Genomic DNA, 91,455 nt, shown 5'->3' with positions numbered 1-91,455 from the left:
AAAACATGACAGCAGTTTGTCGAATATGCCCATGCGTCCCCTTCGGGGATAAAAGAGTAGGTCATTTCCAGGCGCCTGATGGATTTGAAAGAGTCGTGACCTGGCGTGATAATCAGGTATTTTTACTTCTGCCATTTACTGACATGCAGGTCTTTAACAATATTTACTTCAGTAAACAAGAAGCTAATTTTTTTAACCAGAGTCATTACTGCTAATTCATGGTTACAATGTAAAATATTGGTGAAGATATCATCATTTTTTACATGATATGTAGTAGGTATAAGGCTTTATTATATTTTTTGCGAGCAATTATTAATCTTGAAACCAAATTTCGGTATTTGAAAATTGATATAATCTATTGTTAACATAAGTTGATTTCGTCTGCTGTATATTCCTACCACTTTAACCTTATTGATAATATGATAGTGGTTTGAGCTGTGTGCCATACTTCATCTGTGTAAATAAAATAACACTTATCCGTTAAACAAGTTAAAGTGTGTAGATCTATTTAAAGTGTTTAATAAATAAAAAGTTTTTATGTCGTATATGCTATTAGGATTCATAACTATTTCTTTACTTATTGATAAGATTACCGCTAGCATATCTTCATATATTTAATTGGGTGGGTCTATTTTGCCTCGGTTGCCAAAACTTTCTCTGTCTCTACTTGTTCCTGCATGTATCTTTATCCTTTACCTTGGCTTGGTATGTGGGGAGTATTTCTATGAGCATGCAGAGCTAAATGATCAGCTTGCATTAAGACAGTCAGAGCAAATACAGAAAGATTTATTTCGAATGCGGCATGTAGTTGAATCATCGCTGTTGACGCATGATTTAGAACGAATAGAGCAGGAGGTTGCTTTAGTTTCAACAGATCAAAACATGATGGTGTATGTGATACTTGATTCGAGTAGTGAAATTCAATTCGCTAATCATATTATTTGGCGAGAAAGTAATGCCACTAACGTGCTAGAAGGTTATTCTGCTGATTTACATAGAATTGTCATCACCAATAATAAACCTTATTTAAAGGTGAATTTGGACCGTTTATCGATTCAGGCTTACTATCCTCTTAATGCTAATTCTCGTTATAGTTATTCAAATTCTGTAGAGCTTATTTATCTAGAATATGACATTGCCAATATTTTATCAGAAGCGGTTGATAGTCTGTTAAAGCGCTTTATAGAGATATGGGGGATTGGTGCTCTATTGTTGTCTTTATTCTGTGTCATGTTGCATTATTTACTGATTAGACCGTTAACTCAATTAAGCCAAGCCGCTAAAAACCTCGACTCTCCTGATTTCAATACTGATATCGTGTGCACATCGACCGAACTAGTTAACTTACGCGATTATTTGAATCAGGTTAATGGCCGGTTATCTCGCAGTAAAAAACGCCTCAATGATGCAGAGCAACGTTGGCTTTTTGTGGTTGAGGGTGCTCGTAATGGTATTTGGGATTGGTGTATTGCTACTGGCGATGTGTTTGTTTCTGATCGTTGGAAAGATATCCTAGGTTATCAACCTTATGAGCTCGATAATGATTATTCTGTTTGGGAGTCGCGTTTACATCGTGATGATAAGGCGCAGGTATTAAATACCTTACAGAATTACATCAGTAATCAACATGAATATTATGAAAGTGTGCATCGTTTACGTCATAAAGATGGACGATATATTTGGATTCTAGATCGTGGCAAAATAGTTGAGTGGGATGAATTAGGACGGCCATTACGAATTATCGGCACAATAACAGATGTTTCTGGTGATGTAAAAAGCCAACATATTACAACCGAAAAACAGGGTCATAGTGGTCTTACGGATTTAATTAATCGTGATGTATTAGCCGATCAGCTCTATGATTTACAGGTTCTTAGCCGCAAGACTGGTCAGTTTTCTGCACTGCTTATGATTAATTTAGATAATTTTAAATTAATTAATGATGCTTTGGGTCATCAACTTGGTGATAGATTATTAATGCAGATAGCAGCACGCTTATCTGGCACATTTTCTAGTGCTGGTTTGGTTGCTCGACTTGGCGCGGACGAGTTCGTTATTCTAGCCAAAAATTTTGGTAATGAAATTGATCAAGCAAGTAAACGTGCATTAGCATTGGCAAGTGAAGTGAGGCAGTTAATTGGCCGCGGTTACACCATTTCAGATCAAAACTTATCCATTTCAGCTCGGATCGGATTAGTTGTTTTTGATGGTATTGAGTCATTAGAACCTCAAATATTATTGGCCCGTGCAGATAGCGCTCTGGAGCAAGCAAAAGATAGTCGCTCTAATGGTTGCGCTATTTATCAACCGGAATTAGACCAGAATCAAGTGCAACCATTCAAATTACAAAACGAGTTGAAACTGGCTATCCAGAACAAGCAGATGTCATTGGTTTATCAACCCGTTGTTGATCAGGCCGGGCAGCTCAATAGCATTGAAGTGCTAATGCGTTGGTATCACCCACAGTACGGATATATTAGCCCGCGTAAGTTTATTGCGTCAGCTGAACTGTCTGATTGTATCTTTGAATTAGAGCTGTGGGCATTAGATCAAGTCTGTGAACTTATTCAAACACTGCAACAGGCAAATGCGACAGTTCCTTTAATGTCATTAAATGTATCTTCACGTCACTTTCATCAAGATCATTTTGTAAACGTAGTGATGAACCGAATCAATGCAGCACATGTCTCTCCTGCATTGTTTCAGTTCGAATTATCTGAAGATGTATTCGTGGTGAACACTAATGTTGCCAGAAACAAAATAGCTGAGTTACAACGATTTGGTGTCAACATTGCGATGGATAATTTTGGTGGAGGTTCTTGCGCGGTCCATTTATTACAAGGTATTCGTTTTTCACAAGTGAAGTTAGCAGCTGTTTATATTGAGGACATAGAATATAACCCTGAAACCTTTAACATAGTGAATGCCATTGTTGAGTTTGCCACTAAGTTAAACTTCCCTGTAGTGGCTAAACAAGTCGAGAATAAGCAGCAACTCAATTTACTGACCCATGCAAAATGTACTTGGTTTCAAGGCTATATTATCAGCCGCCCATTAGCTCATGACGACATTATTCAATTAATTAAGACACAGTTATCTTTGAGTGTTGTGCAATAAAGTCAATGGTATGAGATAGGGCGATATTACGCATGTTATCTTTTTCGATGAACACTTCGTGATATGCGCCTTCAATAATGACTTTATGGCAATGAGTACTTAGTGCTACGTTTTGCGCCTCATTACAGACAATCGTGTCTTTTTCAGCTTGCAAAATTAGTATCGGAGTCTGGCTGTGCTTAGCGTAGTTGATGCATTTCTCCGCTGCATCCATTGCCTCTAGTAACCAATGGTTAGTCGGTGAGCCTAACTGTGCTTTAGTGGTTTTTTCGAAGATATTGCGATAGTGCTTATAGCGTTGTTGGCTATGAGTGAGTCGGTTGCGTTTAAAGCTGTCTGGTTTGTAATGAGTTCCCCCTATTACAAATGTACTGTGTACTTTATTTGCTTCCAGACGATTATTATCAAGCTTTTGTGCTAGCCAACGAATGATGGGTTTTGTAAACGGTAATCGAATACCAAACATTGGAGCAGAGAAGACTGCTGCCGTAAACGTATTTGGGTGTTGATTAATGTAATCGCTGGCAATGGTGCATCCCATTGAGTGAGCGATGATAAATAGCTCATCATGCTGTTGTTGGCGTACGACCTGCTCAATAAATTGAGTTAAATCCTCGGTGTAATCGGTAAAGTTGGCAACATAACCCTGATGTGGATTGTGTGTCAGCCGGTCTGATAACCCTTGTCCTCGATGATCTAAAGCGTAAACGCTAAATCCTTGTTGGTATAAATCAAACATCAATTCTTGATATTTTATATAGGATTCAACTCTGCCATTGCTTATCACGATTGCGCGCTGATTGTTTGGATGTTGGATCATCGCATAGGCAATATTTATACCGTCATCAGTACAGAAACTCGATTGGTGTACTTGTTGCCAAAAGTGTCGTTGCTCACTGGTATCGAGCTTTAGTTCTGATGAAAATTTCATGTAATGCATAGTTATTAAGCCAGCTCATTTATATCTAAAGTATTGTGTGTTCGATGTATTTATCTGTCTGATTATCCGTTACTTGCTTGTTTTATTATCGCCTTTTGGCTAGCAATAAACTCATCAACCATTTGTTCTAATACCGACATTGGGATAGAACCATTTTCTAAAATGGCATCATGAAACTTTCGGATATCAAAGTTTTTTCCTAATGCCTTTTCAGACTTAGCCCGTAACCGTTTTATGGTTAATTCACCAATTTTGTATGACAACGCTTGGCCAGGCCAGGAAATATAGCGATCTATTTCAGTGGTAACGTTGTGCATTGAAAGTGCAGTATTACCGGCCATAAAATCTATCGCTTGTTGGCGGCTCCAACCTTTAGCATGCATGCCGGTGTCGACGACTAAACGCGCCGCACGCCACATCTCATAGGTTAGCCGGCCAAAGTTACTGTATGGGTCTTGATAAAATCCAGCTTCTACGCCTAAATATTCTGAATATAAGCCCCAACCTTCACCAAATGCAGAGATGTAACTGTAACGTCTAAAATTAGGTAAGTCAGTGAGTTCTTTATTGAGTGATATTTGTAAATGGTGCCCAGGCACTGCTTCGTGTAGGGTTAGAGCTTCAAGCTCATAGAGTGGTCGCTTGTCTAAGGCGTAGGTGTTTACCCAATAATAGCCAGGCTCGTCGTCACGGTTTGAACCCGAGTAGCGCCCTGTGGTGTATTTAGGCGCAATTTCAGCAGGTACCGGTGCAATACCATAAGGTGTGCGCGGTAATTTGCCGAAATACTTAGGCAACATGGCATCTGCTTTTTTGGCAATAAATGCTGCTTCTTTAAGTAACTCATCAGCGGTTTTAGGATAAAACTGTGGATCCGTGCGTAAAAACATTAAAAAATCCGCAAAACTGCCTTTAAAGCCAACACCTTTAATTACCTGCTCCATTTCTGATCTTATACGAGCAACTTCTTGTAATCCAAGTTGATGGACTTGTTCAGCTGTCATTGGCAGCGTGGTGTAATACTCAACTCTGTTTTGATAAAACGCAGCGCCATCTGGTAAAGCCGAAGCCGCGATGTCTATTCGTGCGTTGGGAATATACTCCTCAGTCATGAAATTATAAAACTGTTGGTACAGAGGAAGCACGATTTGTTCTACGATTGTTTTGCCTTGTTGGGTCAGCGTATTTTTTTCTGTTGCGCTAAAATGGTCAGGATAGTGGGTAAACGGAGTAAAGTAGCCGCTGCTCTCAACCGGAACAATAAATGCGCTAATACTGTCTTCAAATCCATTCAGGGTGATTTTTGCCGGAGTAATACCGCTGGCTAAACCTTGTTTGAGCCAATATATTTGTTGGGCAAAATAACGTGGTAATTGTTCAAGTTTAGCTAAATAGTGCTGATAATCTTCAATACTATTGAAGCGAGCTTTAGCAATAGACGCAATATAAGCATGAAAACCACTTTCAGCTGTTATGGGTAAATAGTGGTCATGAAACCGATACATGTCGACTTCGTTTTGTAGCTGGTCTTGTAAAATCTTAGCATTGATGACATCTGATTTGGATAAGTTTTTCCGGTCAAGCTGCTTAAGTGTATGGAGAATTTTGAGCGTCTGTTGGTTCTTTTCTGCTAATGTTTCTGCAGATAAATCGTCAAGCTTTGCAGCTACTGATGCATCTCCTAAACTGGCGGCTAACTCCGGTGAGTAAGCTAAATTAACCGCCCAACTCTGGTCTATAATCGCTTGTAAATCTCTATCTATCTGCGTTTGTTGGCCAGTGATTGGGGTATCAACCTGAGTCGTGGTTGAATGGCTACTACAACCCAATAAACTTAACATTATCAGTGCAGGTAGGATAAGCAAGCGCATCTATAGTCCTTTATGGTTTAATCTGTTTGTTAGCATTAGAGTATGCCCGATTTAAGTATAAAAAACACATTCCAAATTAGCGTTTGCTTTTTAGTGTGGTAGATTCCAGAAAAAAACATTGGCCATCAGAATTTGTATAAATACATGTTAAACTGAATACGATTCTCTGACCGACAAAATTAAACTAATGGCAGGGTAAGTTTATAGGGGTTAATTATGATAGATAAAACCATTCCGTTGGTTGATTTGCATCGACATTTAGACGGTAATGTTAATGTAAAAACTATTTGGGAATTAGGCCACCAACACGGTATTCAGTTACCCGCTAATTCGCTAGAAGAGCTTGCGCCATTTGTGCAAATCCAAGGGAAAGAGAACAACCTAGTCGATTTTTTGAAGAAACTAGATTGGATGGTCGCGGTATTAGCTGATCTAGATGCTGTAAAGCGTGTTGCTTATGAAAATGTTATTGATGCAGCATCGCAAGGGTTAGATTACGCTGAATTGCGCTTTAGCCCTTATTACATGGCGATGAATCATAATCTGCCCATTGAAGGTGTCGTTGAAGCCGTTATCGATGGTGTACGTGCAGGTGTAAAAGAGCAGGATATTAGCGTTAACCTCATTGGTATTATGTCGCGTTCTTTTGGACAAGAAAAATGCCGCTTAGAACTTGAAGGCATACTTGCCCATCGTGACAGCATTGTGGCGATGGACTTAGCCGGCGATGAACTTGGTTTCCCAGGCGATTTGTTTACTGAGCACTTTAAGCGTGTTCGAGATGCAGGGCTACAAGTTACCGCCCATGCTGGTGAAGCCGCGGGTGCTGAAAGTATGTGGCAAGCCATTAACGTACTGGGTGCAACCCGAATTGGGCATGGCGTGAATGCGATTCATGATCCGAAGTTGATGGAGTATTTGGCCAAGCATCGTATTGGAATTGAATCATGTCCAACTAGCAACTTACATACGTCTACCGTTCAAGATTACGATGTTCATCCACTGCGTAAATTTATGGATGCTGGTGTATTAATTGGTCTTAATACCGATGACCCAGGAGTGAGTGCTATTGATATCGCTCATGAATATCGTGTGGTTAAATCTGAAATGGGTTTCAGTGATAGTCAGCTGGCGACATTGCAACGTAATGGGGTTGAAATGGCCTTTATGTCTGACAGTGACCGCAAAGCGTTATACGCTAAAAAAGCGAAGTAAATGGCGAATGTGAGAAAAAAATAGCCAGCAAATGCTGGCTATTTTTGTATTCTACTTTGCATAAACAGTGAGTTAAATAACCCTTGAAAACTGTTGCTGACGAGCTTTTTGACGATAATATACATCAAAGCACATACAGATATTTCGAATAAGTAGACGACCGGTCGTGCTAACGGTAAGTTTGCGGTCTGTGATATCAACCAATTTATCATTAATGAATGTTTGCAACAGTTTTAGATCTTCAGCAAAATATTCATCAAAGTTAATAGCAAACTTTTGTTCAATTTTATCCATGTCTAAATCAAAATGACAGATAATCTGTTTAATGACCGCGCGACGAATTTCATCATCGTGATTTAAGCTACAGCCTTTCCATAATGCATGACCATTAGCATCAATAGATTCGTAGTATGGACGAATATCTTTTTGATTTTGGGCATAGCAGTCGCCAATTTGGCTGATAGATGATACCCCTAACCCAAGCAAGTCACATTCTTCTTGGGTGGTGTACCCTTGGAAATTACGATGTAATTTACCGGCATTTTGTAACTTTGCCAACTCATCATTGGGTTTGGCAAAATGGTCCATACCAATAAATTGATAACCCGCATCTGTTAACGATTCTATCGTTTGGCGAAGCATATCTAATTTCTGTTGTGGAGCAGGCATATCATGTTCTTTAATTTTACGTTGTGCAGCAAAACGCGATGGTAAATGTGCATAGTTAAAGACAGATAGACGATCAGGCGATAGCTCAATAATGCGTGCAATGGTTTTTGCAAAGGTTTCTGGCGTTTGCAGCGGTAAACCGTAAATTAAATCAACGTTAGTGGACACGAAACCGAGTTCTTTAGCTCTGGCAATTAAGTCGAAAATAAATTGTTCATCTTGCTCACGGTTAACGGCAATTTGTACTTCTTTATTAAAGTCTTGAACACCAATAGACACCCGGTTAAACCCAGCTTCTTTTAAGGTGTCTAACATGCTGAGTTCTATCTCTCGCGGGTCAACTTCAATTGAGTATTCACCCACGTCAGCAAAATTAAAGTGTTGTTTAATTAGTGCGGTCAGTTTAAGAATTTGTTCAGGGCTTAAAAATGTCGGTGTTCCGCCACCCCAATGCATTTGGGTTACGGTATAATTTTTGAATAATGGGGCGCGTTTAATAATTTCAGTGGCCAGATATTCAATGTATTGATCTGCTTTGTGTGTGTGGCGAGTAATAATTTTATTACAACCACAGTAGTAGCAAAGCTTGGCGCAAAAAGGAATATGCACATATAGCGACAGTTTGTCTGACTTACTGTTTTTAATAGATGTCAGTAGATTTTGCTCAGTAAAGGCATCGTCAAACTCTAGTGCGGTCGGGTAAGAAGTATAACGGGGACCGCTGTAATTGTACTTTTCGATCATCGACTGATCCCAACTAATCTGAGTGGGCTGCTTCAAGGCGTGTCCTCCGGGAGTAAATTAGCAACAGGCGAAGTATGCAATGTTCGTGATCAAATAACCTTGATCTAGGTTGTAAAAATGAATGTTGCCTATGGTGATTAGTGAGGTTTAGCGATAGCTGATATGAAATAATGACCAGACTGTGCAGCAGGTCACAGTTTGTGTTTGGCGATTATTTAAGTAAGGCTGGTTTCTAGCCAAGGTTAAAACGTTGAGAGCCTAAATTGCGCGCCTTACCATCGTATCTCACTTCAGTAAGTTGTACTTTACCGCTGCGGTGTTTCAACACAATGCTCGTTGAACGAGTGCCGTATTCCTCATGTTCGATAAAAATAGATGATAGACGCCGTTCCCACTCAAGACTAATGCCTGTTTGAGGTAAATCTTGATCTTTGGGTTGAGAAGTATCGCGCATGATATTGAGTAATTGGTCTATGCAAGGTGATTGCATTTGTTTGATATAGCTTTGTAGCTGTTGCTGACCTTTAGCCATTTTAGGCCATATATCATCCAGCGCACCGTTACTCACAGCATGAAAACCAGGCTTAAGCAAAGTGGTCGTTAAGGTTTTACTGTTAAAGCAATGGAGTTGATTGTGCTGTTCGAAGACTAAATTAAACGGATTGTAGTTTATCGAGTGTTCAGTTAACCATTGGCTATTGATGTGTTGTTTGGTTAGCGCGTCAACGACTAACTCTCCACGACTGCGAACGCCATCTTGCTGTTCGATTGCTCGAATATTGGTTAGCCCAGCAAATTGACCCTGTTCATTAATTCCTAACCAAGTACCGCCGGCTTGTTTATCTTGCCCTGCGATAATGATTGGTGTTGTTGCCCAACGATAGGCGGGTTCGGTTGCTCTGTGATGAAATTCATCGCGGTTAGCACAGACAATTAAGGGGTAATCTGGATGCGCCTCAACGGCAATAAATAAAATACACATGACTGCCCCTTAAAAGTATCGACACCGCCATCATAACCTAATAAATCGATTATGATTAATGATGATGCTTATGTGTCGAAGCTGACTCGTGATGATGTGCAGCTTTGGTGTCTGAATGATGGCCGTGGTCATGGCTATGTGGTGCTGATTTTAGGTTGATCATCAAACGGCTTAAAAATTTTCGAGGTCCAAGTCGCAATAAGCTGGCGCCAAACAATAAAACGATTGCCACTAGACCAAGTATATTGGCCGCCTCAGGTAACTGTAATGTTAATGATGAGCTCAGAGTGAGTTGATCTGCCACCATTAATCCTACCAGTAAAATCCCGCCTAACATGAGTCCTTGTTTCCAATTCATTAACTTCAACTGGCCGATGCTGAGTACCGGCGCAGCGAGTAAAGTAAATGCCACTGCAATTTGGCTCCAACCACTGTAAGCCAAGGCAAGCGCCAAAATTACCGTGCCTAAATTACAAAAACGCATCGGTAAAAAGACTAATAGCAAAATAAATACCTGTAATGCGGGGTTCTCAAGCGGAACTGAGGGATGACCTATTAGGTTTGCTAATACTAAGCTAAGGATAATCCAGGGGGCACTTCGGTCGACTAATTGGCTAAAGCCAAAGCGCCAAGGTGACTCAGAAAGTGTTGGGTGCGGATCTGTTATATCAACTTTTGTCAGCGTCATTAGTGCCCCAATAGCTAATAGTCCCAATATTTGGTAAAGCGCAAACCAAGGGCCCAATAGTAATAAGGTAATTAACAATGCTTCAGGACCCGCTAGACGCTGCAACCAACGTAACCCTAGGGAAGGATGAGATGGGCGTAATCCAGCAGAAAACCTAGCGGTGGCGATAAAATAACTGCCTAATAAGATAGGAGAAATAGTCAGCAACCAACTAACGAATTGCTCTGAACCATGGTCTTTATGAGCGTGTTCATGGCCACCAGTATCCATCAGTAGCAGTAGGGCTAATAACCCTAAACCTAATAGGCTGCCAATGCCTGCTTGGTATTGATATTGACCTTGCTTGTCTTCTTGTTGATGACCATGAGGTTGATGTAATACCACGTGTAAAATAGAACCGGTAACAAAGGCTTGCAAGTAAACCGTGTTTTCAAGACTTAATTGAGTTAACAAATGTTCGCCAGCAAAGTAGCCGACGCTGGTTAATACCATCATTGCAGCTAAAACGGCGCTAGCCCATCGAGTGCCGACTTGAGGTTTGAGTAACCACCAAATAGCGACGCCAACAGGTAGGCGGTGCATGATCACGCCTAAGGCTAGAAGTGTCGAATTACCCTCTTGTTGTGCCAATACCATCGCTCCACCGTCTGTAATGGTGTGCAGTAATAGTCCGCCAATGCCGAGTGTGAGGGTGATGTTGTGGGTGATTTCTGAATATCGATGAAACAGTTTTTCACTGGCTGTCGGGCCCCAAACGCCAAGCATGACAAACAATAGCGTGATAAACCCACCATGCTCCAACAGTTCTGGCAAAATATGAATGAGCACCAATCCGCCAAGGGAGACGAATATAAATCCATCTAGGCCTTTTTGTAATCCGCTACCTGATGAAAAGAAGCGATAAAAAAGTGGCCCAAACAGCAGTGCAATACAGCTAGCGATTAGATAGAGCATGTTATCCAGAAATAAATCGAAAAAAACAACGCAGTATACCATTTTAAACCAGTATTGTAGCGTGTGAATATCTCAAGCTGAAAAATTTACTTAGAACCTATAGAGAATGCAGATCTAGTCATTGACGTTAAAGCCAAAAACCTTTTTCTGGTCATCACTTTGGCAAGCGTATGTGGCTATTTTTGATGAGGCATTATTCACTATTATTAACAACTAACGCCTTGTAATCATCAATAAACTGGCTGTTTTCATCGCTTATGTTACTGCGTTGGGTATACAATGTAGCCCATATTTTGTTAATTAAAAGATTGTTGTCCATGGATATTTTTTCTGCAGCCGTCATGTTGTTCTTGATTATGGATCCGCTGGGTAATTTACCTATATTCGCTTCCATATTGCGGCATATTGATCCCAAAAAGCGCCGTAAAGTCTTAATCCGCGAACTGCTGTTTGCGTTGGTTATCATGTTGTCGTTTTTGTATGCTGGTGAAGCTATTCTTAACTTTCTGAACTTACGTTCTGAATCCGTAAGCATTGCGGGCGGCATTATCTTGTTCTTAATCGCGATTAAAATGATCTTCCCTTCGCCGGGTGGCGTGGCTGGATTAGCTGCTGGTGAAGAGCCTTTTATTGTTCCGATGGCTATCCCGCTAATGGCTGGTCCATCTATTTTAGCGGCATTGATCCTATTGGCGCACACAGATAGCAGCCGCATGACAGATTGGACTATTGCGTTGGTCTCAGCATGGGGCATGAGTGCCGTTATTTTAATGTTCTATAAGTTGTTTACTCGTATCCTTGGTGAGAAAGGCTTAATCGCGGTAGAGCGACTCATGGGGATGGTATTGGTGATGATATCAGTACAAATGTTACTGGATGGAATATCAAATTATATCAACTCCACGGTGAATTAAGCTAAATTGTTATAGATAAGCATTGCGCTAAGTAACTGCAGTAAGCCGACTTAACCGAGTCGGCTTACTGCTTTTTGACGCTGGGTTAATAGCCATTTGTATTAATTTTTAATCGAACAGATTTATTTACATTAAAGAATGTCTAATTTAATTGTAACCCTGCGGTTGCAACTGTTAATGTCATGTAATTATTGCTTGGGGTGAATTATGAAATATATTATCGTCATGTTGGGGCTTGTTTTTATGACCTTGCAAGGGTGTCAAAATCAGTCAGCAGCATCAAAGGTAGACGAACAAGCAGCCACTGTAGTGGTAACCAAACCATTAATTAAAGATTGTGGTCCGAGTGCGATGCCACCTTTACGTGATCGCACCAAATTAACTGAAAATTTGCGCAAGAAAGGGCTCATCACCGCGGACATGGATCAAGCACAAATAGATAAAATTGTTGCTGATTATATAACTAAACGCCAAAAAGCATTTGAAAAATGCCATAAACCAACACCAAATACAGGTAAGTCGTAATGAGTAAGTTGACTAAATATCAAGGGTTAGCCGTTTCATCTTTATTGCTTGCATGTAGCAGCATGGCTGTTGCTGCTCCACAAACAGGTACACCTGCAGATGCAGGGCTAATTAATGAACAACAAGTATTGTATTGGTTAATTAAACGCGGCGAAGTGAGTGCTGATGCCAGCGAAGCTGAAAAACAAGCTGCTGTAGATGCTTTTGTAAGCCGTGGTCGAAATGCTACTTTTAAACCTGCTGCCATTGAAGTAAAAGCGGAACAATTACGGATTAAACGCTCAGCGCAAAAAAACACTAAAAGTGTTCAATATGCCGCAGCAAATAACAAAGTTTTAGCCGATCAAGATATTACTAAAACGGTAAAGGTGTTAGCTGTATTGGTAGACTTTCCTGATTTACCTCATGATGCTAACCAGCTTAACGTAGGTGATACGGACATGTATTACAGCAACTACCCAACATCACATTATCAGCAACTGCTATTTTCAAAAACCGGTTTTACAGGCCCAAGTAATCAAACCCTGCAATCGGCTTATCAGTATTTTCAGGCGGTGTCGGGTAATAGCTTTTATTTTACTGGCCAAGTGCAAGACTGGGTAACCGCAGACAACAATGCCGCTTATTACGGTGGTAATGATGTTGATGAAAATGACAAGGCAGTACCTGAGCTCGTCAAAGAAGCGGTGACCAAAGCCGTGCAAAACATGACTGACCTTGAATTAGCCCAATACGATATTGAAGACCCTTTTGATATCGATGGCGACGGTAATTATGACGAAGCAGACGGTATTATCGATCACGTGATGCTGTTTCATTCAAGCATCGGTGAAGAAGCTGGTGGTGGAGTATTGGGTGAAGATGCCATTTGGTCGCATCGTTTTTATGTCGATTCAAATACCAATGGTTATATTATTCCTGGTCGCGCCCTTAAGGTATTCGGTTACACCGTGCAGCCAATCGATGCAGCGGCTGGAGTATGCACCCACGAGTTTGGTCATGACTTAGGCTTACCAGATGAGTACGACACCACTAATAGTGGTGATGGTTCACCTGTAGGTGCTTGGTCATTGATGTCTGGCGGTAGCTGGACCGGTAGTATTGCTGGTGCTCAACCAAGTGGGTTTAGCCCATATGCAAAATCTTTCTTACAGCAAAAATACAAAGGTAAGTGGGTTAATGAGCAGCATATATCTCTTGCCGATTTAACCAGTAACGGTACCGCTGTGCAACTTAACCATGCCGTCAATACTGATGCCGTAAACCAGCTATCTATAGCGCTACCCGCTGAGGCTGTTGCTTTTAAAGCACCATTAACGGGTCAATATCAGTATTATTCAGGTCAAGGCAATATGATCAATAATGCCATGTCATTTGATGTGACCTTACCATTAGATACGCCATTAGCATTATCATTTCAAGCCCATTGGGATATTGAAGACGATTATGATTATGTGCAGGTGTTGGTTGATAGCGTTGCTATAGAAGGTAACCACACAAACAGTACAAATTCAATTTACCCTACGGTAAAACATTCTATTAGCGGTAAATCGAGCGACATTAGTACCGCGTATGGAAGCGATGCCTGGGTTGATCTAATATTTGATTTGAGTGCATATGCCGGTCGTGATGTGCAAATCAGTGTGGTCTATAAAACCGATGAAGCCGTTGGTGATTATGGTATGGCGATTGATGATATTCAATTAACTAATCAAGGCACGGCATTTTATATCGATGGCGCCGAATCAAGCGGCATTGCAACGCTATCTGGTTTTAGCCGAATTGAAGACAGTCTTGCTGGTAAAGCGAGACGTTACATTGTGCAATTACGCAGCCACCAAGGTGTAGACGCTGGGCTGGTTTATGACAAATACGAACCCGGTGTGCTGTTATGGTTAGAAAACTTCAATCAAACCGATAACAATGTGTCAGAACATCCTGGAAAAGGGTTAATTGGCGTGGTCGATGCAGACCAAAATTTGATTGGCAGTCAATCTACTGATGTGCAAATTCGCGATGCAGCATTTAGCTTATTTGCTCAAAGTTCATACAGTGGTGATAGCCACTTAGCCGCCGAGCCGCTATTTGACGACAATCGTGATTACAGCGCGCCGCTAAAACCACAGGCTGGGCTGATATTGCCTGAGTTAGGCCTAACCATGCAAGTCACAGAGCAAGCAACAGACAGCAGTACTGCAACCGTTGAATTTGCTTTGTCTGACAGCAGCGTGCTACCACCGGTGACACTTGTCGCCGACATTAATGCACAAGCAACCGGTGCAGATGTTAGTTTTAATGTGGTCGTGAGTGGCGGCACTGATTACACTTATACATGGTCGTTTGGCGTGAATAATGCCACCAGTACCGATACTGCCCCTAGCTATACTTATTCCACATCGGGTGATTATAACGTCAGTGTTATTGTTACCGATGGCGCGGGTAATACCGTGACAGCAACCGACGTCGTCCGAGTGGTTATTCTGCCAATAGCTGCTTTTACTTTATTACCGACGAACTTAACTGTGGCTCTGACAAACACCTCCAGCCAAGGTTTTGGTAACTTGACTTATCAATGGAATTTTGGCGATAGCAATACTAGTACGGCGCAAAACCCAAGTCATACCTATACAGCCGCTGGCAGTTATACTATTACCTTAAAAACCACAGACTCTCAGGGTAACGAGTCGACAGCCAGTCAAGCAATCACAGTATCGTCGCCAATAGTGGCAGTGACTACACCAACCACAACCACAACAGATAGTGGTAGTAGCGGTGGTAGTTTGGGGTGGTTAAGTGTATTAATGCTTGGTCTATTGGGCTATCAGCGCAAACGAGTTTAATCTCTCGTAGCAAACAACAGAAACGCCCATAAGGGCGTTTTTTATTTTGATTACTGAGTTAGGTTTACAAGGTGCTGAGTAGCGTTAACCTTAAGTGCTTTGATTGATATACTCGACAGCCGCAGGCAGAAATATTTCGCTAACAATAAGCTGTGAACCGTGCAAGTTAAAGTAACGTCTACGCCCCCATAAACTACTGTTAACCTGTTGATTTAAGCTGGTGGCTAGTGCTGCTAAACGGCCACAGGTTTCAAACTGAGCGACTTCAATATTGCCGGGAGTAATGTCTGGGCTATTAAACAATAACTCACCTAAAGGTCGGGTGCCAAGGCGAGTAAAATCATTCTGTTGATTGCGAATCTGTTTATCATCAGCATTTTGATTATTAGGGGATTGAGTGCCTAAAATAGTCTGTGGGATCAGTGTGCGGGCAAATACCCAAGGGGTGCCGTCAAGACACAATAATACTTCGCGGACCCAAACAGGATTAGTTTGAGCAGGAAATTCATCTGCTAGAGGCTCAAGTAAATGCTCGCCTAACACTTTCACTTCAAAGTGTTTGCAGTGTGTCTTGAGGCGCTGGGTCAAACTTCCGGTTGCTAATAGCCACTCTTTAAGTTGGCTATGAGGCAATGAATCGATCTTTTGTGGCGAAAACCAATGAATTGATTCACCATAAGGAAAGCTAATACTGGTCACGTTCATCTAAAACTCGTTACAATATATCTCAACGGCAGTAGTCTATCATGTCAAAGATGAGCAAACACTCTTAGGGAGTGGGCACGATGGCTTATTTAATTAACGTTCCACATTGAAAGGGTGTCTCTCACTATGAAAAAATTGGTTTCAACGTTAGTTATGCTGTGTTGTTTCGCATTTAATGTCCATGCAGCTGATGAACCAGCCCTCGAAGATTATGCTTATTACGGTTTTGAGCCTGATATTGTGACTAACTATATTTCTAACCGTAAAAAGTTAGGTTTTGTTAAAATCAGTGTCGAATTGATGGTAAAAGATCCGAACGATTTAATGAGCTTAGAACATCATGATCCTTTATTACGCTCGGCCATTGTTGAAATTTTGGGTAATCAGTCAGAAGAAAAGGTTAAATCCTTATCTGGTCGTGAAGAGATCCGCCGTGAATGCTATGAGACCGTCAACCGCCTTATGGAACAAGAAGTCGGTCGCTCTATTGTGGTTAACTTATTATTTACTAAATATTTATACGATTAATGACTCGCTCAACAACGCCTCCGATGCGAGCCAAGCATAATGCAGCTAAGCGCTCGCTAAGCCGATCCGCTACCAAGGTTAATCCTGTTTCTGTGAAGCCTAACAAGCCTGTGTTATCAAAATCATTGCATCCGCGTAATGCCCATCTACAGGGTTATGACTTTGCTGCATTGATCGTTGCTATGCCAGCACTAGCCGCTTTTGTTCGGCCAAATCCTTATGGTAATCCTTCCATTGATTTTGCTGACCCAAAAGCGGTAAAAAGCCTCAATGCAGCATTATTGCTGAGTGAATATCATATTAACGGTTGGGATATTCCTGAAGGATATTTATGCCCGCCAGTCCCTGGGCGTGTGGACTATTTGCATTACATTGCTGATTTATTAGCGGTTAAAGGCAAAGTAGTCAAAGGGGCAAGTATTCGAGGGTTAGATATCGGCACTGGTGCCAATGGAATTTATCCATTGCTGGGTATTCAAGCCTACGGTTGGCAATTTGTGGCGTCCGATATTGATCCTGTGTCTATCGACAATGTTGCTAAAATTGCTCAGCAAAACGCCCAGATTACCACGCATTTACAGTTAAGATTACAGCCGCAACCGGAGCATATATTTAAGAATATCATCGCTGCAGATGAACGGTTTGATGTCACCTTGTGTAATCCACCGTTTCATCGCTCACTCGCTGAAGCTTCCGAAGGTTCATTACGGAAAGTCAAAAATTTAGCCAAAAGCCAGCAACAAAAACATGGTCAACAATCGCGTAAGTTAGCGGTTAGTCAGGCTAAACCGACGCTTAATTTCGGCGGTCAAAAAGCCGAGTTATGGTGTGATGGTGGTGAGCAACAATTCTTAGCCAACATGATCAAGCAAAGTCATGATTATGCCAACCAAGTGCTATGGTTTACGTCACTCGTGTCAAAGTCGGACAATCTCAAACCTTGTTATCAACTACTTAAACAGCTTAATGCTGTGGAAGTCAAAACTATCGAGATGACACAAGGTAATAAAGCGACCCGTATTTTAGCGTGGAGCTTTTTAGCCCCGGCAATACGCCAACAATGGGCCACATTACGTCCTTAATCTTTAGTGGCATCAAACTCAATCGTTTCACTGCCGTGATACACCAAAAAATGTCGCCCTTTAGCACGAGCTATCAAGGTAATGCCCATTTGTTTGGCCAAATCTAGGCCCATTTGGGTAACGCCACTGCGTGACAACAATACTGGTATGCCCATTTTGGCGACTTTGATGACCATTTCTGATGTTAATCTGCCTGTAGTGTAGAAAATCTTATCGTGTCCCGTTTGCTGATCTAACCACATATCTCCCGCCAACGTATCAACGGCATTGTGGCGGCCAACATCTTCAACAAATGCTAAAATTTGTTCGTCTTGGCATATTCCGCAACCATGCACAGCGCCGGCATTTTTGTAGGTTTCATTATAAGCATTGATATTGCCGAGTAAGGCATAAATAGTCGATTGTTTGAGTGATGGAGTAGGTAAATCAATCTCATCCAAGCCTTGTAAAAATCCACCGTAAACAGTGCCTTGGCCACAACCAGACGTCACTGTTTTTTCGGCCAATTTCTGCTCAATATCTTCAGATATCTCTTGGGTAATCACCGCCGCTGAACTGACTTCCCAATCAACGATAACCGACTCTAATAGACTTAACTCGCTAATAAACCCCTGGTTTTTTAAGTAGCCAATAGTGAGTGACTCTGGTTTAGCCCCCAATGTCATTAAGGTTACGATGGGGCGCCAATTTAAATATACGGTTAATGGTCGTTCGCAAGCGACAAATTTATCGACGACCTGGCCTTGTTCGTTGATGGCTTTAACTGCAATGGTGAGCGGAACCTGCGTGTTGGTTTTAACAAACTTTATTGCATTGCGCTGCAAAGATGTGGCTGAAACAGATTGAGTCATAAGCGAGATAGCCTCTTAGTGGGTCATTCATAGATTGAAAGAATAGGCAGAGTTTGCCTGCTTCAACACCTGATGATCATAGCAATTATTATTCCTTAAACTGAAAACAACTTGTCTAAGCGTGATCTGGCGCAAATCTTCACAAATTCAATGAATTTGGCGCGTATTAATGTCCCACCTAAAATTGCACTGTGGACATATTGTCCTATTCTTAGGAGGGATTTCGGGATCTAGTTCAAAGTTAATTTTACTTTTTAGTTGGCATCATTTTTGCTCCTATTTTAGTTATAAACAAATCAATCAAGTGTATTTTTCAATACACATATTCATGTCAGAGGTAAGCATTACCATGCAACACACCGACACGATTTGGCCAATGTATGTTTCATTGAAAAAGGTTCAAACCCAAGTAGGGCGCTGGACATCTGTTCGCTGGGAGCTGGATCAAATGGTTCCAGCAACAGAGCAGCAACCAGACAATTCTGTTTTGGTGCCACTGGAATTGTACAAAGATCAACGTGGTAGTTATCGCATCAATCTCGATATGGATAATGCAACACTCTTTATTGTGTGCGATGAATTGATTGATGGCACATGGGTGCCTGCGATGATCTCTGCCGATCAACACGTGAGTGCCGGTTGCCTAGAATCAGATACTCCAGTGCTCAATATTCCCATGCCTAGTGCCATTGCCTGTTGGATAGAGGCATTCATCACTCGTCACGGCGAAGTGGAAATCAGCGCTCATAGACGCAAGCATGTTAACCGCCGTAAAAATGAAGGGCCGAGCGCGAATCGCTCTGGAAATATGCAATGAGCGATAAAGCAGAAGGTCTTCTTAACCGTTGGGAAATTAGGCGTCAGCGGGTTGCTGAAGAGGCTAAACAAGAAGAGTTGTTGCAACAGGCACAAGAAAAGCCTGATGACTTCAACATACTAACAGCTGAACCAATCGAAGACGTTAGCGCTATAGATGCGGATGAGGTGGCAGAGCCAGAAGCATTACCAGACCCAAACTCGATTGAAGTAGGTGGCAGTTTTGCCCGCTTTATGGCCAAAAGTGTCGACCCAACGACTAAAGCTGCTGCGCTACGAGCATTATGGAAACAGCCACAATATGGTCATATCGATGGGCTGCTTGAATATGCATTGGATTATACCAATCAACCGCTATTGTCAGCGGATGTATCTGCAGAGTTGGCCAGTAAAGTGTTTCGATATGTCATTGAAAAAGAAAAGCCTGAGCCAGAATTAGATGCTGACTTAGCGCCAACTGACTTAGCTGACCCCGCTGAATTAGCACCAAACGAATTAGCCGAACAAACCGACTCGATAGCCGAAGAGGACTCAATCGATTTAGCCGATAATGATGCCACAACGATTGCGGCGTTATCGCAAGCAGAACAACCGCTTTACCAGGATGATGATCTGATAAAGCAAGCTGTCGCCAGTGATGAGGCGAAAGCGTAATAACGACACAGTCACCAGATGAATATGACATAAATAAAAGTCGTTAGTTACAGATTTAGAACAAGTTAATGTCAATCTATTACGTGCAATAAGCGTGAACAGTGAACTGAGCTATCACTGTTAATGAGGTATAAAAACCGATAATTGGGAACGCAATGAGTATAAGAAAAAACCAGCCACAGCTGAAACAAGCACGACAACAGGTGATGGCGAATACGCAGATTTTGCAAAATTTAATTCCGCCCACTGTTAGCTATACCACCCAGGGGCATGTGCTTATTATTGGGCCTGAAGATCTCGCGCGTTTAGCTGCGGACAAATTGTCCACAATGGCAAGCCGAGTCATTTTAGCCAATGAAGCGATCACTAACCAAGATGAAACTCACCTTGAAGCGGTGATGAATGCTGCCACTGATGTTGAAAGTTATTACAATAAATTGGCCAGCGTAAAAGGTTTTTTAGGCCAGTTTCAGGTCAAAGTTGAAGGTGAAAGCGGTATTACCGAACTAAGTGTGGTCGCCATACGCCAAGCGCACTTTGATATTGTGCTCGATTTAAGCCACAGCCCATGCATTAACCTTGAAATGCTTCCTCCTGGTTACTTTTATGTCGGCCAAGACAGTGATTTACTTGCCGATGCGATTGCCAGTATTCCAGAGTTAATCGGTGAGTTTGATAAACCGCGCTATGTCCGAGTTAACAGCGATATTTGCGCTCATGATAAACACGGTTTAAACGGTTGTAATCGTTGTTTAAACTTTTGCCCTGCTGATGCCATTAGTAGCGTTGCACATAAAATTGAAATTGACCCTTATCTTTGTCATGGCGCAGGCAGCTGTACTAATGCATGCCCAACTGGGGCGCTAAGCTATGATTTACCAACCCCAGCCTCACTGCATACTTACCTCGAAAAGTTAATTAGTCGTTATCGTCAAGAAGCGCAAACTGCCCCAGTAATATTATTTCATGACAATGAAGCTGGCGCAGAATGGATTAACGAGCAGTTAAGCGGTGACGTGTTACCTGTTGCAATGGAAGAAATCACTGTAGCAAGTATTGATCATTGGTTGGCTGCATTAGCCAATGGTGCACGCGAAATTTTAATTCTACATACTCCGGTTACGGCACCAACATTACTGCAAATGCTTAAAGGTGAGTCTACATTAGCAAATCGCATACTCGACCAAATGGGACAGCCACAACGGATTCGTTTAATTACCCCGTCAGAGCTAACCCAGTTAGATGAGGCGCTAGCCATTAGTTTAGCTTGGCCAGTAATCATGCCGATGACCTTGAACGCTATCGAACCTAATACCAATATAAAACGCAGTATTATGTTCCAAGCGATTGACCACCTAAATGGTCAAGCTGCAGGTGTTGATGACGTGTTAACCATGGCGAATATTCCCTACGGTATGGTTAGCATTAACAGTGACAAGTGCACATTATGTTTGTCGTGTGTGTCAACGTGTCCAACCCAAGCGTTAAAGGATGGCGGCGACGCTCCTGCTCTTAAATTTGTTGAGCAAGATTGCGTCCAATGCGGTTTATGTGAAGCGGCCTGTCCCGAAAACGTCATTAGTTTACTACCTCAAATCAACTTCAATCAGTCTACAAGACAACAAGTTCAAGTATTAAAACATGAGCCTCCGTTTGAATGTATTCGATGTGGTAGTGAATTTGCCACCCAATCTATGGTGAAAAAAATAATTGAGATGGTAGGTGAACATAGTGCGTTTAGCGCCAATATTGAACGTTTGAAAATGTGTGGCGATTGCCGTGTAAAAGACATGTTTGAAGACATCCTTGACGATCCAGAAAAGCAATTGCAATAAGAGATCTCCTATGACAGAAACAGGAAGACAAGTAAGTGAAAATGATCAGTTAAGAGCCGATATATATCAGTTGCTGGCTGCGTTATTTCGTCGCCAACCCAATACTGAGTTATTACAGTTTTTAGCTGGTTTAGAGGTAGAGGCCGAGGATGGCAATACCATGAGTCAAGCATGGAATGCGTTAAAACTGGCAGCAGAAAATAGTGATACCAACACCCTAGAAGATGAATACTTTGCCATTTTCTTAGGCGTAGGCAGTGGTGAGATTATGCCTTATGGCAGCTGGTTTATGACTGGCTCTTTAATGGATAAACCCTTAGCGGCATTGCGGAGTGACCTGATGCTACTAGGCTTTGAACGTGAAGAGAATGTAAAAGAACCAGAAGACCATGTCGCCGCATTATGCGAAGTCATGGGCTGCTTAATTTTGGAAGCACCAGGTTACCGTCAATTAGCGTTTTATCAACGCCATATTGGCAGTTGGATTATACGTTTTTGCGATAATTTGGCTAAAACACCTAGTGCAAATTTTTACCTAAACGTCGCGCAATTAGCTAAAGCATTTTTTACCGCTGAAGCCAATGAATTTGAACAACTGAGTTTGGATATTCCGGTGAATTGTCCAGGTAGTGCTGACTTAGATCCGCTTGAAGAAGAGGTTGTACAAATTAACTAAACTGGATGACGGCTTATTCAGCCCCATCTTTATTTTAACAAGGAGACCATATGAAAAAGCAAGCTTCCGACATGGGTCGTCGCCAAATGCTCAAAGCATTAGCGCTCGGCAGTGCGGCAGGTGCTGTGGCCAGTGTCAGTGCACCCGCACTTGCTCAAGTCACTAAACCGTCTACAGAAGAGCCTACGGGTAATAACTATCGCGAAACTGAGCATATTCGCAATTACTATGCTTCGTTAAGCAAATAACAAAGGAGAGTGTGTGATGCGATTAACCCGCAAAACAGACACGGCCACTAAAGCTGAAAAGTCAGGCCTAGGTCTTAACCGACGTCAATTCCTCAAGTCTGCCAGTTTGGCGACCGGTGGTATTGCAGCGGCTTCAATGCTTGGCGCAGGTATGATGCGTAAAGCAGAAGCTAAAGATGTACCGCACAATGCACCTACCGAAATAAAACGAACTATTTGTTCACATTGTTCAGTAGGTTGTGGTGTGTATGCTGAAGTTCAAAATGGTGTGTGGACAGGGCAAGAGCCTGCGTTCGATCATCCATTTAACCAAGGTGGACATTGTGCTAAAGGCGCAGCATTACGTGAGCATGGTCACGGTGAAAAACGCTTAAAATACCCAATGAAGCTAGAAGGTGGTAAATGGAAGCGTCTATCATGGGATCAAGCCATCAATGAAGTAGGCGACAAAATGGAGTCGATTCGTCAAGAGTCTGGTCCTGATTCAGTTTACTTTATGGGTAGTGCTAAATTTTCAAACGAACAAGCTTATATGTATCGCAAATTAGCAGCAATGTGGGGCACGAACAACGTCGATCACTCTGCTCGTATTTGTCACTCTACCACGGTAGCCGGTGTTGCAAACACTTGGGGCTACGGTGCGCAAACTAACTCGTTTAACGACATCCGCAATTCAAAATGCATGATGTTTATTGGTTCTAACCCATGTGAAGCTCACCCAGTGGCGATGCAACACATTTTGATTGGTAAAGAACGCGGTGCCAAAATCATCGTAGTTGATCCACGCTTTACCCGTACAGCGGCTAAGTCTGATGAATATGTCCATATTCGTCCAGGTACTGACATTCCATTTATTTATGGTCTGTTATGGCACATTTTCGAAAACGGCTGGCAAGATGATTCATTCATTTCTCAACGTGTATACGGCATGGAACGTATCAAAGAAGAAGTGAAAAAATACACTCCAGAAGAAGTCGAACATATTGCCGGTGTGCCAAAAGCACAAATGTACCGTGTTGCTAAAATGATGGCAGAAACTAAGCCAGGCACAGTCGTGTGGTGTATGGGTGGGACTCAGCATCACATTGGTAATGCTAACACTCGTGCTTACTGTATTTTACAGCTTGCCCTTGGCAACATGGGTATAGAAGGCGGCGGAACTAACATTTTCCGTGGTCACGATAACGTACAGGGTGCGACTGACTTTGGTTTGTTATTTGATAACTTACCAGGCTACTACGGCTTAACGTCTGGCGCATGGGACCATTGGGCTAATGTGTGGGACCTTGAACCAAAGTGGATCACCGAGCGTTTTGACCAAGGTGAATACTTAGGTCAATCTCCACAAACATCTGCGGGTATTCCTTGTTCGCGTTGGCATGATGGTGTGTTAGAAGACAAAACCAAGATTGCTCAACGAGACAATATTCGTCTGGGGTTCTTTTGGGGTCAGTCAGTTAACACCGAAACTCGCGGTCGTGAAATCCGTGAAGCACTGAATAAAATGGATACCATTGTGGTCGTTGATCCATTCCCAACCATGGCGGGTGTTATGCACGAACGCCAAGATGGAGTGTATTTATTACCTGCGGCAACTCAGTTTGAAACCTACGGTTCGGTTTCAGCCTCCAACCGTTCACTGCAGTGGCGTACGCAAGTTATCGAACCATTATTTGAGTCATTACCTGATCACACCATCATGTATAAACTGGCCAAAAAATGGGGCGTTGCGGACCAATTCTGTAAGCACATCAAGGTTAATGGCGATGAGCCATTAGTGGAAGACATTACCCGTGAATTTAACACCGGTATGTGGACTATTGGTTATACAGGCCAAAGCCCTGAGCGTTTGAAAATGCACCAAGAAAACTGGGGCACCTTCGACGTAAACTCACTTGAAGCACCTGGCGGCCCAGCTAAAGGCGAAACCTATGGTTTACCTTGGCCATGTTGGGGCACACCTGAAAACAAGCATCCGGGCACGCAAATCTTGTATCGCACCGGACGTGAAGTGAAAGACGGTGGTGGTAACTTCCGCGCGCGTTATGGTGTGGAGCACGAAGGCAATAACATTCTTGCTGAAGGCTCTTTCTCTAAAGGTTCTGAAATTGAAGATGGTTACCCAGAGTTTACTGCCGACATGCTTAAGCAGCTTGGCTGGTGGGACGACCTAACAGCAGAAGAAAAAGTCAAAGCTGAAGGTAAAAACTGGAAAACTGATATCTCTGGCGGTATTCAACGTGTGGCAATTAAGCATGGTTGTATTCCTTACGGTAACGCTAAAGCGCGTTGTATTGTGTGGAACTTCCCTGACGATATTCCATTGCATCGCGAACCGTTATATACCCCTCGTCGTGACTTAGTGGCTAAATACCCTACTTATGAAGATCGTATGGTGGCTCGTCTACCAACGCTTTATAAAACAATTCAAGACAAGGATTTTGCTACCGACTACCCACTAGCCGTAACAACCGGACGTTTGGTTGAATACGAAGGTGGTGGTGAAGAAACCCGTTGTAACCCTTGGCTTGCTGAATTGCAGCAAGAAATGTTTATCGAGATCAATCCAGCAGACGCTGCAGATCGCGGTTTACGTGATGGCGATGACGTATTTGTTCACAGTCCAGAAGGTGCAAAAATTACTGTTAAGGCAATGGTTACACCACGTGTTATTGCAGGTGAATGTTTTATGCCATACCACTTTGCAGGCGTATTTGAAGGCAAGAGTTTAGCCAAAAACTACCCTGAAGGAACCGTGCCTTATGTGATTGGCGAATCTGCCAATACCGTAATGACCTATGGTTATGATGTCGTAACGCAAATGCAAGAGACCAAGTCTAGCTTGTGTCAGATAAGCAAAGCCTAAACACTTGATGAGGAGATAAGCCATTATGGCAGTCATGAAATTTCTGTGTGACACCAAACGCTGCATCGAGTGTAACGGTTGCGTCACAGCATGTAAAAACGAAAACGACTCTGCTTTAGAGTGGGGTATTCAGCGTCGCCGCGTGGTAACGCTTAATGATGGTGAACCAGGAGAAGCGTCAATCTCAGTAGCATGTATGCATTGTACCGATGCACCATGTATGGCTGTATGTCCAGCCGACTGTTTCTACCGTACCGAAGACGGCATTGTGCTACATAACAAAGATACTTGTATCGGTTGTGGCTATTGCTTCTATGCCTGCCCATTTGGTGCACCGCAGTTCCCTAAGAAGTCTGCATTTGGTAGCCGTGGCAAAATGGATAAGTGTACTTTCTGTGCTGGTGGCCCAGAAGAAGATCATTCAGAAGCCGAGCGTCTAAAATACGGTTCAAACCGTATTGCAGAAGGCAAATTACCAATGTGTGCAGAGCTTTGTTCAACCAAAGCATTGTTAGCCGGCGATGCAGGCATAGTGTCTGACATTTACCGTCAACGTATGGCTGCACGCGGTAATCCAAATGTAATTTGGGGCTACAATCCTAAAACCGGCGAAATGATCTAACCCAGAGCAATGGCTGCGATAATTTTCGCAGTCATATAAGGAGTGACAATGTTAACTTTAACGTTAAACAAATCACTGCGCAGGATGTTTGCTCTGTTGGTTCTGTGTATGGGATTGGGGTTGGTTACATCAATGGTGTATGCCGCCGATGAACAATCAAGTCAGCAACAAGCAAAGTCTAAAACCAGTGATGCAGATCTCTGGCGCGCAGTAAAAGCCGGCGAACCGGGATATAGTACAGACAAAGGCCTTGATGCTGATGTTCTGATAAATGTATCGGGTAACGAAGGCAAGATATTGCGAAATACCTACCTGAAACCCGCACTCGGCTTAGCCGTTGTCGGTGTTTTTGCAGCCTTTTTAGTGTTTTACTTCGTTAATGGTCCATCAAAACTGAGTAAAGGCTTTTCGGGCAAAATGGTACTTCGTTGGAGTAAAAGTGATCTCTGGTTACATTGGACTATGGCAGTTTCATGCTTAATCATGATGCTAACCGGTATAATCATTATGCTCGGACGCCATTTCTTAGCCCCTTATGTCGGTGACGGTATTTGGGCGGGGATTATCGCCTTTAGCAAGTTTGCCCATGACTGGTCTAGCCCCATTTTTATGGTGTCTTGGCTGTTGTGTATTATTAAGTGGATGCCACTACAAACCTTCAAAATGTATGACTTGAAATGGTTTTTAGTGGTGGGTGGCTACATTAATTTTGGTCCGTTTAAAGGCAAGCATCCAGACAGTGGATTTGCTAACGCGGGTGAAAAAATGTGGTTTTGGACCTTAGCTATTTTTGGTCTAAGCATCAGCATAACAGGCATAATGTTAGTGTTTCCAACACTGGATTTACCGCGCGAACTGTCAATGCTCGCCTTACTTGTACATGGCTTAAGTGCGACGATATTAATCGCATTTACCATAGTACATATTTGGATGGCAACCGTACTCAGTGAAGGCGGTATGGAGTGTATGGTATCTGGCTATTGTGACGAAAACTGGGCTTCGCAACACCACAATGTGTGGTACGACGAAATCAAAGCCGATGGCAGCTTAAAATACAAAGAGTAGCCCTGCTTTCTGGTGTTAATACACCAGATTGATGGCAGAGATAAAACACCTTGTTGGGTAACTAACAAGGTGTTTTTTATTGCTGTTGGCACGTTAATAACTTTAAGACCTTTGTAATGAGTGGAATTGCTTGTAGTAGATGATGGCGGTTTAATTTGAATCACTGTTCAAACTCAGTTAGTGTGCAGGATATTATTAAATCACTAGAAAACGAGTCGCTCTATAGGCTTGTTGTGTGACAAAACTAAAAGACAAACAATGATAGCCATTTCTCGAAATATTCAATTTTTACTCTTTGCCTTTATATTGGCAGGTTGTTCTACTATCCAATCAGGTAGTGGAGATAGGATAGGTTTCACTGAGTCAGGTAAAGCCTCGTACTATAGTGATATACATCAAAACAACAAGACTGCAAGCGGTGATATCTATCAGCATAATCAAAAAACCGCTGCGCATAAAACGCTACCATTTGGCTCTAATGTCAAAGTGACTAATACCCATAATGGTAAAAGTGTTATCGTTAAAATTAATGACCGTGGTCCGTTTGTTAGAGGGCGCATCATTGATCTTTCAAAGTCTGCCTTCAGCAGTATTGGCAATATATCTAGTGGTTTAATTGACGTTAACATTGAAGTCGTTCGTTAGCACTTTTCTATGGCGCAATATGTCTTGCTGACCTGGCATCGAAGATAATCCAGTTTGCTAACCAACTGGCCGTATGGTCGGTTTCATAGGCGAACGTTTAACATATGGTTTGGTTTCGCTTTCTTTAGCTGAGCTTTTATAAGAGTCGGTTTAACAGTAAGTCATTATTTAAATTGTAATGTAATAGGCTGCGAAATTAACCAGATTAAAAAACTATGTGGAAGTGTTGCAGAAGATATGATCGAGATTGAATATTCTATAGGTGAATTAAAAACGTCGATGCTTGTTGTCGAAGCACATCGTTTTTACCTTATTACAAAGGAATGGATAAAGGCTGTAGATCTGAATGTGGGTGACCAAATATTAGCCTGCAGTGATGCAGTAGCTAAGATAGAAAGCATAAATAAAGTTGAAAGTTCAGCCCATTGCCGCGATTTAAAAATAAGCCATAATCATAATTATTTTGTCACCACTGCGCGTCCTGCGTTTCATGACACTCTCTGTGATAGAGCCCCAGCCGATAAGCTTGAACGTATTGCATACGAGCTGGCCAATAGGCCCTCAAATTTCCCCGATGGTAAACCAACCGGTCACCACGGTGGCCCTTGGGCCGCGGCTAAATATTTACACCGCGATCCCAGCAAAGAAGTCATCGGCTGGGGCCGTGCCAATGACAACATGTGCGCAGAAGATGCAGCTATAAGTGATTTAAGACAAAAAGTGGGTAATGTCGTTGAATTACATCGAGGTAATGTAGATATTTCACACGCATATTTGAGGAAATATACCAAAAAAGGTCGTTTTGTGAATAAAATGAGCCCTTGTGTTTACTGTCGTGATAATTATGGCAGCGCGCTAAATGACACCACTGAAGGCGTGAGTAATTTGCCTAAAGAAGGTCGTGGCTATTTACCCGCGTTAGATAAATAATTCCTAGCAACATTTTTCCCATCATTTATGAAGTCCACAACACTATTTGTTTACCAAATTAACCTGAGCTGTCTAAGGCTAAAGCCGTGTCCGCTGTTTTGAATACAATGGCGCAGTGGGAATATTGTCGAATAAGCGCGTTAAGTTGATTTGCAACCAATGTCCTTTTACTTCAAATTGGTGATAAGCGCTTCTTGAGGTGCAAAACACAATCGCAGCACTACGTTACTTCACAACTAAGGGGGTTATTTGAATATTTCAGAATCACATAAAAAAGAGCTTTTAGTTGCTAAATCACTATTAGAAAATCCTGGTCTAGCGGTAAAAATAACGAATTTAATCGGTACCCCTATTGAGAAAGGGTTAGCGCTTCTACCGGATAACTGGAATAAAAATATCGCTAAAGTGACCGAAAAGTCGCTAATTAAAGCGTCTGAAGCGGCAATCTTTACTATGAAAGATATTCCCGGAGAAGAATCATCTAATCTTTGGCATAAATTAGGCGTAGCTGCTAGTGGTGGTGTGGGTGGTTTCTTTGGCTTGGCTGCAATAGCGGTTGAACTTCCTATTTCGACATCAATAATGTTGCGTTCTATAGCTGATATTGCTCGTAGTGAAGGTGAGTTTATTACTACTCTAGAAACAAAAATGGCTTGTTTAGAGGTGTTCGCACTAGGGGGCGAAAGTGATTTAGATGATGGTAGTGAATCGGGATATTTTGCAGTAAGAGCTGCCCTAGCAAAATCAGTATCTGAAGCCGCTGAGTTTATGGTCAAAAAAGGTATTACCGACGAAGCCGCGCCTATTTTAGTCAAACTTATTACTAAAATCGCTGAAAAATTTGGTGTTCAAGTGACTCAAAAAGCAGCGGCACAAGCTGTACCTGCTATCGGTGCGGCAGGCGGTGCAATAATCAATACTTTGTTTATTGATCACTTTCAAGATATGGCCCGAGGTCATTTTATTGTGCGAAAATTAGAGCGTATATATGGGTATGAAACCGTAAAAAGTGCTTATCAGTCGTTACCTAAAAATGGTAATCAATAACCATAATTCGTGAAATTAACCCGTTTTTATTCGGCTAGTAAATGACAAATGTGCTTTGAATTTTGGCAATAATTTTGATTTGGATTTACTTATTCCATCGGTTAATCCTAGTAGAGGTTCAATAAGCATCGCAGTAGACCATCAATACATGACTTATTAATAATGTATTGATAGGTCATTTGTGAGGCGGTAACGTTTGTTGAATTGATGATATAAAGCATCTATTCTTTATGTACTTAAATGGGACCTCAAGCTAAATTTAAGCCAGAAAAGGATATCAATATGACACTGCACGGACCGGAACAGACCGAAAATACCCAATCGACAATAACCAGTGATTCAAAGTGTGGCGACAAGGTTGAGATGCGTGAAGTACGCGAGAGTCAGCCGACGCAACCAGAGATATCGCTGACAGGATCTGAGCGTGATGCAGTGATTGAACATGGCAGTCTTTCATCGCTTACGGTTTATTCTATTATTTTGCGTGAAGGTCAAGAAGAACTCGATCGGCCGTTGATGTCGTTGTGGTGGTCAGGAATAGCGGCTGGTATCGGCATTTCAGCGTCTGTTTTGGCCGAAGGTATTATCCGCAGCAACATAGGCTCCGATCATCCTTATTTGTCTATCATCGAAAGCCTTGGCTACACTTTTGGTTTTGTCTTAGTCATTCTCGCAAGGCTGCAACTTTTTACTGAGAACACCATCACCGTGGTGCTGCCGCTACTCGCTAACACCACAAAACATCTTCTTGTTTGCACCGCTCGCTTATGGGGAATTGTGTTAGCAGCAAATTTTGTTGGCACGTTTTTCACGGCGGCAATTGTCGTGCACGGTAACATACTGACAGAAGACATCCTTACCGCTATCCTCCAGATATCTCGCCATGTTGCAGAGTTAACGCCTTCAGAGACATTAATGCGCGGCATACCAGCAGGCTTTTTTATTGCCGCACTGGTGTGGATGCTACCCTCGGCCAAAGGGTCTGAAGTGTTGGTCATTATTATGTTTACATGGCTCATTGCTGCTGGAGAATTTACTCACGTTATTGCCGGGTCTAATGAAATATTTAGTTTGGTACTTAATGGTGAAATGAATTTTTTTACTGCGTTGTCGCACCATATCGGCCCTATGTTAGTGGGTAACATCATTGGCGGTACAGGGCTGTTTGCGATGTTAGCTTATGGCCAAGTTCGACAAGAGATGTAGGTTTACGGTTGAAAAAAGCGAGGTTGTTTTAAATCAAAATGGCTGTCATGGTGCGTTTTGTTGTTTGTGAATGATTTATTTGAATGAGGGTAATATGAAGAAATTTTGTTTGGTATTAATGACGCTATTTGCGGTGGTATCACAGGCATTGGCTGCAAGTCCGGTTAAGTATAACAAAGAGTTAGATGGGTTTGATTATCCCTTTGAAGTTAAAACATTTAATGTTAACTCGCAAAATAAAGATTTAAAAATGCGTTATATGGATATTGGTGATAAAAATGCAGACAAAGTCATCGTGTTGTTGCATGGTAAAAATTTCTCAGGCTATTACTGGGAAAGGATTGCAAATGACCTGCTAAAAAGAAAATACCGAGTCGTTATTCCAGATCAAATCGGTTTTGGTAAATCTTCAAAACCAAATGCTTATCAGTATAGTTTCGGCCAATTAGCTTTAAATACCAAGTTATTATTGGACAGTTTAGATATCAAAAAATTTGATCTTGTTGGTCACTCAATGGGCGGGATGTTAGCGACTACATTTGCGGCTAATTATTCTAGTGCGGTTAATAAATTGATTCTGATTAACCCTATTGGTTTAGAAGATTACGGCAAATATGTGCAGTTTAAAGATGTTAACTTTTTTTATAAAAATGAGCTCGCTAAAACACTCGATAAAGCGAGAAACTATCAGAAGAAAAATTATTATGATGGCAAATGGTCAAGCGAATACGAGAAGCTGTTAGAGCCTGTGAGAGGAATGCTTGCTGGGGATGATTGGCAAGTTGTTGCTTGGAATAATGCCTTAACCTACGGCCCGATTTTTTCAGAAAACATTGTCGATAGGTTTTCACAAATTAACAATGAAACAGTGCTTATTATTGGCACCAGAGATAAAACCGGCCCAGGTAGAGGGTGGTTAAAAGAAGGTGTAACCAGAACATTAGGCGACTATAAAAATCTGGGTATTAATACTCAGAAATTGATTAAAGGTTCAAAACTGATTGAGTTGCCAGGATTAGGTCATATGCCCCAGTTTGAAGACTATGATGTTTTCATAAAAGCATTTCATCAGGCTCTTGAGCAATAATAAACATAAAACCTGGCTTAAATCGCTAGCATTTTTGTGTATTCGCTGTACTTATTATGGCCAAAAATGGTTCCATAATTGTATGGCTTAAACCGATTATGGCAAATTACTGCGGCGTTATACCTTTTAAAGGATTAAAACATGTCTTTGCTGCTAACTGTTTTAGCAACCACACTGCTTGCTGGTTTGGCTATGCCATTAGGCGCTTTAATTGCCCATTTTGAGAACGTGAGCAGTGAGTGGCTCGAACAGGAATTTAGGCACAGTGTCATGGCTTTTGGCGGCGGAGCTTTATTGTCAGCGGTTGCTTTAGTTTTGGTGCCAGAGGGCATAGCGAGTCTTAAGCCATTACCTGCTTGTATGTGGCTTATGGCTGGTGGACTGAGTTTTATGGCCCTTGATATTTACCTTAACAAAATAGATACCCCAGCCTCTCAACTAGCAGCCATGCTGGCAGATTTTATTCCAGAATCAATCGCTTTGGGTGCTGCATTTGCGACAGGAAGTAACAACGCGTTCTTATTGGCAGCGTTAATCGCGTTACAAAATGTGCCAGAAGGATTTAGTGCCTACCGTGAATTAAATGCATCTTCTGCGTATAAACCCCAAAAAATAATCATCATGTTTTGTTTAATGGCAATGCTGGGTCCTATAGCTGCAATGTGTGGTTATTTGTGGTTATCAGAGTCACCAGAAATTATTGCGGCAGTGATGCTTTTCGCATCAGGCGGTATTCTCTACTCCATATTTCAAGATTTGGCTCCTCAGGTAAAACTTGAAAAACGTTGGGCACCGCCAATGGGAGCTGTATTTGGTTTTGGTCTTGGTATGTTGGGATTAATGTTAACCACGTCATGATCTCTGTGCTACATAGTCGTGCTAAATAATTCTGCAAGCATCAACGTAATGAACTGGGAATAAAAACAAATGGATTACATCAATTTATCTTATCTGCATTTAGTCACTGTAGTGCCGGCATTTTTCATTGGCACTTATTTACTTATTGTTAGAAAAGGTACGCCTAAACACAAAGCATTAGGCAAAATTTATATGGTGTTGATGTTGTTCACTGCCATCGTGTCACTGTTTATGCCTGCTCAACTCGGAAGTCGCTTTTTGAATCACTTTGGCTATATTCATTTGTTAAGTCTTCTAACGCTTTACGCTGTTCCTGCGGGCTATTTTTATATTAAAAAAGGCAATGTTCGGGGGCACAAACGAAGCATGATTATATTGTATTGTGGTGGTCTCATTGTCGCGGGCACCTTTGCTTTTATGCCTGGTAGATTGTTGAATGATTGGGTTTTTAGCTAACCAGTTGATTGCAATGCGCTTTTACACATTATTATCCATGTGAGTTTAACGATGAAAGTGGATGACATGGTTAAACATATACGGGTGGACTCATGAAATACCAGTTTGGCTCAGGCACTGTATCAGATATTTTGGCGGTATTAGCGCAAATTCCAGAGTTTGAAAAAGCAATGTCTGTGGACCTTATCGAAAACCGATTAGCAGGCAAAAACTATCTGATTTTAGTGGCAGGATTAGATAACAAGCCTGTGGGGTTTAAAGTGGGCTATACGTTATCTGATGGTCAGTTTTACAGCTGGTTAGGCGGTGTAGTTCCTGAGCATCGCAACATGAAAGTTGCTTCTCAGCTGCGACTTATTCAAGAGTCTTGGGCGATTGATAATGGCTTTAAATCTATTAGTGTTAAATCGATGAATCAATTTCCTGCCATGTTACAGATGCTTATAGCGAGTGGTTATCAAATCTGCGGTTATGAGGATAATGGGTCAATAACCGACAGTAAGATAGAATTTATTAAATTTTTACAAACACCGTAAAATAAATAACCCCGCGTAAAGCTCGAGCCTTCCTTATGTTGCCTGTTATCGCGACTTACTATTAGTAAATGAACAGATAAACGCCCTATGAAAGCTCTGAAGCTATGAAGCTATGAGAGATTACCGCGATTCACTCAATGGTATGACTTGTGTGCATGATGATAATAAATACTGCAGGGTTTGACATGGCTCAGGTAGAATGCCGGCACTTAGCTTTTTCATTTTTAGGCGTATTGTAGATGCAAATCAATCGTGTACTTCTGACCGCAGTTGGTAGTGTTTTACTGGCTATGGTGACCATTCAATCCGGCGCTTCTTTAGCAAAGCAACTTTTTCCCTTGGTCGGGCCTGAAGGCACTACTGCATTACGTTTAGGTTTTGCGGCTGCCGTACTTTGGTTGGTGTTTCGTCCATGGCGAGCATTACCCCAAGGTCGAGATTGGCAGAGTATTATTATTTATGGCCTGTGCTTAGGCGGGATGAATATCCTGTTTTATTTGGCCATTGAACGGATCCCGCTTGGGATTGCGGTTGCGCTTGAGTTTACCGGCCCTTTGGCAGTGGCTTTATTTAGCTCTAAGCGAAAAAGTGATTTGTTTTGGGTTGCTTGCGCCATTGCAGGGATTTTACTGTTGCTGCCTGATTTATCTAGCTCGCAAGGACTTGATTTAGTCGGGGCATTAATGGCGTTGGGGGCGGGAGCATGTTGGGCTGGATACATTTTATTTGGCACCCGTACTGGTAAGCAGGCATCAGGCGGTATTACGGTTGCTCTCGGGATGACTGTTGCTGCAGTGGTGTTAGTGCCTGTAGGCGCCGTTAGCCAAGGTTTAGCGTTACTTAGCTGGGAAGTGTTACCGCTTGGTTTATTGGTAGGGGTGTTATCTAGCGCCTTACCTTATTCTTTGGAAATGATCGCTCTTAGAAATATGCCAACACAGGCCTTTAGCGTGCTAATGAGTTTAGAACCTGCGATTGCTGCATTGGCTGGATTTATTATTTTAAGTGAGCAATTAACCTTGCTACAGTGGTCTGCCATTGGTTTGGTGATTATTGCCTCAATAGGCAGTAGTTTCACGCCTAAAAAAGCCGTTGAAATGGGCGTGTAGCTTTGTTTATAACCCTCACTGATTGTTCCAATTGCTAATTACATTGAGATTCTCTTTTGCTTATAGCTGAAGGTGCTGCGAGCCACAACAGCTAGCTTATGCTGGCTGTGTGTTTAATGTTATCTCTTAAACGGTAATAGTGACTTCTCGCTCATCAATTCCAGCTCAATTATTTCTGTATAGAACCACAATGTTATCGATTAAAAATGGCAATGTTAGCAACCTATTGTGTGGTTGTTAAATGTACAGTGACTCAGAAGGATATATAAAATACTAGACTGTATTTTTATTGTTTAATCTTTATACTTGCCGGCTATTTTGTCTTTGTAGAATGTGAAAAATGAAAAGTTGGATATTTTTAAGTGTGGCCATTTTAACTGAAGTGGTCGCTACTTCAGCGCTTAAAGCCAGTGATGGATTTTCAAAATTGGCGCCTTCAATCGTAGTTATTGTGGGCTACGTGTTGTCTTTTTATTTTTTATCCTTAGCACTAAAAGGTATTCCTGTTGGTATTGCTTATGCCACGTGGGCTGGGTTGGGTATTGTGTTAATTACAGCTATCGCTTGGGTGATGTATGGGCAAAAACTCGATTTAGGTGCGCTGGTGGGTATGACGTTCATTTTAATTGGTGTCGTTGTGATGAATTTATTCTCAAACGTTACGCCGCATTAGTATTAGCGTTAGTACATCACAAATAACATAGACATTGCGTAGCAGAATCCTTGTGTTTTTATTCCCTTTTTTCTCCACTTTTCGAACCGACGGTACCCATTTCTCGTTAATAGTGCTAATGCGCAGCGTTTTTAGGCACAACAAAAGGGGCTTAGCAATGATAGTCATTGTTAAGCCCCTTTTGTTTAGTGTTAGTCATAGCCTTGGATGTAGCAGCTCAAGCCTAAGCGATGAATGGGTTGATCGCCTAGGTTGTAAGCACTATTACCACGCCATGTCTAAAATCTTACGGCTGGTAGCTAAATCGACTTGGCCGCTTTCAGATAATGCCGTCATACCGTGTGCTTCTAAAGCATCTACTACTAGGCTAAGTTGTTCTTGCGTTACACCGTGATCGCGTAAACGTACTGGTAACCCCACTTGCTTGAAGAAAGCCTCTGTTTTATCAATGGCTTGATCTACACGGCTTGCTTCATCACCTTCAGTGATATCCCAAACACGTGCTGCGTATTGCACTAATTTAGCGTGTTTTTGCTCTTTCAGCACACGCCATAGTGATGGCAATACAACGGCTAACGTTTGTGCGTGGTCGATATGGAATAGCGCAGTTAGCTCATGTCCAATCATGTGAGTAGACCAATCTAATGGCACGCCAGTGCCTATCATGCCGTTTAGGGCAGATGTTGCACTCCACATTAAGTTAGCGCGGGCATCGTAGTTCGTTGGCTCTTCAACAGTGATAGGACCAATTTCAATGAGGGTACGCATAATACCTTCTGCCATGCGGTCTTGTACGCGGGCATCAACTGGGTAAGTCGCATATTGCTCAAGCACATGCACAAACGCATCGACAACACCGTTTGCAACTTGAATTTTTGGTAAGCTGAACGTTAATTCAGGATCAAGCATGGCAAATGTTGGGTAGGCACATGGGTGATTTACTGGGAACTTACCACCTTGATAGCTTACGACTGCAAAGGCGTTCATTTCTGAACCCGTAGCCGGCAGGGTAGCAATAACGCCAAGTGGAATAACCTTGTCATTCGCCACTGGAACTGGTGTAAAGCCGTGATGTAATAAGCTTGCCGTGTCGCCATCAAACTGAGTTGCAAGGGCGATAAATTTGGTGCCGTCCATCACTGAACCACCACCAACAGCGAGTAAGAAGTCGATGTTTTCTTTACGAGCAACTTCAACTGCTTTGATCAGTGTGTCGTACTTAGGATTAGCTTCAATACCGCCAAATTCAAATACTGTGCGGTTACCTAATGCTGCTTTGACTTTATCTAGTGTGCCGAAACGTTGTACGCTGCCGCCACCGTAAGTGATTAATACTCGCGCATTGGCTGGGACAAGTTGGTCTAACTCTGCAATACGGTCTTTACCGAAAACAACATGAGTAGGGTTACGATAATCAAAATTAAGCATAATTGGTGCCTTTTGGTTTAGCGATGAAACAAATAAGTGGCTGATTATGTAAATAGATTGATGATACACAACAGCAACGATAAATCATGTGGCTATGATAGCCTTTTGAGTCAAAATAAACATACACAGAACTGTCGTGTTCATACCTATTCCTATCTTTATTGTGTGCATATGGTTATTTATTGATAATTTTAATACCTTTTACTGCTTTTTTGGTAGTATCGATACCATAGGTTTCTCTGAGAGGAAGGGTATGAGTGAGATAGCAACATTAATGGCTCAGTTGGCCCCAAAAGAAGGGGTCAATGATACGCATTTATCTGGCGTGCATGTGTTTCGCAGCTCACAATATGGTGCGCGCGGGCCAATGTGCTATTCGCAAGGGGTGCTTATTGTCGGCCAAGGCAAAAAGCGGGTTTATTTAGACAATCAAACCTTTGAATACGATCGCCAACGCTCTTTAGTGATGACAGTGCCATTGCCAGTAGAATGTGAAACCTTTGCCAGTATTGAAGAACCTGTGTTGGTGTTGATGGTTGATATTGATTTAGTACAACTCAATTACATTATTCGGTTAATGGATGAGCATCATCAAATCCCTAAAGATTTAAACGAATCGCGTCAGAGCGGCTTTTTTGTTGCTGATAACACTGAAGATATGGATTGCAGTGTTATTCGGTTATTACAAGCGTTGCAGTCGCCGTTAGAAGCAAAAGTAATGGGCGAGGCGTTAGTGCTTGAGTTGTTATATCGCCTATTGGATTCCCCCAATGCAGCACCGCTTTATGCGTTGTCGTTAAGTCATACCCGTTTATCGAGGGTAGAAAAAGCCCTTAACTACATTCATAAACATTATGGTGAGTCAGTTGAAGTAGACACATTAGCAAGCTTGGTGAATATGAGCCCGTCGGCATTCCATCGTAGCTTTAAAGAAGTTACCGCTTCATCACCAATACAATATTTAAAAAAGATTCGCCTTAATAAAGCCAAAGCGTTGTTACAGTTGCAAAATCTAAAAGTAAAAGAGGTATCAACTCAGGTGGGTTATGAAAGTACGGCTCAATTTAGTCGCGAGTTTAAACGCTACTTTGATCAAAGCCCTGGCGAGTGCGCTAGGTTATAATTTGGATTTGAGCTTAACGAATGTGCTCCTAGAGGGCACGTCATAGTGTGAATGAAGGTTACCAATGATGACAGCCCCCATACATATTACTTTTTTTGAGTTTTTAACGCCGTTAGTCGCATCAGGGCAGAAGACGATTACTATTCGTGATGCCAGCGAAAATGATTATCGGCCCGGGAGTCAGGTTGAAGTGTTTACGCTCGAAAACCATATTAAGGTGTGCGATATCATTATTTTGGCCGTTGAGCCATTAGCATTTAATGATATTAACGAGTTTCATGCTACTCAAGAAAATTTGCCATTGGTTGAGTTAAAACAGCTGATACAAACTGTGTACCCTAATCAGCAAGCCCTGTTTATGATTTCATTTAAATTGGTTGATGCGTCATACTCGTGACTCTTTAATAAACGCGAGTTAATATTTCCAATGCTGTTTATTGTTGTTTTATTCCCTTGATAATCCTTTCATCATTGCTAAACAGCAATGTCTAAAACATGATCTGCTTAACAAATGAGCGATGATAACCGTGCTAGTTTGCATATCTATTGGCTACCTCACATTTTAGCCATCTCTAAAGTGATATTTTGTTTTTCTGCTTACGGTATGCGTGTTTTATTAGCGCTTGTTATTCAATGGTTTTGCTCTCAGGGCTCATTCAGTTAGGATTTTTTATGTCTTCAATAATTCAGTCAGCCAGCCAGGAGTTGATTAAACCTTATCAATCTAATATTACCGTCCCCAATTGGATGATTAGCTCTATGGAGCGGGTCATGCAGTATTATGTGGATAAAAATTTACGTTTAGACACTATTTCTACAGACCGCATGCCTAAGCCTGTTGAAGGTAAAAAGTACATGTTGTATGCGCACATTCCGTTTTGCCATACCTTGTGTTCGTTTTGTACTTTCCACCGTTTTTTATTCCGCGAAGATAAAGCACGCGAATACTTTGTCGCGCTGCGCAAAGAGATTCAAATGGCCAAAGATTTAGGCTATGAGTTTGAGTCAATGTACATTGGCGGTGGCACGACCACCGTGCTTGAAGATGAGTTAGCTCGTACCATCGAACATGCAAAAAATCTGTTTCCTGGCATTAAAGAAGTGTCTTGTGAGTCTGATCCGCAGCATTTGGCTAATCCTGAATTTAAGCAATTAAAAGGCCTAGTAGATAGAATGTCAATTGGGGTACAGAGCTTCGATGATGGCATTTTAAAAATGACCGACCGCTTAGATAAATTTGGCTCAGGTCAGCAAACTTTTGACAATATTATGGCGGCTAAAGAGCTATTTCCGATCATTAACGTGGATTTGATTTTTGGTTTTCGTGGCCAAACCAAGGAGATTATCCAGTCCGATCTGGATATGGCGTCTAAACTCGACCCGCGCCAAATTACCACTTATCCATTGATGATCACCCATCAAACCCGTAAGAGTGTTAAAGGTACGTTAGCTGCCCCTCAGGGCGAAATGATGGATCAGTATCGCCAAATTTTAAATACTTTAACCGGACAATATACTCAATTATCAGCTTGGGCGTTTGGTAAAACCAATGACGAAGGTTTTGATGAGTATGTAATTGATTTTGATGAATACTTGGGGGTTGGTTCTGGCTCATTTAGCTTTTTAAATGACACGCTATATGTGAATACCTTTTCACTGAAAAAATACCAACAACGTATTGCTGAAGGTCGTATGGCGGTTGAGCAACAGAAAAAATATCAATTAAAAGAAGTGATGCAATATCGATTTTTATTGGGGATGTTTTCGGGGCGTTTATCGCGTAAATATTTCCGTGACACTTTTAACGTTAATTTAGACACTGCGTTGTTTAAAGAAATGACCTCAATGAAAGCCATGGGAGCCATTAAAAATGACCCAGTTAATCCAGACGAATTAATCGTAACTGATAATGGCAAAATGTTGGGGTTATTGATGATGAAGGAGTTTTACTCCGGCATGGACAATGTGCGCGCCCAATTACGACAACCACTTGGCGCAACGGATATGTAATCTTGTTTAGATTAGCAAAGGCCGTGATTATCACGGCCTTTTTGTTATACTCAAGGCTCTTTTTATCTACGCTTTTTTAGGTGAGTTGCATGGCCAATATTCTTTTGCTTGCCAATATCAATTGTGATCGCATTTTAATGCTTGATAAGCCCTTACAAACGGGTGGTCGATTTCATTATCAGGATGGTGGATTGCGTTTAGGTGGCGGCGGCGCAAACACGGGATTAGGTTTAGTGTGGGCTCAACATAATGTTTCACTAGTAAGTGAAGTCGGTAGTGATGACATAGGCGACTGGATTTTAGCTAAAGCCAGTACCTTAGGGCTTGATTGTCGTTTGGTACATCGTTTTGTTGGTAATACTTGTGAGATGTTACTGGTGATGACACCTGATGGTGAACGAACCATTATTCGACCTCAGCGACCTGTTTTTGAACTTCCTGCGCCACCAGATTGGCAACATTGGGATGCTTTTTATATTAATTCATCGGCCAAAGGTGCTGGCGCTTGGGCGGCGGATGCGATGGCGTGTAACCCTAACTGTAAAGTGATATCGCAATTAGCCAAGGATGAACGTAATCGTCCTTGTCATGTGTTGATCGCTTCAATTACCGATATGCAAGGTCGTTGCAATCAGGACCCATGGCGGTTTGCTCAGGCTATTGCTGGTGATGCATTGGAACACTTTATTGTGACAGATGGCGACCAAGGGGCGATGGTGTACAGTAATGCTGGAGAACAACATGTGCCAGCCGTTATTGCCAATGTGGTTGACACGACTGGTGCTGGCGATGCCTATGCCGCAGGCGTTATTCATGGTTTATGTCAGCAAATGTCTATTACTGATGCTATGCATGAAGGTGCGTTGTGGGCATCATTTGCGGTAGCCACTAAAAGCTCTATTCCTGGTAAGGCACTTAAGCAGTATCTAACCTAAGCCCAACACGGGTTAAGTTAAGGTTTGCAGGCGAACATTGTGCATTTGTTAAGTGTGTGCGGATAACTCAAATAATATTGCTTTGTCATTTTAGTGTCATTGTTGGCCTATATGATGAGCCCGTCTAAACAACTTTTATAGCGTCGAATGGTTCAGACCATTTTTAGCTATTATTTTTGCTATATTATCTCCCATTTTATTTATGGCCTTACTCTTCCCCAGTAAGGCTTTTTTTTGTCTGAAAATTGGGTATATTGGCACTCTATAATCATGCTTAAGCAAGGGTATGCTGGATGAGTAAGCTATTGGTAAAGAGTATTTCTGGGCTGTATTTAGGCGACCAAGTGCAAATGCATAACGGTGTTGCCAGTTGTATTAACCAAAAACATGCCGCTAAGCAGTTGACCGTGCAATTTGACCACGTAATAGGCAATCGTGAGGCCGACCCTAAACATCACGGCGGCCTCGATAGAGTGTTGCATCATTTTCCGCGTGAGCATTATGGCCAATATCGCCGCTGGGATTTAATGACTACGTTTCGTGATGCACCTTCTATGGGTGAAAATATCAGTACCGTTGGCCTTAATGAAGCACAGGTTAATATTGGTGACATCATCCAAATTGGTGATGTCACCTTGCAAGTTACACAACCTCGTTCACCGTGTTTCAAACTCAACCTACAGTTTGGTCATCCTAAATTTGCCTTAGCCATGCAAGAAAGCCGTATGTGCGGCTGGTTTTATCGAGTGTTGTCTGAAGGTGACATTCGTCCGAGTGACAGTATCTGTTTGCTAGAAAGAAAAACGGATATCAGTGTGGCTAAAGCGATGCAGATTTATTTTTTAGCTGAATTTGATGCAGAGCAATATCAGACATTGCTTGAGTGCGAAGGCTTAGCGCAAAGTTGGGTTAATTCATTGCAACGCCGGCTGGATCAGCAAAGTATAGAAGATTGGGCAATGCGCTTATATGGCAACGCCAGTTAATGCCTCCCGGTATGATAAGAACGATATGATAAAAACAACATGATAAGGAATATCAAATGAGTGAACAGATAGTCGAAGTTAGCAAGCAAGCCAAAGATATGGGGTTATTGATCCATGCTGCCAGTTTTGCCGGTTATGTGTTTCCGCTAGGAAGTGTTTTAGGCCCTTTAATTGTCTGGTTAATGAAGCGTGATGAATTTGAGTTTGCCAATCAATGCGGCAAGAACTGTCTTAATTTTAAATTGAGCTTAATGATATATGCCATGGTGTCAGCAATATTAATTTTGATTGGCGTGGGAGTAATACTATTAGCAGCTCTAGCATTGCTTGATATTATTTGTACTATTATCGCTATTATTAAAGCCAACGATGGCATAGCTTACCAATATCCGCTCACTATCCGGTTTATTAAGTAACCCGAACTCGAAATAAAAACGCCACTCAAATGTGTGGCGTTTTTGTTAAAGCGCTTTCTAAAGATATTACACTTTAAAGCGGGCTACTAAGACATCTAGTCGACTGGCTAACTGATTCAATGATTTACTCGCATTTGCAGCCGCGTGAGCGGTATCTGCTGTTCGTAGAGTGATATCGTTGATTTCAGTCACATTACGATTAATGTCTTCAACCACGGTAGATTGCTCTTCAGTGGCGGCAGCAACTTGAATGTTCATATCGCTAATTAGCGCAATGCGTTCGCTAATACCACTTAACGACTGGCTTGCTTCATCGACAGCTGTAACACCTTCGAGTGAGCGGCTACGAGATTGCTCCATAGCATTAACTGCGCGACTGGTTTCTGATTGAAGCTTATCAATCATATTTTGCACTTGGTTGGTTGATGCAGCGGTGCGAGAAGCTAAGTTACGTACTTCATCTGCAACCACAGCAAAGCCTCGTCCAGCTTCTCCAGCGCGAGCGGCTTCAATGGCTGCGTTCAGTGCCAGTAAGTTGGTTTGCTCTGAAATGGCACGAATAACATCTAAAATACTGCCAATTGATTTAGTGTGTGTCGCTAGCGACTCAATCACTTCACCGACTTGTTCAACGTCTTTAGACAATTGATTGATAGTCGAACGCGCACGGGTTACAACTTTTTGACCATCAACAGATTCAGTATCTGCATCACGAGCGGTGACAGCGGCTTGAGCTGCATTGCTAGCAATTTCGTTAACCGTGGCGCCCATTTCGTTAATGGCAGTAACAACCATGATGGTACGGTCTTTTTGTAACTGACTATCCGCTAATGTTTGATTAGATTGGTTTGATACATCAAGTGCCGATAAACCTAGTTGTTCGCTGGTTTTGGCAACTTCGACTACAGTATCTTGGATTTTGCTGATGAAGCTATTAAAGCCTCGGGCAAGCTGGGCTATTTCGTCATCGCCATTAACTGGTAATCTTTGGCGTAAATCACCTTCACCTTCACCAATGTTACGAAATAGCTCGGCAATATGTGCAATCGGACGACTAACCGAACCCGCGACGGCAATTGAAATGGCAATAAATACCGCAGCGATCAGTACGGTCCATAATAATATCTGATAAGCCGACTCTTGTAGCAGGGCAAATACTTCTGCTTCAGGTACTTGAGCGACCAAGTACCAATCCATTGATTTAATGTAGCTACTAGCAATTAACATGTGCTGACCATCTACTTCTGCTTTAACTAAGTTAAAGTCATTTTTGTTTAGTAGCTGGTTAGTATTAGCGTTAGGGTAAAGGTTACTGAGTTTGCTTTTACCGATCTTACTCGTGTCTTGGTGCAGTTTGACGTCACCTTTAGTATCAACTAAATATACAAATCCGCTGTCTTCAATTTTAAATGAAGCCAGTAAATTAACCATATCATCTAACGATTTTGCTAGGCCTACCAAACCTCGACCATCAGGTTGTTGATAATTAATGTAGAGCTTAACATCACCGTTACTAGGCTCTGTGAATACATTCAGCATTCGCTCTTGCTTACTATCGCGATAGTCAAAAAACCAAGCATCTTGTTGTTGGTTTAATATGCGTAAAAACCCATCTTGGTTGTAGTATGCCGCGGTTTCACGGTCGGCATAAGATGCTTGAGCTAAATCATATTGATTTTTTATGCTATTAAGTTCAGCTATAACAATTTTTTCTTGGTCTGCAGGTCGGCCATTTTCAAGCCATTCAAGCAACATTTTACTATTAGCTAGCTGTTCGCCTGCATTCATTAGGCTACTGATTTCGAGATCGATCTCGTTGCGAATTTGCATGAGCAAACTCGGCATTTCCGAGTTTAGCATCCGCTGTTCAACAACTTGTTTTGCACTTCGTTGACTTAATAATCCGACTAAGATCGTGGATAGCAATACAGCAACCGTCACGGTCAGTAATATTTTTTGCTTAATGGTAAGTGTATTCATCTACAACAGCCTCTTGGGAGTATCTCTATGGTATATCGGACACAATGGCAATAAATTGATAGTTATTTTGCTGCTAAGTTGATTCAGTCAGCAAAATAGCCTTTTGGTGTAGGTTGTTTTGATTTTATGTGGGTAATGATAGTCGATAAAACAAAAAAAACGCACCTATATTTAAGTGCGTTTTATTGACTGTGCCAATATTTTAACTATTGGTTCGCTTACATATTTGGATAGTTTGGCCCGCCGCCGCCTTCTGGTGTGACCCAGGTAATGTTTTGGCTTGGGTCTTTAATGTCACAAGTTTTACAGTGAATGCAATTTTGACCATTAATGACAAACTTTTTGTCGCCGGCTGCTTCAACAACTTCATAAACCCCGGCAGGACAGTAACGTTGCGCGGGTTCATCAAATTTAACTAAGTTAACCGATATTGGGATACTTTGGTCTTTTAGATGTAAATGACACAGCTGATCTTCTTCATGAAAAGTATTCGACAGATATACCGACGATAACTTATCAAAACTCAACTTGCCGTCAGGTTTAGGATAGTCAATTTTATTGTAATCGCTAGCTAAGCCCATCGTGGCGTAATCTGGGGTCGTGTCTCTAAACGTCACTGGAAACTTGCCACCAAACCAATTTTGGTCGATATAGTTAAAGGCGCCACCGATTAGCGTGCCAAACTTATGCATTGCAGGACCAAAGTTGCGCGAGCTATAAAGCTCTTCATGTAGCCAGCTTTTTTCGAAGCGGTCTTGGAAGCAGTCGAGATCTTTGCCGCCTTCAAGCCCGGCAATTAAGCCTTCGCCTAAGGTTTTTGCCGCGATGATACCGCTTTTAATTGCCGTATGCGTGCCTTTGATTTTGGCAAAGTTAAGCGTACCCGCATTACAGCCAATGATTAAACCACCAGGAAAACTCATTTTAGGTAATGAATTTAAGCCGCCTTTGGCAAGGGCGCGAGCACCATAGGATAAGCGCTCACCGCCAGTTAATGTTTCGGCAATCACTGGGTGTGTTTTATAGCGTTGAAACTCATCAAATGGACTGAGATGAGGGTTTTTATAGTTTAAATCAATAATTAACCCAACAGCAACTTGGTTGTCTTCCATGTGGTATAGGAATCCACCACCAGATGAGCCATCCACGAGAGGCCAGCCACCGGTATGAACCACTTTACCCTGTTGATGTTGCTCTGCAGGGATTTTCCAAATTTCTTTAAAGCCTAAGCCATAATGCTGTGGCGTTTTACCATTGTCTAAATGGTATTTTTGGATCAGTTGTTTACCTAAATGGCCACGGCAGCCTTCTGAAAATACGGTGTATTTGGCATGCAATTCCATACCCGGCATATAGCTGTCTTTATGTTGACCATTTTCGCCAACACCCATATCACCGATTAAAATGCCTTTAACGCTGTTATCTTCATTAAACAGTAATTCACTGGCTGCAAAACCTGGGAAAATCTCTACGCCCATGGCTTCAGCTCGGTTGGCTAACCAGCGAGCTAAGTTACCCACACTAATAATGTAGTTACCATCATTGTGCATTGTTTTAGGCACTAAGCTGTTGGGCATTAAGCGAGATTTTGTCTCTGAGTTTAGCAGGTAGATTTCGTCATGAGTGACTTTGGTGGTTAGCGGGATGTCTGAATCACGCCAATCATTAAATAATTCGTCCAGTACATCGGGTTCAAATACGGCACCCGATAAAATATGAGCACCAACCTCAGAGCCTTTTTCTACCACGCAAACAGTGATTTCTTTATCGGCATCTTTAGATATTTGCATTAAACGACAAGCGGTCGCCAAACCTGCAGGGCCAGCACCGACAATTACTACGTCGAACTCCATTGACTCGCGTTCCATCTTCTCACCTTTCAAAGTTTCCCGTTCATTGCGGGTTTATTGTTTTTTATAACGATTAAAATAAGTAAACGATCGTTTATCCTTTACTCACCTTACCGCAAAATGAACGTTTGTCACAGTGGCAAACTCAATCTTGTTAGCGTGAGTCGAGTCACAAATAGATAACGATATAGTCTTTCAAGCTAAGATATTCACCTAAAGGGGTATTTGTAAAACGGTATTTAGGCCTATAATTGGATCTGACGGTTCTCCGAGCTTTTTGCCCTACGTCAATGATATGGGCAGTTAGCCGTGGTAATTTTGCCACCGGGGTGAGTAAAGAAATGCACTCACCTCCCACACTTGGAAAGGTTAACATGTCCCAACTACAAGACAGCTTTGGTCGACGATTTCACTATTTGCGGATGTCAGTTACTGATGTTTGCAATTTCAAATGCACTTATTGTTTACCCGACGGTTATCGTCCGGATGGTAAACCTACCTTCTTAACCCTCAACGAGATTGAAAATCTGGTTGCCGGTTTCGGTGAGGTAGGCACACAAAAAGTTCGTATCACTGGTGGCGAGCCCACTCTACGCAAGGATTTCACAGATATTGTGCGGATCGTTGCCGACAATCCCAATATTAATACCGTAGCGATGACCACCAATGGGTACCGTTTACAGCAACATGCCAAAGAATGGTATGACGCAGGTTTACGGCGCATTAATGTGTCTGTTGATAGCTTAGATCCTAAAATGTTTTATCAAATTACTGGCGAAAATAAGTTCGACCAAGTAATGCGCGGTATTGACGCGGCTCTTGAAGCGGGTTTTGAGCGAGTTAAAGTCAATGCAGTATTATTGAAAGGCTTAAACGACAAAGATTTACCGCGTTTTTTACAGTGGATTAAAAACACGCCTATTGATTTACGTTTTATTGAATTAATGGAAACCGGTTTAGGTCACGACTACTTCAATGCGCATCATTTGGCGGGTGTAGACATTAAAAAACAACTTGAGCGAGAAGGCTGGTTATATGACTTGCCAAGTGTTGATGATGGTCCTGCGCAAAACTTCAGCCATGCAGATTATCAAGGTCGTATTGGATTAATTATGCCTTACGCCAAGAATTTCTGTGCCAGCTGTAACCGCTTACGAGTTTCTGCAAAGGGTAAATTACATTTATGTTTGTTTACTGAAAATGGCGTCGATTTACGCGATTTAATACAAAACCCTTCGCAGCGAGATGAATTAATTAGCCGCTTACACGGTCAATTAGCGCAGAAAAAAGAAACCCACTTTTTACATCAAGGCATTACAGGTGTGACTCAACACCTTGCCTCTATTGGTGGTTAAGCCGTTATTGAGTTAAACCGACTGACGCGGCAATACATGTGGCGCTCAGTCGATGGACATTGAATTTGATTAAGGCAGTAAAAAAGCATGAGCAATTGTTTTACCCATATTAACGCCGATGGCAATGCCCATATGGTCGATGTGACTGAAAAAGCCGTCACTGAGCGCGAAGCCCGCGCTGAAGCTTTTATTGATATGGCCGCGGATACTTTAGCCATGATCATGAATGGCAGCCATCACAAAGGTGATGTATTTGCTACCGCACGTATTGCCGGTATTCAAGCGGCTAAAAAAACATCTGATTTGATCCCATTATGTCACCCTCTAATGTTGACTAAGGTTGAGGTGGAGCTTGAAGCTCAGCCTGATCATAACCGCGTGCGCATTACCAGTTTGTGCAAGTTGTCGGGTAAAACCGGTGTTGAAATGGAAGCGCTAACAGCAGCTTCTGTGGCAGCCTTAACCATTTACGACATGTGTAAAGCCGTACAAAAAGACATGATTATTTCTCAAGTTCGTTTGCTTGAAAAACGCGGCGGGAAATCGGGTCATTTTAAAGTCTAATTCGGCCATTACGAACTAACATAAACCCAATATTTGTTATGAATAAATGCATTGAGAGACCACTATGATCCAAGTGTTATTTTTTGCGCAAATCCGTGAGTTATTAGGCACCGCTAAAGTTGAACACAGTGGCGATAATATTGATACTGCAGAAGCATTACGTGCAGCGCTTGCCGCTACTGATGATAAATGGGCCAAAGTGTTGGCATCAGACAAATTGCTGGTGGCGATTAATCAAACCATGAGTCAGTGGGATTCACCTGTAAATGATGGCGATGAAGTGGCCTTTTTCCCTCCTGTCACAGGGGGATAATATGGAACATCATAGCAACCAAATTGTTGTACGAGTCCATACGGAAGACTTTAGTGTCGCTGATGAGTACGCCTTACTTGCCTGTGATAATCAGGACGGTGCCGTGGTTAATTTTGTTGGCAAAGTACGAGACTTTAATGATGGCAGCGCTGTAACTGACTTAACCCTCGAACATTATCCTGGTATGACTGAATCAGTATTACTGCAGATTAGCCAACAGGCTTGTGAACGTTGGCCTTTAAATAAAGTGACGATTATTCATCGAGTGGGTACGTTGTCGCTCGGCGAACAAATTGTGTTTATTGGTGTAACCAGTGCTCATCGTAAAGCGGCTTTTGCGGCATGTGAGTTTTTAATCGATTTTTTAAAAACGAAAGCGCCTTTTTGGAAGCTTGAAGCAGGTGATACTGGCGCTAAGTGGGTTGAAGCGCGTGATAGCGATCAGCAAGCAGCCAAAATGTGGCAAAAGTAATCGTCTATATGGCTCGTACATAGCAAGGATAAACCCTCAATGTCTTTCATTAACGCCAACATTACTCAGCGTTCATACTCATATCTACCCCGATTCCGGGCTGGCGTTATCGCATTATTCTTTGCCATTGTTAGTTCCGTAGGGTTTAGTTCTGCAAGTGTCGCGAGTGATGCTCCGGCCATTGCTGCGGCTGCTAACATTAAATTTGCGGTAGATGAGATAGCGATACGTTTTCAGCAGCAAACGGGTTTGGCTCTGCGGATCAGTTATGGTTCTTCGGGTAATTTTGTCACCCAAATTCAGCATGGTGCACCGTTTGAGATGATGCTCAGTGCCGATGAAGATTATATTGAGCGGTTACATCAAGCGGGCTTTACCCAAAATGATGGCGTTGTTTATGCCATCGGTCGGCTTGCTCTTGCTGCACCTAAGAAGTCGCCGTTAATTTTAGATCCTGAGTTAGTTGGATTAGCGCAATTAATCGCCGATGGAAAGGTGTCTCGTTTTGCGATAGCAAATCCTGATCATGCTCCCTATGGTGAACGTGCGCGTGAAGTCCTTAAAGCGAAAGGTTTGTGGGACGCACTGCAACCTAAACTGATTTTAGGTGAAAATGCTTCACAAGCTGCCCAATTTACCATTAGTGGATCGACTCAAGGTGGTATTGTGCCGTTATCATTGGTGCTATCTCCTGAATTTACCAAGCGTGGTAACTATGTGGTTATCCCTGATTCGCTATATCAACCGCTTAATCAACGGATGGCATTAATGCCTAATGCATCTGAAACTGCGGAGCGATTTTATCAATACATGCAATCAGCAGATGCACAGGAAGTATTAACTCAATTTGGGTTTAATTTACCCAAACCTGCTGTAAAGAAGGCTGATTAATGGATTGGCAAGCTCTGTGGCTGTCGGTCAAACTGAGTTGTTTTACCGTAGTATTGTTAATTCCGTTGGCCATTATTGTCGGGCGGGCGTTGGCATATCGCCAATTTAAAGGTAAATCATGGCTTGAAGCTTTGATCATGGTGCCGTTAGTGTTACCGCCAACGGTCATTGGTTATTACCTGCTAGTAGGGTTAGGTAATCAGAGCATGATTGGTCAATGGGTTGAGCAGTTAACCGGCCAACAATTGGTGTTTCATTTCTCAGGATTGGTAATCGCTTCCATTATCGTCAATATTCCCTTTGCGGTTCAGCCTATTCAACGTGCTTTTGAAACCATTCCTATCGATATTCGTGATGCCGCAGCTTGCTGTGGCATGAGTCGATTACGGATATTTTTTCGAATAGAATTACCTATGATATGGCCTGGTGTATTAACGGCCGTTGTACTGTGTTTTTCCCATGTATTGGGCGAATTTGGTGTGGTGTTGATGTTGGGCGGTAACATTGCCGGTGAAACCAAAACCATCTCAATAGCGATTTATGATAGTGTGCAGGCATTCGATTTCGATTCTGCAGGAATGATGTCTTTGGTATTATTGTTGTTTGCGGTGAGTGCGTTAGCGCTCACTACAAGTATGTCGAAGCGCTTAGGAGGGCATCGTGGTGCCTCACAACGCTGACCTTATATGTGATATTTCACAAACATTGCCCATTCCATTGGAAGCTCACTTCAGTTGTCGGGCTGGTGAAGTGCTAGCCGTGGTTGGCCCTTCTGGTGGCGGTAAAACCACCTTACTGAGAATGATTGCCGGTTTGAGTCTACCTCAACGGGGCCGCATTCATTGTGGTGATAGATTATGGTTTGATGCAAAGCAGTCTATTTCGTTAACTCCCCAGCAGCGACACATCGGTTATATGCCACAGCATTTTGGCCTGTTCCCTCATTTATCGGCACTCGACAATGTTATTTCTGGGCTCGATCATGTGCCGAAAGAATTACGAAAGCAACGAGCATTAGATTGGCTAGAACGTGTCAATTTACATGGGTTGCCTGATCGCTTACCCGCACAATTGTCTGGTGGACAACGTCAACGAGTTGCGCTTGCCCGTGCTCTCGCGCGTGAGCCGGCTATCCTACTGTTAGATGAACCCTTTTCTGCGGTAGACCGAGAAACCCGCGAACGCTTGTATATTGAGTTAGCTCGCTTAAAGCAGCAATTGTCTATTCCCGTGGTCATGGTAACGCATGACATCCATGAGGCATTGTTACTGGCTGATAAGATGATACTGATTAGTCAGGGGCAAATGCTGCAACAAGGCAAACCATTTGAGGTACTATCTCATCCTAATAACGAAGCGGTTGCACGGCAAATGGGCTTGAGGAATATTTTTGACGGTCAAGTCGTATCGCAAGATATTGAACGTAATATGACCCAATTTACACTAGGTGATGAATTGATTGTCAGCGACAGTGCACCAACATTAACTGTCGGCCAATCTATCCGTTGGGTTATTCCGAATCAAGGTATTCGCTTTAACGCCATCAGCAGCGGTCGTCTGTGTAAAAGCTTAAATAAATTAGAAGTACTAATTGAATCTGTGTTGGTGATGGGTGAATCATCACGAGTGATAGCGTCAGTTGTAGGCATTGGATCCATTATCAATGCAGACGTGCCGACACATTTAGTGCATAAGTTAGCCTTAGCGCCAGGGGTGCAAACGACTATTGCGCTTAAGTCCGATCAAATTCATATTTTAAGTGCACAGTCTGAACTCGGATAACCAAGGTTAAATAATCATTTTTACTGCTCAGAATGTCAGATTTCTGATAATAAACTGGTGATTGATGTTTGAATCAGACCATTTAGCGACCTAAATAGCGCATTTGATATAAAACCTTCCTATTTGTGCTGATTTGTATAGGTTTACCCGCTGTCACATTTCTAAAAAATGTTGTGTCATGACAGCCCATCTCACTGAAAAATGGTATTTATGATCAATTATTAATCTTAGATTTCTTGGGACTTTGGCTGCTCTTAGGTAGAGTAGGCGTGTGATAGAATTTTCAATTATATAGAGGCTTGTGATGGTTCGGTTGCTGCTAGCAATATGCTTTCTTCCTTGTGCCGTGATGGCCACACCATCTATGCACTCTTTATTGATCAATGGCGATTTTTTAAAGCCAATAACGGTCATGGAACAATTAGAGCAACAAGACGAAGGCACCATATGTGACTTTGATGTTGATGTTGAAGAAGGTTTGTTGGTGTATAAGATTTCTATGGTTAACGTAGAGACTCACCGAATCAATAAATACCAATACCGAGCCTTAGACGGTACATTATTAACTGAAAAATCGTCTGCTTATGCCTCTGATGATATTGGTCAAGTTAATGCGGCAAAAATGCTGCGAGCTAAGCATATGAAGTTTTCAGAATTAGTGACCCTCGCGATTGAAAACCAACAAGGATATTTAACACAGGCGGAATTGGACCACGATTTATCAATTAGTTATCTCGAACTAAAGTTACTCAATCAAGATAGTAGAAATACTATTGCTTTCGATATTGAGACTCTACGTCCACTACCTCTGCTCAAATGGGATTAAAGACTCTATGACTATGCGTATTTTATTGGTTGAAGATGATGCTACTACGTTAAAGTATGTAGCCGACGGATTTACGGCTCAGAAATATCAAGTTGATAGCGCGACTGATGGTCAAGAAGGCCTCACGTTAGCCAAGCATAACCAATATGATTTACTGATCCTCGATCGCATGTTACCAAAGCTAGACGGCTTAACATTATTGTCTGCTCTGCGTACCAGTGGTAATAAAACACCAGTACTTATTTTATCGGCATTAAGTCATGTTGACGAGCGTGTAAAAGGTTTACGTGCGGGCGGTGATGACTACATGACCAAGCCATTTGCCTTTGCAGAATTGTTAGTACGTGCTGAAAAACTTGCGCAACGTAACGTGGTTGAACCGGCTGCCACCGAAATTGAAGTGGGCAGTTTAAAGATGGAATTATTAACCCGTAAAGTCACCCTTGACGATAGCGAGTTAATGCTACAACCAAAAGAATTTCAATTGCTTAAGTATTTGATGGAGCATCCTAATCAAGTGATTAGCCGCACATTATTATTTGAAGCTGTATGGGACTACCATTTTGATCCTCGCACCAATGTGATTGATGTGCATATTGCAAAGTTACGTCGCAAGTTTGAAGAGCTTGGCCATGGTGAGTTAATTGAAACCGTTAGAGGGGCTGGATATCGCCTTTGTAAAAGGCATTAAGCCTTACCAAAGTAGTGCGTGGCGGATCACGCTGATCTTCTCGACATTAGTAACCATACTCATTGTTATGTTGGTGCTTAGTCTCTATAGACAGTTAGTGATCGAGCAACAAAATCAAGTAGATAAACATCTAGCTGCAGAAATGCAGCGCTATCAACAGTTAGCATTAACGGTTAACCGTCGCAGTTTTGCGGCTCAAATTCGTGCTGCCGATCCTAAAACTGCACTGATTGCCTGGCGCAACAGTGTAGATATGGTGGGCGCATTGACTTTCTTACCCGAAAATATGCCACAACTGCCTGAAACGAAAGATTTCCCTATCTTTACTGGTGGTCCAGATAAACTGCATATTCTTACTGGTGGCTTAGTTATCACCCGTTATGGCCCAGTATTAATTGCTACACGTACCGATCAACTCGCGGCTTTAATCGAGAAGTTTATTAACGCTGCATTTTGGGCCGTTGCATTCACTTTAGGGCTCACGCTAGCGTTAGGCTATATTTTCTCAAAAGCCATTTTGAGACGACTGGTCGAATACAACCGTTTGAGTGAACAGATTGAAGCTGGACACTATGAAACCCGTCTGCCAGTAAGCGAAAGCCAAGATGAATTTGACATGCTGGCACGGCAATTTAATTTAGTACTCGACACCTTAGAGCAAAACTTACGAGCCGTTCGCGGTGTGACCGATAACATTGCCCATGATTTACGTACGCCATTATCGCATTTACGCATTGGTATTGAGCTGTTGTCGCAAAAACCTACAGCTGAACTTGCCGATGCCACCGCTGAGCTACTCGAAGAGTTAGACCACTGTTTGGGAACTTTCGATGCGATGTTATCGTTAACGCGCATCGAAGAAGGTCAGCAAACGCTTGATTTACAGCCGGTGAGTTTACAGCAAATCTGCCAAGATTTATTTGAAATGGCTGAGGTGATTGCCGAGAGTCACGACCAAGTATTGAGTATTAGTCTAGCAGATGATGTTCACGTGAATGGCGATAAGTATTTGTTGTTTCAGGCATTATTTAATCTAGTGGATAACGCGATAAAGTATTCACCTAATGGCGCCACGATTAATATTATTCAGCACGGTAAACACATTCAAATTAGTGATAATGGACCGGGTATTATTGACGAAGATAAAGAGCGGGTATTCGATCGCTTAGTGCGCTTAGACCCTAGCCGCCATTACAAAGGCACTGGTTTAGGATTATCGATGGTAAAGGCTATTCTATCGCGTCATAAAGCGACGATTTCACTACTCGATAATAACCCTGGTTTACTCGTGAGTATTCACTTTAAATAACCCTGCGAGCCTCTCATTTAATCGTTGTTGGATAATATATGTACCAAGTGATAAGTGATCAAACAGACTTTATTGTCATCAGTAAATCCGTGAATGTTCATTTTCATAGCCAAGATGGCAATGCTGGAGTGATTGCACAGGCTGAGGCTGATGTAGGTTACAAGCTTTACCCTGTTCATCGGCTCGATACACCGACTTCTGGTTTGCTGATTGTGGCTAAATCCCCTCAGGCTGCAAATATATTTACCAAAATGTTTACTGAGCATAAAGTTCAAAAATATTATTTGGCAATAGCTTGTGGTAAACCTAAAAAGAAACAAGGCTGGATTATCGGCGATATGGCGAAGTCGCGTCGCAGTATGTATAAGTTACTGCGAACCACAGAAAACCCTGCAGTGACACAGTTTTTTAGTCAGAGTATTGCCTCTTGTATGCGGATGTATTTACTAAAACCGCTGAGTGGCAAAACCCATCAATTAAGAGTGGCCTTAGCCAGTATTGGTGTGCCTATTTTAGGCGATAAACTCTATGGTGATGAGCTGAGCGATAGATGTTATTTACATGCTTATAGTTTGCATTTTACCTATCTAGAGCAGGTTTATTGTTTCAAGCAACTGCCTCAGTTTGGTAAGCAGTTTTTGTTACCTGAGTGCCAACAACTTATGATGAACCAATGGCAATCACCGAATGACTTATCGTGGCCTAGTAAAGACTAATCTCTGCCTATTACTCCTATCAGAGGTAAACTTAAGCTGCTGTCTCAATGCAATTACGGCCCGCTTTTTTTGCGCTATACATGGCTTTGTCGGCTCGCGCTAGAATATGCTTAATTGGTGTGTCTGGTGTGACAATCGCACAACCGATACTAGCAGTAATGACAAGTTTATTTTCCCCTGTATCAATAATAAGGTCGGCAAGTACTTGCTGGCATCGTGAAGCCATTTGATGAGCTTGTTCTAGAGTGCAGTTTGGTAATAAAATCAGAAACTCTTCGCCGCCATAACGGCATAAAAAATCGTCATTCCGAATAACATTATTAATAGCATTCGCTGATTTCTCCAGCACAATATCCCCCATAGCATGACCCCAATTATCATTAATCGCTTTAAAGTGGTCTAAATCGATTAAGAGGATGCAGTAAGGTATGTTGGAAGTGTGCCAACTACTGTGGATGTGTTGTAATTGCTTATCAAGAGAATGACGATTCCAAATACCGGTAAGAGCATCACGGTTGGCAAGGGTGAGGATTTTTGTCACGAGCTTGTTGATGGAGTTACCCACAATTAAAATGTTAACAAGTAATATCAGTATGATATATACCCATAGTGTCGGTTTAGCATCAGCCGTGTTTAAGGTGGCAAAAACAGTGATTTTGTCTGGAAAAAATAACAGTATGATGGGCCTTAGTAGAAATAAACAGCCAATTAATGCTATTGGGATAACTAACCAGTTGGTAGCAAAAGCCGTAAATGTATCTCTAAATGCGTGTAAATGATCTCGAGCTAGCCCAAAAAATAATATTGATGCCGCTAAAGATAAAATAGAGACCAAATAAACGGCTTCGGTGCGCTGTGGTGTGACCAAAAGCATCAATATCGCCGCCATAGTGATGACGGTTAAATCGAATAATTTGCTACTGGGTAATCTGTATAGTCTTTGTGCACCCCAGCGAAGAGTACTCAGTCCAAGTAAGATCATTACATCAGCCGTGAACCAATAAAGGTAACTAGGTTGGTCTGTTCGTTGGGTGTAAAGCAACATGCCAATCAGTACGCATAAATTTGCTAATGAAAAATGAATACTTGCCTTAGGTGCAACTCTCATTGGATAAGCCATAACCCACCAAGAGGCGGTTGCTGCAGCTGCGAGTAAACACAATACTTGCATTAATATTTGTGTGGATTCATGTTCCGTCATAAAGATGCATATAAAGGTAATTTCTTATTAAATATGCCATTGAGGCTAGTGTAAAAATTTTTTAATGGCAATATTTTAGTTTAATGTTTTCTATTTAACGTTAATTTAATTAACTGATGGTGGAAATCAATAAGATGGATTTACTTAAAATTTATGATGGCCAATGCTATTTTTTGTAACAAGCCTCTCTGGCAAGCCCTAGTCACTAGATAGCTAAATAAAAGCGTTTATTATCTAGAATAGATTTTTAGGCTGTTATTGGTTAAAGATGATGATGTGCATTATGAATTCTATGTTTGAGTTGATTACAGTTGCTGTGTTGACTTAACAGTTGATTCTTCCATTGAATCCATTGAGCAAATTGTATTGCGGCCTTTACTTTTAGCAAGGTACATAGCGTCGTCAGCGAGTTGTAATAATTGTTCAATACTGAGGTGGGTTTTACAGGTAGCATAACCAATGCTGAGAGTGGTATTGATATGGGTCTTCTGCCATAAAACCGTATTTTCATTGATTTTTTGCTGTACTTTTTCGGCCACTATTTGAGCTTCTTTTTTATTGGTTAATGGCAGTATGATTAAAAACTCCTCACCACCATAACGGCAAATAAAATCAATTTTCCGCAGTGATTGCTTTAATATATCAGCAGTATTCTTTAACACCATATCACCCGCTAAATGGCCATAAGTGTCGTTGATGCGTTTGAAATGGTCTAAGTCGAGTACCATTAAACTATATGCCAAACCATTTCGAAGCCAAAGGGCATCAACTTCTTCGAGTTTTATTAATAAAGAGTGCCTATTCCATAAGCCTGTTAGTTGATCTTTATTGGCTAATCGAGCCACCTTGTAGACTAAGCGAGTCAACGCATTACCAAACAATACTAGGTTAGTGAGTAGCAGTAATATGATGTAGCTCCACATCACTAACGATGAGTTAAGCTTGTCTGCAGCTGAAATGTGGGCAAGTTCGTCGGGGAAAAGTAATAAAACAACTGCGCGGATGATAAACAGTAAGCCTATGGTGAAAAAAGGTACGTTAATCAACGCGGCATAATGCAGCGGTAAGTGTTTTTTTACCGCCCGAAAATTATCAATACCACTAAGGGTGATGAACGTTGCTGCGGTAATACTCATTACAATAACTAAGTAGACAGCGTAGGTCAGGGATGGTGGAACCAACAGCATTAATAATGCTGTGGTTGCCAGCAAAATAAGATCGAATCGGTAAGATAAAGGCTGCTTAAATAAATGTTGGCTGCCCCAACGCACCAGAGCAAACCCCACAAGTATTGTCATGTCTGCCACAAACCAGTATAAATAGTTAATTGCTTCAGTACGTTGGGTATAAAGCAAAATGCCAATAAGAGTACAAATATTGGTAGCGGCGAAACACCAACTGGCTTTAGGTGCGATGCGTAATAGACTGGCAAGCAATGTCCAAGCTAGAGCGCAACTTACTGCGATTAAGCTAAAAAATTGAACAAAAATAATACTTTGGTTATGTTCCATATGACTCATTAGTATCGTGAATAAGACTATTCCATAATTTGATATCAAAAGCGTAGCTAGAATAATAAGCTAATTGTCCTAGTTAACAAATTGTATCGTATACTATTTTTATAATAACTATAGCTAAATTAATCAACTTAAATAAGGTAACTAAAATGGATTCTAATAAATTATTACTGGTGATTATTGCGATTTTACTTCCGCCTGTAGCGGTTTTGCTCAAAAAAGGCATGGGTAAAGACTTATTAATAAATATCTTATTATGTATTTTCTTTTTTGTACCAGGGCTTGTTCATGCTTTGTGGGTAGTCTTACAAGAATAATGTTTAACACCATAGTCTATTGATGCTGTTTGGTCACTGATAAGCTGGAATCTATAGGGTTTTAATCATTTTGAGATTATAATTACCTCGTATAAATGCCATCAAGTGACCAATATGAATCGTAAAAAGAAAATTAATCAAACTCTTAAAGCTAAAGCCAAAAAAGCTAACGCTAAGCTTCATGCCGCCAATAAATCACCTTATATTGCTAAAGCCGAACGTGAACAGCTTGCTAAAGCGCAATTGGTGATAGCGCCAACAGCCGATTAAGCGACTCTGGCGCTGTACATTCGCCAGCACAGTAGCACCATCACTATACCTAAAGAACTATATCTAAAGAACCATGACTATAGATATGTGATTTTATCTACGGATTAACGCTGCAAACTTTACAATGTGGTTGTTTAGGTAAACGCATTTGCCTAAACTCCATGGTCATAGCATCAATCATTAACAACTTACCCGTTAATGGCTCGCCGATAACCGTGATGACTTTAATTGCTTCTGTTGCTTGAATGCAGCCAATCATGCCAACCACTGGCGCAAGAATACCTGCTTCAACACACGTTAATTGTTGCTCACCAAACAGAGCACCAAAACATTGATAGCAAGGGCTGTCTTGTTGGTAGTCAAATACTGTAACAGTGCCTTCCATTCTAATAGCCGCGGCCGACACTAAAGGCACTTTGTGCTCAAAACAGCTTTTATTAAGCTGTTCACGCACTAGCATGTTGTCGGTGCAATCAAGAATTAAGCTATGTTGGCTCACCAATGCATTAATCTCATCATCATCTAACAACTTATTGATGGTATTGATATTAATTAATGGATTAAGCAGCATCAGTGTCTGTTTAGCCGATTCAACTTTTGCTTGACCAATATTGGCGTCATAGTGCAATACTTGGCGCTGCAAATTGGACAACTCTACGGTATCAAAATCAACTAAGGTGATTTCACCAACCCCAGCCACGGCAAGGTATTGACTTGCTGCACAGCCTAGACCACCTGCACCAATAATTAATACTTTGGCAAGCTTGAGCTTTTCTTGGCCATCGATATCGATAGCCTTAATAGAGATCTGCCGGCTATAGCGCAGCATTTCATTATCAGTGAGTATCTCTTGATCAAGTGAATCCATACTATTCCTAACACAACACGTTATTAAAAGGTTCTACGGTGACTTGGGTGCCTGTTGGTGTGTCGCCTTGGAATTGATCTAATATCACAAAGCAATTAGCTAAACTCATTGATGTGAGCATGCCTGACCCTTGGCCGCCAGTAATCGCAACTTCAAGCTCACCCATTTCATTACGACTGAGTATGCCGCGTTGATATTCGACTCTACCAGGGTGTTTTCGTATATCTGTCAGTAACCTTGCTTGGCAAAATAATGGTTTAACTGGCTTGAGTCCCTGCATTTTATTCAAAATGGGCAACACGAGTTTATAAAACGTTACCATCGAAGAAACGGGATTACCGGGCAAACCGCAAAATATTGCGTTATCAATTTTACCAAATGCGAATGGCTTACCTGGCTTAATAGCAAGTTTCCAAAAGGTAATTTTGCCTTCTTCAGACAAAATTTGTTTAGTGAAGTCGGCGTCTCCAACTGAGACTCCGCCGGATGTTAATACCATATCAGCCTTGCTGGCGGCTTCTTTAAAGGCACCGCGAATGGCTTCTTTATTGTCGGCTATAACGCCTAAATCAATCCAGTCAACATGGCTTTTACTCAGTAAGCCTTGGATTGAATAGCGGTTAGAATCATAAATTTGTCCAGGAGCCAGCTCACTTCCCACTGGGCGTAACTCATCACCAGTGGAAAAAAAGGCGACTTTTAATTTACGTGTCACTCTAACTTGGCTAATACCGATAGTGGCGAGAACGCCCATTTCAGCTGCTCGGATTGTGATGCCTTGGTGCAATACTTTTGTACCTGCACGCAGTTCTTCACCACGATATCGCACATTAGCGCCTAATCGATGCGGATGCTCGATGGTAATTTGGTTTTCGTCTGCTTGGGCTTTTTCTTGCATTTGCACAGTATCAAAACCCACAGGTACCGGGGCACCAGTCATGATACGAATACAGCTATTGGGTGACACTTTGCCATTGAAAGGGTGACCAGCAAAAGAACTACCTACGAGGGTAAGGGTTGTTTTATCCTGTGATGCGGCTAAATCGGTAAAACGAAATGCATAACCGTCCATTGCTGAGTTATCAAATGGCGGTAAATCAATACTCGATGCTAGATCTTCCGCGAGCACTCTGTCGATAGCTTGGGTTAATGTGACGAGCTCGGTATCTTGGGTTGCTTCAACTTGAGCTAAAAGTTGCTCAATCGCTTGATCGGGATGAAGCAATGCTGGTTGAGCGCAAGGGTCTTGATTACTGGACATCAGAACTTCCTTAATGAATCGCTAAAATACTATCAACTGTATCTTGGCTGAAATAGGTCTTTGCTTTTAATGGTGCTTAGTATGCCATGATGGCACAAGAGTTTTATGATCACACTTAAGGTTTTATATTTTATGTCGAAAAATAACGCCAATACCGATTGGTACTTATACATTATTCGCTGTGCAAACTCGCATTTATACACCGGTATTACCACGGATATTTCACGTCGTTTTGGCGAGCATCAAGCCAGTGGTCCTAAAGCAGCTAAATATTTAAGAGGGAAAGGCCCGTTAACCCTAGTTTATCAAGAATCATTAGCTGATCGAAGTGAAGCGTCAAAACGCGAAATTGCTGTTAAAAAATATACTCGCCAGCAAAAATTATTATTGATTGAACAGTATGAGTTAACCCGTCCACGGTAACGATAAGTTACCTATATTTATAAGTTTTTCATATCAAAATTTTGGTTTACAGTTTTTTTACGACTAGACTGAAATGATGGAATCTCAATGGTTAATCCACAATGGTCAAGTCGTTAATGAGTGTTGCGCTGATCATGTGTTGCTCGGCATTTCCTTCAGCGGCACAACAAGTACGCATTCAACCAGCTCAATCTTCAGAAAATACCACTCACCAATATTATTACGACTTGTTATAGCTGCTATTAACCCAAACCGCTGATGATTATGGCTCGGCGGATATTGTTGTTAGCAATGACCATCCACGCTTAGTGCAACGCATTACTCAAGGTTTAGAGGTATTCATTGCGACAGGTCAGCTACATGAGTTTATTGAGCAGTATGAAACAACTCGAGATATGTTCCCACTGAGTCGATATCGCCACAAACACCTTTTCAAAATCAGATTTATGGATTGATTTACCGCATCCCACAAAAAACGCCGCAGCACTTGTGGAGTGATACGGCGTTATTTAATCTCATTGTCTATATAGCGTTGAAGCTTATTTGGACGCTCGCAACACCGGATACTTCATGTATTCGTTGTCATAATATGGGCTGCGTTGGTAAAACCAGCGTAATCTTGCTTGGCTATCTTTAGCAAAATCAGGATCTTTAAGCGCTTGATCAAACTCAGCTTGTAGAGCTGGGTTGTCGAGTAACATTTTTGCTGCTAAAGGTTCCACTGCATAGTCTTCAATGTATTCAGTGCGGGTAAAAATGGTATTGAACATTCCCCAATAAAACAATGAATCCTCAGCCTGAGGTTCAAGTAATAGCATTGCTAAGTCACCCAAAGGTTGGTCGGTTGGAATACGCATGCTACCCGCTGGCAGGAGAGTATTTATTTTGTGAATAGTCGTTGTTGCCGTTACCGTTTGATGACCTTCATAATCAGCACTTGAGAATAGTGGGTCGCTGAACTGATATTGCTGCGCGGTTATCGACGTTGGCTTATTCAGTTGTGTCATTCTAATGCCATGCAAAGATAAACGCTCAATAACGTTTGTCCATTGTGGCGGAATATAATAAGCCACAGGCCGAGTTACCGTGATATCTGCTTTTGTGTTAGCCACAATCGGTAAGTTTTCATATAACTTAGGCTCTCCAGTCCAGCGGACAACTTTGTCACCACTGATTGGGCTTTGCTCAACACGGTAATCAATCCCTTTAAAGTCTTTTCCTTCAGCTAAGGTTTCATTTTGCCAGCTGATGGTTAACTTGCTTGGGTTACGATATTTGTCTTCATTAATCGCAGATTTTAGCTTGGTGCTATTTTTCGCCACCGTTTTAAGGGTTTGTTCAAGTGTAACGTAGGTACCAAGAACGCGTTGCTTATAAGGTTTAAGGCTATGGTTCTCTATTAGAATAGTCGGCAAATGACGAGCATCACCGTAACCATTGGAAAAACGTGGGCTAGGGTTCCACAATGACAAGCCTTTAGTCATGTCTGTATTATCGTTAGCAAATACCAACTGGCCCGGAATGTGGCCTTGCTCTGTTAATGCATGTTCAACCGCGGGACGGTAAATAGACTCTAACCATGTAAAAATACTTGGGCTATAGCCTTGTGCAACGTTGTAACCAAAGGTGACATCGTATTGGTAGTCAATACCATCGGTCACATGGATATCAATGTATAAGTCTGGCTGCCAAATATTAATCGCTTGAATGAGGTGCTGCATTTCCAATGCATCAGCTTTAGCATAATCACGGTTTAAATTAAGATTGTTAGCAGTAGTGCGCCAGCCCATATTAACCGGCCCGCGTTGATTTACTCGATTGAATTTGCTGCTACGCTCGTGGGCATCGACACTGAAAATAGGAATAAACAGTAAATTAACGTTTTCAAGCAAATCGCGTTTGTTACGATGACTGATATCTCGCAGCAGCATCATACCTGCATCTTTACCGTCAATCTCACCAGAATGAATACCTGCTTGCACTAATACCGTTGCTTTACCGTTGTCACTTAATGCTTGTGCCGTTGATACCCCATCTTGTGACGCGATAATCATCCATATATCTCGCCCTTGGGGGCTTTTACCAATGCTGACTTTTTGCAAAACGTCAGTGCTGTCGACGAGTTTGTCTAACCATTCCATGGTGTCGTGATAGTTCGGGCTTGAAACATAACCTTGTTGCTCAAAAGGGGTTGCCCATGGTTGATCTGCACTTAACAGTAAGCTTTCACTGGCGCCTGACCAAGGATGAATTGGCGGTAGTATACTGTCGTTTTCGAGATGCGTTATTTGCTCTGCCGGTACTTGAGGAGCAGACACAGCATTGTTAGCATGAGTGAAAGTGGAACAGATGAGTAACGGACTAACCATTAAGCTAGCAAGCAAAAAGCGGCGCATGAATATCCCTGTGAATGGTGATGGTGTCGAAATACGGTAATAGCATCATAACACTGCCTATCAACAGTTTCAGTTGCTTTTACCCTTATAAATGAACTGGAACAGTGCTGATAAAAAATCCCAACCGAAGTTGGGATTTTTAAATTACATCGCGTTAAATAAAGCGTTGCGAATAATGGGTAACGTGTTTACACGTTAGGGCCAGCATTTTTGATGGCTTCAGACACTTTATATTTTGCAAAGTTATCACTGAACTCTTGTGCTAGTTGTTGTGCATATTTGTCATACTCAGCTTTATCTGCCCAAGTGTTGACTGGGTTTAACAAAGCAGTATCAACACCCGATACACTAACAGGCACGTTTAAATTCAGTTTATCGATATAAACGGTTTCAACATCTTTTAGCTCACCACTGACAATAGCATCCACAATGGCGCGAGTTGTCGGGATATCAAAACGTTTACCTACACCATGTGGACCACCGGTCCAGCCAGTGTTAACAAGGTAAACTTGGCTGCCAAACGACTCAATACGTTTCATGAGTAGTTCAGCATACACTCCTGCTGGACGTGGGAAGAATGGTGCACCAAAACACGTCGAGAAAGTTGACTGAATTGCAGACGTTGAGCCCATTTCTGTCGAGCCAACTTTCGCGGTGTAACCCGATAAGAAATGATATGCAGCTTGTTCTTTGCTTAATATCGACACAGGCGGTAATACACCTGATACATCGCAGGTTAAAAACACTACTGCATGAGGTTCTGCACCACGGTTATCTTCTTTACGTTGAGCGATATGCTCTAAAGGATAAGCGGCACGGCTGTTTTCAGTCAGGCTAGTATCTTTATAATCAGGTACTCGATGTTCATCAAGCACCACATTTTCGAGTACGGTACCGAAACGAATCGCATCCCAAATCACAGGTTCATTTTTTTGGCTAAGGTCGATACATTTTGCATAGCAACCACCTTCGATATTAAATACGCCACCAGGTGCCCAGCCGTGCTCATCATCACCGATCAGGAAACGTTTTGGATCAGCTGAAAGAGTGGTTTTACCGGTACCCGATAAGCCGAAGAATAATGTGGTATCACTATCGTGGCCGACGTTGGCCGAACAATGCATGGGTAACACACCTTTAGCGGGTAATAAGAAGTTTTGCACCGAGAACATCGACTTCTTCATTTCACCTGCATATTTCAACCCTACAAGCAGTACTTTTCGCTCGGCAAAGTTCAGAATAACAGCGGCTTCAGAGTTTGTACCATCACGTTCAGGTTCGCAGACAAAACCTGGCGCATTGATGATTTGCCACGTGTCTTTATTACCACGATTAAAGGTTTCTGGAGCGATAAATAAATTACGAGCAAACAATTGATGCCACGCGAACTCAGTGGTTACACGTACAGGAATGTAATGTTCATCATCAGCGCCAACTTCGAGTTCTGACGTAAACAGTTCTTTGTCTGCAAGGTAGGCTTCTACCCGGCCCCATAACGCATCAAATTTGCCAGCATCAAACGGACGGTTTACTTTGCCCCATTCAATATCGGCTTCAGTGTTTGCCTCTTTGACGATAAACCGGTCATTAGGTGAACGACCCGTTCTTTCCCCTGTCTTGGCCACTAAGGCACCATTTGCGGTCAGCTGACCTTCTCCACGAAGAAGCGCGATTTCTACTAACTGTGCTGTCGTAGGGTTGAGGTGAACGCGGTTAGATACATCCGCCATAGTGTTGATCTCCATGTCTTTTAGGTCGTGTTTCGCAGTGAAAAGCTATTGGGGGTTAGGTATTCAAACTTAGCTTGTTATTATTTTTGCGCGATGGCTATAAGCTAGTGTAGGGATTGTAACGTAAGTTAATGCCGCGGTAACGAACAGTTTGGTAATTTTTTTGAAAGTTTTTGGCGTTTGATGTTTTCTTTAGACGGTTAAGGCATAAAAAAAGCGCATTGCGCGCTTTTTCTGTAAGTGGTTACGTTGTGGGTAACGACATTGATTACTGCTGTGACTGGCTGCTATGACTACCAGAATATAACGCTGCAATATCTATCGCATCAAAAGAGTACTTTGCTGTGCAATACTCACAATCCATCTCGATTTTCCCTTCCTCAGCTAGAATCTCTTCAACTTCAGTTTGGGGTAACGTTTTGATTGCTGCAGCACTGCGATCACGAGAACAGCTACATTTAAAAGTAACATCAACAGGATCAAATAAGCGTACTTCTTCTTGATGATACAAGCGATGTAATACCTGTTCAGCATCAAGAGTGAATAACTCTTCTGCTTTAATGGTCGAGGTCAATGCTGAGAGATGTTCAAAGTCGTCAGTATTACCCGATTTTGCTGGTAATACTTGCAACAACATTCCTGCCGCTTGTTTGCCGTTAGCAAATAACTGTATTTGGGTAGGTAGCTGCTCTGATTGATTAAAATACTCTTCTAAGCAAGCTGCTAGATTGACATGGTCTAATGATACAATACCTTGATAACGTTCACCTTCATCAGGCGTTAACGTAATGACCATGTAACCTTTACCGAACATTTGTTGCAAGCTTGCATTGGCAGCAATATCACCGTTCCAACGTGCTACACCGCGTAATACTTGCTTATTGTTACCATTAATTACCGCTAAAGAAACCGGGCCATCGCCTTGTAACTGCACGCTAATGTCACCGCTAAACTTGATCGTTGCCGTGAGTAATGATGTTGCGGCCATTAACTCGCCGATTAGGGCTTGTAAGGCAACCGGATAGATATGTGCAGAAAGCACTTCTTGGTAACTGCTTTCTAATTGGACTATCTCGCCTCGCACATCGGCATTATCAAAAATGTAGCGATGTAAAATATCGTTGTTCATTTGCATTCTCTTACTTTTTGGGCGCCTAGTAATCTTTTAAGCGCATAATCTGTCGTCGTTGTTTTTTATCCGGTTTATGGTCTGGTGCCGGATTGTTCAAAATATTTAGCCGTCGGGCTTCAGCGTTTATAATCCGTTTGCTAATACTCTCTGGTGTTTCTTCGTATAGGGTTTGCGCTACATTAGCACTTTGTCTATGGCCAGATAATTGAAGGACAATAATCTCTTTATCATCATTACCTTGGCGAAGGCGGATTTTTGCACCCGCTTCAGCATTCTTACTGGATTTAGTCCGTTGACCGTTGTAATGTACTTTACCGCCATTGATCATGTCTTTTGCGATAGCGCGGGTTTTATAAAAACGTGCCGCCCATAACCATTTGTCGAGCCGAATAAAGCTTTTGTCGGGCTGATTTTGAGTCACATGACCTCCAAAACAGGGATGATTTCACAGACTGAGTAACCTAACTGCCATACAATGTGTGTATTATCGTAATAGAGGGCAATATTATGGCTCTTTTTATGGGCGCAAAGTTAGCATATTTGATGGAGATTCGCCAATCGATATGCTCTGGGGTTGTTGCTTTATCCTGTGTGGGTTAGCATGACGGCTACACATATATTTTCGCATTTTATTAACAATTAGAACAGAGACCTGTACCAAGTCGTATAGAGGGTCCAATAACATATGGATTTATTAGATAAACTGATCACCAACGCTGCAAAAATACCACATAAGCTATTGAGTATGATTGTATTTTGGCTTGGACTGGTCATCGTGTTGCTACTCGCTGCACAGATCACATGGAAGTTGATGCCAATATCGTCGCAATCTGCGGTGTGGCAACCATCCCCCATCTCAGCAGGCACTGCAAAGCGTATTGAGCTTGCCGGTGTACGTAACCTATTGCTTTTTGGTCGCTTAGACAACAATAGCAATAAACCCAAAGCTGAAGTCGTAGAGCAAATCACCGATGCGCCTAAAACAAACTTGTCTATTCAATTGACGGGAGTTGTTGCATCCACCGAGGAAGCTCAAGGTTTAGCGGTTATTGAATCAAGTGGGCAACAAGAAACTTATGGTTTAGGCGATAAAATCAAAGGGACTTCTGCTTCTTTAAAAGAGGTTTATGCTGACCGGATTATTATCAGTAATGGTGGTCGTTACGAAACCTTAATGCTTGATGGTCTTCAATACACCACACAAGGTGCAGCAAACTCACAGCTACAACAAGCCAAGGTCGATCAACAGGTAACCCGAGTTGATCGTCGTGATAATCAACGTTTTTCTGAAGATTTGTCTAATTCTCGTGATGAGTTGTTAGCAGACCCAAGTAAAATTACAGACTTTTTAGCTATTTCACCGGTACGTAATGGCGATGAATTAGCGGGTTACCGTTTAAATCCTGGTAAAGATGTCGCGTTGTTTAAGCAAGCGGGTTTTCAGGCTAATGATTTAGCAAAATCAATAAATGGATTTGATCTGACCGATATGGGTCAGGCATTAGAAGTGATGGCACAACTGCCTGAGCTCACCGAAATGGCTGTCATGGTTGAGCGTGAAGGGCAGTTGGTCGAAATCATGTTTAGTTTGCCAGAATAATTTGGCGTTAGAGGATTGAGTAGAATGAATAATAAAGGGATCCGACATAACATTATTGCTGGAATGCTTATGGGCGCTGCAATGATAGCGGCACCGAGTGCTTGGTCGGAACAATATGCCGCCAATTTTAAAGGCACTGACATTCAAGAATTTATTAATATTGTCGGTAAAAACCTCAATAAAACCATTATTGTAGATCCAACAGTACGTGGCAAAATTAATGTCCGTAGTTACGATTTACTTAATGATGATCAATATTACCAATTCTTCCTTAACGTACTTCAAGTGTATGGTTATGCAGTGGTTGAAATGGAAAACCACGTCATTAAAGTCATTAAAGACAAAGACGCCAAAATGGCTTCTATTCGTGTCGCCGATGACAAAGCACCTGGTGTTGGTGACGAAATGGTCACCCGAATTGTTCCTTTATACAATTCTGAAGCGAAACAACTTGCTCCATTACTTCGCCAGTTAAATGATAATGCTGGTGGCGGTAACGTTGTTAACTATGACCAATCAAACGTGTTAATGATTTCTGGTCGTGCAGCGGTAGTGAACAAATTGGTAGAGATTGTCCGCCGAGTTGATAAGCAAGGCGACACCGACGTACAAGTCGTGGCCTTAGATTATGCCTCTGCAGGAGAAATTGTTCGCATAGTCGATACCTTATATCGCTCAAGTGCTAACCAATCACAGCTGCCTGGCCAAGCACCTAAAGTGGTGGCTGATGAACGCATGAATGCGGTTATTGTCAGTGGCGATGAAAAAAGCCGTCAACGTGTAATCGAACTCATTAAACGCCTCGATGCTGAACAGGCGAGTACGGGTAACACCAAAGTACGTTATTTACGTTACGCCAAAGCAGAAGACTTAGTTGAAGTATTAACTGGGTTTGCACAAAACTTACAAGATAATAAAGAGGGTGCCAGTACTCAGCAAGGCAACTCAAGTAAGCGTCGTAGTGATATCAATATTATGGCCCACAGCGACACTAACTCACTGGTCATTAGTGCTGAACCAGATCAACTGCGTACCATTGAAAGCGTCATTAATCAGCTTGATATTCGCCGTGCTCAAGTGCTCGTTGAAGCCATTATTGTTGAAATCGCTGAAGGCGATAATGTTGGTTTTGGAGTGCAATGGGGCAGCGAAGCGGGTGGCTTAACGCAGTTTAACAACATTGGCCCAACCATTGGTGAAGTCGGTGCCGGTGTGTGGTCTGCACGCGAAACTGATGGCACTACAGTAACAGTAGGCAATTCAGATGGCGGCTCTACTACCACTACCAATCCAACCTCTGATGGGGATTACACTTTAATCGCGCAAGCATTAGGTAAAGTGAATGGTATGGCGTGGGGCGTGACCACAGGTAACTTTGCGGCGTTAATCCAAGCTGTGTCGAGTGATACAAATTCAAACGTACTCGCAACACCGTCTATTACCACACTAGATAACCAAGAAGCGTCGTTTATTGTTGGTGATGAAGTGCCGATTATTACCGGTTCAACTTCAAGCTCTAACAATGATAATCCATTCCAAACGGTAGAACGTAAGGAAGTCGGAGTTAAGCTAAAAGTGGTACCGCAAATTAACGAAGGTTCGTCAGTTAAATTAACTATCGAACAAGAAGTGTCGGGTGTTAATGGTAACACTGGTGTCGACATCAGTTTCTCTACTCGTCGTTTAACGACCACGGTTATGGCAGATTCTGGCCAAATTGTAGTGCTGGGTGGATTAATTAACGAAGAAGTACAAGAAAGTATTCAAAAAGTCCCAATTCTTGGCGATATTCCTTTTATAGGTCATTTATTCAAGTCTTCTTCTAGTAAGAAAACGAAAAAGAATTTAATGATTTTCATTAAGCCCACCATTATTCGTGACGGTATGACAATGGAAGGGATTGCCGGTCGTAAATATAATTATTTCAGAGCATTACAGCTGGAACAACAAGCTCGTGGTATTAATTTAATGCCAAATACTCAAGTCCCGGTTCTTGAAGAATGGGATCAAGAGGCTTACTTGCCAGATGACGTGAATGACATGCTTGATCGCTATAAAAGCGGCAAAGGGCTGAGCACCGATATACGTGATTCAGATCCAGCCTTGCGCACTATCGATGAAAACATGCAAAAGGACAAGGCTCAAAACAATGACTGATAGCGTGATGACAGAACCATTAGCCCAAGTATCTAGTGAAGTTGCCATGGAAGTTGTTGAAGGTGATGAGGTTTTTCATTCGACGAGTAAAGAGCGCTTGCCGTTTGCCTTCTCGCACCGCTTTCAATTGGTGTTAGCGAAAGAAAACGAGCAGCTTTGTCTCTTCTACACTGATAACACACCGCTTAGTGCCATGTTAGAAGTACGACGCTACTCGGGTGTTGAGTTACCGTTAATTAAGCTAGAAGTGGCAAAGTTTGAAGCTAAACTGACGCAAGCATATCAAGCTAATTCTTCAGAAGCCCAACAGCTTATGGAAGATATTGGTAACGAAATGGACTTGTTTACCCTAGCTGAAGAACTGCCACAAACGGAAGACTTGCTTGAAGGCGATGATGACGCGCCGATTATTAAGTTAATTAATGCGCTGTTATCGGAAGCGATTAAAGAAGAAGCCTCAGATATTCACGTCGAAACCTACGAGAAACAATTAATTGTTCGTTTCCGTATTGATGGCGTGTTGAAAGAAGTATTAAAGCCAAATCGTAAATTATCGTCTTTATTGGTGTCGCGTATTAAAGTGATGGCACGTTTGGACATCGCCGAAAAACGCCTACCACAAGATGGGCGTATTTCGTTACGTATTGCGGGTCGTGCTGTCGATGTGCGGGTATCAACTATGCCATCAAGTCATGGTGAGCGTGTGGTAATGCGTTTATTAGATAAAAATACCGGCAACTTAGACTTACAACAACTGGGTATGACACCTGGCATTCGTGAAAAATTCGATGAATTAATTCGTAAGCCACACGGCATTATTCTTGTAACAGGGCCGACAGGTTCTGGTAAAAGTACTACCTTGTATGCCGGGTTAACGGAAATCAATTCTAAAGATACCAATATTTTAACCGTTGAAGATCCTATTGAATATGAGTTAGAAGGCGTTGGTCAAACTCAGGTAAACACTAAGGTCGACATGACTTTTGCGCGTGGATTACGCGCAATTTTACGTCAAGATCCAGATGTGGTGATGATTGGTGAAATTCGTGATTTGGAAACGGCGCAAATTGCAGTGCAAGCATCATTAACCGGTCACTTAGTGATTTCAACCTTACATACCAATACCGCATCAGGGGCAATAACCCGCTTGCAAGACATGGGCGTAGAACCCTTTTTAGTGTCATCAAGTTTGCTTGGCGTGCTTGCACAACGCTTAATTCGGACATTATGCCCACAGTGTAAAGAAGCACATGAGCCTGATGAGCGTGAACGCGAGTTGCTGGGTATTACCGCAAACGACACACGTATTGTTTATCGCGCTAAAGGTTGTAAGGCCTGTGGTCAAAATGGTTATCGTGGTCGAACAGGTATTCATGAGTTACTTACCGTTGATGACAATGTCCGTGAGTTAATTCATGGAGGCAGGGGCGAATTAGCCATTGAAAAATATGTACGTAAATCGATTCCAAGTATTCGTCATGACGGCATGAGTAAAGTACTCACAGGTGTGACAACGCTAGAAGAAGTATTGCGCGTTACGCGCGAGGAGTAATCAATGGCGGCGTTTGAATACAAAGCCCTTGATAGTAAAGGCAAGCAACAAAAAGGTGTGATAGAAGCTGATACTGCGCGTCATGCAAGAAGCCAGCTGCGTGAGCAGCGCCTTATGCCGCTAGAACTTCAGCCTGTCAGTGAGAAAGAAGCCCGTTCACAGCGTGGCGGTTTTAATTTAGCCTCCCTATTTAAAAAGCGTATTTCTGTTGCCGAATTGGCATTGATTACGCGCCAAATAGCGACATTAGTGGCCGCAGGCTTACCCATTGAAGAAGCGTTAAAAGCGGTGGGGCAACAGTCTGAGAAAGATCGCTTAGGTAGCATGATTATGGCGGTGCGTTCTCGGGTGGTTGAAGGTTACAGCTTAGCTGACTCAATGGCCGAATTTCCGCATGTGTTTGATGACTTATACCGCGCAATGGTAGCCTCGGGTGAGAAATCAGGCCATTTAGAAGTGGTACTTAATCGACTTGCCGATTATACCGAGCGTCGTCAGCAACTCAAATCCAAGCTTACTCAAGCAATGATTTACCCTATTGTATTAACCGTGGTCGCTATTGGTGTTATTGCGGTGTTATTGGCAGCTGTGGTGCCAAAGGTTGTTGGGCAGTTTGAACACATGGGCCAAGAATTACCCGGTACAACTCAGTTCTTGATTCTCGCCTCTGATTTTGTACAACATTGGGGGGTTGTGGTCGTACTGCTTATCTTTGCTGCTATGGTGATGTTTCAGCGACTGCTGACTAATCCGATTATGCGGATGAAATATGACACAGCCCTTTTGAAAATGCCCGTTATTGGCAAAGTAAGTAAAGGCCTGAATACCGCCCGATTTGCGCGAACATTAAGTATTTTGTCAGCCAGCTCGGTACCATTACTTGATGGGATGCGTATTGCCAGCGAAGTTTTACAAAATGTTAAGGTGCGTGCTGCTGTTGATGAGGCTACGGCGCGAGTCCGTGAGGGAACTAGTTTAGGCACGGCGTTGACTAATACTAAGTTATTCCCGGCAATGATGTTGTATATGATTGCATCGGGTGAAAAAAGTGGCCAGCTAGAAAACATGCTAGAACGCGCAGCAGACAACCAAGACCGAGAGTTTGAGTCGAACGTAAATATTGCATTAGGAGTATTTGAACCAATGCTAGTCGTGAGTATGGCATCGGTTGTATTATTTATTGTAATGGCCATTTTACAGCCTATTTTAGAGTTAAATAACTTGATCAGCGGTTAGGTTTGAAGTTATGGATTTTTGTAGGGTAAGCGTAAACCAAGATTTATAGCTGATTTTACGCATGAATATATAGACAATTTTTAGAGGAAGTAATTAATGCAACATAATAATAAACAACGTGGTTTCACCTTACTCGAAGTAATGGTGGTGATTGTTATTTTAGGTATTTTAGCGTCAATGGTTGTGCCCAATTTGATGGGTAACAAGGACAAAGCCGATCAACAAAAAGCGGTATCAGATATTGTGGCGTTAGAAAATGCATTGGATATGTATAAGTTAGATAACAGTATTTATCCAACCACAGAACAAGGTCTTGATGCGTTGGTGCAAAAGCCTAACTCGTCACCAGAGCCGCGTAATTTCCGTGAAGGTGGGTATGTTAAGCGTTTACCACAAGATCCATGGCGCAGTGACTATTTACTATTAAGCCCTGGTGAAAATGGCAAAATTGACATCTTCAGTGCAGGACCAGATGGACAACCAGGTTCTGAAGACGATATCGGAAGCTGGAATTTACAAGATTTCCAATAAGATGATTCATCATCGTCAAGCCGGTTTCACTTTATTAGAGGTGTTAATTGTGGCATTGCTAATGGGTTTGGTTGCCTCTGCGGTAACCATGTCTATTAGTGTTGCTGGGCCGGAACAAATGCTCAAAAAACAGGCGCAACGTTTTATGACTGCCACTGAGATGGTGCTTGATGAAAGCGTCTTAAGCGGTCAGTTTATTGGCATTGTGATTGACGAAGATCAATATCAGTTTGTGTTTTATAAAGAAGGCAAATGGATGCCAGTTGATCAAGACCGGCTATTATCGGCCAAAAAAATGGATGCAGGTATTACTTTAGATATTGTGATCGATGGCATGCCATTAGTTCAAGAAGACGAGCAAAATGAATCTTGGTTTGATGAACCTTTTATCGACGAAGAGAGCGAAGAAGAAAAAAAGAAACATCCTGAACCGCAAATTTTATTGTTTCCCAGCGGAGAAATGACTCCCTTTGAGTTGGGTTTTAATACGATTAATGACGACCGTCAGCCAGTCAATGTGCTGGTTGTGGGTGACGCGTTAGGCCGTTTAACATTAGGGCGTGTAGATGAATAAACTCACATCACATCGACGCCCTCAATACGGGAAAGTTAACCGCTCAGGTATTAATAACTTAGGTATTAGTCGCTCATGTGTTAGTCACTCTGGCGTTAAAAGCTTACGCGGTAAGAATCGTGGTATGACCTTACTTGAAGTTATCGTTGCTTTAGCGGTGTTTTCCATTGCAGCGGTATCGGTTACCAAAAGTTTGGGCGAACAAATGGCGAACATGCCCATTTTAGAAGAACGAACGTTAGCGCAATGGGTAGCCAGTAATCAAATGGTCGACGTGCGTTTACCTGGTACCTTTCCTGATATAGGCCAAAAAACGGGTCAGTCAGAACTTGCGGGCCGCGAATGGTATTGGCGCCAAGAAGTGATTAAAACCACCGATGATAAATTTAGAATGATCCGTATTAGCGTCAGTGACGACGACAAATTTAAACGCGTAGTGGCTCAGGTAAGCAGTTATGTCCATAACAAAGCCTAGGTATTTCAGCGGCTTTACCTTACTCGAAATGCTTATCGCGATTGCGATTTTTGCCATGTTGGGTATCGCGGCAAACTCAGTATTGTCGACGGTAATGAAAAATGATGAAGTGACCAAAGAGTTTGCTACTCGGCTTAAGTCATTACAGCAAGGTTTTGGTGCGTTAGAACGTGATTTGGGCCAAATGGTAGCGCGTAGCCCTAGATTATTTGAAGGTGATCGTGGCAGCCGTTTTTTTCAGGCTGGCGATAATATCCTCGACTCTGAAACCGAAGCACTGGTATTTTACCGTTTGGGCTGGTTAAACCCCGATGGCATGTTACCTAGAGGCAGCCTGCAATCGGTTGCCTATGTGGTTCAAAATGGCCGTCTTGAGCGTTGGTATTATCCTTATCCTGAACCTGTATCAGGTGCTGAGCCATTAAAAAGCATGGTTATTGACCATGTGCTGTCAATTGAGTATTCGTTTTATATGGATGATAAATGGCAGAAGCAAGTTGATGGAACCGTGATGCCAAAAGGGATTGCGATGGAAATAGAATTAGAAGGTTTGGGTAAAATTCAGCGTCGTTTTTTACTGCCTAAAGGTGCACCAGCAACTAAGTCTGACAAAGACAGTGGCAACAACCGTAACGGTTCAAATAGTAAAGATGAAAATGAAACCGATGATGGGAAATCCTCATAATGGGCGGCCAAAAGCAACGCGGGGTTGCATTAATAGTAGTGATGCTAATTGTTGCTATGGTGGTGATTATTGCCACCAATATTAGTAGTCGCAATCAGCTTTCAATGCGTCGAACGCTTAATTTAGCCCAATACGACCAGGCTTATTGGTATGCCCTTTCTGCTGAAGAGCTGGCGATGAAAGTGCTCAAGCAAGATTTTGAAGATTCAGAAGGAACCGTACATTTACAACAGTATTGGGCCTTGGCCAATGTGGCTTTTCCAGCTGAATACGGTGAAATTGTCGGTGAAATACAAGATATGCGATCATGCTTTAATGTTAATGCCGTCGGTCAAGCATCGAATGAAATTGAAAATGGTCAGCCCAAAATGACCGTCGCAGCTATACAGTTCCAATCGCTGTTGATCAGTTTAGGCGTTGATGAGTTTGGCGCCGAGCAATTAACGTCAACCCTTAAAGATTATATCGACGAAGATACGTTATCAGGCCCATATGGTGCTGAAGATGCCGAATATGAATCGCGTAATGTGCCATATCGTGCGGCCAATACCTTGATGCAGCATCGCAGTGAGTTACGTGCAGTGTTAGGATTCAACCAAGATGTTTACCTGAATCTTTTACCTTATGTATGTGCAATACCTGGTGAAGACAGTCAGCTATTAAATGTAAATACCATTAAGGTTGAGCAAGCAGCTTTACTGACAGCAATGTTAGAAAATAAAATATCAGTCGGCGAAGCTGAAAATGTTATTAACAATCGTCCAGCGGATGGATATGAAAAAATTGAAGAGTTTTGGGAAGGTTCATCACTCAGTGGTATAAAGATTGAAGCAAATGTAAAGTCGAGTTTTGTGGTTGATAGTCAGTACTTTTTATTGAAGGCTGGTGCCAAAGTCGATACTGCAATATTTCGAATGGATAGTGTCCTGAAGCGTAATGGTAAAGATTTAGATGTGCTCACCCGTCAGTATGGTGGCCAACAATAATAACAAATTCATTGCGTAACAATGCGTATTGAGATCGGTGGAGAATAAACAGTGTCTGAACGGCTATTTATCCGGTTAGGAAAATCATCAGAACACCCATGTTCGTGGCTAGTATGGTCAGAACAAGAGCAAGAGATCATCGCTTCTGGTGAATTATCTGATGCCGCCAGTCTCAGCACTTTAGCTGAGCGTGCGGGTAATCGTCCTGTTGATGTACTTGTGCCTGCGGCCAACATGACATTGACACAAATTATGTTGCCCGAAAAAGGTCAACGCCAAGCATTAAAGGCGTTGCCATACATGTTAGAGGAATCATTAGCGACGAATGTAGACAATATGCATTTTGTTGTTGGGCCTCGTGAAGGTGAGCAGCTTAATGTGGCTGCTGTGGCGCATGAGCAAATGCAAATATGGCTTGAATGGCTCCATCATGCAGGCTTAAAAGTAAAACGTATCGTGCCAGATTGTTTAGCGTTGCCGTTAGAGCAATGTCGCTGGGCGGCAATGAGTGTTGGTAGTGAGTATTTAATCCGAACGTCTGAAGGTGGCGGTGTTAGCGTGCCTAAAGCATGGTCTGCATTTGCACTTCCACACCTATTAACAGCTGCAAAACCTAATGATAATGAGTCAATTAGTGTTGCAAGCTACAGTGACGATATTGTATTTGAAGGCGTGGAAATTAATAACAAGCCACTCGATTTACCTATGATGGTATTAGCAAAAGGCATTTTGAACGCCCCAATCAATTTGCTAAGTGGCATTTATAAACCTAAGCATGAATACAGTAAGCAGTTACTCACCTGGAAAAATACGGCGATTGTGGTGATGATTGCGATTGTTTTAGCCTTAGCGAATAAAGGCATCGCCATTCATCAACTGAATAACCAGACCGCTGAGCTGCAAGCTCAAAGCGAAATGATTTTTAAACAAGCTGTACCGGGTGTAAACCGTATTGTTAATATGCGCTCACAAATGGGCAGTGAATTACGCAGCATGCAAGGCCAAGGTGGCGGTGCAGTATTTTTTGAAATGCTAGATGGTTTAAAGCCAGCGTTTAGTAAGGTGCCAGAACTTAAACCGAACACTTTGCGTTACGAAGCCAATCGTAATGAGCTACGAATGCAAGTGACAGCAAAAACGTACGGCCAAATAGATACATTTAAAGAGCTTGTTAGCAAAGACTATCTTCTCGAAGGTGGTGCCATGAACAGTAGCGAAGAAAGCGTTACCAGTACGCTGACGTTAAGGAATAAATAACATGGAAAACATGCGTAGTTGGTGGCAAGGTTTAGCCATTAGAGAACAACAACTTGTTGGTTTTTGTGCTGCAGTATTGGTGATAGGCATCATTTATTGGGGCATTTGGACACCGATATCGAATGCTCAAGAAACTGCCCAACGTGATAACAGCGCAGCGCAGCAAACGTTAAATTATGTTAAACAAACCGCCAATAAAATAGCGGGTCTGAAACAAGCGGGTGCGCAAGCTAAAGTTCGTGGCAGTTTAAGTTCTTTGGTAAATCAAACAGCTGGACAATATAAGTTAGAGATCACTCGCATGCAGCCGCAAGACGATAAAATTCAGCTATGGATGGATGACGTGCCATTTGATGCGTTACTGGGTTACTTGCATGACTTAGTAGAGCAAAAGGGCTTAACGTTAGACAGCGTAGATCTAACCGAATCAGACGTTGCTGGCTTTGTAAAAGTAAGACGTATTCAGCTTTCTCAGTAAGGATTTTTTGTGAGCTTATTTTCAAAAATAGTCATTGGCGTCATTATTTACCTCGCGTTTTTATTGGTTTATTTACCGGCGAACTGGTTAGTCAGTATCGCTCCGTTACCTAATAATGTGGTTATCACAGGTGCTGAAGGTACACTTTGGCAAGGAAAGGCGGCGTTAATTACCATTGATCAACGCCAAATAGAACACGTTAGTTGGCAGTTAAGTCCATGGGGATTACTGCTTGGTAAAGCCGATATCGATTTTAATATCGGTAATCGAGCGACGGCTGTTAGTGGTAAAGGTAGTGTGAGTTGGTCGTTATCTGGGCTGACTGCCAAAAATATTCGCCTTGATTTACCTGATAGTCTTTTACTAGCGGGCGCCCGTTTACCTTTTAAAACCCAAATTGATGGCGATGTGAGTTTAATGGTTGCAGTGCTAGAGCAAGGTAAACCATGGTGTGAACAATTAAACGGTAAATTATTTTTAAATAATACTAACGTTAAAAATCAATATGGCGTGTACCCTTTAGGTAACATTTCATTGGGGCTCAGTTGCCTTGATGGGCAATTACAAATTGCCACTGATGAAACCCAAAACGTATTAGGCTTAACGGGAACCGTTATTTTAGGCGAGTCAAACTTGGTTAAAGTGAGTGCTAAAATTAAACCGACCGATGCCCAACCTAAAGATTTACGTGATTCGTTATCCTTTTTAGGTCGACAAGACAGCCAAGGGTATTACCCTATTAACTATCAAGGCGTTGTGCCTGGCTTGTAAAATCGGTTGATATTTGAATAACTAATGCCTTGATATCACTATCAAGGCATTTTCATATCGGCAATAATTTATCGAATAACCTTATCAACTACCTTATTAACTATGTTCAGACATCAGCCGCTATTTAACGATCAATCACTACTTGAATTATACCGATTGAAGTGCCAATGATAGCGGTTGGTAATCTGTAATCGCTGGGAAGTCGGTAAATTCAATATGAGGCTTTTGGCTATCGGGGTTTTTAATCCCGAGTTGATAACCTATGCCAGCCTTTTTCGATGCCGCTAATATCACTTCGCTGTCATCAATAAATAAACACCGTGACGGATCTAAGTTGAACTTAGTCAGTGCATACTGCCAAAATTGCGGATGTTCTTTGGGATAACCGCTTTCATGGCTCGATAACATTTCATCTAAACCATGGCCTAAATTGGTATGAGTTAACTTAAGCGCTAAGCTTTGTGGGTGAGCATTAGTAAACAAAATGCGTTGTTTACTTGCCCCTGCTAATGCCTGTAAAAAAGGCATGCTGTCTTGGCGAAGTTTAATTCTATCAGCCGATGCATGGTGTAATGCCAAAATATCGAGTTGTAAATAGCGTTGCCAGTAATCAAGACAATACCAATCTAAGGTGCCAACGACATCATAGTAAGCTTGTTTAACGAGTGTATTGGCTTCATCCAAACTTATTTGACGCTGCATGCTTAATTGTTGTGGTACAAGATGTAACCAAAAGTGGTTGTCAAAATGCAGATCAAGCAAGGTACCATCCATGTCGAGCAGCACTGTGTCTATTTTATACCAAGGAAACATGTAAATTCCGGTTGTAGAATATACCCATAATAGTAAGATTGTACCCTGTATATATTAATTCGTCACACGAGGCTTCAATGACACAGCGGCATAAAAAGCCGGAAATCCTGCATACCGAAATTGTTGCCAAAAGCAGACTGTTTCAAATCGAGCAGGTACACCTTAAGTTTTCTAATGGCGTAGAGCGTCAATATGAAAGAATGAAGGGCGGTAGCAGAGGGGCGGTGATGATAGTGCCTATTCATCAAGGTAATTTATTATTAGCGAGTGAATACGCCGCCGGCACTGATAATTATGAACTCGGTTTTCCGAAAGGGTTGATAGATCCAGGCGAAACGGCAGTTGAAGCCGCTAATCGAGAGCTCCAAGAAGAAATTGGTTTTGGCAGTTATCAATTGACCTATCTAAAAGAGCTATCGCTTGCGCCAGGCTACTTTTCCAGCAAAATGCATATTTTTGTTGCTGAAAAACTGTACCCTAGCCGTTTAGAAGGGGATGAGCCTGAACCAATAGACGTGATCCCTTGGCCATTATCTGATTGGCAGTTATTACTCGAGAATGTTGATTTTTCAGAATCTCGTAGTGTTAGTGCACTTTTTTTAACTCAGCAATATCTCAATACACCAACAGATAATCTTACACGTGAAGTCAACGCCGTAAAATAGGTTATTCACAAGTAGTATTGAGTTAGTCATTGAACAGCAACATCGAATAGGCAATAGCCTTATTTATTGATGTCCTTGTGAGGTCATCCTTATCGAATCCAGCAATTGGAGTAATAATGAAGCCAGAAGATGTAATTGAGCAAGTTATAGACATCGCAACGGAAGCTGGGCAAAAAATTCGTGATATTTACCTTAAAGGTAACTTCAAACGCGAAATTAAGTCCGACAATACCCCTGTCACGTCTGCCGATTTAGCCGCGCACGATATTATTTGCCGTCAGTTAGCTGAACTCACGCCCGACATTCCTATTTTAAGTGAGGAAGCTGCAGATATTCCACTAAGTGTGCGTGAAACATGGAAACGCTATTGGCTAGTCGATCCATTAGATGGCACGGGTGAGTTTATTGCGGGTAGTGGTGATTTTTCAGTGATTATTGCTTTAGTTGAACATAACCGTCCTATCATGGGAGTGGTTTATGTGCCGATGACTAAGGTGTGTTATTACGCAATAGCCGGGCTAGGTGCTTATAAGCGTGATGGTAAGAACGAGATACGTATCACCAGTAAACAATTAACCGGTGATGAACCAGAGCATTTACGTTTAGCCGTTAGTCGTCGTCAAGATCCGCAATCGGTTTTAAAGTTACTCAATAAACCCAATCATTGTGAGTTAGTGGTGATGGGTGGTGCAGCATTAAAAAGTTGTTTGGTGGCCGAAGGACGTGCTGATTGCTATGTCCGTTTAGGACCCACTGGTGAATGGGATACTGGTGCTGCGCAGATTATTATTGAAGAAGCAGGTGGTGCACTGATTGATATTAATTTACAGCCTATGACCTACAATGAGCGTGAAACACTCGAAAACCCAAATTTTATTGTGGTAGGTAGTGCTAACCTCCCGTGGGATATATTGTTAACTAATTAATTTGTTTATATTTTAATGGACATAAATTAATATTTTGGATGTGTTGCTTTTTCGAACAGAGATTAATTTATTAATCATATGATGGCAACGACATGAGTAACGATATGGCAACAGTAGCCACTAGAAACCATCAACACTATATCGTGCATCGTGGTTAAATAACGATGGCAGTGTGCAGTTTTATCCGTTAATAACAGTGAGTCTTGAACTACTGTGACCAAATTTATGTTGATTTCAATACTGAATTTGGTGAGATACACATAAAAATGCCCTCATCATGAGGGCATTTTTGCTTAAATAACTTATGACTTATGACTATCTAACCATTGATGTATCGCTTTTCTGTCGCCTTGAAAGATAACTCTGTCCTGTTTCTTTTCAAGTTGATACAGATACATCGGGTCATAATAAATATCGAGTAACAGATTTATCCAGTCTAAATGCTTACTGGTATCATTTTGGCTTTGTTGTACGTTAAGCGCATTATCAACCAAGTCCTGCAATTCTTGATGTTGCTTACCGCCTAAGCGTTTACGAATGCCCAATAAACTTTGAGTCAAATATGCTTTAAATGCATCGAAACCCGCTTGCTCACCTAATCCAGATACATAATCAGCCAGTTTTTGCTCAACATAGTCATTTAATAAACGCGGTAAACGCGCGTCTAATGGCTCGTCGAGTACGATAATATCAGCTTGTTGCATGGCGCTGTAAAAATGCTTTGGCAGGGCTGAACGACCAATTAGCATACTTTCATCTTCTAACAGCAAATGGTTATGTTGCTGTTGTTGATGCTGCAGTAATGCCACGGCTAAATTATTTTCGAAGTTGATTTGACTGGGTTGCGGATCGATATTTTTGCCAAAGCTCGACCCTTTATGGTTGGCAAGGCCTTCAAGGTCGACTGATTCATTCCGCTGATGGATAACTTCCGTTTTACCACTACCTGTTATGCCACTTAAAATCAGCACTTTAGATTGGCTTGGCGCTTGCTCGATAGTATTAATTAAAAAACTACGTATGGCTTTGTAACCCCCTTCAATATAAGGGATGTCCATGCCTGATTCTTTAATCCATTGCTGTGATAGCTTTGAGCGCAAACCGCCACGAAAACAATATAAATAGCTGTCAGGATGTTGTGACAATTGAGCAAGCCAAGCATCTATACGTTGCTGTTTAATTTTACCTTTCACCAGCTCATGACCTAATGCTATAGCAGCCTCTTGGCCACGCCTTTTATAGCATGTGCCCACTTTTTCGCGTTCACCATCTTGCATTAATGGTAAATTAATCGAGTGGCCAAAAGCACCTTTAATGAATTCGATAGGCGCTCTTACGTCAATTAATGGACGGTTTTCTAATAGAAGTCTGCCATATTCTGAGCTGGGGATGACCTCGCTCATTAGTTTAATTCCACAAGGATATCGTGTCCGTCAGCGCGTGGCTCATAAGTATTGAGCATACCGATACAAATAGCGTCAATTCCATTGGCTTCTAATAGTGTTTTAAGTTCCTGTTCAGCCTCTGCACTCACGGCAACTAATAGTCCTCCACTGGTTTGTGGATCGCAAATAATCGCTTTCTGGTCATCTGTTAATGGCGGCAAATGTTCGCTATAACTGTCAAAATTGCGATGGGTACCACCTGGAATACAACCTTGAGCGAGGTAATCTCTGACTTTAGGGAGTAAAGGGACTTGGGATAAAACGATATTAGCTTTAAGTTGTGCACCTTGACAGACTTCAATTAAGTGACCCGCTAGTCCAAATCCTGTGACGTCCGTTAATGCATTAACCCCTGTGATTTTAGCGATATCAATACCTATCGTGTTGAGCTGACACATCGCATTTGGGGCAATTTGACTGTCTTCATCACGCAGCTTTTTCTGTTTCTGTGCTGTAGTCAGAATGCCAATACCAATCGGTTTGGTGAGATATAGACGATCATTCGCTTTGGCAGTGTTGTTTTGTTTTACTCGCTCAAGCGGTATTTGGCCTGTAACCGCTAAACCAAAAATAGGTTCAGGTGCATCAATACTGTGACCTCCAGCCAACATAATACCTGCATCGGCACAAGCTTGGCGTCCGCCATCAACCACTTGCTGTGCCACTTCTGGGGGCAATACATTAACCGGCCAGCCTAAAATGGCAATAGCCATAATTGGCGTGCCGCCCATGGCATAAATATCGCTGATGGCATTGGTTGCGGCAATTCTTCCAAAGGTAAATGGATCATCTACAATGGGCATAAAAAAGTCGGTGGTACTGATAATGCCGGTTTGCTCATTGAGTTTATAAACTGCAGCATCGTCACGGGTTTGATTACCGACTAATAAATTGGGGTCAGTAAATACTGGAAGTTGTGACGCAAGAATGGTGCTTAAGACTTTAGGAGAGATCTTACAGCCGCAGCCTGCGCCATGGCTATATTCGGTTAGTTTTATATCGGTATGAGGCATGGTTATGTTTCTGTCGCTGGCTTATTGATGAGCAATTATAATGTTTCTCAAGGATTATTTCTTGGTTATTCGCGGTTTATCAAACCTAGTCGTGTATTTTTAATTAAAAAAATAATTATTATGAACGTTGTTTTTTATTTTGTTTGCTGTTAATTTATCAACTTAATAAGGTGCATATCATTTTTAGGTTGGTATTGTGGCGAGACGAAAAGAGCATACGCATGAACAGATCCGCCATATGGCTATTAGTGCTGTGGTTGAGCATTTACAATGCCATGGTGTCGATAACCTAAGTTTGCGAAAAGTTGCAACCACCATTGGTTACGTGCCAAGCACGTTAATCAATATTTTTGGTAGTTACCAATATTTATTACTCGCGGTATCTGAACAAACATTGTTACAGCTAGCTGCGCAGTTACAGTTAATTAAACCGACCAGGCCAAAACAAACCATTGAGCAAATGGCAATCGTTTATAGTCAGTTTGCTTTAGCTAATCGACGCTGTTTCCGATTGGTATTTGAATTAACAATGACAGATGACCAGCCTTTACCTGCAGCTCACCTCGGGTTGATTAAGTCATTATTTTCTGATGTTGAGTCCCAACTAAGTCAATACTTTCCTTCTGCATGTGAGCAAGAGGTGGAAATGATGAGCCGCGTACTTTGGGGGGGAATACATGGGTTAACGTGTTTGTCATTGGATGGAAAACTATTTGAGACACAATCCTGTTTACAAGACATGTTGACGAGTCATGTAAACAGTTATATTGATGGAATGAGCATAAAAAGGAATTCAAATGCTGCTAACTAAACGATTTTTTCCCTATTTTGCGACCTTATGCCTAGGGGCGCTTAATGACAATTTTTATAAAAATGTGTTGCTCTTACTGGTAACGTACAGCCAATTAAATACATTACCGATTGATGTTAACTTGTTTGTTAATTTGGCCGCTGGCGTATTCATTTTACCTTTTTTCTTGTTTTCTGCTCATGCCGGTATCGTGGCTGACAATATGAATAAGGCAAAATTGATTCGACGGTTAAAGTTGTTAGAGCTGATTATCATGTCAACAGCGGCTATCGCGATTATCAGTCAGAGTTATATGGTGATGTTGCTGCTGCTATTTTTAACCGGCAGCCAGTCTGCATACTTTGGTCCAGTAAAATACTCATTATTACCTCAAGCCCTAAGCGAAGCAGAGTTAGTAAAAGGTAATGCTCTGGTTGAAATGGGCACTTTTTTGTCGATTCTTGTCGGTACCCTAAGCGCCGGTTTGGTGGTGTCTAATGAAAATGGTTTAACGTGGGCGGCAATCATTGTCTGTGTGTTGGCTATTTGTGGTTATCTTGCTAGCCGTGCGATTCCTTCATTGCCTGCCCAAGGTGATTTAAACCCTAGTAAATTTTCGTTATTTTCTGGCACTTGGCGTTGTATTAATAAAGCGCGACAAACCAAGACTATTTGGATGGCCATTCTCGCCATTAGCTGGTTTTGGTTCTTAGGTGCCACCTATTTAACTCAATTCCCTAACTTTGCCAAGCTGCACTTACATGCCGATGCCACCGTCGTGTCATTGTTACTGGCGCTATTTTCTGTCGGTATTGCCGTTGGGTCATACGTGTGTGAGCGTTTTTCGTTTGGGCATGTTGAGTTAGGCTTATTACCATTTGGGGTCTTGGGCTTAAGCGTATTTAGTTTTGACATGATAGCGGCTATTCCGCTAGAGCTTGTTGAGCCAGGTTTTGTGTATAGCTTCGAGTCATTTATCGCTAACGCGCAGCATTATCGTGTGATGATCGATTTGTTTCTTGTCGGCCTAAGTGGCGGGATATTCATTGTGCCTCTGTATGCGTTTATTCAAACTCGTGCAGAAAAACAAGAATGTGCTCAAGCTATTGCGGCGAATAACATCATTAATGCCTTCTTTATGGTGGGCTCTGCAGTATTATCGATAGTGTTGCTTGGGGTATTTCAGTGGAGTATCCCTGAATTATTTATGCTTGTCGGCGTGCTTAATTTGGTTGTGCTGTTATATGTTTACTCGCAAGTGCCAGAGTTTACCCAACGCTTTATCAGTTATTTGCTGAGTCATGTTATGTATCGGGTGAATGTACGTGGTAGAGAACATATTCCGGCACAAGGGGCAGGAATTATTGTCAGTAATCATGTGAGTTACGTTGATGCGTTAGTCATTATGGGCGCATCGACTCGACCTATTCGGTTTGTAATGGATAAGTCGATTAGCGAAATTCCATTATTAAAGTATTTGTTTCGGCACGCTGGCGTTATCCCAATATGTTCACCGAAGAAGTGCGAGTCGACATATCTAAATGCATTCGAACAGATACACCAAGCATTAGCTAACGATGAGTTAGTGTGTATTTTTCCGGAAGGGAAGTTAACTCCAAACGGTGAAATTGGTGAGTTTAGACCTGGCATTGATAAAATTTTACAACGGGATCCAGTAACAGTAATACCGTTAGCGTTAACAGGGTTATGGGGATCTTACTTTAGCCATAAAGGTGGGCATGCACTGACCACTTTGCCTAAACGTTTCTGGTCTAAAGTATCGGTGAGTATTGCACCTTCAGTTGACGGAGCTACGACCAATTGCAAAGCGTTACAGCAGCAGGTGACTCAGCAATTTAATTAGCACATGATGTACTAGTGAAGCTGCTCAAAACAAAAAAGGTCACGCGTGGGCGTGACCTTTTAAATGATTAAGCATTAGCTTTACTGTGCGTAGGCAGCTGTTAGGCTTTTCCAATTACGTTGTTGTTCAAGAAATTGGTTACGCAATAATTGTACTTGTTGTTTCAGATTGTGATCTGTAAGTTGCTTGCGTTTCGCCTCTAACAAACTCTTTTTAGCTTGATAATAGTCAACTAAGTGTTGCTTCATCAGCTCATATTCTGCTTGAAACTTTTCTATAATTTCATCGCAGTTAGGTAAGTGAGCAACCTGATTCTGAGCTTGTAAAAGTTGCATCTGCAAGCGTGCACTTTCAATACGTTCTTGTGGCACTTTACGTAAGTCACTCGCTAAACCAAACCAGTTCATCAGTTTGATTAACCATTTGGTTGGATCGTAGTCCCACCATTTGATGCCATTGCGATAATCGTTTTCAAAAATATGATGGAAGTTGTGATAGCCCTCACCGTATGTAAGTAACGCTAAAAATGCATTATCTCGGGCTGAGTTTTTATCTGTGTACGGTTGTTTACCCCAAATATGGGCTAATGAGTTAATAAAGAAAGTACAGTGATGCACTACCACTAGGCGTAATAAACCTGCCATAAGTACCATTGATAAAATATCGCCATTTAGCCAGCCTATAAATGCCGGTAAACCAATATTCATTAAGATCACTAAGGCTAAGTAGTGCTTGTGCTGCCACATAACGATACGATCGTTTTGTAAGTCGCGCACGTTGTTGTAGTCACTGTAACGACTCGCTTGATACTCGCGCAGCATCCAACCTATGTGGCTGTACCAAAATCCCATTTGAGCTGAGTACGGGTCTTTATCATTATTATCAACATGTTTGTGATGAATGCGGTGATCACTACACCAATGTAATGCGCTATTCTGTAACGCCAATGCTCCGCCTAGTGCGTATAAAAAACGAACTGAAGAGTGAGCTTTATAGGCTTTGTGTGACCATAATCTGTGGTAACCCGCAGTAATCGATAGACCACTTGCGTAAGCGAAAACAACAAATGCAATCCATTCAATGCCATCAAAGCCATGGGTAAAACCACGCCAAGGGATTAATACCACCGCGCCGATAAAAGTAATGGCAAATAACAAGGTATTAAGCCAAATGATTGGAGGTTTTTTCATTTAGTAGGGTTCCAATAATAGGTTTAAATAAGTTGAGCGTACAATTGTACGCTAATTTTACTTAGGGAACTAGTCATGGTCAACTTTAACAGGGCTGTGTTTCTGTTTTAAAAACGGTATTATCAGTGAATTAATATTGACTGAATGGATTAGTAAATGGGTGTTAGAGCACAACAAAAGGAAAAAACCCGCCGTGCATTAGTGGATGCTGCATTTAATCAACTCAGTGCTGAACGCAGTTTTTCTAGTCTAAGCTTACGTGAAGTTGCTCGTGAAGCTGGTATTGCACCCACATCATTCTATCGCCATTTTAAAGACATGAACGAACTTGGCTTGACCATGGTCGATGAAGGTGGATTAACCTTACGTCAAATGATGCGTAAAGGTCGTCAACGTGCAGAAGCCGGTGGGAGTGTGATCCGTATTTCTGTCGACACGTTTATGGAAGTATTGGAGTCAAACCCGAACGTATTTCGAATACTACTTCACGAACGTTCAGGTACCTCTGCGGCATTTAGAGCCGCAGTTGAGCGCGAAATTGAACATTTTATTTCTGAACTTGCTCATTACACCGAAGCCCAGGCAAACCGCACTCCTGTGTTAGCGCGTGCTCAAGCTGAAGCATTGGTTATTTTAGTCTTTAATGCCGGAGCATCAGCGTTGGATTCCAAGCGTAGCGAGCGTAAGTCATTAGCCGATCAGTTAGTACTACAACTGCGTATGGTGGCTACAGGCGCTGAAGCGTTACAGCATAAAATTGACAACCGTGCTTAATTTATCGCAATTATAACAAACAGGGCGCTAATCATTAGCGCCCTGTTTGTTAGTTAAGCTGTATTACTTACGTTCTAGTAATACTCCTGATTCCATATGATCGGTATATGGGAATTGGTCAAATAGCGCAAAGCGAGTTATTCTATGTGTTTGACCTAAGGTTAACAAATTGTCATTCAGTGTTTCTGGATTACATGAAATATACAAAATCCGCTCGTAACCTTGGATAAGCTTTAATGTTTCTGGATCAATGCCTGCACGAGGCGGGTCAACAAAGATAGTATTGCAATCGTAACTGTCTAAGTCGATGCCTTCTAAACGTCTAAATTGACGCTTTTTCGCCATGGCATCACTAAAGTCTTCAGCAGACATGCGAATAATTTGAACATTATCAACGTGATTAATATCGATGTTGTATTGCGCAGCATCAACTGAAGGCTTGGCCAGCTCTGTTGCTAATACACGATTGAAGTTTTGCGCCAATGCAATCGTAAAATTACCATTACCACAGTACAACTCTAGTAAATCACCCTGACTGTTTTTAGTTGCATCAATAGCCCACTCCAGCATTTTTACAGAGACTTTCGCATTAGGCTGAGTAAAACTGTTTTCAATTTGCTTGTAATGCAATACCTGTTCATTAACCGTTAAGGTCTCAACAACGAAATCTTTGTCTAAATCGATTTTTTGCTTACGCGCACGACCTATAATGTTGACATTGAATTGAGCAGATAACTTTGCTTTTAATAGAGTCGCGTGTTCACGCCACTCTTCATCGAGCTGGCGGTGGTACAACAAAGACACTAAAATTTCGCCGCTTAATGTCGACAAGAAATCTACTTGAAACAATCGATAACGCAATGCAGGATTAGGTGTTAACTCTGCTATTAATGCGGCCATCATTTGATTAATAATCAAACCAGCGGGTAAATATTGATCGCAACGCACTTTTGCATTCAGTGCTTTATCAAACATGTAGTAATATAAGTCATCATCTTGATGCCACATTCTAAATTCAGCACGCATACGATAATGCATAGGCTCAGAAGCAAAGACTTCAAGCGCCGGTGGATTGAAATCGGCAAAGGCCTGTTCTAGCTTGATGCGCTTTCGTTGTAATTGTGCATCGTAGTTTTTAGGATCCATTGCAGCTAAATTCATATCGTCCACCTAATACTGTAAAAAAGGGCGCAAATATTATACTAAATGACGCTGATGTCTAGTATTACGCACCTAAGTATAAAGTGGCCCGACGATTAATGCTGAACATATACATATTTGGAGCCCATATTGTCTGGACCTATTTTAGTGTTTGATTCTGGTATCGGCGGATTGTCGGTAATGAACCAAATTAGAAAACAGTTACCACAACATGATTATTGTTACTTATTTGACAATGCACGCCTACCCTATGGCAACTTATCAGAGCAAGAGTTAATAACTGGATGTGTTGCACTTATTACTCATCATGCACGACGTTTGAACGCCAGTATTGTGGTGGTTGCCTGTAATACCGCCAGTACTTTGGTATTGCCTCTATTACGCCAGCAATTAACCATTCCTATCGTGGGAGTTGTTCCTGCTATTAAACCTGCCGCCATGTTATCGAAGAAAAAGCACATTGGTTTATTGGCTACGCCTGGGACAGTGAAACGAGATTACACTCAAGCATTAATCAATCAGTTTGCCGGAAACTGTAAGGTTGAATTATTTGGGACTTCAGATTTAGTGTTACTTGCGGAGCAGTATGTAGCTCAACAGCCAATCGATATGGATAAGCTAAACGATATCTTAGCACCCATAGCGGCAACTAATATTGATGTACTGGTGCTGGGCTGTACTCATTTCCCAATGATAGCGACAGAAATAAGTCATTATCTTGGCGAAGGAGTAACACTATTAGATTCAGGGGAGGCGGTAGCAAAACGGGTAAGGTTTTTACTGAGTAAAGAAAGTAATGGCAATAAGCAATTACAAGCATGTTATACCAAAGATATTAGCCAAGGGCTTAAAGCAACATTAGTCGATTATGGTTTTAGTGATTTTTCGCTGGTAACCATAACCGACTAACAACACTATTAATTTACTATAGTGCTAAGAACCTAGTTCAATAACGATTAGCTATTTTCCGAATCAGATTCTTGTGATTTGGCTTCTCTTACCTTTAACGTGCGCTCTTGAAAGCTATAGTCGTTTAATTTCGACATTGCTTTTTGTGCGCCCGCTTCAGACATCTCAACAAATCCAAATCCTTTGCGACGTCCAGTTTTACGGTCTCGTACTAAACGAACTGAGTTAACAGGCCCGTACTCACCAAACAATGCCTTTACTTCTCCCTCATGAACACGATAAGGCAAGTTGCCAACATATAGTGTCATTGTAGGACCAACATAAGGTTCGTCAGAAGAGCTTGAACCACTTGTTGGTACAAAGGTGAAAATTAACGTCGCAACGACTACACCAGCAATAAACGCTACCGAAGATGATGTGCCGCCAAACTGAGAAAAAACAAAAGCGCCAAGAAGCGCCGCAATCAAAACAATCACGAATGATTTCTGCATAAAATAATCTCTAATGAATATAAAAATGATAAATAACTGTTAAATACTATTACATACTAATTAAAAATTACCAGATAAACCAGACCACTGTTGAAAAATTGAGCTCAAAAGCGACTTAAATATCAAAAACAACTAATTTACTAATTAGCCAAAGGTGGTTCTTTAATCAAAAAAGCTAAAAAAAGAACGATCTGCATAAAAGTTCAACGCTCGAAACATATCTTGAATAAAAGCGCTTGCACTAAATCTTAAGCTGCCTATAATGCGCATCCACTGACACGGCATACAGCGAAAGCGAAAACCGGTTAGCGTTATTAACAACTACTTAGTGGTGTTGGTAACAGGCGAAAAGAAGTTTGAAAAAACACTTGACGCAATAAAGGGAATGCGTAGAAT

At 41.9% G+C, this 91,455-nt stretch carries 88 protein-coding genes, 1 pseudogene and 1 riboswitch; of the genes and pseudogenes, 65 read left to right on the top strand and 24 right to left on the bottom strand.

Annotated features, from left to right (window positions below; translation table 11 throughout):
* Together AAEY98_RS16905 and AAEY98_RS16900 are read left to right on the top strand one after the other, a co-directional pair.
* A partial coding sequence (locus tag AAEY98_RS16905) for a hypothetical protein (RefSeq protein ID WP_351000311.1) occupies positions 1-215 on the top strand: 215 nt, incomplete at its 5' end.
* 580 nt (positions 216-795) lie between these two features.
* The gene (locus AAEY98_RS16900) at positions 796-3,117 is read left to right on the top strand and encodes a putative bifunctional diguanylate cyclase/phosphodiesterase (RefSeq protein ID WP_351018317.1); all 2,322 of its coding nucleotides are present in this window, start codon (positions 796-798) and stop codon (positions 3,115-3,117) included.
* On the opposite strand, the gene AAEY98_RS16895 is transcribed toward AAEY98_RS16900, so the two are convergent.
* Positions 3,083-4,057 carry an alpha/beta fold hydrolase gene (locus AAEY98_RS16895; RefSeq protein ID WP_351018314.1) on the bottom strand — a complete coding sequence of 325 codons (975 nt, stop codon included), beginning with the start codon at positions 4,055-4,057 and terminating at the stop codon, positions 3,083-3,085. The genes AAEY98_RS16900 and AAEY98_RS16895 overlap by 35 nt on opposite strands.
* A gap of 62 nt (positions 4,058-4,119) precedes the next feature.
* Positions 4,120-5,928, bottom strand: a complete 1,809-nt coding sequence (locus AAEY98_RS16890; RefSeq protein ID WP_351000320.1) for a DUF885 domain-containing protein — start codon at positions 5,926-5,928, stop codon at positions 4,120-4,122.
* 216 nt (positions 5,929-6,144) lie between these two features.
* Here AAEY98_RS16890 and add point away from each other — a divergent pair, with 216 nt between their 5' ends.
* The gene (add, locus tag AAEY98_RS16885; protein WP_101087463.1) at positions 6,145-7,143 is read left to right on the top strand and encodes an adenosine deaminase; all 999 of its coding nucleotides are present in this window, start codon (positions 6,145-6,147) and stop codon (positions 7,141-7,143) included.
* 72 nt (positions 7,144-7,215) lie between these two features.
* Here the strand turns inward: add and hemN are convergent, their stop codons facing one another.
* From hemN to AAEY98_RS16870, 3 genes are all read right to left on the bottom strand, one after another.
* Positions 7,216-8,592: an oxygen-independent coproporphyrinogen III oxidase gene (hemN, locus tag AAEY98_RS16880; protein ID WP_192116465.1), complete on the bottom strand. Its 1,377-nt coding sequence runs from the start codon at positions 8,590-8,592 to the stop codon at positions 7,216-7,218.
* A gap of 196 nt (positions 8,593-8,788) precedes the next feature.
* A complete protein-coding gene (locus AAEY98_RS16875; RefSeq protein ID WP_059745304.1) occupies positions 8,789-9,538 on the bottom strand; it encodes an NRDE family protein in 750 nt (249 codons plus the stop codon).
* Positions 9,539-9,593: 55 nt separating this feature from the next.
* Complete coding sequence (locus tag AAEY98_RS16870) at positions 9,594-11,180, bottom strand: ZIP family metal transporter (protein WP_351018310.1); 1,587 nt, start codon at positions 11,178-11,180, stop codon at positions 9,594-9,596.
* 317 nt (positions 11,181-11,497) lie between these two features.
* On the opposite strand from AAEY98_RS16870, the gene AAEY98_RS16865 reads away from it, so the two are divergent.
* From AAEY98_RS16865 to AAEY98_RS16855, 3 genes are all read left to right on the top strand, one after another.
* A complete protein-coding gene (locus AAEY98_RS16865) occupies positions 11,498-12,094 on the top strand; it encodes a YhgN family NAAT transporter (RefSeq protein WP_041412685.1) in 597 nt (198 codons plus the stop codon).
* A gap of 207 nt (positions 12,095-12,301) precedes the next feature.
* The gene (locus tag AAEY98_RS16860) at positions 12,302-12,619 is read left to right on the top strand and encodes a hypothetical protein (protein WP_102036395.1); all 318 of its coding nucleotides are present in this window, start codon (positions 12,302-12,304) and stop codon (positions 12,617-12,619) included.
* Positions 12,619-15,459 (top strand): immune inhibitor A domain-containing protein, encoded by a 2,841-nt coding sequence (locus tag AAEY98_RS16855; RefSeq protein WP_351018307.1) that lies wholly within the window; start codon positions 12,619-12,621, stop codon positions 15,457-15,459. Before AAEY98_RS16860 ends, AAEY98_RS16855 begins: the two co-directional genes overlap by 1 nt.
* Positions 15,460-15,549: 90 nt before the next feature.
* Here AAEY98_RS16855 and AAEY98_RS16850 read toward each other — a convergent pair whose 3' ends face one another.
* The gene (locus tag AAEY98_RS16850) at positions 15,550-16,164 is read right to left on the bottom strand and encodes a chorismate--pyruvate lyase family protein (protein WP_182744131.1); all 615 of its coding nucleotides are present in this window, start codon (positions 16,162-16,164) and stop codon (positions 15,550-15,552) included.
* Positions 16,165-16,290: 126 nt separating this feature from the next.
* On the opposite strand from AAEY98_RS16850, the gene AAEY98_RS16845 reads away from it, so the two are divergent.
* Together AAEY98_RS16845 and rlmF are read left to right on the top strand one after the other, a co-directional pair.
* The gene (locus tag AAEY98_RS16845) at positions 16,291-16,692 is read left to right on the top strand and encodes a flagellar basal body-associated protein FliL (protein WP_101087457.1); all 402 of its coding nucleotides are present in this window, start codon (positions 16,291-16,293) and stop codon (positions 16,690-16,692) included.
* Positions 16,692-17,774, top strand: a complete 1,083-nt coding sequence (gene rlmF, locus AAEY98_RS16840) for a 23S rRNA (adenine(1618)-N(6))-methyltransferase RlmF (protein WP_351018304.1) — start codon at positions 16,692-16,694, stop codon at positions 17,772-17,774. The genes AAEY98_RS16845 and rlmF overlap by 1 nt, the downstream gene beginning before the upstream one ends.
* On the opposite strand, the gene AAEY98_RS16835 is transcribed toward rlmF, so the two are convergent.
* Entirely contained in the window at positions 17,771-18,625 is an 855-nt protein-coding gene (locus tag AAEY98_RS16835) for a formate dehydrogenase accessory sulfurtransferase FdhD (protein WP_162021982.1), read from the bottom strand. The two genes, rlmF and AAEY98_RS16835, sit on opposite strands and share 4 nt — an antisense overlap.
* A gap of 349 nt (positions 18,626-18,974) precedes the next feature.
* Between AAEY98_RS16835 and AAEY98_RS16830 the strand changes: the two genes are divergently transcribed.
* The 18 genes from AAEY98_RS16830 (at position 18,975) to AAEY98_RS16745 (ending at position 35,954) form a co-directional block, all read left to right on the top strand.
* Positions 18,975-19,442, top strand: a complete 468-nt coding sequence (locus tag AAEY98_RS16830; protein WP_059745292.1) for a DUF3305 domain-containing protein — start codon at positions 18,975-18,977, stop codon at positions 19,440-19,442.
* Entirely contained in the window at positions 19,439-20,095 is a 657-nt protein-coding gene (locus AAEY98_RS16825; protein ID WP_192116470.1) for a DUF3306 domain-containing protein, read from the top strand. The genes AAEY98_RS16830 and AAEY98_RS16825 overlap by 4 nt, the downstream gene beginning before the upstream one ends.
* Before the next feature lie 155 nt (positions 20,096-20,250).
* A complete protein-coding gene (locus tag AAEY98_RS16820) occupies positions 20,251-21,930 on the top strand; it encodes a 4Fe-4S binding protein (RefSeq protein ID WP_351018299.1) in 1,680 nt (559 codons plus the stop codon).
* A gap of 10 nt (positions 21,931-21,940) precedes the next feature.
* A complete protein-coding gene (locus AAEY98_RS16815; RefSeq protein ID WP_011635547.1) occupies positions 21,941-22,606 on the top strand; it encodes a TorD/DmsD family molecular chaperone in 666 nt (221 codons plus the stop codon).
* A 50-nt stretch (positions 22,607-22,656) separates the two neighbouring features.
* Positions 22,657-22,854: a twin-arginine translocation pathway signal gene (locus AAEY98_RS16810; RefSeq protein WP_011635548.1), complete on the top strand. Its 198-nt coding sequence runs from the start codon at positions 22,657-22,659 to the stop codon at positions 22,852-22,854.
* A 16-nt stretch (positions 22,855-22,870) separates the two neighbouring features.
* Complete coding sequence (locus AAEY98_RS16805) at positions 22,871-25,720, top strand: formate dehydrogenase subunit alpha (protein ID WP_059745288.1); 2,850 nt, start codon at positions 22,871-22,873, stop codon at positions 25,718-25,720.
* 25 nt (positions 25,721-25,745) lie between these two features.
* On the top strand, positions 25,746-26,342 hold the full coding sequence (gene fdh3B, locus AAEY98_RS16800) for a formate dehydrogenase FDH3 subunit beta (protein WP_101087451.1): 597 nt from the start codon (positions 25,746-25,748) through the stop codon (positions 26,340-26,342).
* A gap of 48 nt (positions 26,343-26,390) precedes the next feature.
* The gene (locus AAEY98_RS16795; protein WP_351000349.1) at positions 26,391-27,407 is read left to right on the top strand and encodes a formate dehydrogenase subunit gamma; all 1,017 of its coding nucleotides are present in this window, start codon (positions 26,391-26,393) and stop codon (positions 27,405-27,407) included.
* Positions 27,408-27,665: 258 nt separating this feature from the next.
* Positions 27,666-28,052: a septal ring lytic transglycosylase RlpA family protein gene (locus AAEY98_RS16790; protein ID WP_351010888.1), complete on the top strand. Its 387-nt coding sequence runs from the start codon at positions 27,666-27,668 to the stop codon at positions 28,050-28,052.
* Positions 28,053-28,289: 237 nt separating this feature from the next.
* A complete protein-coding gene (locus AAEY98_RS16785; RefSeq protein WP_351000355.1) occupies positions 28,290-28,982 on the top strand; it encodes a polymorphic toxin-type HINT domain-containing protein in 693 nt (230 codons plus the stop codon).
* Positions 28,983-29,231: 249 nt separating this feature from the next.
* The gene (locus AAEY98_RS16780; protein WP_101087447.1) at positions 29,232-30,029 is read left to right on the top strand and encodes an EcsC family protein; all 798 of its coding nucleotides are present in this window, start codon (positions 29,232-29,234) and stop codon (positions 30,027-30,029) included.
* 282 nt (positions 30,030-30,311) lie between these two features.
* Positions 30,312-31,235 carry a formate/nitrite transporter family protein gene (locus tag AAEY98_RS16775; protein ID WP_351018296.1) on the top strand — a complete coding sequence of 308 codons (924 nt, stop codon included), beginning with the start codon at positions 30,312-30,314 and terminating at the stop codon, positions 31,233-31,235.
* A 94-nt stretch (positions 31,236-31,329) separates the two neighbouring features.
* On the top strand, positions 31,330-32,322 hold the full coding sequence (locus AAEY98_RS16770; RefSeq protein ID WP_182744140.1) for an alpha/beta fold hydrolase: 993 nt from the start codon (positions 31,330-31,332) through the stop codon (positions 32,320-32,322).
* 141 nt (positions 32,323-32,463) lie between these two features.
* Positions 32,464-33,180 carry a ZIP family metal transporter gene (locus AAEY98_RS16765; protein WP_101087445.1) on the top strand — a complete coding sequence of 239 codons (717 nt, stop codon included), beginning with the start codon at positions 32,464-32,466 and terminating at the stop codon, positions 33,178-33,180.
* A gap of 69 nt (positions 33,181-33,249) precedes the next feature.
* On the top strand, positions 33,250-33,636 hold the full coding sequence (locus AAEY98_RS16760) for a DUF2306 domain-containing protein (protein ID WP_351018293.1): 387 nt from the start codon (positions 33,250-33,252) through the stop codon (positions 33,634-33,636).
* A gap of 92 nt (positions 33,637-33,728) precedes the next feature.
* On the top strand, positions 33,729-34,172 hold the full coding sequence (locus tag AAEY98_RS16755; RefSeq protein ID WP_101087443.1) for a GNAT family N-acetyltransferase: 444 nt from the start codon (positions 33,729-33,731) through the stop codon (positions 34,170-34,172).
* A gap of 239 nt (positions 34,173-34,411) precedes the next feature.
* Positions 34,412-35,281: an EamA family transporter gene (locus AAEY98_RS16750; RefSeq protein WP_351018290.1), complete on the top strand. Its 870-nt coding sequence runs from the start codon at positions 34,412-34,414 to the stop codon at positions 35,279-35,281.
* A gap of 340 nt (positions 35,282-35,621) precedes the next feature.
* Positions 35,622-35,954, top strand: coding sequence for a DMT family transporter (locus tag AAEY98_RS16745; RefSeq protein WP_350979358.1), 333 nt, complete (start codon positions 35,622-35,624; stop codon positions 35,952-35,954).
* A 264-nt stretch (positions 35,955-36,218) separates the two neighbouring features.
* On the opposite strand, the gene AAEY98_RS16740 is transcribed toward AAEY98_RS16745, so the two are convergent.
* Positions 36,219-37,382 (bottom strand): iron-containing alcohol dehydrogenase, encoded by a 1,164-nt coding sequence (locus AAEY98_RS16740; protein ID WP_162021998.1) that lies wholly within the window; start codon positions 37,380-37,382, stop codon positions 36,219-36,221.
* Between the two features lie 253 nt (positions 37,383-37,635).
* Between AAEY98_RS16740 and AAEY98_RS16735 the strand changes: the two genes are divergently transcribed.
* The 6 genes from AAEY98_RS16735 to AAEY98_RS16710 all read left to right on the top strand — a co-directional run bounded on the left by AAEY98_RS16735 (position 37,636) and on the right by AAEY98_RS16710 (position 42,852).
* Entirely contained in the window at positions 37,636-38,505 is an 870-nt protein-coding gene (locus AAEY98_RS16735) for an AraC family transcriptional regulator (protein ID WP_182744145.1), read from the top strand.
* A 67-nt stretch (positions 38,506-38,572) separates the two neighbouring features.
* Complete coding sequence (gene yqfB, locus AAEY98_RS16730) at positions 38,573-38,902, top strand: N(4)-acetylcytidine aminohydrolase (RefSeq protein ID WP_182744165.1); 330 nt, start codon at positions 38,573-38,575, stop codon at positions 38,900-38,902.
* 275 nt (positions 38,903-39,177) lie between these two features.
* A complete protein-coding gene (locus AAEY98_RS16725) occupies positions 39,178-40,515 on the top strand; it encodes a coproporphyrinogen III oxidase family protein (RefSeq protein ID WP_182744146.1) in 1,338 nt (445 codons plus the stop codon).
* Between the two features lie 89 nt (positions 40,516-40,604).
* Positions 40,605-41,450, top strand: a complete 846-nt coding sequence (locus AAEY98_RS16720) for a PfkB family carbohydrate kinase (RefSeq protein ID WP_101087434.1) — start codon at positions 40,605-40,607, stop codon at positions 41,448-41,450.
* Positions 41,451-41,743: 293 nt separating this feature from the next.
* The gene (locus tag AAEY98_RS16715) at positions 41,744-42,436 is read left to right on the top strand and encodes an MOSC domain-containing protein (RefSeq protein ID WP_101087433.1); all 693 of its coding nucleotides are present in this window, start codon (positions 41,744-41,746) and stop codon (positions 42,434-42,436) included.
* 56 nt (positions 42,437-42,492) lie between these two features.
* Positions 42,493-42,852 (top strand): DUF4870 domain-containing protein, encoded by a 360-nt coding sequence (locus AAEY98_RS16710; RefSeq protein ID WP_351018285.1) that lies wholly within the window; start codon positions 42,493-42,495, stop codon positions 42,850-42,852.
* A 66-nt stretch (positions 42,853-42,918) separates the two neighbouring features.
* Here the strand turns inward: AAEY98_RS16710 and AAEY98_RS16705 are convergent, their stop codons facing one another.
* Positions 42,919-44,832 (bottom strand): methyl-accepting chemotaxis protein, encoded by a 1,914-nt coding sequence (locus AAEY98_RS16705; protein ID WP_162022001.1) that lies wholly within the window; start codon positions 44,830-44,832, stop codon positions 42,919-42,921.
* A gap of 218 nt (positions 44,833-45,050) precedes the next feature.
* A complete protein-coding gene (locus AAEY98_RS16700) occupies positions 45,051-46,700 on the bottom strand; it encodes an electron transfer flavoprotein-ubiquinone oxidoreductase (protein WP_182744148.1) in 1,650 nt (549 codons plus the stop codon).
* Between the two features lie 236 nt (positions 46,701-46,936).
* A riboswitch (molybdenum cofactor riboswitch) is annotated at positions 46,937-47,069 on the top strand.
* On the opposite strand from AAEY98_RS16700, the gene moaA reads away from it, so the two are divergent.
* From moaA to AAEY98_RS16645, 11 genes are all read left to right on the top strand, one after another.
* Positions 47,057-48,037: a GTP 3',8-cyclase MoaA gene (moaA, locus tag AAEY98_RS16695; protein WP_101087429.1), complete on the top strand. Its 981-nt coding sequence runs from the start codon at positions 47,057-47,059 to the stop codon at positions 48,035-48,037. (Overlaps the previous riboswitch by 13 nt.)
* Before the next feature lie 87 nt (positions 48,038-48,124).
* Complete coding sequence (gene moaC / locus AAEY98_RS16690; RefSeq protein WP_351018280.1) at positions 48,125-48,601, top strand: cyclic pyranopterin monophosphate synthase MoaC; 477 nt, start codon at positions 48,125-48,127, stop codon at positions 48,599-48,601.
* 64 nt (positions 48,602-48,665) lie between these two features.
* Positions 48,666-48,914, top strand: coding sequence for a molybdopterin synthase sulfur carrier subunit (moaD, locus tag AAEY98_RS16685; protein ID WP_011635576.1), 249 nt, complete (start codon positions 48,666-48,668; stop codon positions 48,912-48,914).
* Position 48,915: 1 nt separating this feature from the next.
* Positions 48,916-49,386 carry a molybdopterin synthase catalytic subunit MoaE gene (moaE, locus tag AAEY98_RS16680; RefSeq protein ID WP_101087427.1) on the top strand — a complete coding sequence of 157 codons (471 nt, stop codon included), beginning with the start codon at positions 48,916-48,918 and terminating at the stop codon, positions 49,384-49,386.
* A 39-nt stretch (positions 49,387-49,425) separates the two neighbouring features.
* Positions 49,426-50,277, top strand: coding sequence for a molybdate ABC transporter substrate-binding protein (gene modA / locus AAEY98_RS16675; protein WP_351018277.1), 852 nt, complete (start codon positions 49,426-49,428; stop codon positions 50,275-50,277).
* Positions 50,277-50,957, top strand: coding sequence for a molybdate ABC transporter permease subunit (gene modB / locus AAEY98_RS16670; RefSeq protein WP_101087425.1), 681 nt, complete (start codon positions 50,277-50,279; stop codon positions 50,955-50,957). The genes modA and modB overlap by 1 nt, the downstream gene beginning before the upstream one ends.
* Positions 50,938-52,059: an ABC transporter ATP-binding protein gene (locus AAEY98_RS16665; RefSeq protein WP_351018274.1), complete on the top strand. Its 1,122-nt coding sequence runs from the start codon at positions 50,938-50,940 to the stop codon at positions 52,057-52,059. Before modB ends, AAEY98_RS16665 begins: the two co-directional genes overlap by 20 nt.
* A gap of 349 nt (positions 52,060-52,408) precedes the next feature.
* Positions 52,409-52,885 carry a hypothetical protein gene (locus AAEY98_RS16660; RefSeq protein WP_351018271.1) on the top strand — a complete coding sequence of 159 codons (477 nt, stop codon included), beginning with the start codon at positions 52,409-52,411 and terminating at the stop codon, positions 52,883-52,885.
* Positions 52,886-52,898: 13 nt separating this feature from the next.
* A complete protein-coding gene (locus AAEY98_RS16655; RefSeq protein ID WP_041413271.1) occupies positions 52,899-53,576 on the top strand; it encodes a response regulator transcription factor in 678 nt (225 codons plus the stop codon).
* A gap of 67 nt (positions 53,577-53,643) precedes the next feature.
* Positions 53,644-54,885, top strand: a complete 1,242-nt coding sequence (locus AAEY98_RS16650; protein ID WP_101087467.1) for a sensor histidine kinase — start codon at positions 53,644-53,646, stop codon at positions 54,883-54,885.
* A 38-nt stretch (positions 54,886-54,923) separates the two neighbouring features.
* Entirely contained in the window at positions 54,924-55,601 is a 678-nt protein-coding gene (locus tag AAEY98_RS16645; protein WP_351018268.1) for a TIGR01621 family pseudouridine synthase, read from the top strand.
* 31 nt (positions 55,602-55,632) lie between these two features.
* Here the strand turns inward: AAEY98_RS16645 and AAEY98_RS16640 are convergent, their stop codons facing one another.
* Both AAEY98_RS16640 and AAEY98_RS16635 read right to left on the bottom strand, forming a co-directional pair.
* Positions 55,633-56,802 carry a GGDEF domain-containing protein gene (locus tag AAEY98_RS16640; protein ID WP_351018265.1) on the bottom strand — a complete coding sequence of 390 codons (1,170 nt, stop codon included), beginning with the start codon at positions 56,800-56,802 and terminating at the stop codon, positions 55,633-55,635.
* A gap of 305 nt (positions 56,803-57,107) precedes the next feature.
* Positions 57,108-58,313: a GGDEF domain-containing protein gene (locus AAEY98_RS16635; RefSeq protein ID WP_351018262.1), complete on the bottom strand. Its 1,206-nt coding sequence runs from the start codon at positions 58,311-58,313 to the stop codon at positions 57,108-57,110.
* Between the two features lie 155 nt (positions 58,314-58,468).
* Here AAEY98_RS16635 and AAEY98_RS16630 point away from each other — a divergent pair, with 155 nt between their 5' ends.
* Positions 58,469-58,636: a YqaE/Pmp3 family membrane protein gene (locus AAEY98_RS16630; protein WP_011635586.1), complete on the top strand. Its 168-nt coding sequence runs from the start codon at positions 58,469-58,471 to the stop codon at positions 58,634-58,636.
* Between the two features lie 114 nt (positions 58,637-58,750).
* Complete coding sequence (locus AAEY98_RS16625; RefSeq protein ID WP_351018259.1) at positions 58,751-58,906, top strand: DUF2986 domain-containing protein; 156 nt, start codon at positions 58,751-58,753, stop codon at positions 58,904-58,906.
* A gap of 97 nt (positions 58,907-59,003) precedes the next feature.
* On the opposite strand, the gene moeB is transcribed toward AAEY98_RS16625, so the two are convergent.
* Both moeB and moeA read right to left on the bottom strand, forming a co-directional pair.
* Positions 59,004-59,774 (bottom strand): molybdopterin-synthase adenylyltransferase MoeB, encoded by a 771-nt coding sequence (gene moeB, locus AAEY98_RS16620; protein WP_351018256.1) that lies wholly within the window; start codon positions 59,772-59,774, stop codon positions 59,004-59,006.
* A gap of 7 nt (positions 59,775-59,781) precedes the next feature.
* Positions 59,782-61,035 (bottom strand): molybdopterin molybdotransferase MoeA, encoded by a 1,254-nt coding sequence (gene moeA, locus AAEY98_RS16615; protein WP_351018253.1) that lies wholly within the window; start codon positions 61,033-61,035, stop codon positions 59,782-59,784.
* A gap of 159 nt (positions 61,036-61,194) precedes the next feature.
* Here moeA and AAEY98_RS16610 point away from each other — a divergent pair.
* Positions 61,195-61,458 (top strand): annotated as a pseudogene (locus AAEY98_RS16610) (GIY-YIG nuclease family protein); the annotation flags it as partial.
* A 101-nt stretch (positions 61,459-61,559) separates the two neighbouring features.
* Positions 61,560-61,694 carry a hypothetical protein gene (locus AAEY98_RS16605; RefSeq protein WP_302476620.1) on the top strand — a complete coding sequence of 45 codons (135 nt, stop codon included), beginning with the start codon at positions 61,560-61,562 and terminating at the stop codon, positions 61,692-61,694.
* Between the two features lie 303 nt (positions 61,695-61,997).
* Here AAEY98_RS16605 and AAEY98_RS16600 read toward each other — a convergent pair whose 3' ends face one another.
* The 4 genes from AAEY98_RS16600 to hslR all read right to left on the bottom strand — a co-directional run bounded on the left by AAEY98_RS16600 (position 61,998) and on the right by hslR (position 67,137).
* Positions 61,998-63,854 (bottom strand): M14 family metallopeptidase, encoded by a 1,857-nt coding sequence (locus AAEY98_RS16600; protein WP_351018249.1) that lies wholly within the window; start codon positions 63,852-63,854, stop codon positions 61,998-62,000.
* 188 nt (positions 63,855-64,042) lie between these two features.
* Positions 64,043-65,599, bottom strand: a complete 1,557-nt coding sequence (locus tag AAEY98_RS16595; protein ID WP_350979382.1) for a phosphoenolpyruvate carboxykinase — start codon at positions 65,597-65,599, stop codon at positions 64,043-64,045.
* A 253-nt stretch (positions 65,600-65,852) separates the two neighbouring features.
* Positions 65,853-66,713 carry an Hsp33 family molecular chaperone HslO gene (gene hslO / locus AAEY98_RS16590; RefSeq protein ID WP_162022010.1) on the bottom strand — a complete coding sequence of 287 codons (861 nt, stop codon included), beginning with the start codon at positions 66,711-66,713 and terminating at the stop codon, positions 65,853-65,855.
* A 25-nt stretch (positions 66,714-66,738) separates the two neighbouring features.
* The gene (gene hslR / locus AAEY98_RS16585; protein WP_162022011.1) at positions 66,739-67,137 is read right to left on the bottom strand and encodes a ribosome-associated heat shock protein Hsp15; all 399 of its coding nucleotides are present in this window, start codon (positions 67,135-67,137) and stop codon (positions 66,739-66,741) included.
* Positions 67,138-67,401: 264 nt separating this feature from the next.
* On the opposite strand from hslR, the gene gspC reads away from it, so the two are divergent.
* The 12 genes from gspC to AAEY98_RS16525 all read left to right on the top strand — a co-directional run bounded on the left by gspC (position 67,402) and on the right by AAEY98_RS16525 (position 79,018).
* Positions 67,402-68,316 carry a type II secretion system protein GspC gene (gene gspC, locus AAEY98_RS16580; protein ID WP_335692597.1) on the top strand — a complete coding sequence of 305 codons (915 nt, stop codon included), beginning with the start codon at positions 67,402-67,404 and terminating at the stop codon, positions 68,314-68,316.
* Between the two features lie 24 nt (positions 68,317-68,340).
* Positions 68,341-70,473, top strand: coding sequence for a type II secretion system secretin GspD (gspD, locus tag AAEY98_RS16575; protein WP_101087411.1), 2,133 nt, complete (start codon positions 68,341-68,343; stop codon positions 70,471-70,473).
* A 7-nt stretch (positions 70,474-70,480) separates the two neighbouring features.
* Positions 70,481-72,025 (top strand): type II secretion system ATPase GspE, encoded by a 1,545-nt coding sequence (gspE, locus tag AAEY98_RS16570; RefSeq protein WP_502959651.1) that lies wholly within the window; start codon positions 70,481-70,483, stop codon positions 72,023-72,025.
* A 3-nt stretch (positions 72,026-72,028) separates the two neighbouring features.
* The gene (gene gspF / locus AAEY98_RS16565; RefSeq protein ID WP_101087409.1) at positions 72,029-73,261 is read left to right on the top strand and encodes a type II secretion system inner membrane protein GspF; all 1,233 of its coding nucleotides are present in this window, start codon (positions 72,029-72,031) and stop codon (positions 73,259-73,261) included.
* 96 nt (positions 73,262-73,357) lie between these two features.
* Positions 73,358-73,792 carry a type II secretion system major pseudopilin GspG gene (gspG, locus tag AAEY98_RS16560; protein WP_059745209.1) on the top strand — a complete coding sequence of 145 codons (435 nt, stop codon included), beginning with the start codon at positions 73,358-73,360 and terminating at the stop codon, positions 73,790-73,792.
* Position 73,793: 1 nt separating this feature from the next.
* Positions 73,794-74,366 (top strand): type II secretion system minor pseudopilin GspH, encoded by a 573-nt coding sequence (gene gspH / locus AAEY98_RS16555; protein WP_101087408.1) that lies wholly within the window; start codon positions 73,794-73,796, stop codon positions 74,364-74,366.
* Positions 74,367-74,430: 64 nt separating this feature from the next.
* On the top strand, positions 74,431-74,841 hold the full coding sequence (gene gspI, locus AAEY98_RS16550; RefSeq protein WP_351018320.1) for a type II secretion system minor pseudopilin GspI: 411 nt from the start codon (positions 74,431-74,433) through the stop codon (positions 74,839-74,841).
* A complete protein-coding gene (gene gspJ, locus AAEY98_RS16545) occupies positions 74,822-75,526 on the top strand; it encodes a type II secretion system minor pseudopilin GspJ (protein WP_101087407.1) in 705 nt (234 codons plus the stop codon). Before gspI ends, gspJ begins: the two co-directional genes overlap by 20 nt.
* A complete protein-coding gene (gene gspK, locus AAEY98_RS16540; RefSeq protein WP_101087406.1) occupies positions 75,526-76,512 on the top strand; it encodes a type II secretion system minor pseudopilin GspK in 987 nt (328 codons plus the stop codon). The genes gspJ and gspK overlap by 1 nt, the downstream gene beginning before the upstream one ends.
* A 51-nt stretch (positions 76,513-76,563) precedes the next feature.
* Positions 76,564-77,769, top strand: coding sequence for a type II secretion system protein GspL (gene gspL / locus AAEY98_RS16535; RefSeq protein ID WP_192116490.1), 1,206 nt, complete (start codon positions 76,564-76,566; stop codon positions 77,767-77,769).
* Position 77,770: 1 nt separating this feature from the next.
* Positions 77,771-78,247: a type II secretion system protein M gene (locus tag AAEY98_RS16530; protein ID WP_351018239.1), complete on the top strand. Its 477-nt coding sequence runs from the start codon at positions 77,771-77,773 to the stop codon at positions 78,245-78,247.
* Between the two features lie 9 nt (positions 78,248-78,256).
* Positions 78,257-79,018, top strand: coding sequence for a type II secretion system protein N (locus AAEY98_RS16525; protein ID WP_351018236.1), 762 nt, complete (start codon positions 78,257-78,259; stop codon positions 79,016-79,018).
* Positions 79,019-79,165: 147 nt separating this feature from the next.
* On the opposite strand, the gene yrfG is transcribed toward AAEY98_RS16525, so the two are convergent.
* Positions 79,166-79,831, bottom strand: a complete 666-nt coding sequence (yrfG, locus tag AAEY98_RS16520; RefSeq protein ID WP_335692592.1) for a GMP/IMP nucleotidase — start codon at positions 79,829-79,831, stop codon at positions 79,166-79,168.
* A gap of 77 nt (positions 79,832-79,908) precedes the next feature.
* Between yrfG and nudE the strand changes: the two genes are divergently transcribed.
* Complete coding sequence (gene nudE / locus AAEY98_RS16515) at positions 79,909-80,496, top strand: ADP compounds hydrolase NudE (RefSeq protein WP_162022018.1); 588 nt, start codon at positions 79,909-79,911, stop codon at positions 80,494-80,496.
* Positions 80,497-80,612: 116 nt separating this feature from the next.
* On the top strand, positions 80,613-81,422 hold the full coding sequence (gene cysQ, locus AAEY98_RS16510; protein ID WP_101087400.1) for a 3'(2'),5'-bisphosphate nucleotidase CysQ: 810 nt from the start codon (positions 80,613-80,615) through the stop codon (positions 81,420-81,422).
* 302 nt (positions 81,423-81,724) lie between these two features.
* On the opposite strand, the gene mnmH is transcribed toward cysQ, so the two are convergent.
* On the bottom strand, positions 81,725-82,825 hold the full coding sequence (gene mnmH / locus AAEY98_RS16505) for a tRNA 2-selenouridine(34) synthase MnmH (protein WP_351010929.1): 1,101 nt from the start codon (positions 82,823-82,825) through the stop codon (positions 81,725-81,727).
* Entirely contained in the window at positions 82,825-83,880 is a 1,056-nt protein-coding gene (selD, locus tag AAEY98_RS16500) for a selenide, water dikinase SelD (protein ID WP_192116496.1), read from the bottom strand. The genes mnmH and selD overlap by 1 nt, the downstream gene beginning before the upstream one ends.
* A 196-nt stretch (positions 83,881-84,076) precedes the next feature.
* Between selD and AAEY98_RS16495 the strand changes: the two genes are divergently transcribed.
* Both AAEY98_RS16495 and AAEY98_RS16490 read left to right on the top strand, forming a co-directional pair.
* Positions 84,077-84,691: a TetR/AcrR family transcriptional regulator gene (locus AAEY98_RS16495; protein WP_101087398.1), complete on the top strand. Its 615-nt coding sequence runs from the start codon at positions 84,077-84,079 to the stop codon at positions 84,689-84,691.
* A complete protein-coding gene (locus tag AAEY98_RS16490) occupies positions 84,678-86,534 on the top strand; it encodes an MFS transporter (RefSeq protein ID WP_192116498.1) in 1,857 nt (618 codons plus the stop codon). Before AAEY98_RS16495 ends, AAEY98_RS16490 begins: the two co-directional genes overlap by 14 nt.
* Before the next feature lie 80 nt (positions 86,535-86,614).
* Here the strand turns inward: AAEY98_RS16490 and AAEY98_RS16485 are convergent, their stop codons facing one another.
* Entirely contained in the window at positions 86,615-87,724 is a 1,110-nt protein-coding gene (locus AAEY98_RS16485) for an acyl-CoA desaturase (RefSeq protein ID WP_101087396.1), read from the bottom strand.
* A 156-nt stretch (positions 87,725-87,880) separates the two neighbouring features.
* Between AAEY98_RS16485 and fabR the strand changes: the two genes are divergently transcribed.
* Complete coding sequence (gene fabR, locus AAEY98_RS16480) at positions 87,881-88,498, top strand: HTH-type transcriptional repressor FabR (protein ID WP_011635616.1); 618 nt, start codon at positions 87,881-87,883, stop codon at positions 88,496-88,498.
* Positions 88,499-88,561: 63 nt separating this feature from the next.
* Here the strand turns inward: fabR and trmA are convergent, their stop codons facing one another.
* A complete protein-coding gene (trmA, locus tag AAEY98_RS16475) occupies positions 88,562-89,659 on the bottom strand; it encodes a tRNA (uridine(54)-C5)-methyltransferase TrmA (RefSeq protein ID WP_351018232.1) in 1,098 nt (365 codons plus the stop codon).
* Positions 89,660-89,788: 129 nt separating this feature from the next.
* Between trmA and murI the strand changes: the two genes are divergently transcribed.
* Positions 89,789-90,568, top strand: coding sequence for a glutamate racemase (gene murI, locus AAEY98_RS16470; protein ID WP_101087394.1), 780 nt, complete (start codon positions 89,789-89,791; stop codon positions 90,566-90,568).
* 47 nt (positions 90,569-90,615) lie between these two features.
* Here the strand turns inward: murI and AAEY98_RS16465 are convergent, their stop codons facing one another.
* On the bottom strand, positions 90,616-91,059 hold the full coding sequence (locus AAEY98_RS16465; protein ID WP_335692581.1) for an RNA recognition motif domain-containing protein: 444 nt from the start codon (positions 91,057-91,059) through the stop codon (positions 90,616-90,618).
* Positions 91,060-91,455 lie beyond the last annotated feature (396 nt).

Source organism: Shewanella sp. AC91-MNA-CIBAN-0169 (assembly GCF_040310165.1).
Lineage (GTDB): Bacteria > Pseudomonadota > Gammaproteobacteria > Enterobacterales > Shewanellaceae > Shewanella.
Note: the sequence above shows the minus strand (reverse complement) of the source record. Positions and strands in the feature narration are given on the sequence as shown.

Coding starts and splice junctions, on each gene's coding strand:
- AAEY98_RS16770 (WP_182744140.1), top strand. CDS start 31,330: ATGAAGAAATTTTGTTTGGTATTAATGACGCTATTTGCGGTGGTATCA.
- AAEY98_RS16895 (WP_351018314.1), bottom strand. CDS start 4,057: ATGCATTACATGAAATTTTCATCAGAACTAAAGCTCGATACCAGTGAG.
- AAEY98_RS16815 (WP_011635547.1), top strand. CDS start 21,941: ATGACAGAAACAGGAAGACAAGTAAGTGAAAATGATCAGTTAAGAGCC.
- gspJ (WP_101087407.1), top strand. CDS start 74,822: ATGTCCATAACAAAGCCTAGGTATTTCAGCGGCTTTACCTTACTCGAA.
- AAEY98_RS16660 (WP_351018271.1), top strand. CDS start 52,409: ATGGCCACACCATCTATGCACTCTTTATTGATCAATGGCGATTTTTTA.
- modA (WP_351018277.1), top strand. CDS start 49,426: ATGTCTTTCATTAACGCCAACATTACTCAGCGTTCATACTCATATCTA.
- moeB (WP_351018256.1), bottom strand. CDS start 59,774: ATGGATTCACTTGATCAAGAGATACTCACTGATAATGAAATGCTGCGC.
- AAEY98_RS16740 (WP_162021998.1), bottom strand. CDS start 37,382: ATGCTTAATTTTGATTATCGTAACCCTACTCATGTTGTTTTCGGTAAA.
- add (WP_101087463.1), top strand. CDS start 6,145: ATGATAGATAAAACCATTCCGTTGGTTGATTTGCATCGACATTTAGAC.
- AAEY98_RS16785 (WP_351000355.1), top strand. CDS start 28,290: ATGATCGAGATTGAATATTCTATAGGTGAATTAAAAACGTCGATGCTT.
- gspD (WP_101087411.1), top strand. CDS start 68,341: ATGAATAATAAAGGGATCCGACATAACATTATTGCTGGAATGCTTATG.
- gspH (WP_101087408.1), top strand. CDS start 73,794: ATGATTCATCATCGTCAAGCCGGTTTCACTTTATTAGAGGTGTTAATT.
- AAEY98_RS16735 (WP_182744145.1), top strand. CDS start 37,636: ATGAGTGAGATAGCAACATTAATGGCTCAGTTGGCCCCAAAAGAAGGG.
- AAEY98_RS16640 (WP_351018265.1), bottom strand. CDS start 56,802: ATGACGGAACATGAATCCACACAAATATTAATGCAAGTATTGTGTTTA.
- gspF (WP_101087409.1), top strand. CDS start 72,029: ATGGCGGCGTTTGAATACAAAGCCCTTGATAGTAAAGGCAAGCAACAA.
- yqfB (WP_182744165.1), top strand. CDS start 38,573: ATGACAGCCCCCATACATATTACTTTTTTTGAGTTTTTAACGCCGTTA.
- AAEY98_RS16775 (WP_351018296.1), top strand. CDS start 30,312: ATGACACTGCACGGACCGGAACAGACCGAAAATACCCAATCGACAATA.
- AAEY98_RS16700 (WP_182744148.1), bottom strand. CDS start 46,700: ATGGAACGCGAGTCAATGGAGTTCGACGTAGTAATTGTCGGTGCTGGC.
- gspC (WP_335692597.1), top strand. CDS start 67,402: ATGGATTTATTAGATAAACTGATCACCAACGCTGCAAAAATACCACAT.
- AAEY98_RS16865 (WP_041412685.1), top strand. CDS start 11,498: ATGGATATTTTTTCTGCAGCCGTCATGTTGTTCTTGATTATGGATCCG.
- AAEY98_RS16805 (WP_059745288.1), top strand. CDS start 22,871: ATGCGATTAACCCGCAAAACAGACACGGCCACTAAAGCTGAAAAGTCA.
- AAEY98_RS16595 (WP_350979382.1), bottom strand. CDS start 65,599: ATGGAGATCAACACTATGGCGGATGTATCTAACCGCGTTCACCTCAAC.
- AAEY98_RS16825 (WP_192116470.1), top strand. CDS start 19,439: ATGAGCGATAAAGCAGAAGGTCTTCTTAACCGTTGGGAAATTAGGCGT.
- AAEY98_RS16855 (WP_351018307.1), top strand. CDS start 12,619: ATGAGTAAGTTGACTAAATATCAAGGGTTAGCCGTTTCATCTTTATTG.
- AAEY98_RS16750 (WP_351018290.1), top strand. CDS start 34,412: ATGCAAATCAATCGTGTACTTCTGACCGCAGTTGGTAGTGTTTTACTG.
- AAEY98_RS16755 (WP_101087443.1), top strand. CDS start 33,729: ATGAAATACCAGTTTGGCTCAGGCACTGTATCAGATATTTTGGCGGTA.
- moaC (WP_351018280.1), top strand. CDS start 48,125: ATGAGCAATTGTTTTACCCATATTAACGCCGATGGCAATGCCCATATG.
- AAEY98_RS16725 (WP_182744146.1), top strand. CDS start 39,178: ATGTCTTCAATAATTCAGTCAGCCAGCCAGGAGTTGATTAAACCTTAT.
- mnmH (WP_351010929.1), bottom strand. CDS start 82,825: ATGAGCGAGGTCATCCCCAGCTCAGAATATGGCAGACTTCTATTAGAA.
- AAEY98_RS16845 (WP_101087457.1), top strand. CDS start 16,291: ATGAAAAAATTGGTTTCAACGTTAGTTATGCTGTGTTGTTTCGCATTT.
- rlmF (WP_351018304.1), top strand. CDS start 16,692: ATGACTCGCTCAACAACGCCTCCGATGCGAGCCAAGCATAATGCAGCT.
- AAEY98_RS16890 (WP_351000320.1), bottom strand. CDS start 5,928: ATGCGCTTGCTTATCCTACCTGCACTGATAATGTTAAGTTTATTGGGT.
- AAEY98_RS16820 (WP_351018299.1), top strand. CDS start 20,251: ATGAGTATAAGAAAAAACCAGCCACAGCTGAAACAAGCACGACAACAG.
- cysQ (WP_101087400.1), top strand. CDS start 80,613: ATGAAGCCAGAAGATGTAATTGAGCAAGTTATAGACATCGCAACGGAA.
- AAEY98_RS16600 (WP_351018249.1), bottom strand. CDS start 63,854: ATGCGCCGCTTTTTGCTTGCTAGCTTAATGGTTAGTCCGTTACTCATC.
- AAEY98_RS16530 (WP_351018239.1), top strand. CDS start 77,771: ATGGAAAACATGCGTAGTTGGTGGCAAGGTTTAGCCATTAGAGAACAA.
- AAEY98_RS16835 (WP_162021982.1), bottom strand. CDS start 18,625: ATGACTCAATCTGTTTCAGCCACATCTTTGCAGCGCAATGCAATAAAG.
- AAEY98_RS16870 (WP_351018310.1), bottom strand. CDS start 11,180: ATGCTCTATCTAATCGCTAGCTGTATTGCACTGCTGTTTGGGCCACTT.
- AAEY98_RS16745 (WP_350979358.1), top strand. CDS start 35,622: ATGAAAAGTTGGATATTTTTAAGTGTGGCCATTTTAACTGAAGTGGTC.
- moaD (WP_011635576.1), top strand. CDS start 48,666: ATGATCCAAGTGTTATTTTTTGCGCAAATCCGTGAGTTATTAGGCACC.
- AAEY98_RS16900 (WP_351018317.1), top strand. CDS start 796: ATGCGGCATGTAGTTGAATCATCGCTGTTGACGCATGATTTAGAACGA.
- moaE (WP_101087427.1), top strand. CDS start 48,916: ATGGAACATCATAGCAACCAAATTGTTGTACGAGTCCATACGGAAGAC.
- gspK (WP_101087406.1), top strand. CDS start 75,526: ATGGGCGGCCAAAAGCAACGCGGGGTTGCATTAATAGTAGTGATGCTA.
- AAEY98_RS16605 (WP_302476620.1), top strand. CDS start 61,560: ATGGTCAAGTCGTTAATGAGTGTTGCGCTGATCATGTGTTGCTCGGCA.
- AAEY98_RS16635 (WP_351018262.1), bottom strand. CDS start 58,313: ATGGAACATAACCAAAGTATTATTTTTGTTCAATTTTTTAGCTTAATC.
- AAEY98_RS16625 (WP_351018259.1), top strand. CDS start 58,751: ATGAATCGTAAAAAGAAAATTAATCAAACTCTTAAAGCTAAAGCCAAA.
- hslO (WP_162022010.1), bottom strand. CDS start 66,713: ATGAACAACGATATTTTACATCGCTACATTTTTGATAATGCCGATGTG.
- AAEY98_RS16630 (WP_011635586.1), top strand. CDS start 58,469: ATGGATTCTAATAAATTATTACTGGTGATTATTGCGATTTTACTTCCG.
- AAEY98_RS16465 (WP_335692581.1), bottom strand. CDS start 91,059: ATGCAGAAATCATTCGTGATTGTTTTGATTGCGGCGCTTCTTGGCGCT.
- gspE (WP_502959651.1), top strand. CDS start 70,481: ATGACAGAACCATTAGCCCAAGTATCTAGTGAAGTTGCCATGGAAGTT.
- selD (WP_192116496.1), bottom strand. CDS start 83,880: ATGCCTCATACCGATATAAAACTAACCGAATATAGCCATGGCGCAGGC.
- AAEY98_RS16655 (WP_041413271.1), top strand. CDS start 52,899: ATGCGTATTTTATTGGTTGAAGATGATGCTACTACGTTAAAGTATGTA.
- AAEY98_RS16645 (WP_351018268.1), top strand. CDS start 54,924: ATGTACCAAGTGATAAGTGATCAAACAGACTTTATTGTCATCAGTAAA.
- AAEY98_RS16760 (WP_351018293.1), top strand. CDS start 33,250: ATGGATTACATCAATTTATCTTATCTGCATTTAGTCACTGTAGTGCCG.
- AAEY98_RS16790 (WP_351010888.1), top strand. CDS start 27,666: ATGATAGCCATTTCTCGAAATATTCAATTTTTACTCTTTGCCTTTATA.
- AAEY98_RS16705 (WP_162022001.1), bottom strand. CDS start 44,832: ATGAATACACTTACCATTAAGCAAAAAATATTACTGACCGTGACGGTT.
- fdh3B (WP_101087451.1), top strand. CDS start 25,746: ATGGCAGTCATGAAATTTCTGTGTGACACCAAACGCTGCATCGAGTGT.
- nudE (WP_162022018.1), top strand. CDS start 79,909: ATGACACAGCGGCATAAAAAGCCGGAAATCCTGCATACCGAAATTGTT.
- moaA (WP_101087429.1), top strand. CDS start 47,057: ATGTCCCAACTACAAGACAGCTTTGGTCGACGATTTCACTATTTGCGG.
- fabR (WP_011635616.1), top strand. CDS start 87,881: ATGGGTGTTAGAGCACAACAAAAGGAAAAAACCCGCCGTGCATTAGTG.
- AAEY98_RS16715 (WP_101087433.1), top strand. CDS start 41,744: ATGAGTAAGCTATTGGTAAAGAGTATTTCTGGGCTGTATTTAGGCGAC.
- AAEY98_RS16720 (WP_101087434.1), top strand. CDS start 40,605: ATGGCCAATATTCTTTTGCTTGCCAATATCAATTGTGATCGCATTTTA.
- moeA (WP_351018253.1), bottom strand. CDS start 61,035: ATGTCCAGTAATCAAGACCCTTGCGCTCAACCAGCATTGCTTCATCCC.
- modB (WP_101087425.1), top strand. CDS start 50,277: ATGGATTGGCAAGCTCTGTGGCTGTCGGTCAAACTGAGTTGTTTTACC.
- AAEY98_RS16810 (WP_011635548.1), top strand. CDS start 22,657: ATGAAAAAGCAAGCTTCCGACATGGGTCGTCGCCAAATGCTCAAAGCA.
- AAEY98_RS16850 (WP_182744131.1), bottom strand. CDS start 16,164: ATGAACGTGACCAGTATTAGCTTTCCTTATGGTGAATCAATTCATTGG.
- trmA (WP_351018232.1), bottom strand. CDS start 89,659: ATGAATTTAGCTGCAATGGATCCTAAAAACTACGATGCACAATTACAA.
- AAEY98_RS16710 (WP_351018285.1), top strand. CDS start 42,493: ATGAGTGAACAGATAGTCGAAGTTAGCAAGCAAGCCAAAGATATGGGG.
- gspG (WP_059745209.1), top strand. CDS start 73,358: ATGCAACATAATAATAAACAACGTGGTTTCACCTTACTCGAAGTAATG.
- AAEY98_RS16830 (WP_059745292.1), top strand. CDS start 18,975: ATGCAACACACCGACACGATTTGGCCAATGTATGTTTCATTGAAAAAG.
- AAEY98_RS16490 (WP_192116498.1), top strand. CDS start 84,678: ATGCTGCTAACTAAACGATTTTTTCCCTATTTTGCGACCTTATGCCTA.
- AAEY98_RS16875 (WP_059745304.1), bottom strand. CDS start 9,538: ATGTGTATTTTATTTATTGCCGTTGAGGCGCATCCAGATTACCCCTTA.
- AAEY98_RS16650 (WP_101087467.1), top strand. CDS start 53,644: ATGTTGGTGCTTAGTCTCTATAGACAGTTAGTGATCGAGCAACAAAAT.
- AAEY98_RS16860 (WP_102036395.1), top strand. CDS start 12,302: ATGAAATATATTATCGTCATGTTGGGGCTTGTTTTTATGACCTTGCAA.
- AAEY98_RS16765 (WP_101087445.1), top strand. CDS start 32,464: ATGTCTTTGCTGCTAACTGTTTTAGCAACCACACTGCTTGCTGGTTTG.
- AAEY98_RS16795 (WP_351000349.1), top strand. CDS start 26,391: ATGTTAACTTTAACGTTAAACAAATCACTGCGCAGGATGTTTGCTCTG.
- yrfG (WP_335692592.1), bottom strand. CDS start 79,831: ATGTTTCCTTGGTATAAAATAGACACAGTGCTGCTCGACATGGATGGT.
- AAEY98_RS16485 (WP_101087396.1), bottom strand. CDS start 87,724: ATGAAAAAACCTCCAATCATTTGGCTTAATACCTTGTTATTTGCCATT.